Origin of the sequence: Ancylobacter defluvii (genome assembly GCF_018390605.1) — a bacterium.
GTDB classification, from domain to species: Bacteria; Pseudomonadota; Alphaproteobacteria; order Rhizobiales; family Xanthobacteraceae; genus Ancylobacter; species Ancylobacter defluvii.
Genome location: NZ_JAHBGD010000005.1, coordinates 223,331 through 332,738, shown reverse-complemented (window position 1 = coordinate 332,738; position 109,408 = coordinate 223,331). Strand labels below are relative to the sequence as shown.

Below are 109,408 nucleotides of genomic sequence, written 5' to 3'. Positions count from 1 at the left end.
CCACCGTCTCGGGCGCCATCATCGAGCTGGTCCGCAACACGCCGCAGTTGCTGCAGATCGTGTTCTGGTATGTCGGTGTGCTGCAATTGCTGCCACTGGCGCGGCAGAGCCTGCCCTTCGGCGATGTTGCCTTTCTCAACATACGCGGCCTGTTCCTGCCGGCGCCGGTCGGTGGCCCCTGGAGCAGCGCCCTCATCATCGCCTTCTTCGCCAGCCTCGCACTGGTGCCGCTCGCCCGCCGCTACCTCGCGCCCGAGTCGCGCCGGAGCGGCCTCTTCTGGCTGGCCCCGCCGCTGCTGCTCCTTGCCCTCGTCCTCAGCATCGATGGCTGGAGCCTGCCGGCGCTGAAGGGCTTCAACTTCGTCGGCGGCATGGTGCTGCCGCCGGAGCTGGTGGCGCTGTGGGCCGGCCTGTCGCTCTATACCGCCGCCTTCATCGCCGAGATCGTACGGGCGTCGGTGGAGACCATCGGCAAGGGCCAGGTCGAGGCGGCGCACAGCCTCGGGCTCAAGCCATGGCTGACCCTGCGCCTGGTGGTGCTGCCGCAGGCATTGCGGCTGATGATCCCGCAAATGACCAACCAGTATCTCAACCTGATCAAGAGCTCCTCGCTCGGCGCCGCCATCGCCTATCCGGAGATCGTGCAGATCTTCGCCGGCACGGTGCTGAACCAGTCCGGCCGCGCCATCGAAGTGATGGTGATCGTGATGGGCGTGTTCCTGATCATCAACCTCGCCGCCTCCGCCGCCCTTGCGCAGCTGAACGAGCGCGTCGCCCTGAAAGAGCGCTGAGCCATGACCGAGAAAATCGCCGGAGATGGCACCGCAATCATGGACGGCGCGCCCATCGTCGGGGCGGGCAGCGACACCGCGGCCAAGCCGGTGGCGAGAAGGCCCGCGACGGGCAAGGCGTTCGGGAGCGGCGCCACGACCACGGAGAGAATGCGCCGCTGGCTGCGCGCCAACCTGTTCAGTTCGCCGCTGATGGGCACGCTTACCGTGCTCACCCTGCTCTTGCTGGGGCTGGCCCTGCCGCCCATCTTTCGCTGGGCGTTTCTCGACGCCGTGTTCGAGGGGCCCAACCGAAGCGTCTGCGGCGCCGGCGCCTGCTGGGCCTTCATCGCCGACCGGCTGGAGCAGTTCGTCTATGGCCGCTACACGCCGGCCGAGCGCTGGCGGGTCGACCTGGCGCTGCTCATCCTCGCCGGCTTCGCGGCATTGGCGCTGTGGCCGCGCAATCCCCATCGCACCTTGTCGGTGATGCTGCTGGTCACACTGTGCCCGGCGGTTGCCGCCCTGCTGCTGGTCGGCGGCGTGCTCGGCCTGCCCTTCGTGCCGACCGACCAGTGGGGTGGGTTGTCGCTGAACATCATCCTCACCTTCGCCACCGTCGTGCTGGCGCTGCCGCTCGGCGTGGTGCTGGCCCTGGGGCGGCGCTCGCAGCTGCCGGTGATCCGCTGGAGCTGCACCGCCTTCATCGAGATGCTGCGCGGCGTGCCGCTGCTCACCGTGCTGTTTATGGCAATGGTGATGCTGCCCATGTTCCTGCCGGAAGGCGTCACCTTCGACCGGCTGGTACGGGCGATCATCGGCCTGTCGCTGTTCGTCGCCGCCTATTTCGCCGAGATCATCCGCGCCGGGCTGCAGGGCATACCCAAGGGACAGTACGAAGCCGCGGCGGCAATCGGGCTGGGCTTCTGGGGTGCGCACCGGCTGATCGTGCTGCCGCAGGCGTTCCGGCTGGTGGTGCCGGGCATCGTCAATACGGTGATCGACCTGTTCAAGGACACCACGCTGGTATCGATCATCGGCCTGTTCGATCTGCTCGGCGTCGTCGGCCAGTCGATCAAGGATCCGAACTGGCTTGGCCTTGGCCGCGAGGGCTACGTCTTCGCCGCGTTGATCTTCTTCGTCTGCTGCTATGCGATGTCGCTGCTCAGCCTCAGGATCGAGCGACGGATCCGTAGCGCCAGCCACTGAGCGCAACGCTTCGGCCTTCAGATGGCGCCCCGGGATGCGCACAATGCCCGCGCTCACATGGCGCACCTCCGGCATGTGGGCGGCCAGCGCGTGGGGGATGGATGACCGCGGCGACATCCCCTATCAATGGCGGCTACGACACCCTTCGCCTTGCCATCGAGAAGAGAAAGAAGCCGCTCCATGAAGTCTCGCGCCGCCGTCGCCTGGGAAGCCAAGAAGCCCCTGACCATCGAGACCATCGAGATCGGCGGACCGAAGCCCGGCGAGGTGCTGGTCGAAATCATGGCCACCGGCGTCTGCCACACCGACGCCTACACGCTCGACGGCCTTGATTCGGAGGGCAAGTTCCCGGCGATCCTCGGCCATGAGGGTGCGGGCATCGTGCGCGAGATCGGCGCCGGCGTCACCTCGCTGAAGGTTGGCGACCACGTCATCCCGCTCTACACGCCGGAATGCCGGCAGTGCAAAACCTGCCTGTCGCAGCGCTCCAACCTGTGCACCTCGATCCGCGCCACCCAGGGCCAGGGCCTGATGCCCGACCGCACATCACGCTTCTCCTGCGAGCGAGTGGGCGGCCAAGGCGGCGAGATCTTCCACTATATGGGCTGCTCGACCTTCTCGAACTTCACCGTGCTGCCGGAGATCGCGCTGGCGAAGGTGCGCGAGGACGCCCCCTTCGACAAGATCTGCTACATCGGCTGCGGCGTCACCACCGGCATCGGCGCGGTGGTCTACACCGGCAAGGTGTGGCCGGGCGCCAACGTCGTGGTGTTCGGCCTTGGCGGCATCGGGCTGAACGTGATCCAGGGTGCCCGCATGGTCGGCGCCGACAAGATCATCGGCGTCGACATCAATCCGGCCAAGGTCGAGATGGCCAGGAAGTTCGGCATGACCGACTTCATCAACCCGAAGGAGGTCGGCAACGACCATGTGGTCGCGGCGATCCAGAGCCTGACCGATGGCGGCGCCGACTTCACCTTCGACTGCACCGGCAACGTCAACGTCATGCGCCAGGCGCTGGAGGCCTGCCATCGCGGCTGGGGCACCTCGATCGTCATCGGCGTGGCGCCGGCGGGGGCGGAAATCTCCACCCGACCGTTCCAACTGGTCACCGGACGCAACTGGCGCGGCTCAGCCTTCGGCGGCGCGCGCGGGCGTACCGACGTGCCGAAGATCGTCGACTGGTACATGGAGGGCAAGATCAACATCGACGACCTGATCACCCACACCATGCCGCTCGACGAGATCAACACCGCCTTCGACCTGATGCACGAGGGCAAGTCGATCCGCTCGGTGGTGATCTATTGATGAGCACGGCGATGGAGACCGTCTCCAAGGCGAAGTCGCATGGCGGCGTGCAGGGTGTCTACCGGCACGCGTCGAAGGTCACCGGCACGCCGATGACCTTCGCCGTCTTCGTGCCGCCGCAGGCGTCGAGCGGCCCGGTGCCGGTGCTGTGGTATCTGTCCGGCCTCACCTGCACCCATGCGAATGTGATGGAAAAGGGCGAGTATCGCGCCGCCGCCGCCCGTCACGGCGTCATCATCGTGGCTCCCGATACCAGCCCGCGTGGCGAGGAGATGCCGGACGAGCCGGACAATTGGCAGTTCGGCTCCGGCGCCGGCTTCTATCTCGACGCGACGCGCGAGCCCTATGCCGCCAACTACCGGATGTATTCCTACATCGTCGACGAGCTGACGGCGCTGATCGCGGCGGAATTCCCCGCCGACATGAAGCGGCAGGGGATCTTCGGCCATTCCATGGGCGGTCACGGCGCGCTCACCATCGCGCTCAAGCATCCGGATCGTTTCGCGAGCTGCTCGGCCTTCGCGCCGATCGTGCAGTCGTCAACGGCAGACTGGTCGCGGCCGGCCCTCGAAAAATATCTCGGAGCGGACGAGATCGCCTGGCGTACCTATGACGCCGTGGCGCTGATCGAGGACGGCAAGCGTTTCCCCGAATTCCTGGTCGACCAAGGTGCCGCCGACCCGTTCCTGAAGACCGGCTTGCGCCCGGAACTGCTGGCCGATGCCTGCAAGGCCGCCGGCATTCCCCTCACGCTGAACCTGCGCGATGGCTACGACCACTCCTACTACTTCATCTCCACCTTCATGGCCGACCACATCGCCTGGCACGCCAAGCGCCTCGGCCTGTAGAAGCGGCTCAGTCTCTGGAAACAAAGGACGAGATCGCCGGCAGCGGTTCCCCGCCGCCGGCGATTATGACCCTCACGCATCCGGTGCGACGGTGTGGCCGGCGAGCAGTTCCAGCGCCTTGACCAGCGCCGAGTGATCGAGCGCCGCACCGCCCTGTGCCGCCACCGCGCTGAACAGCTGCTGCGCCACCGCCGTCGCCGGCAGCGCCATCTGCAGCTGACGCGCGCCGTTCAGCGCCAGGTTCAGGTCCTTCTGGTGCAGCTCGATGCGGAAGCCGGGCGCGAAGGTCCGCTTGACGATCCGCTCGCCATGCACTTCCAGGATGCGCGAATTGGCAAACCCGCCCATCAGTGCCTGGCGCACCTTGGCCGGGTCGGCGCCGGCCTTGGAGGCGAACAGCAGCGCTTCCGACACTGCGAGGATGTTCAAAGCCACGATGATCTGGTTGGCCACCTTGGTGGTCTGGCCGTCGCCATTGCCGCCGACCAGGGTGATGTTCTTGCCCATCTTCTCGAACAGCGGCTTCACCGTCTCGAAGGCCGCCTCCGGACCGCCGACCATGATGGTCAGCGACGCCGCCTTGGCGCCGACCTCGCCGCCCGACACCGGGGCGTCGAGATAGTCGCAGCCGAGTTCATTGATCTTCCTGGCGTATTCCTTGGTCTCCACCGGGGCGATCGACGACATGTCGACGACGATCTTGCCCGGGGTCAGCCCGGCGGCGATGCCGCCCTCGCCGAACAGCGCCGCGCCGACATGCGGGGTATCCGGCACCATGGTGATGATGATGTCGGTATTCTTCGCCACCTCGGTGGCGTTGGCGCAGGCGATGCCGCCCTTGCCGGTCAGTTCGGCCGGAACCGGCTTGATGTCGTAGAGATACAGCGTGTGGCCGGCGTCGATCAGGTGTCCGGCCATCGGGTGGCCCATGATCCCAAGACCGACAAATCCTACATTCGCCATCGTCAAATCCTCATGTCGTTCTGAAATAAGCGACGCTTACGCCTTGAACTTCTTTGCGATCGCCTCGGTGGAACGCGCGAGCAGGCCGGTGTCGATACCGACCGCCGTATAGACGCAGCCGGCCGCCATGTAGCGGCGCGCCAGTGTCTCGTCGCCGGTGAGGATGCCGGCCGGCTTGCCGGTGGCGACGATGCGGTGGATCGTCTTCTCGATCAGCTCGACGATGACCGGGTTGCCCTGATCGCCGAGATAGCCGAGATCGGCGGAGAGATCGCCCGGCCCGACGAACAGCCCGTCAATGCCCGGCACGGCGGCGATGGCCTCCAGATTGTCGAGCGCCTGCTGCGTCTCGATCTGCACCAGCAGGCACAGTTCCTCATGCGCACGGTGATGGTAGTTCTTCACCCGGCCGAAGCGCGTCGCCCGCGAGGCGCCGGCGAAGCCGCGCACCCCGTCCGGCGCGAAGCGGGTCGCCGCCACCACTGCCTGCGCCTGCTCCACCGTCTCGACCATCGGCACGAGGAAGCTCTGTGTGCCGATGTCGAGATAGCGTTTCATGACGATGGGATCGTTCACCGGAATGCGGACGATCGGATGGGTGGTGTCGCCAGCCATCGCCTGCAGCTGCGCCATGATGCCCGGCACGTCGTTGGGCGCGTGCTCGGCGTCGAGCAGCAGCCAGTCGAAGCCGGAGCCGGCCAGGATCTCGGTGGCGGTCGGGCTCGCCATCGAGTTCCAGAAACCGATCTGCTGCTGGCCGGCCATGATGGCGCGCTTGAAGGGATTGACGGGCAGGTCCACGGGAAGGTCCTTTCGGAAATACGTGCAATACGACGGATGGGGGCGAAGCGGGCGCTATTCGGCGAGTGCCTGCTTGCGGGTCTTCAGCACGGCGGGGGACAGCATGGCGAGCAGCATCACCGCGACCACGCCCAGCAGCACGGCGCTGATCGGCCGGGTGAGGAACACCGACGGGTCGCCGTCGGAGAGCTGCATGGCGCGGCGGAAATTCTCCTCCAGCTGCGGCCCCAGCACGAGGCCGAGCAGCAGCGGCGCCGGCTCGACGCCGACCTTGATGAAGAAGTAGCCGACCACCGCGCAGCCCAGCATCAGCCAGACATTGAAGGCGCTGTTGGAGATGCCGTAGGTGCCGATGCAGCAGAACAGCACGATGGCCGGGAACAGCAGCCGGTAGGGGATCTTCAGCATCGACACCCACAGCCCGACCAGCGGCAGGTTGATGATCAGCAGCATGAGGTTGCCGGTCCACATAGAGGCGATCACGCCCCAGACCAGTTCCGGCTGCTCGGTCATCACCTGCGGGCCGGGCTGGATGCCCTGCATCATCAACGCGCCGATCATCAGCGCCATCAAGGCATTGGCGGGAATGCCCAGCGTCAGCAGAGGGATGAAGCTGGTCTGCGCGCCTGCATTGTTGGCGGCCTCCGGGCCGGCGACGCCCTCGATGGCGCCCTTGCCGAAGCGCGAGGGGTCCTTGGCCAGCTTTTTCTCCAGCGCATAGGCGGTGAAGGGCGGCAGCGCCGCGCCGCCGCCCGGCAGCACACCGAGCGCAGAGCCGATGAAGGTGCCGCGCAGCATGGCGGGAAATGCCGCCTTTAGGTCGGCGCGCGAGGGAATGAGATCGCGCAGCTTCTGGCTCACCACCTGCCGGACTTCCGGCCGCTCCAGATTGGCGATGATCTCGGCAAGGCCGAACATCCCCATCGCCACCGGCACGAAGTCGAGCCCGTCCGCCAGCGCCGGAACGCCGAAGGTCATGCGGGCGATACCCGAGTTCACATCGATGCCGACGGTGCCGATGAGCAGGCCGAGGAACACCATGGCCAGCGACTTCGCCACCGAGCCATGCGCGAGGATCACCGCCGCGAACAGGCCGAGAACCAGCAGGCTGAAATATTCGACGGCGGTGAACTTCAGGGCGAGCGCCGCCAGCGGCAGGCTGAGCACCGCGATCACCACCGTCGCCACCGTGCCGGCGAAGAAGGAGGAAATGGCGGCGATGGCGAGCGCCGGGCCGGCGCGGCCCTGCTTGGCCATCTCATGGCCGTCGAGGCAGGTAACGACCGAAGATGTTTCGCCCGGCACGTTGACCAGGATCGCCGTGGTCGAGCCGCCATATTGCGCGCCATAGAAGATGCCCGCGAGCATGATCAGTGCCGAGGCCGGCTCCAGCCCGAAGGTGAAGGGCAGCAGCAGCGCCACGGTCGGGATCGGCCCGATCCCCGGCAGCACGCCGATGGCGGTGCCGATGACCACACCGATCAGGCAGTAGACAAGGTTGTTCAGTTGCAGGGCCGTGGACAGGCCGAGAAGGAGGTTGTCGAACAGTTCCATGGCGTGCCTGCGCTGCTCACCAGGGCCAGATCGCCACCGGCAAAGCGAGCGCCTTCACGAAGAGAAGGACCGCAGCGGCGGTGACGAACAGACCGAACAGGATGACTTCGAAGAAACGGCTCTCGCGGCTGGCAACCGCCGCGATGACGATGGCGGCAAAAGCGGCCGCCGCCAGGCCCGCGCTCTCGATCAGCAGCGCGAACACCCCGACCGAGGCACCGACACCGAGGATCGGCCGCAATTGCACCCGCTCGATGCCGGCATAGGAACGCACCAGGCCTCGCCCGGTGAAGAACAGGCCGAAGCCGAGCAGCGCCAGCGCGATGGCGCGCGGCATGTAGCCCGGCCCCATATCCGCCGCGGTGCCACCGGCAAGCCGCCAGGTGGCGGCGAAGGTGCCCGCCGCCACCGCGATGAGGAAGAGGCCGAACAAAAGGTCCGGCCAGTCGAACCGACGTCCGGTCACGCTGCGCATCCGAGATCAGTTGGTCTTGATGTCGGCGGCGCGCACGATGTCGCCCCAGTTCTTGATATTGGTGGTGAGCCAGGTCTTCACCGCCTCCGGCGTACCGGGACGCACCGAACCGCCCTGCTCGGCGACCTTCTCCTTGATCTCCGGCAGCGCCAGGATCTTGTTAAGCTCGGCATTGAGGCGCGCAACAACCTCCGGCGGGGTCTTGCCGGTGGCCAGCAGGCCCTGCCAGGTGCCGGCGTCGCTCAGCGGCAGCTTGGCTTCCTTGAAGGTCTGGACATCGGGAAGCGAGGCGAGCCGCTCGTCACCGGTTACCGCGATGCCGACCAGCTGCTTGTTGGTGACGAAGGGCAGCGTTGCGGTGGCGCCGTTGATGATGACGTTGCTCTCGTCGGACACCACGGCGCGCGAGGCGGCGGCGCCGCCCTTATAGGGCACGTTCTTCCACTCGATGCCGAGATGGCGGGCGAGCGCTACTGCGGTGATGTGGTTGAGCGCGCCGACGCCGGAATTGGCGACCGCCAGCTTGCCGGGATTGGCCTTGGCATAGGCGACGAGTTCGGGAATGGTCTTGGCCGGCACCGAGGGATTCACCGCCATCACATAGGGACCGAACATCACCATGCCGACCGGGGCGAGATCGTTCTCGACATTATAGGAGAGGTCGGGGAACAGGCTCGGCGCAACGGCGAGCGAACCGATATCCATCAGCAACAGCGTGTGGCCATCCGGCCGCGCCTTGGCGACGGCATCGGCGCCGATATTGCCGGCGGCGCCGGGCTTGTTCTCGACCACCACCGGCTGGCCGACGGCCTCGGAGAGCTTTGGCGCGATGAGGCGGGCAAGAATATCCGAGGTGCCACCGGGCGCGAAGGGCACCACGATGCGGACCGGACGGTCGAACGACTGGGCGGACGCCAGCGAAGGCGCGAGTGCAGTGAGAGCGAGAGCGGCGGCAGCCGCCTTGAAAAGACGAAGGCTCATTGGCGTTTCCTCCAAAAAGGGGCGAAGGGCGTCGTTGCGCCTCTTGGATCGTTGGGAGGCTAAGGTGAACCTCCATTCAGCAATCTAGGTTACGTTCGATGCCACAATGAATTGTTCTTGGCATCGATTGATGCCATTTTTGGATCGATGTTCGAGCTTAGCCATCTCCGCTGCTTTGTTGCCGTCGCCGAAGAACTCCATTTCGGCCGCGCAGCCGTGCGCCTCAATCTCACCCAGCCACCGCTCAGTCGGCAGATCCAGTTGCTCGAGCACGCGCTCGGCGTGCGCCTGCTCGAGCGCACCAGCCGCTCGGTGGCGCTGACACGGGCCGGCCACAACTTCCTGCCCGAGGCGCGCCGGCTGCTGCGCCTCGCCGAAGGCGCGGCATTGGCGGCGCGGCGCACCGCCAGCGGCGAGGCCGGCGCCCTCACCCTCGGCTTCACTGCCGCCTCGGGCTACGAATTCCTGCCGCGCCTCATCAAGGCGTTCCGCGCCGAGGCGCCGGATATCGACCTGGTGCTCAAGGAGATGGTCTCGACCGACCAGTTCGAGTCGCTTACCGCCGGACGGATCGACGTCGGGCTGGTGCGGCCCACCTTCAACCGGCGGGAGCTTCAATCGTTCTGCGTGGTGCGCGAGCCGCTGCTGCTCGCGGCGCCGGAGGATCACCCGCTTGCCACCGCGGCGGAGGTCAAGCTCGCGGACCTCGAAAGACAGGCGATGGTGACCTACTCGCCCTATGAGGCGCGCTATTTCTATGACCTCGTCGCGACGCTGTTCGCCTCGGCGGCGATCACGCCCCACTATGCCCAGCACATCAGCCAGGTGCATTCCATCCTCGGCCTGGTGAAGGCGGGCATCGGGCTCGCCCTGGTGCCGCGCGCCGCCCGCAACCTGCGCTTCGAGGGTGTGGTCCTGCGTCCGCTGGCGCTCCACGCTCCCGCCACCGTCGAACTGCACGCGGTCTGGCGGCCGACCAACGCCAATCCGGCCATCGCCACCCTGTGCCGGACGCTCGACCATCTCGCCGACGCGATCCCTCCCGCTTGAGGCAGCGATCGGGTGGCCCACCGGAATCCTCGCCGCTTCCAGATGCCGTCGGTGGCGCGTTCATGGTCTATCGAGGCAAACACGCTACCCGCGGTCCATTCCGCCCTGCCGCCGGAACGGCCGCCCTCCCATAGACGTTACGCTAGCAGTCAGGACAGGAGGTAACGATGGACGAACGCGAGGACCGCATCCGTGAGCGAGCGTACCGGCTTTGGGAAGCGGATGGCTGCCCCTTTGACCGGACCGAGCATTATTGGTTCGAGGCCGAGAAACTCATCGCCGCCGAGGATGCGGCGAATGCGGCCGCGGCCTCCCCTCGCCCCGAGGTGGATCCTAATGTCGCGATGGAAAGCCAGGAGCACGAGCCGGTCAGTGAGATCGGCACCATCCGCCGCGCCCTCGAAGTTCCTCCCAAGCGGCGAGGCAAGCGTTCGCCGGCAGCCGATCGCAAGGGCGCGATGAGCGGGCTCGACGGGGCGAGGCTGGAGGACTGAACCGCCGCCGAAGCCTAGTTGCGAGGTGCCGCGCGCCCAAGGGAAAGAGTTGGCTCTGCGCCATCCGCCGCCCTAGTTTATGCGGCTGATGGCGTGGATCGAGGCGTGTATCCGCCGGTGGCCATGCGTCCCAGGAAACGACGAGGAGGAACCGGCATGAATACCGCCAATCTGCAGATGGAAGGCACGCTGCTCGCCCTGGCCGCCTTGTGCGAAGTGCTCCAGCGCAAGGGGGTCTTGACCGGCGATGAGATTGTCCAGGCGCTCAGTTGCGCCGAAGCGGGCATCTCGTCACGCGCGCCGGGCATGAGCGAGGCCAACCGAGAGGCCATCCGCTTCCCGATACGCTTCCTGCGACGCTCGATGGAGCGCGACGGATCGGCGCTCGACTATGCCGCCATCGCCGCCGGCGTCGGGCGGACACGAGACGGCACTCGCTCCGGCCCGGCCGAATAATCCGAGATTCCGCGCCTTTCGGTCCTCATGGTCCGATCGGCGCCACCGGCCCGCCGTCTGGCGTGCCGGACGATGATCGATGCGGGATCGTGACCCGCACGCTCGTTGGTGGGATGACGGCGCCGTTCACTCGCCGCCATGAACCGCTCCGCCGCGGCGACATCAGTTGCTTGAGCTGAGCGCCTTCAACGCCTTCAACTCCTGCTTGGCCCTGGTCGCCCCGGCAGTGGCAAAGTCGCCATTCTTGAACTTGGCGTACTCATCTCCGGCCACAGGCTGCGCATGCTTGAACACGTACCACTCACCGCCGGGTTCCTTGCGCTGATACATGACCTGGTCGGGTCCCATACGATGCGAGAAGCAGGTCGAGTTCCGTCCCGACGGACCGTTGGCATGCCACAGTCCCTGGAAGCAGACCCAGCCGGTGGGCGACACCCACCATGTTCCCTGCACATAGGCCATGTTCTTGCCCGAACCAGACCACGCCACGAATTTCCTATCCGGCGAGAAATACGCGGCCCCGTCCGACCACATCCAGCTCTTGCCGGCATAGAGGCTGTTGATGCTGCTGGTCTTGGGAACGCCGGTCGGGTTTGGCTTTATGGCGGCCTGAGGGGCCGGCGCCTGGGCGTATGCCGCCGGAGCAAATATCGCCAGCGCGGCGACGACAGTGATGGCCGGGATGGATTTCATCATGATGAACCTCCTGATTGTTGGAAGGCGCCGGCCGCGGCTGCCGCCGCGGCGGTCTCAATTAACGGGCTGCTGCCGCGGCGATCTCAGTTCGAGGGCTGCCGCCGCGGCGGTTTCAGTTCACGAGGCCACGCTGCAACCGCCAGTCGGGCCGGCCATAGGGGGCGGGCCAGGCGAACGGATCGACCTCGTTGAAGTAGATGACGGCGACGAGCTTCGGGAACTTGTCGCCGATGATGCGCGTGTCGTGGCTCCACTTCTCGGTGAATGCCTGATCGCCGCTGAAGCCGAGTTCGGCCACCACTATGGGCTTGCCGTAGCCGGCAACGCGGTCATAGGCGGGCCGCAATGCCTCCTCGAAGCTGCGCGCGTGCCCGTAGCGATCCATGTCGTATTGCTGGAGATCGAGCACGGTGAGGCCGATCTCGTCGACATAGCCGTCTCCCGGATAATAGGCGGCGAGACCGTCCTCGCCGCGCGGTGACCACATGAACCGGGCGCGGGGAGCCTGTTTCCGGCATTCCGTGACGAAGTGGCGGTAGGCGGCGACATAACCCTGCGGCGACCAGCTCGACCACGGGAAGCGACCATTGTGCAGGTCCATCTCATGTGCCCAGCGTATGGTCACCGGGCTCTGGAGACTGTCGGATGCGGCGCAGATTGCACTGGCGGATCCATCATAGGCACCCGCCAAAATGCCGCTGAGCAGCTGGTCGGCCGGGGGGGTAGCTCCCGGCGACCAGGACCATGGCTCGACCGATATCAACAGGTCGCGGCCATGCCGGCGGGCGTAGCCGTCCGCTTTCGTCAGCGAATTCAGATCGGCATCGCGCCATGGAATGTAGATATGCTCGATGCGCACGCTGGTATCGCCGGCGAAGACGCCATCTGGATCGTAGATGCCATACTTCACCTGATCGGTTGGCGACGCGAATTGCAGCGTCGACTGCGTCACGCCTGGCATCACCAGGGCGGTGGTCAGCACCAGCGCCGCCCCCCCGCACAGTACGGCCAGGTACATTTCCTTGGACCATGTCCTCATCTTCCTGCCTCCTCCTGGTTCACTTCGACGAAGATCGGGCTTTGGTCCGTTCTTCGTCGTTCGACCGCGGCTGCATCGGCATCGACGCAAGTGACCGAATTCCCGTGTCGGCAAGGCAAACGCTGGCGACCAGCCCCACCTGCCGCATTTCGAAAGCCACAATTTTCATTTTGGCCTCCCTGATGCTCGCCCGTTCCTCTGCCGCTTGGGCGCGTCTTTCACTGTGGCCGCCGGCGTGGAAGGACCCGCATCTTTCTCGATCCAGGGTGGAATGAAGATGAGCCTGAAGGCGCCCCGGCCCATGCCGGCGCCTGCCGCGGAGAAGACGGTACGTGTGTAGGAAATCGGCATCGCGCCCCAGGCGAGGGCTCCGAGCCCTTCCGGCCCGCGCTGCACCGCTGCGGCAAGTGGCAAGGTCATCAGGCCGACAGCGAGCCCGGCATGGGCGGCACCGCGCAAGCCCGCGCGGCGGCGGATCGGATTTTCAATGCCATGACGGACGAGGATGACAACGATCAGGACCGCGTAGAGCAGTGCGTTGAAGATGGCGAAGATATAGAAGCCGCTCGCCGAGCCGGCATTGCCGAAGACGAGCGGCGCCGCTGCCGAGCCGGCGGAAATCACCGCATAGGGCGCGAGCACGCGCAGCGGCACCGGATCGACCCCGACCTTGCCCTTCGGCGTCACGCGGAAATCGACAAAAGAACCGGTTGCCCAGTCGCGCAGCGCGTAGAGCGTGCCGAGCAGCGACCACGGCCACTTCGCCAGCACGAACAGGATCTCCTCCCAGCTCAACAGCCGGGAATCCACCGGGCGCAGCCAGCCACTGGCGCGCCAGCGATAGATCATGAACAGCAGCACCACCGACATCGGCACGTAATGCACGGCGAAATCGAGATAGGTGACGTTGGCGAAATGCTCTCCGGTGGCCAGCGCCACCACCGGCATCAGGAACAGGAACGCCCAGATGCCGGAATAGAGCGGATACCAGAACTGGCAGAACAGGAACTGGAAGCGCAGGCGTGCCGGCAACATCGGCACCAGTTCGGGCGAATAGCGCAGGAGGATGGTGACGAGGCTGCGCGACCACTGGAATTCCTGCGTCGCGAGATCGGCAAAGGTGCGCGGCCCGTCGCCATGGGCGATCGCGTCGATGGCATGGACGCCGCGCCAGCCGCGCGCATTCATCATCAGGGTAGTCGAGTGATCCTCGGCGAGTTCCGGGCCGAGGCCGCCAATCTCCTTGAGCGCTTCGGTACGGACCGCATAGTGCGAACCGATGCACAGTGGTGCCCAGCCGCCGGTGTAGCCGGCTTGCAGCGGGCCGTGCATCGAGGCCTCGGCGTAGAGGCGCGCGCGCGCCGCCCAGCTCTGGCGGGCATTCCTGTTGCAGATGCTGGGTGCGGAGACGTAGCCGATGCGCTGATTGCCGAACGGCGCCAGCATACGCTCGAGATAGTGTGGGGTCGGCACATGATCGGCGTCCATCTGCACGACGAAGTCGTACAACTCGTAGCCGAAGTGATCGTAGAAATAGGCGAGATTGCCCTCCTTGCAGCGCACCCGACGCGGCCAGTCCTGCCTCTGATAGGCCGCGACGCCCTTGCGGGTGGACACCCGGACGCCATGCTCCGCGCACCAGGCCAGCGTCTCATCGGACGGGTCTTCGTCGGCAAGCCAGGTGTCGTGCGGATAAGGCTGGGCCAACATGGCTTCGAGGGTCTGCGCCACCACCTCGAAAGGTTCGGACGGTGCCTTGGTCACCACCATCGCCACCCTGGTGCCGGCGGGCAGCAGAGTGGTCCCCGCCGGCTTCCGGCTCCCGATGAAGACGCTGAAGAAGTAGATGGGCATCAGGGTGAGCCAGGCGAAAGGCAGGCTGGCGAAGACGAAGCGCCAGACACCATCGATATGCGCCGGATCGAACCACCAGAGCCAGAAGAACAGAAAGGCGCTCGTCCAGGCGGCGATCGCGAGCAGAAGTTCGACGCGTTGCCCGCGGGCGAGAAGCGGCATGAGCCCCGCGCAGGGACGGTTATAGATGCGCCGATCCATAAACTCGCCGGGGCGGTCGTCCGCTGCTGCGAAAAGCAGGCGTGGATCGCGTGTCATTGCGGCCTCCACGCGTGGGAACGGATCGCCGGTTTCGCCCGCGACATATGTTCGACATTTACGGGCAGGAAACCGCTGGCCGTCAGCACCTTGTTGAGGCTGCCGACCAGGCCGATACCACCGGCGACGCGCACCTCGGCTGCACTCATGCCATCACCTCCTGCACGGCGGGCATGCGGACCAGCTCGGCACGGAAATAGCTGATGGTGCGCGCCAGCCCCTCCTCCAGGCCGACATTCGGTATCCAGTCGAGCAGGCGCACCGCCTCGCCAATGTCGGGGCAGCGCCGGCGCGGATCGTGGACCGGCAACGGACGGTAGATGACCTGCGATTGCGAACCGGTCATGCGGCGCACGATGGCCGCGAAGTCGTTGATGGTGCGCTCGTCCGGATTGCCGATATTGACCGGCCCATCGACACCGTCGGGCGTCGCCATCAGGCGAATGAGCGCCTCCACCGTCTCGTCGACATAGCAGAAGGAGCGTGTTTGCGAGCCATCGCCATAGACCGTCATGTCCGTGCCGGACAGCGCCTGCACGATCAGATTGGAAGTGACACGCCCGTCGTCGATGCTCATGCGCGGACCATAGGTATTGAAAATGCGGGCGATCTTGATCCGCGTTCCCAGCACACGCTCATGGTCGAAGAAGAGGCTTTCCGCGCAGCGCTTGCCTTCGTCATAGCAGGCGCGCGGCCCGGTCGGGTCGACATGTCCCCGATAGGATTCAGGTTGTGGGCTGACCTCGGGATCGCCATAGACCTCGGATGTCGAGGCCTGGAGAATCTTGGCGTTCTGCTCCGTCGCCAGCTCAAGAAGGTTCAGCGCCCCGACTACACTGGTCATGGTGGTGTGGATCGGTTCGGCCGCATAGGCCGGCGGTGAGGCCGGGCAGGCAAGATTGTAGATTTCGTCGACGTCGATGGGGATGGAGATCGGCTCCACGACATCGTGCAGCAGGAGCGAAAATCGGGGTTTCCCGATCAGATGCTCGATGTTTTGCCGCCTGCCTGTCGAAAAGTTGTCGAGGCAAACAACATGGGCTCCCCGTTCGAGCAGCCGGTCGCACAGATGGGAGCCGACAAATCCCGCCCCGCCTGTCACCAGGACTCGAGGACTCCGTCGGGGAGCGGCAGCGTCACGGCTCATGTGGATATGCGTCATCGCTCTTTGCATGGATGCAGAACCTTCGATCTCGCATTGATGATGAATCGTCGATGGTGGGAGACGATGGTGGGAAATGTGGAGCGATATCAGCGGCTCGGCTGCATCAACGGGAGCCTCCCCGTCCATTCGGACCAGAGAATGCCCAGCTATGCCATTTGCCTGATAAGCCTGATAAAATTCGCGTCCTGTCTGGGACTGACGTTACGAGTGTTTGTTGAGTTCCCCTCAACACCTGCCCCAGGTGCAATCTGAGGCGGCAACCTTACGTCAAGCTTACAATCCGTTAAAAATTGATATGAAATTTGAATTTTTTTATCATGAAAATATCAACGAACTTTCTGGCAACATCCGATTACCCTAACGAGGGGCGATCGACACTCCGCTCGCGCCGGTGCCACCGATAGGCGGGCCGACACCAGAAATGTCGGTATCGACATGCTGCGACACGCCACCGGCTCCCGCCGCTCCCTTCCAGCTGATCACGAACACGTTGCCTCCGCCTTCACGAGGCACAACCGCTGCAACGGCACCATGAAGCGCCGCGATCTCCGCAACAATCGCGAGTCCCAGCCCGGCGCCGGAAGTCGTCGATGCTGAACCACGCTGGAACCGCTGGAAGATTCGGGCCCGGTCAGCCGGCGCGATATCCGCTCCGCGATCCATGACGCGGATCTCCGGTTCTTCCGTGACCTCGATAGCGATGGGCGAGCGATCGGGTGTGTGCATCAGGGCATTTTCAATCAGGTTGGCCACGGCAAGCCCAAGTACCTCCACATTGCCGCTCACTTCGACCGGCCGATTGGGGGCGCGCATTTCGATCAGCCGACCGTTCCGGATGGCAAGAGGCGCCAGCGCCGCCACCGTCTCCCTGACCGTGACAACGAGGTCCACCACCGCGTTCATGCACGGCGGGGCAGCGTCGAGCCGTGCAACCCGAAGCATCTGCGAAACAAGCCGGCCAAGACGCGCAGCGTCGCGACCGAGAGCATCGCGCCCGGCGCCCGAAGTCAGCGTATCGATACGCGCCGCCAGCACGGCGATAGAGGTCCGCAATTCGTGTGCGGCATCGGCGGTGAAACGCCGTTCTGCCTCATGCACCCGCTCGAACCGGGCGATCGCATCGTTCATAGCTTCCACCAGCGGCAGGATTTCGTCCGGGTGCCCCTGCGCCGATAGTCGCATCGCAGGGCAGCCCGGCACGATGGTCCGCGCCTCGACGGCGACGCGATCGAGGTTGTGGAAGCCGCGATTGAGCGTCCACATCGTCACCAGCAGCGTCAATGCAAGCACTGGCATCACGGCCAGCAAGCTGAATCCGATCAGGTCGAGGATGACGCCGTGCGCCGGTTCGCCAAGGCTGCCTTCCTCGACGGATGCCAGCACGGACAAGACGACGATGAGGATCGCGGCCGACGATCCGATAATGCCGAGGACGAGAACGACGGTCAGACGCAATGCGAGTTGCCGTTTCAGCGACCAGGGGTGCCGCATGCTCACGGCAGATCGTCCATCAGGTAGCCAATTCCACGCAGCGTATGGATCCGCGTGCTGGCGCCGGCGTCGGTCAGCTTGCGACGGAGCCGGTGCATCAGCACCTCTAACGCGTTGGAATCGATGTCGTCGTCGAAGCTGTAGACGGCATGTTCGATCACCTCCTTGCTGAGCACGCGCCCGGCCCGCCGCATGAACAGCTCGAGCAAGCCGAGTTCCCGCCGCGACAGCTGAAGCGGAGCTGTCGCCACCATGACCTTCAAATCCGCAGTGTTGAAATCGACGTTGCCGATCACGAGATGCACGCTGAGCGCCTGGTTCGGCCGACGCAGCAGCGCACGCAGCCGCGCCACCACCTCGTCGAAGTGAAACGGCTTCACGACATAATCGTCGCCGCCCTCCTCAAGCCCGCGCACCCGGTCGCAGGGATTGTCGCGCGCGGTAAGGATGAGGACCGGGATGGAAAGGCCATTCGCCCGGTGCCGTTTGAGCAGATCGAGACCGTCACCGTCCGGCAACCGCAGATCGAGCACTGCGATGTCGTAGCGGCCAGCGGCCAGGGCTGCCTCGGCGTCGGCGATGGTCGTCACATGATCGACCACAAAGCCGGCCGGTTTCAATGCGGCCACGAGCAGGTCAGCAAGTTCACGTTCGTCTTCCACGAGCAACAGGCGCATCGGTTTCGAGCCCAATAGCCGCGGACATCGCACACAACCTTACGTTCGAACGTCGGTGCGCGATATCCCGGAGAGTACGCAGCTGGGTCGGCACCTGTTGGGGGAGGCTCTGCCGGCCGCCGGCTAGGGCAACGGCCCGACGGCGATGCCGGCCAAGCTCAGCTCCATGCGTGCGTGCACCGCGCTCGGCGTCACCCGTGGCCCCTGCCCTATTTCCGTTATGGCGCACCGCGCAGGTACTGCCGCATGCGGTGTTCGAACCCCGCACCACAAGCAGGCCGGCCATGCGGCAACCGCATGCCCGCATAAGTTGACGCTGCGCGTTCAACGATATCACGAGCACCGTGGCAGGCGGGTGACAGTGAGGGAGGCTCCTCACGTCTTCGTCCTTAGAAGCAGGCGAAATTGAAAAGAAATTTTGCTAGCTATGTGAAAGAAAATCGCTCCCAAAGCGGGCACAAGACTCGCCAGAACATATACATGACCATCGGTAGCCTCATGCACGTGAATTCGCGCCTGCACTTCGCGCTGGATTTCGACGGAACCATCTGCCCCGTCGATACCACCGACTTCCTGCTGGAAAGTTTTGCCGAGCCGGAATGGCGGGCCATCGAGGACCGCTGGCAGGCGGGGGAGATTTCGTCGCGCGCCTGCCTGGCGGCGCAGGTCGCACTGATCCGCGCCAGCGAGGACGATGTCCGTCGCGCCCTCGCCGCCATCACGCTGGATCCCGACGTGACCCGCTTCGTTGCCGCCGCGCGCCAGCACGGGGCCGACGTCTCTGTCGTTTCCGACGGATTCGACGTCTCGATCCTTCCATTGCTGGCCGCCGCCGGCCTCGATCTGCCGGTTACCTGCAACCAGATGCTGCCGGTCGGCAAGGATCGCTGGGCGGCGCGCTTCAGCAATGGCGCCGAAGGCTGCGGCAGCGGCACCTGCAAATGCGCCGCCACCGACGCCAAGCAGCCTCTGGTGCTCATCGGCGACGGCCGGTCCGATTTTTGCCTTGCTCGACGCGCCGACTTCGTTTTCGCCAAGGGAAGTCTTGCCGCCTTCTGCGCAGAAGAATCTTTGCCGCATCTGGCGGTTTCCGGCTTCGCCGACGTTCTCGCCTTCCTGCCCGCACTCATCTCGGAGATGAGCCCCACCCTGCCGGTATCCACCGGAACTTCGTTCGAGGATCTCAATGCTTGACCGTAACCTGACCTCCCCCCCGACGTCGAGCGAGAGCGAACGCGAGCGCCTCTACGCGCTTGAAGCCGAATATTGCTCCTATGGAGACACGGTGCACTATACGGAAGTGCCGAAGATCTTCGAGCGATGCGAAGGCTCGTTCATTTACGACGATGAAGGCCAGCAATTTCTCGATCTTCAGATGTGGTATTCGGCCGTCAACTTCGGCTACGCCAATCCGCGTTTGAATGAAGCGCTGAAGCGGCAGATCGACCGGCTGCCGCAGGTCGCCAGCCAGTATCTCCACAAGGAGAAGATCGAGCTCGCCGCCGAGATCGGCATCGGCGCACAGCAGCGCTTCGGTCAGAAGGGCCGTGTGCATTTCAACGTCGGCGGCGCGCAGGCGGTCGAGGATTCGCTCAAGATCGTGCGCAACGCGTCGAACGGGAAGAGCCTGATGTTCGCCTTCGAGGGCGGCTATCACGGCCGCACCCTCGGCGCCTCGGCCATCACCTCGTCCTACCGCTACCGCCGCCGCTACGGCCATTTCGGCGAGCGCGCCCAGTTCATCGAGTTCCCCTATCACTTCCGCGGCCCGCGCGGCATGTCGAAGGAGGAGTATGGCGAGCTGTGCGTGAAGAAGTTCGAGCGCCTGTTCGAGAGCGAATATAATGGCGTGTGGGACCCCAAGGTCGGCCAGGCGGAATATGCCGCCTTCTATGTCGAGCCGATCCAGGGCACTGGCGGCTATGTCATCCCGCCGCCGAACTTCTTCCCCGAGCTGAAGCGCGTGCTGGACAAGCACGGCATCCTCTTGGTGGTGGACGAGATCCAGATGGGTTTCTACCGCACCGGCAAATTGTGGTCGATCGAGCATTTCGGCGTCACGCCCGACGTGCTGGTGTTCGGCAAGGCGCTGACCAACGGCCTCAACCCGCTCTCCGGCATCTGGGCGCGCGAGGAGCTGATCAACCCGACCGTGTTCCCGGCCGGCTCGACCCACTCCACCTTCAACGCCAATCCGCTGGGCACCGCGGTGGCGCTCGAAGCCATGCGGATGATGCGCGAGGACGATTACGAGACCACCGTCCCGGCCAAGGGCGCCTATTTCCTCGACGGCCTGAAGGCACTCAAGGAAAAGCACAAGATCGTCGGCGACGTCGACGGCCTCGGCCTGGCTTTGCGCATCGAGATCTGCGAGCCGCATGACAGCTACACGCCGTCGAAGAAGCTGGTCGACCTCATGGTCGACGAGGCGCTGAAGGGCGACCTTGTCCATGGCGGCGAGCGCTATGGGCTGGTGCTCGATATCGGCGGTTACCATAAGAACGTGATCACGGTGGCGCCGGCGCTCACGATTTCCTATGAGGAAATCGATCTCGGCCTCGCCCTGCTCGATCAGCTCTTCGAGCGGGTTACACCCCGGTGAACCCGATGCGCATACGCCTCCTCGATACGGACGGGTCGCTTGCGGCCCAGCCCGGCTTGGTTGCGGCATGCGCGCAATCGGGCGGCGATGTCATTGCCGCCCGCGACCTTGCCCCGCGTCTGCGGCTGCTCGCCTCGGAGGAAGCGCTCGCCGCCCTCGACGCGCGCCTCGGCTCGCCGGTGGACGGCGACATCCACTTCATCGGCTCGGGCGATTTCCACCATCTGTCGCTGCTGCTGGTGAAGCGGCTGAAACAGCCGGTGAGCATCATCCATTTCGACAATCACCCGGACTGGATCCGCTTCCCCTTGAATCTGAACTGCGGATCCTGGGTGGCGCGGGCACTGGAACGGCCCGAGGTGCTGCGAGTCGTCACGCTCGGTCCGGCCAGCGCCGACATCGAGGCGCCGCAGCTCCGGGGCGGGGCGGTCGGCGCACTGCGCTCCGGACGCCTCGAACTGCACCCGTGGTTCGACGGCGCCACCTTCTATGCCGGCCCGTCCTTTGAGAATGCCGGCGCGCGCGGCACCTGCGGCCTCGCCCGCGATGGCCTGCGCTGGCGGGGACTGGCGGAGGACGACTGGGGCGGTCGCGTCGCCGGCATTGCCGATCGGCTGCCCGAAGCGCCGGTCTGGGTCAGCCTCGACAAGGATGTGCTCACCTCCGCCGAGGCGGTGACCAATTGGGACCAGGGCCAGCTGCGGCTCGACGCGGTGCTGGAAGCGATCGACATCATCGCCGCCCGGCGCCCCGTCATCGGCATGGATGTGTGTGGCGACTACTCGCCCGAGGGCTCGCTTGGAACGGTCCGCTCGCTGCTCGCCCGCCTCGATCGCGACCAGCGGCCCGTACCGCCCGACGCAGGCACCGCTGTCAACGAGGCGACCAATCTGCGCATCCTCTCGGCTATGGAGGCGGTGCTGCAATGACCGTGGAGCTCGTCGCGCTGTTCGCGGCTTCCGTCGCCTGCGATGTCATCGGCCAGATCGCCTTCAAGCTAGGGGCGGACAAGATTCCCGCACCGGAGGGGGGCCGGTGGGGCGCCTTCCTTCGCTCGCTGGTGGCGACACCCTGGCTGCTGGCCGGAATCGGCATATATGTTGCTGAATTCGTTATCTGGATTCGTATCCTGGCACTGGTGCCGCTTTCGATAGCCTTTCCGCTCGCCAGCCTGAACATTCTCGGGGTCCTGGCTGCCAGCCACCTGTTTCTCGGCGAGAGACTGGGCCGGAACCACTGGGCGGGGGCGCTGCTCATCATGGCGGGTATCGTTCTCGTCGCCAGCGAGTTGTGAGGAAGGCACGTGGTGAAGGCCGTGGCCGATCATTCCATTCTTTACGAGCGCGGTCCGGTCGGCGTGCTGCTCATCCACGGGCTTGGCGGCACTCCGGTGGAAATGCGGGACATTGCACGCCGGCTCGCGGCAGCCGGCTACACCGTCATGTGTTGCCAGCTGGCCGGCCATTGCGGCACCGAGGACGACCTGACCGGCACCGGCTTCGAGGACTGGTACGACAGTGCCGTCGACGCCCTTCACGAGCTTGAGAAGCGATGCTCGACCATTCTCGTCGGCGGGCTCTCCATGGGCGCGGTGCTGGCGGCGCTGGTGGCGGCGCGCCAGCCGCAGCGCGTGCGCGGCCTCGTGATGCTGGCGCCGACGCTGACCTATGATGGCTGGTCGATCCCGAAATACAGCTTCCTGCTGCGGCTGTTCATCAACACGCCTTTCGGCCGGCGCTACCGCTTCGAGGAACGCGAGCCCTACGGACTGAAGGATGAGCGCACCCGGGCGATGGTCGCCTATTCGATGCGCCATGGCAGCAGCGCCGAAGCCGGCCTGCTCGCCACTCCGGCCATAGCGCTGCGCGAATTGTGGCGGCTCACGGCGAAGATCAAGCCGATGCTGCCGCTCATCCGCCAGCGCACGCTGGTCGTGCACGCCAGGCACGACGACATCGCCAGCCTCGACAATGCGATCACGCTGCAACGCCGCCTCGGCGGCGTCGTCGATACCATGGTGCTGGAGGACAGCTACCACCTCGTCACCGTGGATAGGCAGCGTCACCTCGTGGGCGAGAGGGTGGTGGAATTCGTCGGCCGCATCGCTCGCGACGTCGAGGCCGAGCGGACCGAGCCGACCGGCTGGGCGAGGCCGGCCACCGCCGCCAAGCTGGCAGCCGCCAGTGCGGTGGCGGAGGCGGGTGCGGTACCGGGCGCACTGGAGCCCGCCGATCTTGTTCCCGGCCTTGGATCGGCCGCGTTGGCCTCCGTCGGAGCGGGCCATGGCTCATGAGCCATTGTCGCTCGGCTTGCCGACCAGCGAGGGGCGTGCCTCCCGGCGAGCGACGGATCCCAACGATACCGGCATGACGGCGGCCTCGAAGGAGACAGGTGCGGGCGCCGGGCGGCGGGTCCACATCCATGCCGGTGTTTCCGCTCTTTCCCGACAGGACTGGATGTTGTGCCGCCCGGACGATGCCGAGGGTTGGGACTATCTCGTCGCCTGCGAAACCGGGACGCCCGCGACCTTCCGCCTGTCGGCGGCGAGCGCCGCCGATTCCCGCGGCTTTCTCGGCGGCTTGCCATTGTTCACCGTCGGCTATCCGCTCGACACGCCGTTCCAGGACGAGAGCGAGGCGCCGCCCGGCAATTCACTGTCCGGCCGCCTCGGCCGCCTGGCCCGCTCCGCCGCCCGCGCGCTGCTGCGCGGCCAGGAATGGCGGCTGCTGGCCATCGGCTCGCCTTTTGCCGAGAACTGCCCGATCGCACTGCTGCCTTCGCTCGGCAAGCAGGAGCGCGACGCCGTGCTGGCGGAATTGCTGCGTGGTGTCGAGGCCGAGGCCCGGCGACAGAAGGCCGGCCTGATCGCCGTCAAGGATATCGATCCGCAGGAAATGCAGCGGATCGGCCCCGCCCTCGCCGCGGCCGGCTATGTGCCGCTGGAAAGCCTGCCGCACGCGGTGCTGGACCTTGCCGGCACCTCCGGGGTCGACGGCTGGCTGGCGCGGCTTTCCCCGGCGACACGCAAGGACCTGCGGCGCAAGCTGAAGCGCGCCGACCGGGTGACGGTCGAATGGCGCAATTCCATCGCCGGGCTGGAGGACGAGGTTCGCGCCCTCTATGACGCGACCCGTGCGCAGAGCCATGTGCGCTACGGCGATTTCGAGGATCTCCCGGACGGTTATTTCGAGCGCATCGCCGCCGCCCAGCCGGAGCGCACGCTGTTCGCCTTCTATCGGATCGACGGCCGGCTGGCGGCCTTCAACCTGCTGCTGGTCGAACCGGACCGGGTGATCGACAAGTTCCTCGGCATGTCCTATCCGCTTGCCCGCGACCATGACCTCTATGCGGTGAGCTGGGCGGAAAACGTGAAGCTTTGCCAGCGCCTCGGCCGGCGCTTCCTGCAGACGGGACAGACCGCCTATGCCTCCAAGCTGCGCTATGGCAGCGGCCTGCGCCCCTCGACGATCATGGTGAAGCATCTGAATCCCGTCCTGAACATGCTGGTGCGCCTCGCCGTGCCGTGGCTTGGCTTTCCGCGCTGGGATCCGGATCTCGTCGCGCATCAGCGTCGCGGGCGCGTGTGATGATTGCCGCCTCGCTCCGTTTCCCCGTGCTGGTCGGGGTGTATCTGCTGGTCGATACCGGCACGCAGATCGCCTTCGAGGCGACGTCGCGCGCCATCGGCGACATGCCCATCAGCCCGGCCTTCCTGCAGGCGGTGGCGCAGTCGCCGGCAAGCTGGGTGGCGGCGCTGCTGTATTTCGCCACCTATGCCTCGTGGATCCTTATCCTGAAATACTGTTCGCTCGGCAGGGCCTTCCCGCTGACGACGCTGAGCTATGTTACCGTGCCGCTGGCGAGCTGGCTGATCTTTGACGAAGGGGTGGGGCTTGTGCCGGCGGCGGGAATCGCACTGATTCTCGCGGGGGTCTGGCTGATCGGGCCCCAGGCCGAACAACAGGCTGATCAAGTCGATCCAGCCGCGCCGGAAACAGCGGCGTCTTCCACGGGAGCGAAGTGATGCGCCGATCTCTGATCCTGCCCGCCCTGGCGGCCCTGTCGCTTGTCGCCGCCGTCGCCACCGCCAAGGCCGCACCGGAAGACATTAGCGGCGTGTGGCTGACCGATGACGGGCAAGGCGCGGTTGAGATTGCGCCGTGCGGCGGTGCGGTCTGCGGACGCATCGTGTGGCTGAAGACGCCGACGATGAACGGCCAGCCGCTGCGCGACGCGCGCAATCCCAACACCTCGGCGCGCAACCAGACGATCTGCGGCCTGCGCGTGCTCGGCGACCTGCAGCCCAAGGGCAACCGCTACGAGGGCGGATGGATCTACGATCCGGAGACCGGCAGCCGCTACCGTCTGTCAGCCGAGCCCAGGAAGAACGGGCGGCTGGCGATCATCGGCTTTGTCGGCCTCGAAGCCCTTGGCGAGACGATGGAATGGACACGCGCGCCGGCGAGTATCGGCCGCTGCAGCTGACGGCCGCCGCAGGGCGCAGTTCCCGCATCAGCAACGGTCGCCATGGCGGATCGGCGTGACCGCCGATGACTTCAGTGTTGCCACAGTCGCGCGCTACGATCGCAGAAAGTGATCGGCCATCAGCGCCGCCGTGACGCGGCCGGAAGGCGCCGCCATGCCCTGCACAGCCAATGCCGACCCACCTCCCCCGATGCGCGACCATCTGCCCGCGCAGGGCTGGGGCGTATTTCGCAGGGCTACCCGCGCCACCATGCCCAGGCCGCCGTGAGCACTCCGGCGTCGAAGGTGCGGAGTGCCGGGCTTCCCGCGCTTCCCAGCAGTTCAACGTTCAGGGAAGCTTCAAAAAGGGTAGAACGTCATGGAGCACCTTGTCCCACAATCCTCGCCCGATCCCTTCGCCTGGGCGCGGGCCGCACAGCTTGAGGCGATGGACGAGTTGCGCAGCGTCCAGGCGCGCGCGCTGGATCTGTTCGGCTTCGGATCCCACGAATGCCCCTATGAGGTGATCGCTACCGGGCCGCACTGGCGGCTCCGGCGCTATCACGGCAGCAGAGACGCCCCGCCGCTACTGTTCGTGCCGGCACCGATCAAGCGCCCCTATGTCTGGGACCTGACTCCGGATGTCAGCGTCGTGCGCTTTTGCCTCGACCACGCCTTCGCGGTGCATCTGCTCGAATGGCTCCCCCCGAAGGGCAACGACAGCCCCGCCGGCATTGCCGATTACGTGCAGGCATTGCTCTCCGCCTGCCGCACCATCGCTGCCGGGCGCTCCGGCGAAGCTCCCATCGTCATGGGGCATTCACTCGGCGGCACGCTCGCCGCCATCGGCTGCGCCCTTCAGCCAAGCGCCACACGCGGCTTGGTGCTGCTCGGCGCCCCGCTCAGCTTCGAGCCCGGCTCCAGCGCGTTTCGCGATGTCGTCGTCGAGCAGAAGATCGAGACGCCGGAGGACAGCACCATCCCCGGCTCGCAGCTGTCGCAGTGCTGCGCCCTGCTCGCGCCGGCGACCTTCGTCTGGTCGCGCTGGATGGATGCCGCGCTCAGCTTCGCCGATCCGGCGGCGCTGGACCTCCACATTCGTGTCGAGCGTTGGGCGCTGGACGAGGTGCCCCTCCCCGGCCGGCTGGTGCACGAAATCGTTCGATGGCTTTACCGGGAGGACCGCTTCCGCCGTGGCCGCATCGAGCTTGAAGGACGCCGGCTCGGCCCGCAGGATCTCCGCATGCCGGTGCTCGCCATGGTCAACCCGTCGGACGAGATCGGCCCCCGCGCCGCGATCGAACCGTTCCTCGCCGGCATGGCGACCAACGATACCCGCATCGTCGAGCATCCGCCGGAGGTCGGCGTCGGACTCCAGCACCTCGCCATCCTCGCCGGGCGACGGGCGCATGCGGAGACCTGGCCGGAGATCGCCGCCTGGATCGACGCCCGCGCCGGCAGTTTCAGGCCCGGACCGCCAGCCCGCCGGCGATGAGCTTCGCCCAGACATCCTCGGCGGTATCGGCGAACTGGAACAACCCGCACTCGCTTTCGTCGATCATGCCGTGGTCGACCAGCGCGCGGAAATTGATCACCGAGCGCCAATAGGCTTCATCGAACAGCACGATGCACACCGGCTGCGCCTTGTCGGTCGCCCGCAGGTTGAGGATTTCGAACAATTCGTCGAGCGTGCCGAAGCCGCCGGGGAACACCACCAGCGCGTTTGCCCGCATGGCAAGGTGCATCTTGCGCATCGCGAAATAATGGAACCGGAAGGTGAGCTGCGGCGTGGTGTAGAGGTTCGGGCCCTGCTCGTGCGGCAGGCTGATGTTGAAGCCGATGCTCGGCGCCGCGACCTCGAAGGCGCCGCGATTGGCGGCCTCCATCAGCCCCGGGCCACCGCCGGTGGCAATCACATTGTCCCGCACCCCGCCATCGCCGAGGCCGAGCGCCCCGCCGCGCTCGGAGGCGATCCGCCCGAAGCGGCGCGCCTGCTGGTAGAAGAAGGGCTGGCGCCCCGGCCCATCCTCGCGCACGCGCGCCGAGCCGAACACCACCACGGTGGAGCGTATGCGCCAGCGCCGCAGTTCCTCCTCAGCCTTGGCATATTCGAGCAGGAAACGTACGCCCCGCATCGAATCGCCGAGGAGGAAATCCTGATCAAGGGCCGGAAGCCGGTAGCTCGGCAGCGCCGTCCTGTCGTCACTCACGTCGTGTTCTCTCTCTTCGCGCCGGCCAAGCGGCGCCGGCAAGCCCGATCATCGTCCATCGGCTTGGTAGAGGGAAATGGCGGCGGATGCAGCCGTCAAATGCCGGCATGACGTCGGATTTGATCGGCTCGGCCCTCCCGGCCGCCCGGGGCGCATGAAGCGCGACGACACCCGCTCCGGCGCTGCAGAGTCGATCCTGCCGGCTTCGTGATCGGGATCGACGCGGCTCCGGCGTGAACCGCCCTTGCCCTCCGACCGCCCCCACCTACATCAGCGCGCGAGCCGCAAATGGCCACCAGAGGTTCCAGATATGCCGTCGCATTTTATCCGCTTCGATCCCGACACCATCCAGCTGCTCGACCGATGCATGACAAAGGCGCAGGAGATCGCCGCAACCTTGGAGACGGAATCCGATAGCCCGGATACCCGCACCCGCCTGGCCTCGGCTCTGATCGAGGCCGTCGGCCTCGGCGAAAAGGACGAGGAGCATCTGGTGGAATTCGCGCTGCGGGTGCTGCCGGCCTACCGCGAGCGGCAGCCTCGGCATTGAACGCGCTCCATCCGGCAGGGCGAGAAGAGGGCCGGGAAACGGAACGCGGCGTCCGGGAAGGGCGGAAACGCCGTCCGCAAGCGTAGCTCGCGGGCGGCAGCGGCCTCTCCGTGCAACGTGGCATCCCACGCCGGGCACGGAAGGGACGTTTCAGCCCCTTCCGCCCGCGGGATGGCTCAGTAGCTCCGCGCTATGGACGAGATGATGCCGCTTGCGATGCCGATCAACAGATACTCATTGTTCACCCGCACCCAGTTGTAGCCGCGCGGCGGCGGGGCGAGGCGATGACGTCCATAGTCCCGCACCACATCATGCCGGTAGCTCGGGGGAAGCCGCTTGCCCTTGGACCACTGCGAGTGGTGGGAAGCCGGCCGGGCCTGACTGTGCGGCTTGCCAGGCTGCGACCGGCTCTGCGGCGGCCTGCCCTGCTGGGAATTCGGCTTATGCTGGTGCGCCTGCTGCGCCTGCTGCGCCTGCTGCGCCTGCTGCGCCTGCGGGCGCGGCTGATACGGCGAGCCTTGAGCAAACGCCATGGATGTCCCCAGCATCGAGAGGATAGACGCAAGTATGACGAGACGCTTCATGATATTCACTCCGTTTTCATGCGATAAAATTCGCAATAATCGACACTGAAAATGACCTTCTGAATGTGAATGGAAACTGAATGACAATCTAAATTATTTGTAATGACTTACGTTGAGGAACATTCAATTCGCAGCAATGCCCATCGTCTCGAATCTTCGTCCGCCTTCCTGGGAGCGGCGCCTTGTTTGTCCGGGGCGATGGGCTGGAGTTACATCTCATTCAAGTTGCATCCGACCACCAGCACTCCGCCCCCGCCCCAGGCTTCCATGTCCGCACGGGAGAATGATGCAGCTTCGATCCGGAGTGGCGCCGGCATTTCCTGAAGATCATTGGATATTTGGGCGGACCGCTTCCCCAAACCTGTAGCAGCACCTGGGACACCTGCCCGGCGCACCGCCTGTTCACCACGACGAGCGACACACCGCTTCTCGATCGTGCGCGCTCACTGTTCTCAAACACTCCGCAGCGTCACATTGAGAACGCATTGAAGCGCTAGATGGTATATGTCGTAGTTGCGGCCACGCCCCGTTGAAAGACGCAGGGCTGCTTCACTCAAATCGACGCACCAGCGTCAGCCGCCGACCAAACGTCGGACCGGCACAAGGGACTTATGCATACTCAGAATTCTCGTCGACCCGCCCTTTCCTCCCAGTCCAACCCTGCGCCCACCGTCATCCGTTCCAGCCCCGACTGGAAACCCGAGCCGTGCGGCCTGACGCGCGAGCAAATCCGCGCCATCATCATCGAACAGATCGGCTGACGTCGCGCTCTCGTGCACGCAGGGCCGAGCGGATGGGCCCGCCGAGCCGCCGTTCAACCCATCAACGGCTTGAACCGGCGGCCAGCTGCCCCTTATAGCAATCCTCCAGCACCCCGCCCGGTGCGAGACAATGGAGGCCCGCTTGAACGGCGAAGAACTCAGAAAAATCCTGTGTCGTCTGGAAGCGGGGATGATCCTCAGCGTGCCGGATGCGTGGATCGAGCGCACCATTACCGGATCCCGCGTCACACGCGCCCGTCTGATCGATGACATCGCGCGCCAGTATCACTGCGTTTGCCATCAGGAACCCGGCGCCCAGAGATTTGAAAGGCTCGACTTTCCGGCAACGGGATGAACCGGCGGACGCGAGCACGTAAGGGCCACCAAGTGAAGCCCTGGCCTTGTCGCGGAGCGGCTCCTCATTGACCCGGGGAATGCCGCTCTCCTCCCGCAAGCGCCCGAAGGCTCCGGGAGAATCAGCGGGCGCCAACAATGCCTGCTCCACCGTCGGCTGTTGCGGACAGTGCCAAATGGCCGCTGCAGGTGAGGCTAGCCCCGAGCCCTGCAGGATGGGCATCGGGAGCGCGAGACGAAGCATCGATGGCGGCAAGGACAAGTGCGCCCTGAGCAGCCAAAGCAAGATTGCCGCATTTAAGCGCTCCGAGCGCCTTTGAAATAGCCTCGCAATTTGGCTATGAAGCTCTATATTTTGATTCGTGAACAAGACGAAGCTGATCAAGCTGAAGGTCGCCAGAGGTCGACCACTTGAACAAGTAGCGGCGCTTCCCTTTCGGGTCACACCGGAGGGGCGGCTCGAAGTAATGCTTGTAAGCTCCCGCGATACACATCGCGCGGTCATCCCGAAGGGCTGGCCGATGAAGAAGCACCGAGACTGGAAAGCCGCGGAAATTGAGGCCCGGCAAGAGGCCGGCCTGATCGGCGCCATCGGCCGCAAATCCATTGGTGACTACCGCTACTGGAAACGGCTTCAAGACCATTTTGCGCTGGTGAAAGTCGTGGTCTTTCCGCTCGCCGTCTCCCGGCAGCTCGACGAATGGCCCGAGCGCCACGAAAGGGAGCAGCGCTGGATGTCGCCTGCCAGCGCGGCGCTGCTGGTCGACGAAACTGATCTGGCCACGCTGATCACCGATTTCGCGATGTCCTCAACGTGGATCAAATCGGCTCACCGGTCGTCCTCCAAGACGCCCGGCCGGTCTCGGAAAGAGCCTTCGCTGTACCCATAGCCGGCGAAAAACACGCTGAAGCTCCATTGCTCGACGCTTTTCGGGCCGTCTCGGCAGCGTTCGGGCGTCGAACGAGCGGAGACGTTCGGAAGCCGCCTACTGAGCCTTCACCCACACCGGAACGATAGCCAGCAGCGGCGGCAGCACGAACGCCCACATACCCACGCCGATATAGAGCCCCGCCGCGGCGAGGCATCCAAACGCGAAGGCGCCGACCGAGGGAACCATCCGCCTTATCCGCGCTATGGCCTCCCGCCGAGCGTCGGCCGGCACATGTTGGATGAGGGAAGCCACGTCCAGCATGATCTGGGTCGTCGTCATGGTCATCACCGTGGTCGGCGGAGCGCTGGCGAGATAGAGGCGGTGGGTAGCATTCTGCATCGCCATCGCCCCCACCAGCACCATGCCCGTCATCACGGCTTGCCAGGCGTCGCCATCTGCGAAGGGACCGAAATGGATCGCGAGGGCCGCGGCAATGATCAACAGCGCGGCTTTCGAGCACAGCAATATGCGAAAAGCCGGTAGCGACCGTTTCTGAAGCAGGCCTCCCAGAAGCTGCGTCAGCACGACCACACCACAGAACACCGGCAATGCCAGCAATTTGGCCACCGCTCCCGACGTGCCGTGAGCGAGTGAGGCGCCGAAGGTGACGAAGTTGCCGGTCACATGCGTGGTGAACAGCCCATGCAGGGAAAGGAAGCCAACCGTATCGACGTAGCCGCCGTTCAGGCTCAACAGGAGAGGTGTCCGTCGCATATCCATGGCCCGAGCCTATCACGCGCCGCACAACGCGGAAGCCGTTCTGACGCAATGTACGAGCGATCCGTCGTCGGATCGCCCGACTTCGTGAACCGCTTCAGCGCGCGGCATGGCCCCGCCTCTGCCCGAGCCGGCGGCGCCTCCCGGACAGCGTTCGCCCCCCCTCTCCTGCTGGAAGTGTCCGCGCAACGATCCTTGATCGAACAGATATGGCGAGCCTGCAGTTTTATGGCTATTCATTTCCATAATTAGCCGCACGCTGCTGTCTCCCTTCCCTAGGATCGCTGAATGATCGACCCGTTCGCCTTAATCTCCGGCTTCGTCATCCTGTGTATTTCCGCCTTGATAGCCTACACAGTCAGGAGCCTTGTTCCTGCGGCCCTGCTCATCGGCGCCCTGGTGGTGCTCGCCTCTGCTGCTGCCGTGAAGTTCGGCATGTTCGATGATTTCGCGCCGCTGCTGGTCATTTACGTAAATGGCGGCCTCATGGGCGGCCTGGGCGGTTTCCTGTTTGCCAAAAAGGCCGCCGAGCGGCGCAACTGAAGCGCCCCTCCTCCGCATCGGCTCCGGTCTTTCTCAGGCCGCCGCTGCTGGTGATGGCCACAGCCGAAGCCGAAGCAGGCGGCTTCGCATGCGGCATGCTCACGCTTGCGGAAGATAGGCTTCGACGAGCTCCGTCCAGAAGGCGGCGCCGACCGGCAGCAGGTCGTCGTTGAAATTATAGCCGGGATGGTGGAGCGGGCGGTCCCTTTCGGAGGTGCGCCCGCCGAGGAAGAAATAGCTGCCCGGCCGCTCCTTCAGCATATAGGCGAAATCCTCGCTGCCCATGCTGGGGCGGGGCATCTCCGTCACCTGTTCGGCACCGGCGAAGCGAACCGCAAGGTCCCGCAGGAAATCGGTCTCCGCCGTGTGGTTGATGGTGGCGTCGTAGCTGCGCAGATAGTCCACGCTTGCGCTCATGCCGTAGCTCTCGGCCTGCCGCTCGGCGACCAGCCGGATGCGCCGCTCCAGCTCGTCGCGCACCGCCGGATCGAAGGAGCGGATGCCGACGACCAGTTCGGCGCGCTCGGGGATGACGTTGCTGGCCGATCCGGCATGAAAGGCGCCGACGGTGATGACCGTCGGGTCGAGCGGATGGATGTTGCGCGAGACGATGGTCTGCAGCGCCATGACGATGGAGGCGCCGGCGACGATGGGGTCCGCCGTCGACTGCGGCTCGGCGCCGTGGCCGCCAAGGCCCTGGACGGTGATGCGGCACTCGTCCACCGCCGCCATGATCGGCCCGTCCCGGAAGGCGAACCGGCCGAAGGGCAGGTCCGGGTCGTTGTGGAGCGCGAAGACGGCATCGCAGGGGAAACGGTCGAACAACCCCTCCTCCACCATGATGCGGGCGCCGCCGAAATTCTCCTCGGCCGGCTGGAAGATGAGGTGGACGGTGCCGTCGAAATTGCGCCGTTCGGCGATGGCGCGGGCGGCGCCAAGCAGCATGGTGGTGTGGCCGTCATGGCCGCAGGCATGCATCAGGCCCGGCGTCGTGCTGGCATAGGGAAGCCCGGTCTCCTCAAAGATCGGCAGCGCGTCGATATCGGCGCGGATGCCGACCGACCGGCGGCCGGTGCCGTTGGACAAGGTGGCGACCAGCCCGGTCTTGGCGAGGCCGCGCGCGACCGTGTAGCCGAGGGCGGACAGTTCGCGGGCGATGATGTCCGAGGTGCGCACCTCCTCCAGCCCGAGCTCGGGATGGGCATGCAGGTCCCGGCGCAGGGCGACCAATTCCGGGACGGCATTGGTGAGCAGGGCGCGGACGTTCATTTTGGGCATTCCTGCATCTCAGGCACTCCGGGTTGGAATCTTGTTCTCGAAATAGCGGAAGGCCAGCACCAGCAGCGCGGTGAGGCACAGATAGATCAGCGCCAGCAGCAGCAGCGGCTCATAGGTGAGATAGGTCACCTGGCGGATTTTCGAAACCACGGCATAGACGTCGATCACGGTGATGGTGGCGACGAGCGGCGTCGATTTCAGCTGCAGCACCGTCTCGCCATTGAGGGTGGGAAGCGCCCGGTGCACGGCGCGCGGCAGCCAGATGCGCCGGAACACCTTCCACCGGCTCATGCCATAGGCGCGGGCGGCCTCCAGCTCGCCCTTCGGCACGCCGGCGAAGGCGCCGCGCATCACCTCGCCCTCATAGGCGGCGAAGGACATCGTCAGCGCGGCGACGCCATAGGGCCACGCCTCGCGCAGCACCGGCCAGAGGAAGGACTGCCGGATGGCGGGAAATTGCGGGAACAGCGAGCCCAGCCCGTAATAGAGCAGCCAGAGCTGAAGCAGCAGCGGCGTGCCGCGGATGATGGTGCAGAAGCCCTTGGCGAGCAGCTTCAGCGGCCACGGGCCGGTGACCTGCACCAGCCCGATGGGCACCGCGAGCACGAAGCCGAGCAGGCAGGTGCCGAACAGCATCAGCAGCGTGACGCCGACGCCATGGGCGAGCCGGCCGGCATAATCCGGCAGCCAGTCCCACCGCAGGAACCAGACCGCGCAGAACACGATGGACGCGGCGATCGCCATCAGCACCACACGGTGCGGCTTGAGGAACCCCCGGCCGCTCGGCAGCCGGGTGAGTGCGGTGGCCTCGACCGTGCTCTCCTCGGGCGGCAGTTCGACCAGCGAATCCGGCTCAGCCGCCTTTTCCCCGGCGCTCATCGCGCGGCCCAGCCGCGCCGGGCGCGGGCCTCGATGAGGCGGATGACGAGGTTGGAGACCAGCGTCAGCGCGAGATAGAGCACCCCGGCGGCGCAGAAGAACAGCATATAGGCCTTGGTGCTGCCCGCCGCTTGCCGGGTGACCAGAGTCAGCTCGCTGAAGCCGACCACCGCCAGCAGCGCGGTGTCCTTGGTGGTGATCAGCCAGAGGTTGGATAGGCCCGGCAAGGCGTGCGGCAGCATGGCCGGCAACGTGACCCGCCGGAGCGCCAGCAGCGGCGACATGCCGAAGGCGCGGGCGGCCTCGATCTGCCCGGGCGGCACGGCGAGGATGGCGCCGCGCATCACCTCGGTGGCGTAGGCGCCCTGGACGACGCCGATGACGAAGATGCCCGCCGCCAGCCCGCTAATGTCGACCGTGCCATAGCCCAGGCTTGCGGCGAGGCGGTTCAGCAGGTCGGTGCCGGCGTAATAGAGCAGCAGGATGAGCACCAGCTCCGGCACGGCGCGCACCACGGTCGTGTAGATCTCCAGCAGGTCCTTCGTCACCGGCCCGCCATAGAGCTTGCCGAAGGCGCCGCCGGTACCGAGGACCAGCCCGAGCGAATAGCCGCCGATGGCGATCTTGATCGAGCTCATCAGGCCGGCCAGCAGTACCCCGCCCCAGCCTGGCGGGTCGAGCGCCAGCAAGCCCCAGTCGATCATGGATGCAGGATCGGCCGCCATGGCTCCGCCTCGCCCTCGAGGAAAGGAGGCCGGCGCGCGGCGCCGGCCCGGCTCGCGTGCGATCAGCCGCCGTAGATGTCGAAGTCGAAATACTTCTTCGAGAAGGTGTCGTAGGTGCCGTTGGCGCGGATCGCCTTGATAGCCGCGTTGACCTTGTCCTTCAGCTCGGTGTCGCCCTTGCGCAGGCCGACGCCGACGCCGGCGCCCAGCACCTCGGGATCGTCCTTGACGTTGCCCTTCAATTCGCAGCACTGCTTGCCCTGGTCGGACTTCAGGAAGGCGTCGAGCGCGATGGCATCGGCCTGCACGGCGTCGAGGCGGCCGGCGGCGAGGTCGTTATTGGCCTCGTCCTGGGTCTGGTACTCTTTCACCGTCGCCCCGGCACTGCCGAAATACTTGTTGGCATAGTCCTGGTGGATGGTGGCGACCTGCACGCCGATGGTCTTGCCCTTCAGCCCTGCCGGCGTCGCGTCGAATTTTTCGCTCTTCGGACCGATCACTCCGGTCGGGGTGTTGTAATACTTGTCGGAGAAGTCGATCGTCTTCAGGCGTTCCGGGGTGATCGACATCGAGCCGACGATCATGTCGATCTTCTTGCTGGTCAGCGCCGGGATGATGCCGTCCCAGGCGACCGGGGTGATAACGCAGTCGAGCTTGGCCTGCGCGCAGATCGCCTGCATGAACTCCACCTCCCAGCCTTCCCACTTTCCGGCGGCGTCGGGCGAGGCGAAGGGCGGGTAAGGCTCGGCGGCGAAGCCGACCTTGAGCGGCTCGGCCGCGGCGGAGGCGAGGCCGGCAAGGCCGATGGCGGCGGCAAGTGCGATGGCTTTCAGTGCATTCTTCATGAGTAGCCCCTCTGGATTTTCAGTTTTTTCAGTGGCTGGAATGGATGAACTTCTTCAGCCGCTCCGATTTCGGAGCGCCGAAGATCTGTTCCGGCGGCCCTTGTTCCTCGATCACGCCATGGGCGAGGAACACGATGTGGTTGGCGACGTTGCGGGCGAACTTCATCTCATGCGTGACGAGGAGCATGGTGCGCTTCTCCTTCGCGAGATCGCCGATCACTCCCAGCACTTCGCCGACGAGTTCCGGGTCCAGCGCCGAAGTGGGCTCGTCGAACAGCATGGCGTGCGGCTGGATGGCGAGCGCGCGGGCGATCGCCGCCCGCTGCTGCTGGCCGCCCGAGAGAAAGGCAGGGTAGGCGTCGCGCTTCTCGAACAGTCCGACGCGCCGCAGCAGCGCCTCCCCTCGCGCCACGGCCTCGGCTTTCGACACGCCGAGCACATGCACCGGCGCCTCGATGACGTTCTGGATGATCGTCATGTGCTGCCACAGGTTGAAACTCTGGAAGACCATGCCGAGCCGGGAGCGCAGGCGCTGCACCTGCCGGCGGTCCGAGGGGGCGAGGCCGCCAAGCCCGTCCTGCTTCATCGCGATCGGCTCGCCCCGGATCGCCACCGATCCCTCGCTCGGCACTTCCAGCATGTTGATGCAGCGCAGGAAGGTGGACTTGCCCGAGCCGGAGCCGCCGATGATGGCGATGACATCGCCCTCATAGGCCGTGAGTGAGATTCCCTTGAGGACTTCAAGCGCACCGAAGCGCTTGTGCAGGTTCGTGACGGCGATCGCCTCGGCCCGTTCCGTCATCGGAGCGGCGCCTTCGATGCCCGGCATACAGAAGTCCGGCCCATGCCACGCCTTCCCTGCTTGTCGGAACGTCGCATTCCGGCGGCGAGGCTCGCCCGTCGCCTTCTTCCCTCTCGCCCATGGTTGCACTTTATGCGACAGTTGCTCAAGCGTATAACAACGGCGTTCGCGACTTTTTTATGCAGCGTCAAAAAATCAGCATTCGCGCTGAGGGGGTAAGAATGTCGGCTTTCGGTTCCCAGGATATGTCGGCGCCGCTGCAGCGCGTCCTGATGCGCCGCCCCGGCCCGAGCCTCCTGGCGGCCGACCCGGACCAGTGGCACTACGGGCCCAGTTTCGACGGCCGCAAGGCGGCGCTCGAATATGCGGAATTCGCCCGCCTCGTGGAGCGTTCTGGCACCGAGATCATCTGGCTCGACGACGAGGGCGACGGGCTCGCCGACGCCATGTTCACCCATGATCCCTCGCTGGTCTGCGACCAGGGCGCGATCATTCTGCGCATGGGCAAGCCCTTGCGGGCGAACGAGCCGGAGCTGCACGAGAAGGCCTATGCCGAGCGGCAGATTCCGATCCTCGGCCGGATCGAGGCGCCGGGGACGGTCGAGGGCGGCGACTGCATCTGGCTCGATCCGGGTACGCTGATCGTCGGGCGCGGCGTGCGCACCAACCAGGGCGGCATCGACCAGCTGGGAGGCATCCTCGCGCCGCATGGCATCCGCGTGCTCGCCTTCGACCTGCCGCTGTGGCAGGGCGAGGCGGCGTGCCTGCACTTGATGAGCGTGATCAGCCCGCTGGCGGACGATCTGGCGCTGGTCTTCGCGCCGCTGCTGCCGGCAGCGTTCTATCAGCTGCTGAAGGCCCGCGGCATCCGGCTGATCGAGGCGCCGGCCGAGGAGTTCCACGCCAGCAACGGCCTGTCGCTGAACGTGCTGCCGACCCGGCCCGGGCAGGTGATCATGGTCGCGGGTTTCCCGGCGACGAAGGCGGCGATGGAAGCCGCCGGCTGCACCGTCGACACCTTCGCGGCGGAGGCGTTGTGCATCGCCTGCGAAGGTGGCCCGACCTGCCTCACGCGCCCCGTGCTGCGGCGCGCGACATGAGCCGGCGCCATTATCACCGGGGGACGGAGGCGGGACGCCGCCACGACCTGATCGAAGCGACGCTGGACAGCATCTCCGAGGCGGGCCTGCAGGGCGCGACGGTGCGGCAGATCGCCGTCAAGGCCGGGGTGACGCCCGGCCTGATCCGGCACTATTTCGCCTCCAAGGAGGTGATCCTCCAGGAGGCCTACAAGGTGGTGATCGCGCGGCTGACGGAGAAAGCGAAAGCGGTGACGGGCACCCCCGAGGAGCGCCTGCGCGCCTTCATCCTGATCAACCTGACCGAGCCGGTCGCCAACAGCCGCAGCCTGTCGCTCTGGGCCTCGTTCATCAGCCGGGTCGGGGTCGACCCGGCGCTGGCGGCTATCCATCGCGAGGGCTATCTCAGCTTCCGCCATACGCTCGAGGCGCTGCTGGCGGATTTCCTGGTGGCCAGGGGCGAGGCGGCCGACCCGGCGCGATGCCGGGCGCTCGCCATCGCGGTCAACGGCATTCTCGATGGCCTCTGGCTGGAGGGTTGCCTCGCCGGAGAGCTTTTCGAGGACAGCGAACTCGTCTCGATCGCCTTTTCATCGATCGGTGCACTGATCGGCCACCCGATCGGCCCGCCGGCCGCAACCGAGCAAGACCGGAAGGACCCCGATGCGCTATGCCTCCATCACCGATAGGCTCGCCAGCCTCGGCTCCGAGAAATGGGCGGTTCATGTCGAGGCGCGCCACCGCAGGGAGCGCGGCGAGCCGATCATCGAATTGACCATCGGCGAACCGGATCTGCCGCCCCATGAGACGCTGATCGCCGAGGCCGCGCGCGCCATGCTCGCCGGCCGCCACCGCTATTCCAATGGCCGCGGCGAGCAGGTGGTGCTGGACGCGCTGGTGCGCAAATATGCGCGGCGCCGGCCCGGCGTGACCCGCGACAACGTGCTGTGCTTCCCTGGCACGCAGACGGCTTTGTTCGCGGTGATGCTCGGCCTTGTGGAGGCGGGTGACGCGGTGCTGGTCGGCGACCCGCTCTACGCCACCTATGAGGGCGTCATCCGCGCCACCGGCGCCGACCAGATCGCCGTGCCGCTGCGCCCGGAACACGGCTTCCACATGCAGGCCGCTGACCTCGAGCGGGCGGTCACGCCGCAATGCCGGGTGCTGCTGCTCAACACCCCGCACAATCCGACCGGGGCGGTGCTGACGGCCGGCGAGATCGCCGCCATCGGCGAGGTCTGCCGCCGGCACGATTTGTGGATCGTCTGCGACGAGGTCTATGAGGACCTGGTGCTGACCGGCACCTTCGCCTCGCCCTTCGACGATCCCGCGCTCGCCGAGCGCACCATCGTGTGTTCGTCGATCTCGAAGTCGCACGCCGCCCCCGGCTTCCGCAGCGGCTGGGCCATCGGCCCGGCGGAGTTCACGCGCCGCCTGCTGTCGGTATCGGAGACGATGCTGTTCGGCCAGCAGCCCTTCATCGCCGACATGACCGCCTACGCGCTCGACAACCCGGTCGACACCGCCGCGCGGATGCGGCAGTCCTACCGGCGGCGCGTCGACCTCATCGTCGCGGCGCTGGCCGAGGCGCCGGGGCTGGTGCCGTTCCCGCCCGAGGCGGGCATGTTCATTCTCGTCGACGTGAGCGGGACCGGAATGAGCGGCGCGGCCTTCGCTCGGGCGCTGCTGGACGAGGAAGGGGTCGCGGTGATGCCGGGCGCGTCCTTCGGCGTCGGGGCGGGCGATTTCATCCGCATCAGCCTCACCGTCCCGGACGATGCCATCGACGAGGCGTGCCGGCGCATGGCGGCGCTGGCGTCGCGCTCGGGACTGAGAAAGGCGAAGCGGGCATGAGCGGGACGCGAACGGGCGGGGAAGCGCTGATCGACCTGCTCGAGGCCAATGGCGTGGAAGTCGTGTTCGGGATTCCCGGCGTCCATACCGTGGAGCTCTACCGGGGGCTGGCGGGCTCGACCATCCGCCACGTCACGCCGCGCCACTAGCAGGGCGCCGGTTTCATGGTCAATGGCAATGCCCGCGTCACCGGCAAGCCCGGCGTGGTGCTGGTGATCACCGGCCCGGGCCTCACCAACACCATCACGGCGATGGCGCAGGCGCGCCAGGATTCGGTGCCGATGCTGGTGATCTCCGGCGTCAACCGCCGCAACTCGCTGGGGCGCGGCCTGCTGCACGAACTGCCCGACCAGTCGGCGAGGATGAAGAGCTTCGCGCTGGCCTCGCACACGCTGGTCGACCCCGCCGAGCCGCCGGCGGCGATCGCGCAGGCCTTCGCTGTCACGGGATCGAGCCGGCCGGTCCGGTGCGCATCGACGAGGCGCTGCCGGAAGCGATCATCGTCGGCAATTCCACCCAGCCGGTCTATGCCGGCAACCTCTATTTCGACATCGGGCGCCCGCTATCCTGGTTCAACGCCGCCACCGGCTTCGGCGCGCTGGGATACGGCCCGCCGGCGGCGATCGGGGCGGCGCTCGGCGCGCCGCAGCGGCCGGTGGTGTGCCTGACCGGCGATGGCGGCCTGCAGTTCTCGCTGGCCGAGATCGGCTCGGCGGCGGATGCCGGCGCCCGGGTGATCTTCCTCGTGTGGAACAATGACGGCTACCAGGAGATCGAGACCTACATGCTCGAATGCGGCATCGAGCCCGAGGGGGTGAAGCCGTCGGCCCCCGATTTCGCGGCCATTGCCGAGGCCTATGGCGTGCCGGCCCAGCGGCTCGAGGACGTGGCGGAACTCGGCCCGGCGCTGGCCACCGCGGCGGAGCGCAACGGGCCGAGCCTGATCGAGATCCACCAGTCGCGGACCAGGGGCGCGGGCGCGCCCTAGCCTCGGGCGCCGCTCAGTTGCGGCGGGCGCGGATGTCGCGCATCACCTCGCGGGCGGCGTTGAAGCCGGGAATGCCGGAGACGCCGCCGCCGGGATGCATGGAGGAGCCGCAGATATACAGGCCCTTCACCGGGGTGCGGTAATCGGCATAGCCGGAGACCGGCCGCTGGAAGAACAATTGGTCGGTCGACAATTCGCCGTGGAAGATGTGGCCCTGCGGCAGGCTGACGATGTTCTCGATGTCGGGTGCCACCAGCAGCTGCGCCTCGATGACGTCGTCGCGGAAGCCGGGGGCGTAGTCCTCGATGGTGTCGAACACCGTCTTGCGGAAATTCTCCTTCTCGTCCGCCCAGTCGCCACCCTTCAGCGTGTAGGGCGCGTGGCCGCCGAACAGGTTGACGACATGCTTGCCGGCCGGGGCGAGGGTGGTGTCCACCATGGTCGGCACGACCGGGGTGATGAAGGGGCGCGACGAATACCAGCCATGCTTGGCGTCGTCATAGGCGCGCTCGAGATAGTCGATGTCCGGCGCGATATGCATGTAGGTTGGGTAGTCGAAATCGCCGAGCGTGCCCTCGCGGCGCAGGCGGTCCAGCATGCGGTATTGCGGCGGCCGCTCGCAGGCGATGTTCATCTTGAAGGCGGTGGAGAAGGTGCGGTAGCCGCGGATCTCGCGCAGCACTTCCTCCGGCAGATGCTGTTCGCCAACGAGGTCGAGATAGAGGATCTTGGCGCTGGCATTGGAGATGATGGTCTTGGCCGCATAGGTCTCGCCGGTGGTGGTGAGCACCGAGGTCGCACGGCCGCCCTGCACGCGCACTTCCTTGATCGGCGCGCCGGTGACGATGTCGACGCCCTTCTTGCGTGCCGAGGCGGCGAGCGCCTGGGTGATCGACCCCATGCCGCCCTTGATGAAGCCCCAGCCGCCGGCGCCCTCGTGCTCGCCCATGATGTGATGCATGATGACATAGGCCGAGCCCGGCGATTTCGGCCCCGCGAAAGTCCCGATGGAGGCGTAATAGGCCAGCACCGCCATGACGCGGTCGTCGTCGAACCATTCGCGCAGGAAGTCGTAGGCGCTCATCGTCAGCATGTCGACGATGCGGTACATCTTGCGGCCGATCTTGCGGTGCCGCCAAAGCAGCGACGCGCCGTCCTTGAACGTGCGCCAGTCGCGTCTGGTGGGGTCGACCGGCGTCTCCCAGAGCAGCTTGCGCACGATGTTCGCCGCCTCGTTGAGGTAGCGGTCGAATTCGGGATAGATCTCCGCGTCGTGCTTCGAGAACTTGGCGAAGCTCGCCTGCGACTTGGCGATGTTGTCGGAGAACAGGATGTAGTCGTCGCCGCCGAGCGGCGAGACCATGTCCGAACAGGGCAGCACCTCCAGCCCGTGCTTCTTCAGCTCCAGCTCGCGGATGATGCGCGGGTGCAGCAGGCTCATCAGATAGGAGAAGATCGAGGCGCGGAAGCCGGGCGCGATCTCCTCCGTCACCGCCGCGCCGCCGACCACGTCGCGCCGCTCCAGCACCAGCACCTTCTGTCCCGCCTTTGCGAGGTAGTTCGCGCAGACGAGGCCGTTATGTCCGGCGCCGATGATGATGGCGTCGTAGCTCTTGCCCACGGTGACGTCGGCCGTACTCATTGATTGTTCCTCGGAGTTTGACTCGTGATCGCTTGTGCCCGCTAACGGCCGTGCTTCCTCTCCCCATTGGGGAGAGGAAAAGACAGCTGGTCACTCGGGCTTCGACGGCCAGATTGCCGCGGATCCGCGCGGCCTATTCGGCCGCGACGCCGCGCAGGGGCTCCTTCGGCGCCAGTCCGCCCCGCACCATGTCCTGGAAGGATTTCACCGCATATTCGTATTTCGGCGACAGCGGACCGCGCGTGTAGATGCCGGCTTCGAGATTGCGCTGCACGCCGGTGATGATGTCGAGATCCTCGGTGACGATCTGCGCCGACCATTCGGCCGACTGGCGGTTTTCCTCCGCCTTCTCGGGCGAGACGTCGGTGAAGAAGTACCAGTTGATATGGCGGATTCGCCCCGGCCCCAGCGGCTCGATGGTGGCGATGGACGAGCCCCAGTCATAGAGGTTCAGCATCAGGAAGGGGAAGCGGTAGAAATACAGGCCGCGCGTCAGGCCGCCGTCGCGCTTGGGCGCGTGGAGGTGGAAGAATTTCTCGCGCGCATAGGTGTCGATCCGGTAGCTGTCGATGTCCATCGACTCGCACAGGCCGGGATGCATGGTCCGGCAGTGGTAGCATTCGAGATAGTTCTCGCCATAGGTCTTCCAGTCGACGGCGCAGTCGCGGTCCTTCGACATGAAGTAGTGCTGCTGGTCTAGTGGATAGTCGGCCGCCATGTCGTGGATCGGCCCCAGCCATTCGACCAGGCTCTCGCCGCCGCGCTCCAGCCGGAGGAAGACCAGGCTGCGCCATTCCTCGGCATCGATGGCATAAAGACCCCAGGCCTGCGGATCGAAGGTGATGCCCTCGCCGAAATCCACCGCCTTGTTGAGGCGGCCGGAGCGGGTGTAGCTCCAGCTGTGATAGGGGCAGACGACGAGCTTGCCGCAATGGCCCTGCCCCTCGCCGAGCAACTGGGCGCCGCGATGCCGGCAGACATTGTGGAAGGCGCGCACCACGCCGTCATCGTCGCGGATGACGAACACGGGATAGCCGGCCACGGTGCCGGAGACATAGTCGCCCGGCGCCTTCAGCCGCTCCGACCAGGTGAACAGCATCCAGTTGCGGGCGAAGATCTCCTTGCGCTCGCGCTCGTAAAGCGCGGGGTCGCAATAGTCGCGGGCAGGCAGCGTCCAGTCGAACTGGGTGGTGGCGGCGGTGGTGGCGTTCATGGCAGCGCTCCCGACGTTTCAGTGGCCCGGCCGGCGCAAGGTCCGGCGGGCATGGCTTCAGTTGCGGTAGGAGGGATCGATCCCGTCCAGCATGCGCAGATGGGCGGCCCATTCGAGAAGCAGGTCGCCGTCGTCGAAGTTCATCTGGTTGTATTGCGCGCCGACCTTCTCGCAGACGTCCTGCGGCGGCAGCACGATATCGCGGCCCATGGACAGGGTGGCGACCTGCACTTCGCAGGCGCGCTCCAGATAGAACATCAGGTTGAAGGCCTCGGCGACGGTGCGCCCGACGGTGAGCAGGCCGTGATTGCGCAGCAGCAGGCCGCATTTGTCGGTGCCGAGATCGGCGATGATGCGCTCGCGCTCGTCGAGGTCGAGGGCGATGCCCTCATAATCGTGGATGCCCAGCCGGCCATAGAATTGCAGCGCGATCTGGTTGAGCGGCAGCAGCCCTTCCTTCAGCGAGGCCACCGCCATGCCACCGCGTGTGTGGGTGTGGATGACGCAGGCGGCATCGTGGCGCGCCATGTGCACGGCGCTGTGGATGGTGAAGCCGGCCGGGTTCACCCGGTGCGGGCTGTCGTCGATCTTGTTGCCCTCGACATCGATCTTCACCAGCGAGGAGGCGGTGATCTCCTCCCAGCGATGGCCGTAGGGGTTGATGAGGAACCGCCCCGGCTCGCCCGGCACCCGCACGGTGCAATGGGTGTAGATGAGGTCGGTCATGCGGTAATGGGCGAGTAGGCGGTAGCAGGCGGCGAGCTCGACACGCTGCTGCCATTCGGCGGCGGTCATTTCCGGGCGCAGGCTGGTGACGGACATCTCAACTTCTCCCGTGTCTCTCAGACGGCTCGCGCCATGCCCGGCGTGAGGGTCTTCGCGGCAAGTGCCGCATCCCATTCCTCGCCGGCCCAGCGGCGCATCAGCAGCGCCTCCTCCCAGCGATCGGACAGTTCCTCGCCGTTCACGTCGGTGATGGCGTAGTCGCGCGGGCCAAGCTCGCACAGGAAGATGCAGTCGGCATCGCCGGGGTTTTGCGCCTGCCAGAGCGCGAAGCCGCGCCGCCACCAGTCGCGGAACACCTCGATCCACGGCCGGTGCTGCGGAAAATGCAGCGGCAGCTGCACCTGGCAGCGATTGCCGATGCGCCCCTGGAAGGAATCCGAGCGCTCCAGTAGCCGCGTGACATGGGCCTGATACGCGTCGCTGATCGGCAGCATCATCTCGCGATCGACGACATAATGCGAGAGGTCGGCGGCCAGCCGCATTCCGGGGATGGCGTCGAGCAGCAGCAGCGTCGCGAACATGTCGTTGGTGATGCAGTTGCGGTGGGTCTCGAACTGCAGCGGCACGCCTTCCTCGCGACCGATCCGCATCCACGCCTCGATCACCGGCACCATCTCGGCGACCGCGAGCGGCATCACCTGTCCGATGACGACGACGAAGGGCGAGCCGATGTCCTTGGCGAGGTGCAGCGCCGGGCGCAGTTCCTCGATCGAACGCGGGAAGGCGGTGAGCAGCCCGCCGAGCCCGGTACGGGCGAATTCCGGCACGGTGGTGCGTGCGGCCTCGATGTCCATGGCGCCGAGATCGATCGCCATGCCATCGAAGCCAGCCGCCTTCACCTTGTCGAAACGCTCCGACACCGGCCGCTCCGGTATGCCGGGACGGCGCTGCTCGGTGGCCCAGAGCGACTGGTAGACCTTGAGGGGCATGGCTCAGGCCTGCTTCGCGGTGCGCGGACGCGGCGCCACCGGTTCGAGGTCGGTGTCGTCCATGATCCAGATCTTGTCGTCCGGGTAATCCGCCTCGGTGCGCCCGTTCCAGAACGCCTTGATCACCGCGAGCTGAAAGCCGAGATAGGTCATGGAATGCGGCTTGCGGCCCTTCTCGACGAAGATGGTGCGGTGCAGGTCCGGCAGTCGGTGGAACGGCACGGCGGGGAAGGCGTGGTGCGCGGTGTGGAACTGCATGTTCCAGCACATCCAGCGCATGACCGCGTTGGTGCGGGTGGTGCGGGTGTTCTCGGTGATCTGGTCGACATGCGGCAGGCCGAGATGCTCGATGGTGTTCTGCAACTGGTGCACCGGCTTCATCACCAGCATCGGGAACAGCCAGAGCTTCACCGCGATCCAGCTGCCGGAGAGCAGCGAAAGCGCGGCGATGAGCACATATCCGGCAAGGTGCCAGCGCGCCTCGCGGATCACCTTCGGGTGCTGGTCCGCGGGGATGTAGTGCTCGGAGACGATGCCGAGCGAGAAGCGGATCACGCGGCGCACGCGCGTGTACCAGTAGGTCGGGCCGAGCACCCAGAGCAGATAGGAGAGCATCGAGTAGCGCTCGCGCCCCAGCTCGCCGTCGCCCTCCCAGTCCTGCGTATAGCGATGATGGGCGAAGTGCTGGATCTGGTCGAAATCACGCGGATAGATCAGCACGAAGCCGAACAGGCGGCCGAAGATCTCGTTGAGCCTCTTGGTCTTGAACACCGTCGAGTGGCTCATCTCGTGCTGGCCGGCATAGAGGAAGTTGATCAGCATGCCGTGGGCGATGAAAAACGGCACCGCCCACCACGTGCCCCAGAAATACCAGAGCGCCGCGCCGGTGACCGCCAACGCGCCGAAATGGCTACCGAGCTGCACGAAGCCCGACAGGTCGGATTTCACGCTGAGTTCCTTGAGCCGGCCCGGACTGATCATGTCCTTGCGGCCGAAAACCTCGTCCATCTCACTCCTCCTCGAATTCCGGGCGACGCTGGATGGCCATGCGGAGCAGCAGGACCAGCGTCGTGATGACGATGAGCACCACCGAGATGGCGGCGATCGCCGGGTCGACATTGTCGCGCAGCCCCATCCACATCAGGCGCGGCAGGGTGATCGCGTCGACACTGGTGATGAACAGCGTGACGCCGATCTCCTCCCAGGACAGGACGAAAACCAGCAGCGCAGCCGTCATCACGCCGAAGCTGATATTGGGCAGGATGATGTGGAAGACGCGCTGGGCGACGGTCGCACCAAGACCGCGCGCGGCGAGGTCGATGCGCCGATCCACCTGTGCCAGCGAGACCAGCACCATCACCACCGCGAAGGGCACGGTCATCACGACATGCGCCATTGTCACGCCGACGACGCTGTCGAAGCCGATGGTCTGCGAGAACCGCGACAGGCCGGTCAGCAGGAAATACAGCGTCATCGCCGAGACCACCGGCGGCACGATCATCGGCAGCAGCACGAAGCCGACCAGCACTTGCGAGAAGCGCGGCTGCAGCATCCAGATGCCGAGCGCGAAACTGGTCGCCAACGCCGTCGAGATCAGGCTGGTGAGGATGCCGATCTTGGTGCTCAGCACGATGGCGTTCAGCCAGTCGGGGTTGTCGATCAGCTGCCGGTAATGAATAAGCGACAGGCTGCCCTGCGGCAGCGAGAGCATCCGGCTGGGGGTGAAGGAGATCGGCACCACCGCCAGCAACGGCAGCAGCAGGAACGCCCCGACCAGCAAAGCGAGAGCGACGGCGAGCGGACCGGGGCGCTGGATCTTCATTTCCCGCCTCCCGTCAGCGCGAGCCCAGCGAAGCGCGACAGCAGGGCCATCAATCCCGCCACGATGAGGACGAGCGCAACGCTGATCGCCGCCCCCAGTCCCCAGTCCGGGCTCTGGAACATCCGGAGATAGACCAGCTCGGCCACCATGACCGAGCGCCCGCCGCCGAGTATGGCCGGGGTGACGAAGAAGCCGAGGCTGAACACGAAGACGATCAGCGTCGCCCCAATGACGCCGGGCAGCGTCAGCGGCAGGAACACCGACCAGAAGATGCGCAGGCGCGAGGCGCCCATGCCGCGGGCGGCGAGCAGCACGCGCTCGTCCACCGCGCGCATGGCGGAAGCGAGCGGCAGCACCGCGAAGGGGATGAGCACATGGACCATGCCGGCGATCACGCTCGGCTCGTTGCGCACCAGCATCAGCGGGCTGTCGATGAGGCCGAGCGCCTGCATCCAGCTGTTGAACAGGCCGCGATTGGACAGCAGCGCCAGCCAGCCAAAGGCGCGGGTCAGCAGCGAGATCCAGAACGGCACGAAGATGCAGATCTCGATGATGCGCCGCTGCAGGCGCGAGCCGCGCACCCAGACATAAGTGATGGCATAGGCCGCCGCGACCGCGATAGCCGTGACGATGAGGCAGATGCGGAAGGTGCGCAGGAAGACCGACAGTACCAGCGGGTCGCCGACCAGCCGCTGGTACTGGCCGGTGCCGATTTCCGGCAGCGTGACGCTCCACAGTGCGACGCCGAAGAACGGCAAGGCATAGGCGCACGCCAGGAACAGCATCAAAGGTGCCGTCAAGGCGAGCGCGGGCCAGATTGCCGAGTGGTGTCTCATCGTGTCCGGTTCGAGTTCTGATAGTTTACGCTCCCGATTGGGAGCAGCTTCCTGCCCTTCCCTCTCCCCGTTGGGAGAGGTGGCCCGCCAAGCGGGTCGGTGAGGGGCGACACCCTTGCGGAGCGTCGAAGCCCCCCCGCCCCAGCCCTCTCCCCATGGGGAGAGGGAGAAGACCACCCCCCGATGGGGAGAGGACAGTGCGGTGTAGCGTCAGGCCGAGATCACCTTGGTGAATTCGTCCAGCGCGGGGCCGTAATTGTCGGCGTACCACGGCATGTCGAGCGCGATCTGGCTCTTCATGTTGGCCGGGTCGACCGGGTTGTAGCGGCGCTGGTCGGCCGGGATGAGCGCATCGGTGGCCGGGTTGGCCGGCCCCTGCCCCAGCATGTCGAACATCACCAGCTGGCGTTCGGGCACGGAGGTCGAGGCGATGAACTTCATCGCGTTCTCCTTGCCGCCGGGATTGTTCTTGATCACCGCGAGGGCACCGGGCGACAGCAGGCCCTGGTTCCAGGTGAACTTCACCTGCCCACCCGAATCCTTCTCGATCAGCGAGGCGCGGGTCGACCAGATCAGCCCCATGGCGGCATCGCCGCCCAGCATGAGCTGCTGGCTTTCCGCACCGCCGCCCCAATAGGCGACGACATCGGGCTTCAGCGCCGCGATCTTGGCGTGCGCGCGCTTGAGGTCGAGCGGGTAGAGCTTGTCGGGTGCCACGCCGTCCGCCAGCAGCGCCGCCTCCCACATGCCGGCGCCCCATTTATACATGGTGCGCTTGCCGGGATATTTCTTCACGTCGAAGAAGTCGGCCATGCTGGTTGGCGGGTTGGCGCCGAATTTCTGCGCGTCATAGGCGATGACATAGGAGAAGAAATAGGTCGAGGCCGCGTATTCCCAGTCGAAGCCGGGCCGCATCTTGGACTTGTCGACGACCTTGTAGTCGATCGGCTCGATCATGCCCTGCTTGCCGAGCGAGATCGCCGAAAACGGATCGGCGTCGACGAGGTCCCAGGTCGGCTTGCCGCTCTTGAACTGCGCGGCGATGGCGCCTTCCGTCGGGCCGGTGCCGTCTTCCTTGACGACGATGCCGGTCTCCTTCTCGAAGGGCTGGCCATAGGCCTTGTCATAGGCTTTGAGCGCATCGCCGCCCCAGTTGACCAGGACGAGCTGCTTCACCTGTGCCAGCGCCTCGGGCGAGCGCATGAGCAGCGGCGCGCCGCCGAAGATCATGGCGGCGAGCTGGGTGAAGCGGCGGCGGCTGATTTCTCCCCGAGCCGCCTTGGCCGCGAGGATGTCGAGGCAGTCTTTCTGGAATGCGTCGTTCACGGCGTGCTCCTGCTGTTTTCAGCTTTGCTCTGGAAGAAGGAAGCCATTTTCGAAGGACCAGGTGACCCAGAAGTCCGGTCCATGATTGAGGACGCGGCCGGCGGCCTCGCTCGGCAAGGTCACGGTCAGTTGCGTGCCGCTGCGGGTGGCGAGCGCCAGGCGCATGGCGGCGCCGAGATAGGTGGTACTGGCCAGCCGGGCGGCGACGCCATTGCCGTCCGCCGGCGGCTCGGCGCTGACCGACATATGCTCGGGCCGCACTGCCAGCACGGCGCTGCCGCTGACCTGCTCATGCCGTGGCGCGCGCAACCGCGCGCCTTCGAACAGGCCGCTGGTGCCGAGCGAGCACTGGCCGACCTCATCGACCGGCAGCAGGTTGATCTCGCCGAGGAACTCCGCGACGAAGCGGCTCTGCGGCCGCTCGTAGATATCGCGTGGCGCCCCGACCTGCAGCAATCGCCCATGGTTGAAGATGGCAATGCGCGAGGACAGCGACAGCGCCTCGCTCTGGTCGTGGGTGACGAAGACGAAAGTGGTGCCGAACTCGCCGTGCAAGCGCGCCACTTCTTCCTGCATCCGCCCGCGCAAATGCTTGTCGAGCGCCGAGAACGGCTCGTCGAGCAGCAGTACCGGCGGTTCGAACACCAGGGCGCGGGCCAGCGCCACCCGCTGCTGCTGGCCGCCCGACAGCATGGCCGGACGCTTCTTCTCATGCCCGACAAGGCCGACACGGGCGATGATCGCGTCGACCCGCCGGGCGATTTCCTCGCGCCCCATGCCGCGCACCTGCAGCGGGAAAGCGATGTTCTGGGCGACGGTCTTATGGGGAAACAGCGCATAGCCCTGGAAGACCATGCCGTAAGAGCGATCCTCGGCGCGACTGTGGGTGATGTCCACCCCGTCGCTGAGCAGCCGCCCTGTGCTCGCAGCCTGGAAGCCGGCCAACACCATGAGGAAAGTGGTCTTTCCCGAGCCGGACGGGCCCAGCAGGGTCAGGAACTCGCCGGGCGCGACATCGAGCGTGATGTCCCTCAGCGCCGTGAAATGGCCGAAGGACTTCCCGATTCCGATCGCCTGTATCCCGACAGCCTTGGTGGTCACGTTCGATGTGCGCTCCCTCGGACTTCGGGGATGCTAAACGCGGGATTTGCTCACCTCAAATGAAGATTTTTTCTATTTCTAGTGAGGATAATTCACCCCATTGCCAGCCGAGTGAGCAGCGGCTCCAGCGCCTAAGGATGCAGCAGTACCGTCGTCTGCACGAGCCGCGCCTTCAGCCAATCCGCGAAGGCCTGGATCGCCGGATTACCGGCACGGGCGCGCTCGGTGACGAAGTAATAGGAGCGACTGGAGCGGATCGCGAGGTCGAAGGGGCGAACGAGGCGACCGGTGTCCAGCATGTGCCGGCAGACGAAATTGTCGCCGATCGCGATGCCCTGCCCGGCGATAGCCGCCGCCAGCACGAGGTTCATGTCGGAGAAGATCACACCGTGCTCGACGCTCGGCCCGACAATTCCGGCGGCCGCGAACCAGTTGAGCCAGTCGCCGAGGCCATCGAGATGCAGCAGCACTGTACGAAAGACGTCGACAGGCTCGCTGAGGCCGCCGATCTGGTTGAGCAGCGCCGGACTGCACACCGGCATGAAATCCACGGCGCTGAGCAATTGCACCGAATGGCGCGGCCAGTCGCCGTCGCCATAGGCGATGAAGGCATCGACACCCGGCGCATCGACATCTTCGAGCCGTTGCGGCGTCACCACCCGCAAGGTCACATCGGGATAGAGCTGCTTGAACTCGGCGACGTGGGTGCAGAGCCAGAAGGAGGCGAAGCCCGGCGTCGAACTCACGGTGATGGCGCCCTGCAACACGCCGCGATCGCCATATTGCACGGCGGCGTCGGTGAGCACGGTGAGCGCCTTGCGGACATCGGCAGCGTAGCGCTTGCCCTGCGGCGTCAGCGTCACCCCCTTGCCGGCGCGCTGCAGCAGCACGAAGCCGAGATCCTGCTCCAGGAAGCGCAGTTGATGGCTGACGGCGCTGCGGGTGATGTTCAGTTCCGCCGCCGCCTGCCAGACGGTGCCGTGCCGGGCAAAGGCCTCGAGCGCACGCAGGGCTTGGGTGGATGGCAACCGCATTGGATACTCGTCTCGATATGCGTCCCTGACGGCCGCATCGGAATCTGGAAAGGGCTTTCCTCATCGGAGCGATCAACCCTAGCTCCGTCAAGGAAAGGCATTACCAACGCCGGCAAGACGAATGCGCCGGCAAGACGAATGCGCCGCCGAGCCGCGGCGCGATCATCCGGCACCGAGTCGCGCGCTGAAACGGCTCGAAGCGCCCGTTGCAACGCCCTTCATTGGAACGGACGCCCTTCTCGCAAGCCGTTTCACCAATAAGGTCGGGCTGGCAGCCGAAGTGTAACGCACACGTTGCGAACGGGCGCCGCTCGCAGGCCGGCAAAGGCCGGCGGCTCGACGGACGAAATCGCCGTGATCATCGACCACACAACCCTAGCGGAGGTGGAGCGGCATACTCCCGGTAGCGGCTCGCCCGGCTGTGAAGCGGATGGTCGGCTGGAAGCAGAACGCCACCCAGTCAGCCCGCGGAAGTTGGGAAAATGCCCAGAAGCCGAAAGAGGCGGCAAACCCCGAAAAGCCGGGGCGGCGCGCCGCGGACCGTAAGCGGTCAGCAACACGAAGCGACCGAGCCTAATGAACTGGACGGCGGGATCGGCGGTGGAGACGAAGATCGCTTGCCTTCGCTTACCCGCCGCCTTGTCCTGCCACCCGTCACCGGCCTGTTGCCCGGCAACTAACCTTTGGCCACCTCCGGGCTTACTTCAGCCCGGCAAGCGAGCGTGCCTTGGCAACCGCCCGCATGCAGCCTGCCTCGTCACCGGCCGCTTGCAGGTTTTGCGCTTCATTCAAGGCCCCTTCCGGCCCCGAGACAGGCGCTTCGAGGCCTGCTGCCGCGAGCGAGCCCGGCGTCGGGTCATGGGAGTCCTGTGCCGCGATAGACTGTTGCTGCGTCTGTGGCTGAGCGGGTTTCGGCAATACCTGCTTCAGCTCGCTCTGCGTTTTCGCGATGGCCTCGACGCACTTCTCCCAATTCTGGGCAGCCGCCGGCCCTGTAGCGGCGATGCCCACAGACATGACCAATCCACAGAATATGGACAACCTCGAAAAGGAGCCGGTGAATGTGTGTGCGGCCGTCATGGCGTCATTATCCCTGGTCTGCGTCAGATGGTGCAAGGCACGATGCTCGAAGCCGGATCGCCGTTCCAAACCGCGCCGTCATCGAGCCGGCGAGAAGACCGGTGCCGGTCCCAATTACCTATTTACCTCGGCTGATCTCCGGCAAATCGAAGCTCCGCCAATCCGGCACTTCCGACACGTCGGGGAATTCCACCCCGAACGGCCGAGTGGCGTCAATGCCCACGGAAGATGAATAGCCGCCGTCGGTATAGGGATCGAGCGGCGCCGTCGCGGTGCGATCGACGACGAACACATCCTCGCGCGGCTTCACCCGGAACGACATTGCCCATTCCACTTCCGATGATTTGCGGATGTCGATGTCCGGATCGACGACCACCACCCATTTCGGGTGAAGGTTCGAAGCCATGGCCGCCAGGATCGCGTGCCGCGCCTCGCCCTCGTAGCGGGGCGCCATCGCGATCACGACATAGGTCTGCACGCCACCCGAACTGGTGATCGAGAGGTCGGAGATCGTCGGGAACTGGGCCCGGAGCTGACGCAGGATCGACACCTCGAACGGGATCTGCTTGAGAACATGGTTCTCGGTGATCGGCTTGCCGGTGAGCAGCCCCTGAAAGATCGCATCCCGGCGATGGGTGATCGCGGTCACCTTGGCGGTCGGCTTGAGCGAGGCGGGCGTGTAGTAGCCGGTATATTCGCCGAGAGGCCCTTCCACGCGCTGATCGTCCGAATCCACCACGAACTCGATGATGAACTCCGCATGGGCGGGCACCTTCAGGGTACTGGTCACGGCTTTCACAAGCTCGACGGGTTCGCCGCGCAGTCCACCCGCGACGAACCAGTCGTTGGTGGCATCACCGGACTGAACCTGGCAGGAATATGCGATGATGGGATCGACGCCGATGACGATCGCACCATGCAACGGGACCTTCCGCGCCACGGCCTTGGCAATGTTCTTTCCGAAGCGGTGGTTGGGGGCGGAGAACACCCCCAGCGTGTGCGCATCGTGCAGCTGGAAGCGATAATTGCCGATATCCGGCACGTCGGTGTCGGGGTCTTCCGAGACCACGATGCCGGCGGTGATATAGGGGCCGCCATCCTTCGGGCTGTAAGTCGGCACAGGAAGTTTGGTGAGATCGATATCATCGCCGGTCAGGACGATCTCCTGGCACGGCGCCGGTCCGTCGAAATCGACAGGAGCGATCGGCGTGTCGATGCCCTTGGCCACGCGATCGTGAATGGTATCCTCGGTCGATTCGAAGGCGATCAGCGCGAGGCGGCGGTTGCCATACAGGCCGGCGACCAGCGGAAACTCGGTGCCGTTGTCCTTGAACATGAGCGCCGGGCCCTCGACCGAGCTGTTCTTGGCAAGGGCCTTCGCAACGTCATACTGCAAGGCAATGGGCCGCGTAATATCGACGAGTTCGCCGGACTGCCTTAAGGTCGAGAGGAAAGCTCGCAGGTCTTTATAGGGCATGATCCACCGTTCTCACCTGTCGCTGGTGCGTGATTAATGCGCAGCTTTCCTTTCAAGGTAAAGACAGAGGATATCCGCGCCGCACTGCGCGTCGGCGTGTCGGTGGGCGTGCCTCTTCTGGCGCTGTACGCGCTCGGGCAGATTCATTTTGCCGTCTATGCGGCTTTCGGCGCGCTGGCCTCCCTCTATGGCCACAGCGAGACCATTCAGCGCCGCGTCGAGACCCAGCTCGTAGCGGGCGCCGCGCTTGTCGCCACTCTCGCCGCGGCGGCGGTCTATTCCGCTACGCAGGGGCCCGAATGGCTTTTGTCCCTCATGCTGCCGATCGTGGTGGTGGGGACGGGAACGCTCGGCACGGTGATGGGATGGGTGCCGCGCGGCGAGATCTTCTTCATCCTGGTGCTGCTGGTGATCGCCGGTATTCCGTTGACGCCAAACGAGTTGCTGCCGGCCATCGCCGTGGGCACGGGCGGGGCGGGATTCTCGGTCCTGCTGACACTGCTGGAGCCGAGCAGCACGGTGGACACCCGCACCCTCCTGTATGGCGTGCGCCGGCGCACGCAGATCGGCTCGGCGGCACTCGACCGAACCCGTCACGCGATCGTGATCACCCTCGCGGCGCTGGCCGCGACGGCCGCCTGGCTGCTCGCTCTGGCTCTCGACATCGGCCATCCTTTCTGGGCGCCCATTGCGGTAGCAGCGTTGATGCCGGCTCTCACGCCAGCAGATGCCATGCGCCGGACGATCCACCTGATGATGGGCACGCTCGGCGGCGTCGGCATCGCCGCGGTGCTGTTCATGCAGGAGCCCGGCCCCCTCGCCCTCATCCTCATCATCGCGCTGTGTCAGGCGGTCGCGGAGCTATTCTTGGCCCGGAATTATGGAGTGGCCCTTCTGTTCATCACGCCGCTGGCGATCGGCATGAGCAATCTTGGCCGCAATCTCCCCTGGTCTCCGTTGTTGATGGAGCGACTGGTTGAGGCAGGGCTCGGAGCGGCCATCGCCCTGGTGGCGATCATCATCGGCAGCATGGTCCTCACCAACATTACCGCGCCGCGTATCAACAGCGAGACCTGAGCGTGTCTCCCCCGAGCGGAAATCGCCAACGCAGTTCAACACATTTGCGCGCGGCAGGGTCGCTTGCCTTGCGCGCGCCATTCGGATCAGTATCTCGCCACGCCAAGGGAGGGCCAAATGGCCGGTGCACATTCGCTGAAGCATGAGATCTACATTTCCACCGACGCAGAAAAAGTAAGAAAAGCGCTAAGCACCGCCGAAGGCTTGCGCGGATGGAATACTCCGGGCGTCGAGGGAAGCGGCGAACTCGGAACGCTTTGGAATTTGAAATATTCTGGCCGACCTGAATTTTCCTGGCGCATAGATCGGGACGACCCGGAAGAAATTCTCTGGACCTGCACCAAGGGCCCCGGCGACGCCGTCGGCACCACGGCGACTTTCTCCTTTGGTTCGACTGAGGATGGACGGACCCGCGTTCGCGTCACCCATGGCGGCTGGCCCCATGACGAGGCCAATTTCATCAAGTGCAACACCATCTGGGGTGTGCTGATGGATCACCTGCGCGAATACGCCGAATCCGGCGTGTCGGACCCGGCCTTTTCCTGAATCCGACCTGGAGATTCCCTCACATGGCGTCCCAGCAGTCGCTTCCTGATTTCGTACGGGACATGGAAGCTGCGGGCTTTCTCGTCCGTATCACCGACGAGATCCGCGTCGACCAGATTCCCACGACTCTCGAGGCCAACCCGACCAAGGCCGTCCTGATCGAAAAGATCAAGGACTGCGAGTTCTCGGTCCTCGCCAACGCCTATTCCAACCAGGACATGTATGCCTGGGCCATGGAGTGCGACAGGACGCAGACCGGCCGCAAGATGGTCGAGAAGGCGAAGTCGCGCGCCAAATGGGAAGTGGTCGATACCGCGCCGTGCAAGGAAGTCATCCTGAAGGGCGACGAGGTCGACCTGACCCGGCTTCCGCTGTTCCTGCACCATGATCGCGACGGCCATGCCTATACAAACGACAACCTGTTCATCTCGAAGCACCCGGACACCGGCGTCTATGACTGGGGCATCTACCGCTCCATGTTCCGCTCGAAGAACGAGAAGTCGGTCGACATGACCTGCACCTCGCACCGCCAGCGCATCCACGCGATGGCGGCGGCGGCGAAGGGGCAGAATCTCGAGGTCGCCATGGTCATTGGCGGCCCGATCCTCGACAAGATCTCGGCGCTGGTGGGTGTGCCCGGCGACACCGACGATTTCGAGGTACTCGGCGGCTTCTACGGCGCGCCGGCCAAGATGGTGAAGTGCGAGACCATCGACGTGATGGTGCCGGCCAATGCCGAACTCGTCCTCGAATGCGAGTTGATGGCTACCGAGGGGCTGAACTTCGACGAAGGCCCCTACGGCGAGTTCACCGGCATGTATGGCGGCGGGATGAAGCACAATTATCGCCTCAAGGTGAAGGCGATGACGTTCCGCAAGAACCCGATCTACCAGCATTGCACCATTGGCGGCATGCACCCCTGGTACACCGACAACATGTTGCAGCTTCCCGCCATCGAGGCTGACCTCTATGGCGCGCTGCGCCTTGCCGGCATCGATGTGGTCGAAGTGCGCAGCCCGGCCGGCGGCCTGTCGAACATCGCCTATGCCAAGATCCGGCCGCTCGGCGCCGGCGACGCCAAGCAGGCGCTGGGACTGATGCTCACCTGTTCCAAGCAGGGGCTGCCCAAGGTGGCGATGGTGTTCAACGACGACGTCGACATCTGGGACGATCAGGCCGTGCTCGCCGCCATGGCATTCCGCTACATGCCGGATCGTGACACCGTCATGATCAAGGACTGCAACACCATGACGGTCGATCCGAAATGCGCGGATCCCGGCGTCGCCTCGAAGATCGGCATGGACTGCACCAAGCCGATGGGCGCCGGCTGGAACCCGGACGAGTTCATCAAGAGCGCGGTGACCGATCTCGGCGAGCCGCCGGCCGATCTCACGCCGATGACCGAGGATGAGATCACCCGCGAGATGGAAGCCTTCATTGGTGCGGAACCCCGCGCATGGCTCGATATCCTCAAGCATTTCCACGGCCAGCCCTACAAGCTGATCTACGGGGCGTTCGGCGGCCTGCGCCACAAGCTCGGCCGCATGAACGACGCGCCGTGGTACCGCTACACCCTCTCCGACCGCCCCTTTGCCTTCGAGGCGAAGCCGGCAGCCCTGTCGAACTTCGACCCCCGGCATGTCGGCTCGACCCTCGCATGACGGCGCAAGGAATCTGACCATGGGGAAAGCACCCCGACGCATGGTGGTGGGAATCACCGGCGCCACCGGCATCGTCTATGGCGTGCGGCTGCTGAAGGCGCTTCGGGAGTTGCAGATCGAGAGCCATCTCATCGTCTCAAAGGCGGGGGAGATGACGCGCGCCTATGAGACGGACATGTCTTCGGAGGAGTTGCGCAGCCTCGCGGATGTCGTTTATTCGCCGAACGACATCGCGGCGCCGATTTCCAGCGGTTCCTTCCGGACGATGGGAATGATCGTGGCACCGTGCTCGGTGCGCAGCATGAGCGACATCGCCCATGGGGTGACGTCCGGCCTCATCAGCCGGGCGGCGGACGTCTGCCTGAAGGAGCGCCGCCGGCTCGTGCTGATGCTGCGGGAGACCCCCCTTCACGCCGGCCACCTGAAGAGCATGCTGGCGGTCACCGAAATGGGCGGCATCATCGCGCCGCCGGTCCCGGCTTTCTATTCGCGTCCTCAGTCCCTGGACGACATGGTCACTCACACGATCGGCCGGGTCCTCGATCTGTTCGATCTGGACCTGAAAGCCTTCCCCCGCTGGGGGGAGGAGGACGACGGCTCAACAGATGGATCGACTTCGCTGACAGCCGAGCTGACGACAGGCCAATAAGCCACCGTGGCAATCCCGAGGGCGGATCGGCAATCGGAGACAAACAAGCTGACTGTCTCCATGCGCGGATCGGTTCCACCTGCACACGCAACGCGCAGCGTCTCGCTCGACGATGCCGGCACTCCGCTGCGGGGATCGTCTTCAGTCCATGCTTTTCACCAATCACTGGAGCCCTTGCATGCACTTCGCCCTGACCGCCTATGACCGCCCCGGCGCCCTGCCTCTGCGCCTCGAGGTCCGCCCTGAGCACCTCGATTATCTCCGCGCGATAGCCGGCAGCATCGTCTTTGCCGGCCCGATGCTTGACGCGGAAGGCAAGCCCTGCGGCTCGATTATCGTCTACGACGCGGAGGACAAGGCGGCGGCGGAGAAGCTTGTGAACGACGACCCGTACAGCAAGGCCGGGCTGTTCGAACGAGTAGAACTGAAGGGCTTCCGGGTTGTCGTGAAAGACGGAGTGGTGAACGCGTGAGGGGCAACGCGCCCCTCACGAAGCACCCTTGCCGGAACTGGATCTGCCGCGAGTGAAAGCCTCTCGCCAGTTGCCGGCGGTGATGTGTCAGTTGTCTTACAGGGACATCGGCCAGATCGGCGCAATCGAAGCGGCCTGACGTCAAACGACAATGCCTCTGAGGAGCCTCTCTCCTGCCCCTCAGGGTGCAGCGCCTCCAAATACCGGCAGTTCAAACCGCCGATGAACGCGAACTCCGCAACGTTCCGGCTGGAGACAGAAACAGCGCTATCTCGGCGCGGACGATCGGCGTGGAGGTCAGGACACCGGCATAGGTATCGGCATTCTGAAGGTTTTGGGGCCCGCATGCCGATGGACCGGCGGGGCTGCGGATGCCGCGCGATTTACGCGGCCACCGAACCGCCGATTTCGCGCGCCCTCACCTTGATCCGCTCCCGGATGCTGGCCGGCAGTTGCCGCGCCGACTTCACGCGGGGCAGATCCATCTCGGCAATGGTCTGCTTCGGCTCGCCATAGAGCGCCTCGAACTCGGCATAGTTGTCGAACCGGCGCCGGGTCACATTGTCCACGAAGGTCTCCGCGGGAACACCCTCGGCGAGCACCAGCGCATGGTCCTCCAGCTCGATATGATAATAGGTGAACCGGACCTCTGCCGGCCTATGGCGCATCACTGACGTGCCATTGACGAGCGCTCCGGCCTGGACAAGCATTCCATCGATCAACAACGCATGGTCCGGCGATACGAACAGATCGTATCGAGGCAGGTTGTCATCGAGAGCGCCTGCGGCGATCTGGATCGGCCACACGCGATCCGGCTCCCCGAAATGGCGATGCATGGTTTGGCGACCGATCCAGCGCACGGGCCGCGCCGCGCCGGAGACGGTGAGTACCAGATCCCCGATGACGAGATCTTCCACCAGGCGCTCGCCCTCGGGTGACGCGATGCGGGTGCCGGCGAGAAAACACATCGGGGCAACAAAAGCGCCGGTCGATGCATCGACATAGGCGTCTGGATCTTCCGCGATCAGCTCCGCGAGGCTCTGGTCCATATTCTCAAGGTTGAACGTGACGCTGCCTGCGGCGTCATCGCCATAGATGAGGACGGCATTACCCGTGTCGGCATCATAGACGAAGCTGGCATAGGTCAATCCAGCAACGTTCAGCGAGTCCCCATAGCTAAAACCATTCACCGTAAAGCTGGGCTTCCCGGAGCCGGAGGACGTAAATTCATAGGTGAAGCTTCCCGCCTCTTCGCCGATGAAATCCACGGAATGGCTGCTCAATATTTCATAATTGAAGCTGCCGGGATGAACGGTGATGCTGGATGCATCACCGACCTCGTAGCGCAGGCTGCTGCCTACCGACAGGCTCAAGCCGTTCTGCCAGATATAGAGATTGGCACCATTGATCGCTTCGAATGTCGTATGCGCCAGCACATCGACGCCCAAGCGAGTGAATACGACAGACGCATCGATGCCATCGACGATCAGCGTATAGCTTTCGCCGATATTCACGATGTCGATAGTGGTGGCGGAATTGGGATCATACCCGACCGACCCCGAGCCTACGGTCTTGTCGGAGTCGCTGAGGTCAATATTGATCGTTGCCATAGTTTCCTCCCATGCGTCGTAGCGGGAGGTCACACCTCACCCCACCCGATTTGGCGTGCGGCACATGATCCATTTGGGTGATGCTGAGGCAACTAATTATCGAGAAATGATCCATATTTGTTTCGAATATGTGATCTTTTTGACACCATCATAGTCTTCCTCCCCGGCACGCCGCCTTCCCTCTCTCCTCGCCCTTCAGGAAGGACGGCCCCTCTCGAAGTCCAAGCCCCCCTCCTGACGGGTCCGGCCTTCAGGGAACGGCCGGCCTCGATCAGGAGAGAAGTCACCCTCAGAGGGATCTCAGGGGATGGTTGGCGATCGCCTGCGCGATGGCGGCTTCTTCGCTCCCATGATCGAGACATGAGAACAAAAATCGAACGACTATATCCCGATGCGGAATGAAAAAGACCGTGCAAGGTTGGAGGGCGCGTCCGGCCGCCGCGCTTTAATGAACCCCACCTGCCGTGACTAACGAAGTGAGGTTCAAGAAATGTCGTCCCCGTTCACCCGCCTCGATGCCGACACCGCAGAAATGCTCGACCGTTGCATGACCAAAATGCAGAAGGTTGCAGCCACATTGGAGAGCAAGGGTGACGGCCCGGACATCTGCGCGCGCCTCGCCTTGGCTCTGATCGAAGCCACGGGGCATGGCGAGCGGGACGAGGAGCACCTGATGGATTTCGCCTTGAGAGCGCTGCCGGCTTATCGCGAGCGGCATGTAGCCCGCTGAGCCTGCCCTCTCAGTCTTATCGATGGAATGATCTGGCCACCGACATCATCGAGCAGATGCCCTGCTTGGCGAGGCGAATGCCGCGAACCTGCCCTGCCTCCGCAAATGGAGAATCTGGGCCGTCAAACCCACAATGAGAATGACGAGAAGACTGGCTTGGGAGCCGAGGAGAAGCGGCGAGTTCAGATCGGTGACCAAGGGGTGTCCGTCCGGAACACGGCGCAGGATTTCGGTAACGGTCGGCAACATCAGCAGAAACGCCGTCAGGCTGAGCAAGATCGTTTCGAGGTACTTGCCCGCACGCCCGAAACTCGAAATGCGGCCAACGCCATATCCGGCGAACAGCAGCAGGATCGTCACCGCGCCAATGCCGTAGCTGACCGGCTCATGCGCGACGAGAAACACTGTTGTCGCGCCGATCAGCATCGAGACGAAATAAACGACGCCGGGCACTGAGCGCGGCACAATCCGTCCGTGGCGGGCGAACATATAGATCGCCAGTGGAATAGCGGGCAAGCTGCCGAGCGTATGCACCCAGCCGAGGGGTGAAACTCCAAACATATCGGTCTCCTTTTAGGTTCGGTCAAATTCTTCCAACTAGTAGGTAGCCAAAGAGAGCAAGCTTGGCGGACGGCTTCAAAGGTCAAACCCGGCCGCGATGGCCGAGCACTTCATGCCAATCATGAACGCATCATGCCCGGACCACTCGACGAGGGGCGGCCACCGCCGACCTTCGATTCCTGAGGCTATGAAAGGTTCAACTCGTTCAGTCCCGTACGCAGTAATGCTCGATGGATGTCGGATCCATCTATTGGCAAAAGGTCCGTTTCTCAGCCATCCAGCGCTGATAGCGCCGTTCGAGTTGCCAGCACCTCACCATGGCGCCGTGTTCCCAGTATCCCGTCCATACGCTGCGCTCTCGCAAGACGCGCGGCAGGTTAGTAGCGGCACTTGGCAGATGGAGATGTGACTAGTTCATGGACACTAGCTTATTTCAAGTTCCACCTGTCTTGAAATCCAAACCTATTGAGCTACGGGCGCTCACCTTGCTCCCTTCAGCTTGATCACGAACGCGATCATTGCGCCTCGTGGCTTTCATCACAGGGAATTCGCAAAGCGAGCCGCACCAGGAGCTGACCTGTAACGACAGCGAATATCTTCGGATCACCATAGGCCCGCGCCGAAAGCATCGCGCCGTGAACCGTCGCCATGAAGGCTTCGGCCTCGGCACGAGGGCTACTCGTCAGTCGAAGCTGGCCCTGCTGCATGCCGCGCTCCAGCACAGATGTCAGCCACTCCGACAGGAAACGGAAATGCGCGCGGACCTCAAGGCCAACCGCCTCGGGCAGGACGGGGAGCTGGCTCGCCAACAGCGCGCAAACACAAAATGGAGCGCTGGCGTCGGCGATGCAGGCTTCCCAATACCCGACATAGAATCGAAGCTGATCAAGCGGGTCGGACACCTGAAGTTCAAGCTTCGCCACCCCCGCTTTAGCTTCTTCCCGATACCGCGCCACCAGCGTTCGAACCAGATCGAGCTTGCTGGGAAAATGGTGATGGATGCTCGCCTTACGAATGCCGACCACATCCGCGATGTCGGCGTAACTGAAGCCGTTGTAGCCGCCAGCGACGATCAGAGAGCGCGCGCAAGCAAGGATGTCGTCGGAGGTGGAAGTCAGATTGCCCATGCCCATACCTACCTTCTAGTAGGCAGTCTGTCAAATCCCTTGAGGAGAGCAGCGCACCAGGCAAGCAACCCTTCCTGCCGAGGCATTCAGGCAAGCTCGCCAAGATGCCGGCGCACCCATTTGGCTTCCTCCGATGCCGTACGTCGGAAATGTCGCTTGAAGTCACGGCTGAACTGGGCGGGGCTGGCGTAGCCGACCGATGCCGCGACCTCCGCGATCGTCCTGTCCTGGCGCGCGATCATCAGGCGTGCCTCGTGGAGCCGCATCGCCTTCACATATTGCATCGGGCTGCTACCCGTCAGAGCCTTGAAATGGACGTGGTAGGAGGGAACGCTCATGCCTGCTTCACTCGCCAGCGCGGCGACCGCGATCTGCGAGGCGTAGGTTTCTCGCAACCGGGCGAGGCTCTGCACGATCCTCCCGGACCGGCCCCGCTGCTGCAGGGCCGAGATCATCGCCCCACCCTGCGGGCCGACGAGCACCCGGTAATGCAATTCGCGCAGGATGCTGCCTCCCAGAACCGCGAGTTCGACAGGATCGCGCAACGCCCGCAGGAGGCGCAGCACGACATCCTCGATACTCGGCTCCATTCGGCTCGATACCAGCCCCCTCACCCGGCCGGCCGTCGGCTCGGAACGTCCCGCGCTCACTTCCGAGGCGATTTCGGCCGCCAGACGCATGTCGAACTCGACATAGACCGCCAGCAAAGGCCGTGCTGCGCTGGCCACGGATTCCATTCGGAATGGAACGGGAACCGACACGGCGAGATAGTGCTCCTCGTCGTAGAGATAGACCTCTCCCTCGAGCAGGCCCTGCTTGCGACCTTGCAGAACGAACACCGCGCCCGGCTTGTAGAGCACGGGGATGTCGTGAAGGAGCGCCTCGGTCCTGAGAATCCGGACTCCCTGTAGCGCTGTCGGATTGTAGCCATGGCAAGGGGCAAGGAGCCCCGCCAGTTCCACCAGCTCGCGACGCTCCGGCCTCTCGCTGTCCGCCTTCATAGGATTTGGCAAGGTATTCATAGTTTTTACAATCGATGACCGCCCCTCCGAAAATTATCTGTCATGGGCACGGCCCCATCAAGGAGAGAGCCCCAATCATGGCACCGAAGATTTTCTTCATCACCGGCGCGAACTCCGGCTTCGGCTTCGCAATCGCGGCAGCCGCGATCCGCCAGGGCCATAAGGTCATCGGCACCGTCCGCTCCGAACAGGCACGGGCGGCTTTTGCGGAACGCCTGCCGGCAGCGCGATCCGTTCTGTGCGACGTGACGGAGTTCGACCGGATGGCCGACGTCGTCGCTCAGGCCGAAGAGGATCATGGACCGATCAACGTACTGATCAACAATGCCGGCTACGGTCACGAGGGGACACTGGAGGAGTCGCCTCTTGAGGAGATGCGGCGTCAGTTCGACGTCAATGTCTTCGGCGCCGTCGCGGTCGCCAAGGCCTTGCTGCCACGGTTCCGCGAAAGGCGCAGCGGGTTCATCGTCAACGTAACCTCGATGGGCGGTATGATCACCATGCCCGGCATCGCCTATTACTGTGGAAGCAAATTCGCGCTTCAGGGCATTTCGGAGGTCATGCGCGCGGAGATGGCACCGTTCGGCGTCCACGTAACGGCCTTGTGCCCCGGCTCCTTCCGGACGGACTGGGCCGGACGCTCGATGATCAGGACCGAGCGGTCAATCGCCGACTACGACGCGCAGTTCGATCCGATCCGTCAGGCACGGCAGGCCAGGAGCGGCCAGCAGCCTGGCGATCCCGACAAGCTTGCGGCAGCCGTTCTGCGTCTGGTCGAGTCCGACAACCCGCCGCCCCAGCTCCTGCTTGGCAGCGACGCCCTCGGATTGGTGTCGGATAGGATCGAGCGCCTCAAGCAGGAGATCGAAGCCTGGAAATCCGTGACCGCGTCAACCGATGCCTGAAAGTGCGGCTCAATACGGATCAGGCCGTCGCCACGCGCGGAGATACGGCCGTCAACCGGCAGCAGGGGCCATTCGCGAACCTGGCGGCCGCGGATCAGATCTGTCGCACGGCATCGCCTGCATGGGTTAATATGTCCTCTTCACGGAGCTCGCCACAGATGCCGGCCAGTGAGGTCCAACCAGTCGCGCTATCAGGCGAACGCCTGCAGGTGACGGCGCTGTTCTACGACATCGTCGGATCGGTGGAGTTGATCACCCGCCTGGATCCGGAAATGGTCGCGACGATACAACGGGCGCTGCACAACGAGGCGATAGCGGCGATTCATAAGTTTGGCGGCACCGTCCAACAATTGCAGGGCGATGGGGGGTGCGCCTATTTCGGCATTCCAACCGCTCAGGAAGATGCGGCCGAATGTGCCGTCAATGCCGCCCTGGACCTCATTGCCCGCTGCAAACTACTGCAACATGAGCAAGGCGAGCGTCTGAAGGTCCGGGTTGGCATTGCCACCAGCATGGTGGTCGTGGCCGCAACCCGAGGCACCAGCCTGCCCGGCCAGATCGAGGTGATCGGGATCGCGCCTGCCCTTGCCGCCCGCATCCAGACAGATGCCGCTCCGAACAGCGTCGTCGTTGCCGATTCAACCTATCGCCTGACGCACGGCGCATTTGAATTCGAGCCCCTCGGAGAACATCTCCCGAAGGGCTTCTCCGAGCCGGTCAGTCTTTGGAGAGTCGCGGCGCGCCGACCGACAGCCGACCGCTTCTCGGCAAGCCGCCGCGTCGGCGCCCCGCTCATCGGCAGGGAGAGAGAGCTCGCATTCTGTCGCCAACACTGGGCATCGGCGCGCGAGGGTAAGGGACGGCTCGTCGCGATTCACGGAGAAGCCGGCATCGGCAAGTCGCGGTTGGTCGCCGAACTTCGAAACGACATGTCGGCATCCGTCCCCGTCATCGTACTCCAATGCAAGCCACGCGGGGATATCCGTCCTCTTCACCCATTTCTGGACCATCTGGAACACGAACTCGGAGCCGCGGCCGGCGGCGCCGAACTGAACGCACATGTCCACGCCTATCTTCGCAGCCAACAACTCGACCTATCGGAACAAGACGCAGAGACCATCGCGTTTCTCTACCGACAACATATCGGCTTGCAGGCACCGGCATCGGTCGACCTCGGCCTTGCGGCGGAGGAAAGCCGCGTCCGGTGCCAGAACGCGATGCTGCGCCTTCTGTGTGGACGAACCTATCCGTGCTTGATCGTCATTGAGGATTTCCATTGGGCCGACAGCCTTACCGCGACGGTCGTGCAACGGCTTCCGGCAGCCATCGGTGCTCTGCCCATACTGGCAGTGGTCACCGCTCGCGATGAAACGGGGCTCGATGGCATCGAAGGCGCCAACCTCTTCTCGCTGCCGCTGTCCCACCTCGACGCCAACGCGACGTCGCAGCTTTGCCAGTCGATCTGGGGAGCCGACACCCCCAACGATCTTGCCGCCTTTGTTCATCAGCGGAGCGACGGCGTCCCGCTATTCGCCGAGCAGCTGACCTGCCTGCTCATGGAAACATCGGACAAGCATCCGGCCACCTCCCCCTCATCTTCGATCGATTGGAACCAGGCCCTCCCCTCCGGTGCCATTTTGTCGTTGCAGGATCTCGTCGCGGCCCGTCTATCGACCCTTGGCCCGTTGCGCAGGCTCACCCAGGTCGCCGGGGCCATCGGGCGCGAATTCGATCTCGACCTCCTTGGCCGCCTCGTGGATTCCGAAGCCTTGGCGCTTCCGCTCCAACAAGCTGTGCGACAACTGGTGCAGGCCGGTATCTTCTCTGCCGGGGCCGCCGAGGCAGAGGGAACCTACCGCTTCCGACATGTGCTGATCCAGGAGGCCGCCTATGAGAGCTTGCTGAAGGTCGAACGACGTCAGTTGCAGGCGCATATCATCCAGCTCGTCACCTCTGGAGAGGTCCCGCCTCTCGCGGACGACATGCTCGCCTGGCATTACGAGCAGGCCGAGCGACCGTTCGATGCGGCGCGATGCGCGATAAGCGCTGCGGCAGGGTGCATTGCCCGTTCGGCAATGATCGAAGCGGACCGGCTATTGAATTTCGCCCAACGGCAGCTGGAGCAGATGGCTCCGGATATCGCCCATGCATTGCAGTTGGACCTGCTGTCGGCTCGCGGCCCGGTGGCGGCGGCTCTATTCGGCAGAGGCTCGCCACAGGCCAGTGCGGTGTACGATCAGGGTGTCGCGCTTTGCGGCACGTCGGCGGCGCAGGATCGGGCGAGATGGTTCCCGCTTTACTGGGGCTGGTGGTTCACCGCACCGAGCTACGAAGCTCAGAAGACCCGCTCGGATATCATCGTCCGCGACCTTGAGAAGACCGCCGATCCGGAGGTGCGCCTGCAATCGCTCCACTGCGCGTGGGCGACCAATTTCGACGCCGGCCGGCATGCCTACTGCCTCGATTGCATCAAGGCCGGACTGGCGCTCTACGACGAGCATCGCGCCCGCCTGGGCAGCTTCCGCTATGGCGGCCACGACGCCAGGGTGTGCGGCCTCGGCGAGCGCGCCCTTGCACTGTGGTTCACCGGAGACGAGGCGGGTTCGGCCCGCTCCATGAAGGAGGCGCTCGACTGGGCCGAGCGGCTCGCTCATCCCGACAGCGTGTTCCACGCACTCGACTATGCCGTCGGGTTGTCGCGCTACCGGCATGACCTGCACGGCGCGCTCTCGGTGGCCGGACGCATGCGCGCCATCGCCGAGGAGCGGTCGCTGCCGGGCGGACGGGCCAAAGCAAAGCTCTTCGGGGGCTGGGCCCGCGCCCTGCTCGGCGACGAGAAGCAGGGCCTCGCCGAGTTCAACGAAGGCTTCGCCCTGCAACGGGAAATCGGCACGGAGGAGAACCTGCCGATCTATCACGACATGGAGGCCGAACTGCTGGCGCAGGCCGGCCTATTCGATGAGGCGCTGGCCATCATGGACCGGGCGATCGCCGGCAGCAGCCAGAGCGGGCAAGTCTTCTGGCTACCGGAACTCTATCGACGCCGGAGCCGCCTGCGCCACGCGCTGGGGGCGAGCGCCGAAGAGGCTGCCGCCGATCTCCATCGCGCCATCGAACTGGCGGAGAGCCACGCCGCCGCGGCGCTCGTCTCGCGAGCCCGGGCGGATCTCGGGCAGCTCGGCCTTCCTGATGTTCCACCACCATGATTGCCGGCGATCCGCTCTCGCCCGCCAGCCTGATCGTCTCGCTGGCGCATGAGCGCGCGCGGCCGGCCTTGTCGCCAGCCGAGATCAATGCACGCACCGCAGCCCTGGTGCGCGGCGTCCTGGACCGGCGGCACCGCTTCGGCATCACCCGCCTTGGCTCGATAACGCGGCTCGATCGCACCGGCATCGTGGTGACGCAAGTGGTACGCCCGCTTGCCCTGTCCAATGTCGTCTCCCAAGGCAAGGGTCTCGATCCCTGGCGTGCGGCCGCCTCGGGATTGATGGAGGCGCTGGAGAGCTGGGCCGGCGAGCAGATCGAGCCGGCGCGGCTCACGACGCGGGCCGCCATCGACATGAAGGGCGACCTGCGCCGACTCTATGCCGGCAGCCTCGTCCATCGCGGCGATCCGGGATGGGACCGGATCGCCCTGCGGTGGATCGACGGCTGGGACCTGTTCACCGATCGGTGCCTGCCGGTGCCGGCGGCGCTGGTGGACACCGTCTATACCTACCCTTCGCCGCACCCGGTGGCGTTTCCGCGCACGACGACCGGGCTGGCGGCGGCCGGAACGCTGCATGGCGCCATCATCCATGCCGGTCTCGAGGTTCTGGAGCGGGCCGGCGTCGCGGCTGCCGCACGCGAGCCGCACTTCTTCGACCGCTCGCAACTTGCTTCCTCAGCCATCGACTGGCCGCTGTCGGCGCACGTGCTCGCCCGCCTCGACGAGGCCGGGCTCGTCGCCGGCATCTGGCGCGTGGAGGCGGAGCACGGCCTTCCCATCTATTGGTGCCATGTCGTCGAGAAGGAGGGGACCGAGGAAGTCGCTCCACTGCCCGGCGAGGGGTTCGGCTGCGATTTCACCCATGATGCCGCCCTGGCAAAAGCGCTGATGGAGGCCTGCCAGGCGCGGGCGACGGCAATAGCCGGCGCGCGGGAGGATATCACCCGCAGCTTCTACCCCGAGCGGCACGATCGCCGCCGCCTTGATGGATGGCGCCGCCAAATTCTCGCGCGCACCTGCCCTTCCTCGCCGCCACGGGAGGTGATGGCACCGGGAGGCGCGCCCGAGGCGCTCGACCGCCTGCTGCGGGCACTCGAGCGGGCCGGCGCCCATGCGGCGCTCGCCGTGCCGCTGTTCCACCTCCCCGACCCGGAAATCTACGTCATCCGCCTGGTCGTGCCGCCGCTGCGCCATGTCCCAGTTGGGGTGGCCTGATGACATCGCGGGAGGACATCGTCGTGTTCCTCGGTCCCACGCTGCCGCGGGAGCGGGCGATGGAGTGCCTGGAGGCGACCTATCTGCCGCCCGCCGAACAGGGCTCGCTGGTCCGGACCGTGCGGGCGCTGAAGCCAAGGCTGGTGGTGCTGATCGACGGCAGCTTCTCCCGCGTGCCCGCCGTCCGGCACAAGGAAATCCTCTGGACCCTGGCGCAGAATATCCCGGTGATTGGCGCGGCGAGCATCGGCGCAGTACGCGCGGCGGAACTGGGGCCTGTCGGCATGCAGGGCCATGGCCTGATCTATCGCTGGTACCGCCGCACGCCCTTCGCCGACGATGACGAGGTGGCGGTGGCGATGATGCCTGCCGAACTCGGCGCCGCGCCGCTCAGCGACGCCCTCATCAACATCCGCCTGACATTGGGTGCCGCCCGCCGCGCCGGCATCCTCTCCGAGGCGCTGCGGCGTGCCATCGAGACCGTCGCCCGCCGCACCTACTTCATCGATCGGCTCTATGCGCCCATCATCGCCTCGGCACGGAGCGTGCTGCCGGCGGAGACCCATGCCGAGCTCGGCCGCTTCGAACGCTGGTGGCCCGACAACGCCATCGACCAGAAACGGGCCGACGCCATCGGCCTGCTACGGCGGCTGGCGGCAACGCCGGGCTTGCCAGGCCCGCCGGCCGTGCGGCCGGCCTTCCGCCTGACCGAAGCCTGGGCTCACGACCTCGACGCCGCCGGCCTTCTCACATCGGACATCGCGGACGTCCCGTAAGTACAATCGCGATCATGACAGCGACGGTACAGCATGACAGGCTGTGCAACGCTGGGTGGAGAGCGACCATGCATGGCGGGAGCGCAGTGCGCGCGACGACACACGCTGACATCGCTCGGCTCGGCACCCGTTTCCTCGTTTTCCCCCAGCCATCCTTCATTCCCGGCTATGAGCGACCCGAAACCGTCTGGATATCCACGCCGCTCGGCGGCGTGACCGCCGGCCCGGCGGATGATCGCATGTATGTCGTCGATCCCGTCGGCATGAAGCCGCCTTACCAGTCCCCCTATCTCCCGCCTTACACGGGGCGCGCCTACCCGGCCGTCATGCCCGGACCGGACGGGCATTTCGACCGGCTGCCGATCGGCACGCGGGAATTTCAGGCCGCGCACGTCTTCGCCTGCGTGCGGCGGGTGCTCGACATCTGCGAAAGTTATTGGGGCGAGGAAATCCCGTGGTTCTTCCAGCCGACCTATGAGCGGCTGGAGATCGTGCCGCAGCTCGACTGGGACAACGCCCAATCCGGCTTCGGCTTTCTCGAACTCGGCGAGGAGCGTGTCCGCAGCGATCCGCGGCCTTTCGCCCTCAATTTCGATGCCGTGGCCCACGAAGTCGGGCATCTCGTGCTGTTCGGCGCCATGGGCGTGCCGCGACGCGAGCCACCGCGGGACTATTTCGCCTATCACGAGGCGGTCTCGGACGTCATCGCGCTGCTTGGCTTGTTGCATTTCGATACCGCGCTCGACCTCATCCTCCGGCGTACCCGCGGCAATCTGCTGCTCACCAACGAGTTCGATCGCTTCGCCGAGCTGAGTGACGAGAAAGAGGTCCGTCGCTTCAATCATTCCCTGAAGATGACGGATGTCGGCCGCGAAGTGCACGATCTATCCAAGCCCTTCGCCGGTGCGCTGTTCGATACGCTGATCGAGATCTACCAGCTGCTGCTCTTCGAGCGCGGCCTTTCCGATCTCGACCCCCGCACCTTCTGGAACCTGCGCAGCGAGTTGCCGGAGGAGCGGCTCGAACAGGAGCTTTCCGCATCGCTGATCGACTATGAGCGCCGCCATTTCGCGGCGAAGGCCGTGCTTGAGGAGGCGCGGGATGTTCTCGGCAGCACATTGCTGGGTTCCTGGCGGCTGCTGGATCCCGCGCAGCTGACCTATGCGGATGCCGCCGAGGCCCTGATCCGCACCGCCGACAACGGCAGTGCCCGCCGCTTTGCCGACCGCTTTGAAGCTTGTCTCGCCTGGCGTGGTGTTCTGCTGGCGCCAGGACAGATGCAGTGGCTCTCACGGCCTTGAGAGCAAGGGACCGCATGGCGGTTCGGGAACAGCGAAGGAGTGACCACCATGCTGTCAGACAATACGCCGGCGCCCGCGGAACCACCCGTCTACCGGCCCAATGAGATCCTGCTCTATGGCGTGAAGCTCAATGCCGGCTGCACCTTCGCCGACATACCGTTCGACCCGGGCGTCGCATCGGATCGACCCGGCATCGTCCTGCGCCTCCAGGCCCACAAGGCGGAAGATCCACCGGCTGCGCGGCCTCTCGGCGACGAGCAGGTGTCATTCATCGTCGCCTATGGCTATGGCTTCGAGGGCAGCTGCTACCGCTTCGACCGGCCGCGCCTGCTGTTTCTGGCACCGGCGGTCGCCAGCCGCAAAGCCGAGGGCTGCGGCTTCGACGAGTCGTATGAGATGTGGCGCATCACCTCGAAGACCATGCTGCTCGACGTCTCCATCGCCACCGGACTGGCGGAAGAGCTGATCCTCGCCGCGAACCTGCCGGGCAATCGCCTGCCGAACACCTATGGAAATCACATGGAACTCGCCCATCGCGGGGGGCGGCTCAACCGAGGCGGCGGATCGTAGCCGAACGTGAGACAGGCTGGCCGCGATTGGGCCTGCCGAAATGGCGATCAGCCGCCTTCCCGCTCCCGCTCGCGGATGGCGGCGAGATTGTCCTGGAGGCGTCTCGCCATAAGCCGCATCACCGACAGCGCCATTGGCGGGAACTCGGCCAACAGCGCCAGGAACACCTCCTTGCGCAGCTGTAGCGCCTCGACGGACGTGGTCGCGACGACGGTGGCCGAGCGGGGATCGCCGGTAACGAGCCCCATCTCGCCGACGATCGCGTGATGGGCGACGGCCGAGGCGCGCACCGGCGGCCCGCCGTCGGCCTCGATCAGGATGTCGACCGCCCCCGAAACCAGCACATAGGCGACGTCGGATTCGTCGCCCTGGCGGAAGAGGACGTCGCCGGCCGCGAAGACGACGCGTTCACTGGTGAAGGCGAGCAGCTTCAGCTGCGCCGTGTCGAGATCGGCAAAGATCGAGACGGAGCGCAGGGCGCGGATTTCCTCCTCGCGCTCGGGTGAGACGCCGGTACCCGCGGGCGTCGTCTCGGGAGGAGCCGGAACATCGGGGGGCGCCACCGTGCCCGCCGCGTCCTGCACGGCGGCCAGCCGCGCGCCCTCGAACGCGACATGCAGGTCGTAGCTGGAATCGCCGCCCAGATCGCTGCCCGCCACGACCAGCGTACGGCCGGCCATGGCGGCGCGGATGCGGCCGAGGATCTGCTGCCCCTCGGTTCGGCTGAAGGCCCCGAAGGCATGGTTGAGGATGAGCAGCTCGGGCTGCTTGATAAGGCCCCGCGCCAGACCGAGCTGTGCCTTCATTGCCGGAAACAGCAGCCGGCCGGCATAGCCCGCCGGTTGTTCGAGGCCCCATTGATAGACATCGGCATCGAGGCCGAGTTCCTCCAATGTTTCGCGGATCACGGCATCGGCGGCATCCTGCGCGCCCGATCCGAACAGCAGATTGTCGCGCAACGGCGCGGTGGCGCAGTACTCTCGGGGGTCATAGAAGGCGATCGACGTGTCCGACGCTGAATCGGCCCATTCGTGGAAAGCCACCCGCGCCGCCAGCAAGCGCTTCTCCATGTCGCCATCCAGCAGACCGAGGCGATGGCGCGGTTCGACATAGAGGAAGGCAAGGCCGAGAAGCCGGGTGGCATCCCCCTCGAGAGCGTTGTCGGCCTCGAAACGGCCGAGCAATTCGCGATACCCGGGAAAGTCCTCGCTCTCGATGAAGGAAAAGCGTTCGAACAGCACGTGGCCGGGCGGAAGGTCGCGAAAGATCTCGACCATCGTGGCCGCCATCCGGTGCCCGATCTCGATCAGCGGCGCCATCAGGCCCAGCTCGGCGAGCAGACGGCGGATCGGCTCATGGCCGGCGAGGTCGGCTCCGACGAAGGCGGGATCGTTCGGCACGCCGAACAGGATGTTCTCGCCGATGGTCGCGTTGCGGATGTAGCGCTCCGGCGCATAGGGCTCGATCGCCGCGCCGGCGCCGCGCGCGGCAAGCGCGTCGCGGATGCGGGTACGCAGCTCGAAAATGCGCCTGATGATCTCGCCCGGAGCCTCGACATCCAGCTTGCGGGCGAGGCCGAGACGAAACACCGGCTCGGCCAGCCCGACGATCCGCAGCACCGCCAGCAATTTGCCCGACAGCTCGGCATCGTCGACGGCCGCGGCGCGGGACGGGTCGATGGCCCAGCCGGGCCCGCCGCCCTCCCCGGCCGCCACGCGCCGCAAACTATAGAGGATGTTGTCGCGCAGGCTGCCGTCGAGGATCACCGGCTCGGGGCCGACATAGGTGATGAGGCGCCCGCGCGCCGCGCGAGACAGCGAGGCCAGCGGGACCCCGGCCAGCGTCAGCGTGCCGTCGCGGGCGGTGAGCCCGCCGCCCAGCAGCTGGGCGAGGATGCCGGCTCCTTCGCCCGCTTCTCCGGAAAGGGCGATGTGCCGTTGCATCGGCAAGGTGAGCGTCAGGCGATCCAGCACGCAGTCACCGGTTGGGGTCACCACGGTGAGGCCGCGCGCCACGATGGCACCCTGGACGGGAAGAGCCGCGACCTCGCCGTGATCTGCAGCCGGCGGGCGCATGAAATCGTCCCGCTTCAGGCCGAAATGCTCGACCACCTGCTGGAACTTCGCCTCGACGTCGAGCCGCTGCTGGTCCCAGTCGATGAGGTCCTTCACCGGCGGCGGCAGATCGCGATAGGCGGCGATGACGGCGATGAGCTGGCCGAGATCGAGGCGCCCGGTGAGGGCGAAGAAGCCTCCCACCGCGTAGAACAGGAAGGGCGTGATCTGCGCCAGCAGGTTGTTGAGCATCTTGACCGCGAATTTGCGCTCATACAGCCGGTAGCGAATGCCGAAGAGATGCTCCAGCCGCTGCGATACTTGGCTTTTCTCGACGGCGGAAGTCCCGTGATTGGCGATCTCGCCGATGCTCTCCACCACCTCGCCGATCTTGCCGGCAAAGGCGCGCGACACGACCTGGCGCTGGCGTCCAAGGCGGATTTGTTCGCGTCTTAGGCGCGGAATGATGGTGCCCTGAACGAGGATCATGCCCAGCGCGATCAGGCCGAGCCAGAGATTCTGCACCAGGATGAACAGCAGAGCGGTCAGCGCCTGCCCGCCGAGAAACACCGGCTGGACGAACGCATCGCCGACGAAGCCGCCGATCGGCTCGACCTCGTCCTTGATGACGGTCGCGGCCTCGGAGGGCTTGATGCGCTGGAACGCCTCGGGCTTGAAGCTCAGCAGCGCCGAGAACAGGTCGAACCGCAGGCGCTGGAGCAGCCGCTCGCCCAAAGCGCCCTTGCGCATGTTGACGACATATTTGAACGCGCCGTTGATCAGCACCAGCAGCAGGAAGATCCCGGACAGAACGAAGAGATAGGAGATCCGATCAAGCCACACGCCCTCGAAAAGCGTGCGAGTGCCGCCGAGCGCCGCCGGCAGGTGCAGCGTGACGTGGAACAGACGGGCGGTTTGCTGTCCCGCGGGGAAGGCCCTTCCCTGCAAGGCATCGGAGATGATGTATTTCGGCAGGTCGAGGGAGAGATAATAGAAGGGAAGCGACAGGCAGACGATGATCAGGATTTTCACCTGCTCGCGCCGGCTATTTCTCCAGATATAATCGAAGATACCGATCATATCTTCAAGATGTATGCAAAGAGGAACCGGCCGGCGCGTGCCCACGCCCCGTGGCGCGAACAGGCGGACATCCGATCCGCGAGGACCGCTCTTGCCGGCCGTCCGGCGGGAGACTCTGCGAACGCGATACGGGACATGGTCTGCCCAGCGCAGCTTTTCCGGAACCATCATAGCAGATCGAGGGGACCGGTGGCAGCGTAAGGGTCGACGCCGCCCCGTTCGCCTGGCGGCGTGACGCTGCGTCTTGCGAGCCGGAGGCAACACCTTCCGCCGCCGCGCCGGTGCGACTATGATGATCGATGCCCGAATGAAGCTAGGTTCCGCTGAGCGCGGTGGCAGCCATGCCGGTCGCAGGCCGAAACGAACCCCTGTCGCAACCGCTCGCCATCCGCCGGGCAGCAACCGATTTGCGCCGGCGCGACCTCCTCGCCTCGATGGTCGCCATGTGCGCCATGCCCATGGGTTTGAGGTCGGCGCGCGCCCAACCCTCTGCCTTGCCGGTGATCGGCTATCTCGGCTCCGAGAGCCCGGAACGCTATGCCAGCCGCCTCGGCGCCTTCGCCGAGGGCTTGGCCGAGACCGGCTATGTCGAAGGCCGCGACCTCTCGATGCTGTTCCGCTGGGCAGACGGGCACTATCGCCAATTGCCGGCGCTGGCGAAGGAACTCGCGGCCGCCGGCGTGACGGTGTTGGTCGCACCCGGCGGCGCAGAGGTGGCGCTGGCGGCGAAAGCGGCCACCAGCACCATCCCGATCGTGTTCGAACTCGGCGGCGACCCGGTGGCGCTCGGCCTCGTGAACAGCCTCGCCCGGCCGGGCGGCAACATGACCGGGGTGACGAGCCTCAGCGTCGAGGTCTCGCGCAAGCGGCTGGAATTCATGCGCGAGCTGTTCCCGCAGGCGAAACTCTTCGCGGTCGCGGCCAATCCGACGAGCCCGACGGTGAAATCCCAGCTGACCAACCTCGACGCCGCAGCCGCTACGCTCGGCGTCGAGCTGCGGGTGCTGAACGCCAATCATTCGGATGCGTTCGAGGAGCTGTTCACCGCGACCCGCGACATGGGTGCCGGCGGTCTGGTCTTCACGTCCGATCCCTATTTCGCCTATCGCAGCCGGCGGCTTGCCGAACTCGCCGCGCAACATGGCGTCGCGACCATCACCCAGTCGCGCGACTTCCCGTTGGCCGGCGGGCTGATGAGCTATGGCGGCGACTTCCTGCAATCGCACCGCCATACCGGGATCTATGCCGGCCGCATCCTCAAGGGCGAGAAGCCGGCCGATCTGCCGGTGCAGCGTGTCACCAAGGTCGAGCTGTTCATCAATCTCAAGGCCGCGCAGGCGCTGGGGCTCTCCGTTCCGCCGGCGCTGCTGAGCAGCGCCGACATGGTGATCGAATAGTTCGAACAACCCGTCGAGCCCGCCCGCCAGTGAGGCGGCGGACCAGCCGGGAGGGCGACCAAGGAACCTGATGGTGACCAGAGGACCGACCGCTCCACGCGCCTCGCTGTTCACGAAATACTTCCTCGCCTTGTTCGCGGCGGCGGTGGGGCCGCTTCTGGTCGCCGGCGGCAGCGAGGCCTGGTTCGGCTATCGCGACCAGCGCGACCGGCTGAGCGACCTGCTCGATTCCGAGGCGCGGCTGGCCGCCTTCAAGATCCAGTATTTCCTGCAAGGGATCAGCGACCAACTGGAGTGGATGGTACAATTGCCCTGGTCGGCCGGCGCCGACGAGCGGCGACGGCTCGACGGGCTGCGGCTGTTGCGCCAGGTGCAGCCCGTCATGAGCCTGCGCCTCGTCGATGGCGCCGGTCGCGAGCGGCTCTCCGTCTCGCGCATCGGCCTGAACCGCGTCGAGAGCGGCGACGACTATTCCGACGATCCCGCGGTGATCGGCGCGACCGCTCATGGAGCCTGGTTCGGGCCGGTGATTTTTCAGGGCGGCTCGGAACCTTTCATGACCGTCGCGGTGGCGGGAAATCGCTCGGCCACGGGCGTGGCGATCGCCGAGGTGAACCTCAAATTCATCTGGGAGATCATCTCCGCCATTCATGTCGGCCGGACCGGGGAAGCCTTCGTGCTCGACGCACCGGGACGGTTGGTGGCTCACCCCGACATCAGCCTGGTGCTGCGCGCCGACGACGCCTCCGCCCGGCCGCTTCAGCTTCTGCGTTCCGCGATTGTGGCGCGGCCCGGCCAGGCCGCCGCCGGCCGCGACACCGGGGGAACCGCGGTGATGGCGGCGATGGCACCGATCCCCATGGTGGAGTGGAGCGTCATCGTGAAGCAGCCGGTGGCGGAAGCGTTCGGGCCGATCCATGCGGCGCTGTGGCGAACCGGCATCCTGCTCGTCGCCGGCACCTTCTTCGCCGCGCTGCTCGCCTATTGGCTGTCGCAGCGCATGATCGGGCCGATCCACCAGCTGGAGGACGGCGTCGCCCGCATCGGCGCCGGCCAGTTCGACCATCGCATCCGGCTCGCCACCGGCGACGAGCTCGAACGCCTCGCGGGGCGGTTCAACCGGATGGCCGGCGAACTCGCCGTCTCGCAGGAGCGTTCGGAGCGGATCGGCCGGCTCAGGCGCTTCCTTGCGCCTCAGGTCGCCGAACTGATCGAGCGCAGCGGCGACGAGCGGGTTCTCGACGGTCGCCGGGTCGAGGTGGTGGCGGTGTTTTGCGACCTGCGGGGGTTCACCGCCTTTTCCGCGCAGGCGCAACCGGAAACCATCATCAGCGTGCTCGGCGCCTATTACGACGCGGTCGAACGGGTGATCGCGATGTATGAGGCGACGCTCACCAGTTTCTCGGGCGACGGCATCATGGCGCTGGTGAACGCGCCGGTCGCCTGCCCGGACCCGGCCCAACGCGCGGTCTCCATGGCGCGTGCCATGCAGGGCTGCGTTCAAGGCCTTCTCGTCGACTGGCGCGCCGCCGGGCACGAACTCGGCTTCGGCGTCGGCTTGGCGATGGGGCCGGCGACGGTGGGGCGGATCGGCTCCGAGGGCCGCCTCGACTATACGGCGGTCGGCCATGTGGTGAACCTCGCCTCCCGGCTATGCGCGAGTGCGAAAGATCGGGAAATCCTGCTCGATCGCACGGTCGCTCGCGCGGTCGGCGGCACCGTCGACCTCATCGAATTGGAGGCGCGGCCGTTGAAGGGATTTACGCGTCACGTTCCCGTCTTCGCCATCGACACTCAGCGACATGAGGTTCTCGGGGACAGAGCATCCGCCGTGATCGGAGACAGAGAACTCCAGGCCGGAGCGGCAGCCGACAGCGGCGGCGGCACCATTCGATAAATCCGCGCGGGAGCGTGCGACGCCAGGAACAGCAGCTGAAGCGCGCGCCGGCGTGGGCGCGCCGATGAGCGCCGCAGGGCGAGATCGACGGCCGGCATCTGTTGCGGCGACAGGCCAACGACCAAGACGAGAACGATGTCTACGCGGCAGCACGGTGATGCATTCTCACCTGGAGGTAGGTGGATGGCGTCCGGCGGATTATTCCTCGGCAGCGGCGGTGCGGATCAGCGAACCGAGCATGCCCTTGCGCTTCGCCTCATAGTAGTAGCCGCTGGCATAGAGCATCACCGCCCGCCGCTCGTCGCGGCCTGCGACCCGGTATGCGTTGGCGAGATAGGCGACCGCGTAGGCCATGTTGATGTCGGCGTCGAGAAGATCCCTCGGCGCACCACGGAAGCCGAGCGCACGCGCGGTGTCGACGCGGATCTGCATCAATCCCCAGTAAGGCCCATGGCGCTTGCTTGGGTCGAAATTGCTCTCCCGCCAGGCCACGCGGCGCACGAGCCGCGCCGGCACGTCGAAGCGCTGGGCGTAGCGCTCGATCAGCGCCTCGATGCGCGGCGGCGCGCGGTCAGACGTGGCCCGGCTGGCGACAGGCTCGGGAGCATCGTCGATGGCCCGCGCGGCATCCTCCGTGGGAGCGTTCAGGTTCTCGTTGGCGGCGGCGTCACGCAGCGCCGTCGCCCCATCCGGCGCGGCCTCCTCGGGCGCGGCCGTCGCCTGCGGCGCGTACGACATCGGCGCGCTGAGGCGCCTGGGTGGCAGCGGCACCAGCGATGCCATGACGATCCCACGCTTCTCGGCGAGGCGTCTCGGCGGCAAGGGAACGGATGAGGTGATCGCGGCGGAAGGGAGGGCAGCGGAAGCGGCCGGCGCGCCGGACGGGGACCCCAGCGGCGGAACCGCGGCCTCCCGATGGAAGACCTCGACCTCGGCGATTGCCACTTCCCAGGCAACGAACCTCCCGCCGAGCGGTGCCCCGTGCGGCGGGTCGGTCAGCCATACTGAGTAGGAAGGCGCGACAAGACCTGCGGAACTGCGAGCGACAGGCGTCAGAAGCATGACCGGCATGGCCCCGTCGGTAGACGGCCAGACGAGCTGAGACGGCGATGCGGACGGCTCCGCCAAAGCAGCTTCAGTTGGCGACACCGGCGTGGACTCATCCGCAGCCCATGCCTGCGATGCGCCGGAAAATGGGCCGCAGACAGCCTGCCCTGCCAGCGCGAGCACCGCGACCGCCAGAGGCCCTCCGCCCATCCATCGCTGTGTTGCTCGCCATTCCACGCCGCTGCCTAGCACAATTCGATAAAGGTTGAAACGCTGCGCGCCCGCTTCCGGCCATCATGGCAGCGCGGGGGAACAGGTCGTTCCAACATTCGCGACATGAAAACCGGCACACGGCGCAGCTCAGTCGCGAACTCGCAGCCATCCGGGTGCCTTTGAGGCCGCCCCCGCCGAGCCCTGAAGACCGGCGCTAAACATCACCGCGCCGGCTGCATCTGCCGCGCGCGCGCAACGCGCCGCATCATCACTCGCGGCGGGCTGATCTGGCAGGATACCGCCGAGTTACTCTGGGAACAGCATGGGTTCCGCCGGGCTCGGATCGATGCGCCAGAACCATTGTGAGCGTTTAGGTGTATCGGCAGAGCTTAATATGTTGCCTTGGTCGCGGGCAAATCCGACGAAGCCCCCGTGGCGACGGCTTCCTCCGGGATGACGGCTTCCTCCGGCACGACGTGCAGCGCTTGCGGCGCCACGACGGCAAACGGCGCCTCCACGACCGGCGCCGATGCACGACCTAGCGCACGGAGCATGGCCACCACTCCAAGCAGAACGGCCGCCGCTGCCATGAAGTAGAGCACGCCGTTCAGATCGAGATAGCCCATGATCCAGGCACCCGTCAGCGGCCCGATGGTGGAGCCTATGCCGCTCATGAGAATGAGCCGGCCGCTGATCGATACGGCCCCTTCTTGCGCCATGTTGTCCATCGCGTGCGAAACACACACCGGATAGAGCGTGGACATGAAGCCGCCGAGAAGCGCCGCAACCGGCAGGACGAGGCTCAACTGACGCGGCAGGAAGACGAGAACCACGGCAGCCAAGGCAAAGCCGAAGGCCAGCGCGGCGAGGAGCATCCGCCGATCCATACGGTCGGACAACAATCCGACAGGAACCTGAAAAACGAGCCCGCCGAGCACCGCGCTCAGCATGACCAGCCCTATCGTCTCCTGAGGCACGTTGTTTGCCAGCATCCAGCTCGGCACGACCGCGTAGAATGTGGCGCTGATCATGCCGGCGATGGCCGCCCCAAGAATGGCAACCGGAGCCGCGCGCAGGAGCTCGCCGTAAGGCAGCGTAACCGCTTTCGTGACAATGGGCTGCTCGGCCCGCGTCATGCTGACGATGACGAGCGCGGCGGCGAACAGAACGACGATGATGTCGAAAGCCGCGCCACCTTCAAGCGGCAGCCGACCGACAAGCAACTGGCCCAGAGCGAGGGCGAGGAAGGTTCCTACCATGTAGGTGGAGAAGACCTTGCCGCGCAAAGCGGGGGTGGCCTTCGAGTTCAACCAGCTCTCCGTCGCCACGAACAGCCCGACACAGCCGAAACCGATGGCAGCACGCAACAGCGCCCAGGCAAGCGCGTCCACCATGAGGCTCATGCCCACCGTGGCGCTGATCACGATGCCGCCGAAGGCCGCATAACCGCGTATATGCCCAATCCGCTGGATGATCCCGCCGCAGGTGATGGAGCCGATTGTGAACCCCACGAAGAAGGCGCTCATGACAACGCCTTCGAGTGCCGGATTGAAATCCTCAACGCCCAAGCGAAGCGATACGAGGGTCGTAAAGAAGCCGTTCGCCAACTGAACAAGGCTTGTCGCGAAGATGAGCGCTCCGACCTGTGCGTACAATGATCACTCCTTGAGCTTCCCTGAGGTATATGGCTCCAACTTCCGCCCCGCAGCGGGACCCTAACACCCCCAGCCGAATTGTTCATCTTGCGGTGTAGAGGCACATGGCAGGGACACCCGAGGCAGAACCTGAGCACCACCTCGGGGTCATGTTCATCCTGCCGCCCACTGTCGGCAGCCTTAGGCATGAACTCCCGATGCCCCTGTCATACTTGTGTCAGGGGATGATCGTCTTCAAGAATTGATTCATCGGCTGGGACGGCTTGGGACATGCTGACCTCCCATGAGGCCGGCGCGATTTCATGAGAACGAAATGGGAACAAGCCTTACGGGAATGTGGGTATTTTTCCCACAATGGCTCCCATTTTTCTTCCCGTAATTTCACTCACCATCCAAGTTAGTGACTGATTTTAAAAGGAAAAATATTGGCGGAGACGGAGGGATTCGAACCCTCGAGACCCTTTTAGGGGTCTGCTCATTTAGCAAACGAGTGCCTTCAGCCTCTCGGCCACGTCTCCGGTCGGCCGGGCCTGCCCGCTTCAACAACGAAGCACACCCCGCGACGGCGCTCTGTCTAGGTTTCGCAGCGGGTCTGGTCAAGGCCCAACAGCATTTTCGCCAGACCCCTCCCGCGCCGTGCGGGCAAAAAGCCTAAACCGCCATGCCGGCCTCTCAACAGGCGGAACACCTTGCCTCCGGGGCGGTGCCTGGCCGGGAGGCGCGCCCGGCGCCTCGCAGGGACGAGGGGACAACCGGCGAGTGCGGGCGGGCGGTCCCACCGCGCCACCTCGCCGCGCCACCTCGCCCTAACGCAGCCCGACCAGCCGCTTCATCCTCAGCGCCATGCAGATCACCAGCGCGCAGCCGATCGGGAACACGAACTCGTTCACCGCCGTGCCGATCAACCGGGCCGGGGCCACTGCCGTGCCGAGTTGCGCCGCCCGCCACAGGCTCAGCCCGGTCATTGCCCCTGCGGCAAGCACGCCCACCGCGACGCCGAGCAGGAAATAGCTGCGGATGCGGGTCACCTCATGCTGCGACAGATAGCCCAGCACGGCGCCGAGAGCGGCGTATTCCACTCCCTTGATGGCGCAGACGAGATAGAAGAACAGGTCGATCCCCGCCGGGGTAAGGTCCATCGCCGATTGCACGGTGCGCTGCGCGCCCTTGGCGAGGCCCCAGGCCACCGGGCCGGAGACCAGTCCCAGCAGCCCCATCACCAGGGCGCGGTCGCGCCCGGCCACCGTGCCCACCGCGAGGCCGATGCACACCAGCACCGCCCAGCTCACGCCCTGCGCCACATCGCCGAGCACCGCCACGCCGGGCCAGCCGGTACCGAGGCCGAGATTGAGCGCGATCATCAATAGCTGCACGAGGATGCCGAGCAGCACCGCCATCCAGGCGACCATCACCGCGCGCCGCACCGCCTCGGCGGCGATGGAGCCGACGATGCCCTCGGTATAGTCGTCGGAGATCGCGGCATGTCCGCCGCCGACCGGGTCCATGTCCGTCATCGCCCGCCCCTCGGGTGACGCCACGTCAAACTGAAAGGTTAGAGCATCCGGCGCGGAAACGGAACGGATCTCGTGCGGACCGCGCGGCGACCGGCCGAATCCGCCGGGTGCCGGCGCGTCAGCGGGCGCGCTGGCCGAACAGCACCTTCTGCGCGTCCCTGTCGGTGGCGAGGTCGGTCTTGTTGCGGTCCTCGGCATTCACCGAGAGGCCACGCTTCACCGCCGGGCGCGCCAGCATGCGGGCCAGCCACGCCTTGAGGTTGGGGAACTCCTCGATGTTCTGTCCCTGCCGCTCCCACAGCTTCGCCCAGCCGAGGCAGGCGATGTCGGCGATGGAATAGTCGCCGGCGAGATAGTCGCGGTCGGCGAGGCGCTTGTTCATCACCCCGTACAGCCGATGCGTCTCGTTGGTGTAGCGGTCGATGGCGTAGGGCAGCTTCTCCGGCGCATAGATGCGGAAATGGTGCGTCTGCCCGGCCATCGGCCCCAGCCCGGCCATCTGCCAGAACAGCCATTGGTCGACCTCGACCCGTCCGCGCTCGGTAGACGGATAGAACAACCCGGTCTTGCGGCCGAGATACTGCAGGATGGCCCCCGATTCGAACACCGAGATCGGCGCCTCGTCCGGGCCCTGCGGGTCGATGATGGCGGGTATCTTGTTGTTGGGCGAGATCGCCAGGAATTCGGGCTTGAACTGGTCGCCCTTGGCGATGTTCACCGGGATGACCTCATAGGGCAACCCGCACTCTTCCAGCATGATGCTGATCTTCCAGCCGTTCGGCGTCGGCCAGTAATAGAGCTTGATCGGGTTCGTCTGAAGTTCGGCCATGGGCGCAAGGCCCTCCACAGTCCCGCCCCCTTTTGGGCGTCTCGCCAACAGAACTAGGGCCGTGCGAGGCGGCTTGCAAGCGGGGTCGCATTGGGCGCCCCGCAGCGTCGAAGAAGCCGGCAGGGCGGGCGTTTGATCAGGCAACCCTTCGCCACCGGCGGCCATCGCTGCCGCAACGTCGCGAATTGGGATGCCTTCGCGTAAGTATCCGTCGATTACATTCATGTAATGACACGAATTCTGCTTCGGCGGGCCCAATTTGCAACATCGGGCCGGATCTATGCTTTCGGCCGTCCGCCGCTGATGACGGACGCCATGGAGGAACAGGACATGAACCGCAACCTCTTCACCGGTCGTCGCCTCTTCACCGGAATCGCCACCGCCGCCTTCGTCGTCACCTCCGCCGCAGCCTTCGCCGCCAGCCCCGCCCCCGCCGGCACGGCACCGGCACCCGCCGCGAGCAGCTATGCCCCGGCGCAGGCCGCCTCCACACCCGCCGCCAAGCCCACCAGGGTCGCGGAGACCTCCAGGCTCAAAGCCTGCGAGAAGCAATGGAACACCGGCGAAAAGGGCGGCAAACTCAACGACATGACGCGCAAGGCGTTCCTGTCGAGCTGCGTCAAGGGCGCCTGACGCATCCCGGTCCGGGACCCGCGACGGGAACGACGCCCCTCCCCCGCGCGCCGTTCCCCTCGCCGCCGGCGGCGCAGCCGTCACAGCTTCAGCTTGAAACCGTCGAGCCGCTTTTCGAAACCGGCGCGCGCGTAAAAGCGGTGGGCTTGCGTCCGCTGCTTGTGGGAGACCAGCTGCAGCGAGACCGCGCCGCCGCGCCTCGTCCTTGGCGAAAGCCATCATCGCCGAGGCGATGCCGAGCCCGCGCGCCTCGGGATGCACCTGCACCGCCTCGGCGGTGGCCAGCAGCGTGCCGTGGCGTGTCAGCGCCGCACGAGAATCAGCCGAAGGCGTCGGGCACCGGCCCCTGCACCCGCGCCACATAGGGCGTGGTGCACGGGTCAGCGACGATCGCCTCGAAGCCCCGCTCATAGTCGGAAAATGCGCCGGGTCGGCGCTGTCGCGGACGCCGAACATGGTCTCCAGCGCCAGTATGGCGACGATGGCCGGCAGGTCGTCCCGCCGGGCCACCTCGATGGCGATCGCGCCGGCAATGGCCGGTGCCGGTCGCGGCCGTGCCCGCCGGCCCCTCAGATGCCGAGCTTGCCCTTGAGCAGGTCGTTCACCGCCTGCGGGTTGGCCTTGCCGCCGGTCTGCTTCATCACCTGCCCGACGAACCAGCCGAGCATGGTCGGCTTGGCGATCACCTGCGCCACCTTGTCGGGGTTCGCCGCGATGATCGCGTCCACCGCCGCCTCGATGGCGCCGGTATCCGTCACCTGCTTCATGCCGCGGGCCTCGACGAGGGCGCGCGGGTCGGCGTGCTTTTCCTCGCCGATGATGAGAAGGAGAACGTCCTTGGCGATCTTGCCGGAAATGGTCTGGTCGGCGATGAGGTCGACGAGGCCGGCAATCTGCGCCGGCGTGATATGCGTCTCGGCGACCGGGAGGCCGGCCGTATTGGCATAGGCCGAGACGTCGCCCATGATCCAGTTGGCCACCGCCTTGGCGTCGCGCTTGGCTCCGCCATGGGCAACCGCTGCCTCGTAATAATCGGCCGTGGCCTTCTCGGCCACCAGCACGTCGGCGTCATAGGCGGAGAGCCCGTATTCGGCGATGAAGCGCGCCTTCTTCTCGTCCGGCAGTTCCGGCAGATGCGCCTTCAGCTCGGCGACGAAGGCGTCGTCGAACTCCAGCGGCAGCAGGTCCGGGTCGGGGAAATAGCGGTAGTCATGCGCCTCTTCCTTGGAGCGCATGGAGCGGGTCTCGCCACGACCGGGATCGAACAGCCGCGTCTCCTGGTCGATGCTGCCGCCATCCTCCAGGATGCCGATCTGCCGGCGCGCCTCGACCTCGACCGCCTGGCCGATGAAGCGGATGGAGTTGACGTTCTTGATCTCGCAGCGCGTGCCGAAATCCTCGCCCGGCTTGCGCACGGAGACATTGACGTCGGCGCGCAGCGAGCCCTTCTCCATGTCGCCGTCGCAGGTGCCGAGATAGCGCAATATGGTGCGCAGCTTGGTCACATAGGCCTTGGCTTCCTCGGAGGAGCGCAGGTCCGGCTTGGAGACGATCTCCATCAGCGCCACGCCGGAGCGGTTGAGATCGACCAGCGACTGGGTGGGCGACAGGTCGTGGATCGACTTGCCGGCATCCTGCTCCAGATGCAGCCGCTCGATGCCGACCTCGATCGGGCCTTCCGGCATGTCGACCCGCACCACGCCCTCGCCGACGATCGGGTCCTTGTACTGGCTGATCTGGTAGCCCTGCGGCAGGTCAGGGTAGAAATAATTCTTGCGGTCGAACACCGAGCGGTTGTGGATCTCCGCCTTCAGCCCGAGCCCGGTGCGCACCGCCTGCTTCACGCATTCGGCGTTGATCACCGGCAGCATGCCCGGCATGGCGGCATCGACCAGCGAGACATGCGAGTTGGGCTCGCCGCCGAATTCGGTGGAGGCGCCGGAGAACAGCTTGGAATTGGAGGTCACCTGCGCATGGATTTCCATGCCGATGACGATTTCCCAATCGCCGGTCGCGCCCTTGATCAGCTTCTTCGGGTCGGCGGGGCGGGAATGCATGTTCATAAGGGGGCCTCGTCGCAACGGCAGTCTTTGGCAGTCTGACTACTCCCATGAGAGTGTTCCTGGCAACCGGAACGGCGCGCCCGAAGGCGCGGCGCGCGGGTGGATATGAACATCCATACCGATCCACCGATGACGAAGGAGGCGTCCCCGCGCGGGGCGAACGGCAGGAAGAGCCCCTCATCCGGCAAGGCGAGCACCGCGAGCCTCGAAGACGGCTCGCCTCCCGCATCCCCATACCGGCCTCCAGCCCATTCTTCCCTCTTCACGTCGAGGGGAGGTAGCCCGCAAGCTCTTTCCCTCTCCCAATTGGGGAGAGGTGGCCCGCGTAGCGGGTCGGCGAGGGGGCCTTTGCGATTGCGGAGCCAGGGAGCCCCTCCCCCCTCACTCATCGGAGAGACGCGAAAGCCCCCGCCTCGCGCAGATCCACGGGTAAGGCAGCTTTCGCGGCACGGGTGCCAGAAAGCCTCGGCTTCCCTTGCCCTTGCCCTGCCCCCCCTTGCGCGCCTTCCCGCCCCCGCTATCATGCGAACCGGCTGGTGCGGCCGGCCGCTCGCGCCCCTTGCGGGGCATGGTGAACGCACCGATTGCGACCTGTCGACATCCTCCGTCACCCGGCGGTGCCGTCAGCAAGGCGAGCCCTGACACCACGCATCGCCGCAGACGCAGGATCGACCATGTCCGCCCCTTCCGTACTCCATACCCGCCTGGAATCCCGCCAGGACGCCAAGTTCATGGCGAAGGCGCTGCGCGCCGCCCTCGCCGGCCACGGCATCGACCTCCCGCACGGCCACGCCCTCGATCTCGTCGCCGCCCAGTTCGGCGCCAAGGACTGGAACGTGCTCGCCGCGCAGGTGCCGGAGGAGCGCGCGGCCGGCCCTGTCTCCTTCCGCACCACGGCGCCGATCCTGCGCATCTTCGACGAGGCGAAGGCGCTGGATTTCTATGTCGGCTTCCTCGGCTTCACGCTGGACTGGGAACACCGCTTCGCGCCCGGCCTGCCGCTCTATGCGCAGGTCTCGCGCGCCGGGCTGGTGCTGCACCTGTCCGGCCATCACGGCGATGCCACCCCCGGCTCCACCGTGTTCGTGGCGATGGAGGGCGTGCGGGCCTACAATGCCGAGCTGCTGGCGAAGCAGAATCCCAATATGCGGCCGGGCGTCGAGGCGCTGCCATGGGGGCAGCAGATGGAAGTCACCGATCCGTTCGGCAACCGCATCCGCTTCTGCGAGCAGCGCCACGGCGGCGGATGACCGGCGCAGCAGACCGCCGTGGCCGGACGCCGCCGGCGTTCGCGCCCGCCGCCGGGCCTCGCTGCCGCCTCACTGCACCGAGATCAGCGCGTAGGGGCATTGCAGCGTCGGCGACTCCGGTCCGTCGCGGTAGCAGATGATGCTGCGGCTGAGGTCGATGATCAGCTCGGTCGAGTCTTCCTCGCCGTTCGGGCCGGGCCGGCGCATGAACAGCATGCGGTCCGGCTCGATGGTCTTGACGAGGTGATAGTACTCGGCATTGCCGTCCGGCCGCTCCTGGAACTCGCGCCAGACCTTGTCGCCTATGTTGATGACGCTGGCGTCGAGCAGCCGCATCGTCTTGGTCTGCTCGTTGTAATAGGGCGTCTTGAAGCTGATGAGGCGGGCATCGGCCAGCGCCAGCGGTCGCTTGGCGCCGGTATAGAGCGCCACCACCGCCAGGCTCAGCGAGCCGAGCAGGAACAGCGCGAAGGTGAAAAACCCGATCCACGGATGGGTGCTGTGGGTGCGGGCGAGATAGACCACGCCGACGCAACCGATGATGAGGCAGACCAACGCAACGATGCCGAGCCCCGTCTCGCTCGCGGCCCGGATGATCGCCGGGCCGTTCTGAAACAGCGCATTCAACCACTCCATGCCACGCCTCCCCCGTTGGCGACGGCACAGCGCGCCCCCCGCGCGCCCTGGGTTTCCAGGGCGAGAGTGCGCCGGAACGCGCGGTAGCGCAACGGTTTCAGCGCCTTGCGCCAGATCAAGGCCGGATGCCTCCCGTTCCGGCAGGCTCACGGCAAACCCGAGGAGGCGAAACATGCGCATCGACACCATCGACGAGAGGCTCGCCCTGTTCCGGCACATGGCCGGCCATATGGGCCTGCACGCGCTCGACCCGTCGGCGATCCCGCCCGGCGAACTGCGCGCCGGCGCCGAGCGCTGCCTCGGCTGCCGCGCCGGCGCGGCCTGCCGCGACTGGCTCACCCGCGAGGCCGAGAACGCCCCGCCGCCGGAGTTCTGCCGCAACGCCGAAAGCTTCCGCCGATGGGTGGAGGCGGAGATCGACGCTGCCGCCCCGCGCTGAGCCGCCGCCCGGCCGATACTGATCAACCGATACTGATCAACCGATACTGATCAACCCTGTGCCGAGGATCGCCACCACCGCGCCGATCCAGGCGGCGGGCGACGGCGCCACGCCCGAGCGCAGCCACACCATCGGCAGGATCGCCACCGGCGCCATCGAGGACAGCGTCGAGACCACGCCGACATTGCCGCCCGCCAGCGCCGCCATCAGCAGCGCCATGCCCAGCACGGTGCCGAACAAGGCCGAGCAGACCGCCGTCGCCACATTGCGCGGCGTCGCCGGCGCGGTGTCGCGCCGGGCGAAGGGAAACACCGCCAGCGCCACGAAGAACGCCGCGGCGAGGCCGGAGCGCACCGCCATCGCCGCGAAGGGCTCGACGCCGGCCGCCATGGCCGGGCGGGCGAACAGGTTGCCGAGCGCCTGCCCGAGCGCCGTCACCACGCCGAGCCCGATGCCGGTCCAGGCCGGCCCGACCCGCGGCCCCTTCGGTCGCGGCACGCCTTCCGGTGCCGGCATCACAGGCCTGTCGGCCTTTCCTCGCCGCGCCCGCGGCACCCCGACCGCCAGCGCCACGCCCGCCAGCACCAGCGCCACGCCCAGCCCCTGCCGCGCGCTGATGGTCTCGCCCAGCGCGACATAGCCGAAGGCCAGCGCGAAGGGCGAGGTGAGCGCGAACAGCAGCGCGGTGATGCGCGGCCCGGCGGAATAGATCGCGGCGAAATAGGTGGTGCTGGCGATGACGATGCCGAACAGGCCGGAGGCCGCCAGCAGCCCCAGCTGCGTCGCGCCGATGCTGCTCCAGCCGCCGAGCGCGGTGGCGACGGCGGCATTCATCGCGAAGGCGGCGCTCATCTGCCAGCGGGTCAGGCGGAACAGCCCGACGCGCCCGTTCAGCTCGCTGACGAACATGGCGCTCAGCGCAATGCAGCTGGCGGCGCCGACAGCCATGATTTCGGAGAGAAACACGGGATCACGTCCTCGGCGGCCGGGCGCCGCCGTTCAGGCTCCGGCCGTGCGGCCGGGCGCCCCGCTCAAAGCACGGCCACGCCGCGCGCGCCATTCGACCTTCGCGGCAATCTTCGCGCGGCGCTTGTACCGCAGGAGCAACCAAGCTCCCTCTCTCCGACGGGGAGAGGGGTGGGGTGAGGGGTCTTCGACGCGTCCCAATGTCGTACCCCCTCACCGAACCGCTTCGCGGGCCACCTCTCCCCATCGGGGAGAGGCAAGTAAAAAGAAGACGCCGGGATAACCGCGCCGGGCGTCAGCCGAGCCGCTCGTTCTCGTAGTCGACCACCCATTGGATCAGCACCCGCCACAGCCGCTCGGCGAGTTCGGGGGGCACGCCCTTGGTCTCGGCGGTGGCGGTCACCTTCTCCACCACGTCCTCGACCCGCTCGGGCAGCAGCGCCGCCAGCCCCTCGGCCTTCTTCACCGCGATGACGTGCTTCACCACTTCGAAGCGCCGGGCGAGCAGTTCCACCATCTGCGCGTCGAGAGCGTCTATCTCCGCCCGGAAGGGCGCCAGCGCGCGCTCGTTCTCGGGCAGCAGGCGCGCCATCACAGCCACCACTTCTCGGGGCATTCGAAGCGGCCGGCGGCTTCCTCGATCACCTGCGCGAGCGAGAACAGCGCCCCCTCGCCGAACGGCCGGCCGATCAGCTGCAGCCCGAGCGGCAGCCCGTCGCCGGAGAGCCCGGCCGGCACCGCGATGCCCGGCAGCCCCGCCATGTTCAGCGTCACCGTGAACACGTCCTGCAGATACATCTCCACCGGGTCGGCGCCGGATACCTCGCCGATGCCGAAGGCCGGCGACGGCGTCGCCGGCGCCAGCACCGCGTCGATGCCGGCATGGAAGGCGTTCTCGAAATCGCGCTTGATCAGCGTGCGCACCTTCTGCGCCCGCACGTAATAGGCGTCGTAATAGCCGGCGGAGAGCACATAGGTGCCGATCATGATGCGCCGGCGCACCTCGGCGCCGAAGCCGGCGGCGCGGGTCTTCTCGTACATCTCGACGATATCGCGGCCGGGCACCCGCTCGCCATAGCGCACGCCGTCATAGCGGGCGAGGTTGGAGGAAGCCTCGGCCAGCGCCACGATGTAATAGGCCGGCAGCGCGTATTTGCTGTGCGGCAGGCTGATCTCCACCACCTCGGCGCCGGCGTCGCGCAGCCATTGCGCGCCCTCGTCCCACAGGCTGGCGATCTCGCCGGACATGCCGTCGACGCGGTATTCGCGGGGGATGCCGATGCGCATGCCCTTCACCGAGCCGCCCACCGCCTGCTGATAGTCCGGCACCGGCCGGTCGACGCTGGTGGAATCCTTCGGGTCGTGCCCGGCCATGGAGCGCAGCAGCAATGCCGCGTCGTTCACCGAGCGGGCGATCGGCCCGGCCTGGTCGAGCGAGGAGGCATAGGCGATGATGCCCCAGCGCGAGCAGCGGCCATAGGTCGGCTTGATGCCGACGGTGCCGGTGAACGCCGCCGGCTGGCGGATCGAGCCGCCGGTATCGGTGCCGGCCGCGCCAGCGCAGATATGCGCCGCCACCGCCGCCGCCACGCCGCCGGAGGAGCCGCCGGGCACGAGGGGCTGATCGGAGCCGTCGCGCCGCCACGGGTTCACCGTCGGACCGAAGGCGCTGGTCTCGGTGGACGAGCCCATGGCGAACTCGTCCTGGTTCAGCTTGCCGAGCAGCACCGCGCCGTCGCGCCAGAGATTGGCGGTGACGGTCGATTCGTATTGCGGCACGAAGTTCTTCAGCATGTTGGAGCCGGCGGTGGTGCGCACGCCGTCGACCGCATAATTGTCCTTCACGCCGAGCGGGATGCCTTCCAGCATCCCCGCCTCGCCCTTGGCGATGCGCTCGTCGCTGGCCTTGGCCATCTCCAGCGCCTTTTCCGGCGTCGACAGCACATAGGCGTTGAGGTCGCCGGCCGGCTCGATGGCGTCGAGATAGGCCTGGGTGAGCTCGGTGGCGGTGAAATGGCCCTGCGCCAGCCCCTCGCGGGCGGCAGTGATGGTGAGGCGGGTAAGTTCGGTCATCTCGCTCACTCCACCACCTTGGGCACGGCAAAGAAGCCGTCCTCGGCCACCGGAGCGTTGGCGAGCACCCGTTCGGGATAGAAGCCGTCGGTCACCGTGTCCTGGCGCAGCGGCAGCGTCATCGGGATGACGCTGGTCATCGGCTCGACGCCGGTGACGTCGACCTCGGCCAGTTCGTCCACAAAGGCCAGGATGGCGTTCAGCTCGCCCTGGAGATGGACCACTTCTTCCTCGGTGACGGCGATGCGCGCGAGATGCGCGACTCGCCGGACCGTCGCCTGATCGACCGACATCCGAATTCCCGACACGACGTGACAATGCTGCCGCGCCGTATAGCAGGCCGGCGGCGCGTCCCGCAACGCAGCTTGGCGCCGCCGCCACGTCAGGGCGGGGAATTCATCGCGGCCGGTCGCCCGCGCCGCGGGGGTTCAGCTGCCGGCGAGAGCCAGGCACTTGCCGGCGGCTTCGGCATTGGTGCGGGCCGCGCCGCGATCGATCTTGCCGCCCATCGCCAGCGAGCGGGTCTTGTCGGTCACGACGCCGCGCACGTCGCCGCCGGAGCTGATCGACGCGAACGAGGCGGCATAGATCGTCTTGCCGTCGGCATTGAGCCCGGCGGCGCAGGCATCGGCGGCCGCCTTGTCGGCAAGTGCCGGCACCGCGGCGAGGACGAGGGCGCCAAGGCACAGCGAGGCGGCCGCGCTCCGGCGGAGCGTGGTGAAGGGGATCGACATGGAACTCTCCTGTTGTGGATGGATTCAGCGCAGGCCGGGACGATTGACCGGCCCGCCCATATTGACGCCCGGCCCCGGCCGGGCGACGGCGCGCGCCGCCGGGCTGCCGACACACCCCACCGGATAGCCCGGACGGGTGCAATAGATGGCGGCGCGAGCGGCAGGCGCGGGGGCGGTGCGCACCACGCAACCGCGCGGATAGCCCGGGCCGGTGCAATACACCACCGCCGCCGAGACCGGGGCCGCGCTGGCGATCAGCGCGCCGGCGGCCACCATGGCGCCGGCCACGAACGCTCCAGCCGTAGACGGCGAAAAGATAAACCGAATGCCTGTGTAGCGCATGACACGTCCTCGTTTCGGGAGGATTCTCCGCCCACGACGCAATGAACGCCCGACAGTTCCGTTGCGCAACGCCGATTTTTGACCGCGTCTCCCGCGCGCCCACCACATGACGGCAACGCCTCGGCGTTTCCCGGTCATCCCGGCCGGCTGGCCGGTTGAAGCGATGGCGGGGGCAATGTCATAAGGCGACGGAAAATCGGGATACGTCTCCATGCTCGATCCGACCTCATGGCGCGCCCCGGCGGCGGAACGCCGGCCAGAGCTCGAAGCCTTGCGCGCACACCCGCTGTTCGCGCCGGCGGCGCGTCAGGCGGCCGCCGGCATCGTCGCCACCTATCGCGGCAATGCGGTGATGAATCGGCTGCTGAATGATCGCGGGCGCTTCATCCTCTCCATGCTGGTACTCGCCCTGCATTACGAGCCGCCCGGCGCCGGAGGCGGCGGGCTGAGCGCCGGCCGGCTGAAAGCCGAGGCCGCCGGCCTTCAGGTCTGCAGCCCCGGCCGCGCCGTCGCCATGCTGGGCGCCTTCCGGCTGCTCGGCCTCGTCGAATCCATGCCCGATCCCGGCGGCGATCGCCGGCTGAAGCGGCTGGCGCCGAGCGCCCGCCTGCTCGATCTGCACCGCGCGCGCTGGCGCCATCTGCTGGCAGCCATGACGGACCTGGTGCCGGAGGGGGCCGCCGGCCTCGCGCATATCGACGAGCCGGATTTCCTGGCGATCTATATCGATGCGCTGATCCAGCCCTTCCGCGAGGGCTGGCGGCTGCTCGACGACGTGCCGGAGTTGGCGCCCTTCGCCGACCGCGACGCCGGCATCGTCATCGCCCTGTCGCTGATGGAGGCCGGCCACGACCAGCCGCCGCTGCCGATCACCCATCTCGCCCGCCGGTTCGGCGTCTCCCGCTCGCATGTCCTCGGCCTGCTGCGCGCCGGCGAGGAGGCGGGGCTGCTGCGCCGGCCCGATCCGCGCGGCGGCGCGCTCGCCGAGCCGGCGCTCGCGGAGGCGCTGAACGATTTCGTCGCCGTCGCCTTCCTGATGCAGGCCCAGGCGGTGCGCCGCGCCTGCGCCACCCTCGGCCAAGCGATCCCTTCCTCCTGAATGAAGACACTTAGTTCTGCAGAGACGGGATTAGGTGGGATTAGCCGGGAACAGGCGGGACAAAGCCTTATCCGGCGGGCGGTTGCGGCTTCTGCCGGGCGGCGCGGGCGGCGGTGGCCGTTTCTGCAGAAGGTGGAAAAAATCGGCGGTCGGGACAGATGATCTTGCAGAAAGGCGGCGCAGGAGGCTCCGCCTTTCAAGAGCATGGCAAGCGGCTCTTAACATCATATCAGCGACCTCTCAAAGCGGCTCGGCGGTGGTGTCGAGACCGATGTCGCCTCGGCCGACTTCGGTGATTGATGACACGCCGGGGATCAGCAGCACCGAAACATCTAGGCCGTCGAGGGTCACCTTTGGCGTGCGGCTGTTCGCGATCTGCTGCACTAGTTGCCCGAGGACAACGCGGCGTTCATCGTCGGACGAACGGCCTGCGTACATCTTCATGAGAACGTCGATCGTGCGGAAATATACCGGCACATCACGAGGAGTGCCGTTCATATGGATGGTTATGGCGCCAAGAGTTTTCTTGTCATCCATTGACACCGCGTCGAGACGAATATTGTCGGTCACCACAAATGTGCAGCTTGCCCGAACAGCGGCGCTGCAGTTAGCCTTGGCAACACGGGTGGGGTTTTTCAACGCCTTCGCTGATTTGTTGAAATCAGTGGCGAAGTCAGCAAGTTTTCCGCCGAGAGGGTCGGCAGTCGCGGCGCCGCAGAGAGTGATGAGCACGGCAGTTAACACAAAAACGCGGCGCACGGTGTTCTCCCTAGACCTCGTGTTCAACCCAGCGGACGCGGCCGACTATAGCGAAAGGCTCGGCTTGTGGCACATCCCGTTCGGGATAGACCGGGTTGTCCGAGGCCATGATTAGCTTTCCCGGTGCGCGATGTAGACGCTTCACGAAACTCTCGTCGCCGACGGTAAAGACGTAAATCTTCCCGTCGATAAATCGGGAAGCTGCATCGGGCGATACGTCGATCAATAGTTTATCGCCATCCATGATCGTCGGCGACATGCTATCGCCGGCAGAATCGAGCACTCGCGCCCACTGAGGCCGTAAACCGAGACTTGCGAGAAGGTCGCGACGAACCGGCGCGGTGCCTTCAGCTTCTTTCACGATCATGGCGCCCAACCCAGCGGACGCACGGAAAGTCAGCCGCTGGACATCGACGAAGCGATCGTCCTGAAACGATTGAGCTTGCGCCAGCCCCTCCGTCACAACGGGCGCCTCGGCCAATGACAGAAGCCAATCCACCGAGCTGCCCGTTGCTGATGCGATGCGAGCGAGCGCCGACGCCTTGGGCTCGTGAACGCCCCGGTAATAGTTGTAGAGCGACCCCCTCGGCACGCCGCTCTTAGCCGCAACGGCATCAACACCGCCGGCGCCATCGATCGCCTGGACAAGTCGCCCCTGGAATTCCGACTTCGGTTCCGAAACTCGGATCTCGGAACCTGACTGCGGTTCATCGCTTCCGAGATCGATTTTCCTATTCGACGGCAGCAACTTAGCCCCCATGGCACGCATTTTTTCCGTTTCCTGAACTCGGAAGCGAAAAGAAGCTGGACATATGTTCCGGAATCGCTAATTCTGATGTCCGAAACCTGACACTTCTGCACCGAAAGCCGGATGCCGAGGTGTCGTGAACGTCTCGGAATCGGAACCCAACAGTGCGGAAAGTCAGCGCTGACTTATCACAAGACTGGCACGCCGAGCAGGTCAAGGCGGCCGTCCGCATGCGCGGGGCCAAGCTTTCGCAGCTCGGCATCGCCCACGGCTACGAGGCGTCGACGATCTACAAGGTCTGGACCCGCCCGTGGCCCGAGCTTGAACGCATCATTGCGACGTTCCTCGAACTGAAGCCCCAAGACATCTGGCCCTCCCGCTACGACCGCGCCGGCCGCCCCAAGCGCCAGCGATCCAACGGTAAGCGGATGGTTAATGACCGTCTCCGTCAAAAATCGAAGGCCGCCTAGACATGCCTGTCTCGCAGACCATCAAGCTCGCCGACATCATCGTTGCCGATCGCCTGCGCGCGGTCGACGAGGACCGCGCCCTCTTCCTCGCCGCCAACATGAAGGCGGAAGGGCTCAATGTCCCGCTTGAGGTGCGTCCGCACCCGAAAAAGGCGGGCAAGTACCTCCTCGTCTCCGGCGGCCATCGGCATCGCGGCGCCGTCATCCTCGAATGGGAGGATATCGAGGCCGTTGTTCTCAGCCTGTCGCCCGATCAGGCGCGGCTGCGCGAGATCGACGAGAACCTTTATCGCACCGAGCTGACCGAACTCGACCGGGCGGTATTCCTCGCCGAGAAGAAGCGGCTTTACGAGAAGCTGAACCCGTCGACGAAGCACGGCGGCGACCGTCGCTCCGACCAAGCCGCCATTTTTGGCGACATGGTCCCGCGCTTCTCCCAGGAGGCTTGCGAGAAGCTCGACCTTTCGGAACGCTCGCTGCAGCGCCTGCTCAAACGCGCCACCCTGCCGGCCGACGTCCGCGCCCGGCTGGCCGGTACGCCCATGGCGAACAAGGGGGCCGATCTCGACGCGCTGGTAAAGCTGCCGCCGGAGCAACGCATGCCGGTGCTCGACCTGATGTTCGGCAAGGCCGATGACGCTCCGCGCTCCGTTGGCGAGGCTTCGCAGCGGCTGGCCGGCGCCCGGCCGGCGGTCGTGTCGAAGGAAGACGCCCAGTACGACGCGCTGCTGAAGGTCTGGAAAGCCGCCGGCACCGCCGCCCGCAACCGCTTCGCCGACTTCATAGCCGAGCACGGCGGCAATGAAGCGGAGGCTGCGTGATGTCGGACATCACCGTGAGGGTCGGCGGGCAAAAGTATCTGGTTAGCGGCGAGGGCCGAGGCGCGACCGTTCGCGTCATCATTCCCCGGTCAGTGGTGAACGTGGACGGGTTCCGCACGCTCAAGCACGGCTCGGTGCTGTGGAAGGCGGCGGTGAAGCAGGCGGCGTATGAACGCGCCCGGCCGGAGGCCAAGTGATGCCGCCCCGCCTGCCGCACATCCCCACCGGCCCGCGCCGGGACGACGCCGACCGGGCGCCCGTCCTTCTCGCTGTCGCCGTGCTGCTCCTCTCCCTGACCATTGGCTTCTGGCTCGGCGTGATCTTCCACGCGGCCATCCTCTGAGGCTCCCATGTCGCGCCGTCGTCACCCTGATCAACTGGACCTGCTGGGCTGGGAGCCAAGCGAGCCGGTGCGTGCCTTTGAGGCACACACGGTTCGCGCGGCCAGCCTTGCCGCCTCCATTTCAAAGGCGGTGTCGCAGAGCCTGAAGCAGTGCGCGCTCTCTCGCGAGAAGGTCGCCGCGCGCATGAGCGAGTATCTCGACGAAGCCGTCAGCAAGCCGATGCTGGACGCCTACGCCTCCGAGGCACGCGGCGAGCACATCATCAACGTCGTGCGGTTTATCGCGCTGATCGAGGCGACCGGGGACCGCCGGCTCCTCGAATTCATCGCCAGCCAATTCGACTGGGCGGTGATCGAGCGCCGCTACCTGCCGGCGATCGAACTCGCCGAGCGGCTGGAAAAGCGCGCCGAGATGGACCGCGAGATTGAAGCGAACCGCCGCCAGCTCAAGCGCGGGGGCGTTCTGTGAAAGAGTTCTTCTCCCCCGCCGACCTCGTCGCCCTGAAGCTTCCTGACCTTCCTGACACAGAACGCGGCATCCGGCTCATGGCCGACCGTGAAGGCTGGCGCGCGCCGGCTCGCGAGTATCCGGCCGCACCGGACGGCGTGTGGCGGCGGCGCGAAGGGCGCGGCGGCGGCTACGAGTACCGCTATGACGTGCTGCCCACCAATGCCAAGCGCAAGCTGATGCTGGCGCAGCGGCGCGATCTGGCGAAGGACGTGCGGGCCGAAGCGAAGGCCGGCCTTGCCCGCGACGCCCGATGGGACTGGTTCGAGGCGCTGCCGGAAGTTCGCCGGGAGAAGGCGCGCGAGCGACTGGCGGTGCTGAACGCGGTGCATGACCTGGTCATGGCCGGCCGGGCGCGCGACGTCGCGATGATGCATGCCGCCGCCGAGGCGAAGGTGTCGCTGCGCACCCTATATAGCTGGGCCGAGATGGTGGCCGGCGTCGCCAAGGCCGACTGGCTTCCGTACCTGATGCCACGCCATGCCGGGCGGCAGGCCGAGGCGGATTGCTCACCGGAAGCGTGGGAGTGGTTCAAGGCCAACTATCTGCGGCAGGCAGAGCCATCGGTGGCGCATTGCTATCGCCAATTGCAGGCGGTGGCGCGGGCACAGGGCTGGACGATCCCCTCGCAGAAGACGCTGGCTCGGCGCATCGCCGCCCTCGACGAGACAACGCGGGTGTTCCTGCGCAAGGGGCCGGAGGCGCTCAAGCGCATGTATCCGGCGCAGGAGCGCGACCGCTCGGCGCTGCACGCCCTGGAAGCCGTGAACGCGGACGGCCACAAGTGGGACGTCTTCGTGAAGTTCCCCGATGGCGAGGTCACCCGGCCGTGCCTCGTTGGCTTTCAGGACATCTATAGCGGCCTGATTCTGTCGTGGCGGGTCGACAAGACCGAGAACAAGGCGGCGGTACGGCTGGCCTTCGGCGACCTCGTCGAGACCTACGGCATTCCCGACCACGTCATTTTCGACAACGGCCGCAACTTCGCGTCGAAGTGGATCACCGGCGGCGCGCCGACCCGCTTCCGCTTCAAGGTGAAGGATGACGAACCGGCCGGTGTGGTGATCGACCTCGGGTGCCAGTTGCACTGGGCGACGCCGTACCACGGTCAGGCCAAGCCGATCGAACGCGCATGGCGCGACTTCGCCGGCAACATTGCCCGAGACGTCCGGTTCGAAGGCGCCTGGACCGGCAACAGCATCGCCAACAAGCCCGAGAATTACGGCAATCGAGCCGTGCCGCTCGACCTGTTCCTGCAAGTCGTCTCCGAAGGTGTCGTTGAGCACAACACCCGGCTCGGCCGTCAGTCCAAGACGTGCAATGGCGACAGCTTCACCAATGTCTTCGCCACCTCTTACCAATCGTCGCCGATCCGGCAGGCGAGCCCGATGCAGCGGCTGAAATGGCTACTTCCGGCCGAGGCGATCACCGCCCGCAAGCCGGATGGCGCGCTGATCCTCGCCGGCAATCGATACTGGGCCGAATTCCTGCTGAACCATATCGGCCGGAAACTGGTGCTGCGCGTCGACCCGCAGGCGCTGCAGCAGGACGCCCACGTCTACGAGCTGAACGGCTCCTACCTCGGCAAGGCGCCCTGCATTGAGGCCGCCGGCTTCTTCGACACCGACGCCGCCCGCGCCCATGCCCGCGCCCGCACCGAGTTTCTGCGCGCCGCCAAGGCGATGGCAACGGCCGAGCGGAAGATGACGCTGGATCAGGTTGCCGAGCTGATGCCGAGGATTGAGACGCCCGAGCTGCCGGAAACCCGGATCGTCCGGCCGTATTTCGGCAATGCCGCCGTCGCGCTGCAGCCCGCCAACGAATTCGAGGCGGAGGCCAGCGAAGACAGCTTCTTCCACCAGTTCAACCAAAAGGCCGCCCGGTTCCGGGTGGTCCGAAACGAAGACGGCGCCGGCGATTGAGCCCGCCGACGCCGCCATTAGTCCAAAGCAAGAGGTCAATACCATGCTCGACAAGACCAAGGAAGACGCCGCCATCGACGAGGCCGCCATCCGTGAGGAAGTGCGCGCCATCAAGGATCGCGAGGGCCTGAGCTGGCAGCACATCGCCGACGAGAGCGGCGTGAAGCACGGCACCCTGACGCCGTTCATGGGCAACACGTACCGGGGCGATACCGGCCGCGTCGCCGCCGACCTCCAGCGCTGGCTGGAGACGCGCCGCGAGCGCGAGCACACCGCCGCCGTGTTGCCGGACGTGCCCAGCTTCATCATGACGCCGACCGCCCAGGACGTGCTGTCCACCCTGTCTTTCGCGCAATCGGCGCCGGACTTCGGCGTGATCGTCGGCGGCGCCGGCATCGGCAAGACCACGGCGATCGAGCACTACGCCCGGCGGAACTCCAATGTGTGGTTCCTCACCGCCGACCCGTCGATGGAGAAGGCGGCGAACGTGCTGTCCATCCTCGCCGAGGAGCTAGGTGTATCCGAACGGCGCAACGCCTTCATCTCCCGCGCCATCTCGGCCCGTGTGCGCGGCGCCAACGGCCTCGTCATCGTCGACGAGGCGCAGCACCTTGAGGCCAAGGCTTTCGACCAGCTGCGCACCACGGTGCTCGACCTTGGCAAATGCGGCATCGCCGTCGCCGGTAATGAGAGCATGCTGGCCCGCCTGCAGGGCTCGGCCGACAAGCGCACGCAAGCCTTCGCCCAGCTGCACTCGCGCGTCGGTATCCGCAAGATGCAGCACGCCTCCAAGGCGGCGGACATCTGCCTCCTGCTCGACGCATGGGGTATCAGCGACGACGACGTCAAGACGCTGCTGAAGTCGATCGCCCGCAAGCCGGGCGCGCTGCGGATCATGAACAAGGTGATCCGGCTCGCCACCATGGTGAGCGCCGCCGGCTCGCCCTCCAGCATCAGCCGGAAGGACGTGAACACCGCGTGGTCGCAGCTTTCCTCGGTCGAGATCTGAGGGGGCAACGATGATCAAACGACCCGCTCAAGAGCTGATCAACGACGTCGATGCCCTTGCCCAGTTCTTCGCGAGGCACCTCTATTCGCCCGTCGAGCTGAGCGCCGATGCCAGCCTCACCTGCTATTCGCTGCTCATTGTCGTCGTCGATCGCCTGAAAGAGGCGGCGCAGATCGAGATCGATCTCGCCTGCCTTGAGGCGGTCGCCCGCGACCTCGACGTGATCGACCGGCCGGCGACCCGCCCGCCGGTCGGTGCCGGCGGCTGGCTTCCGCGCCTCGATCCCCGCCCCCGCAGTGGGCATGGAAGCCCGCCCAATCAGGGCACCGGCGGGCAGCGGCACGCGAATGTCGTGCCGTTCCGCCGCCTGCCGCCGCGCCCGCTTTACGTGCCCGCCGGGCCGGGAGGTGCGGCATGACGGAAATCTCTGTCCGCGAGATCATCAGCGTCGTCGCCGATCATTTCGGGGTCGCGGCTGCCGAGATTGTCTCGCAGAGGATGCACCGCCAAGTTCTCTGGCCTCGCGTTGCCGTGGTCGGTCTCGCCGCCCGGCTGACGCCCTATACCCTTACCCATATCGGCCGAGCGCTGGGTAATCGCGATCCTTCGACCATCTGCAGCTCGCGGCAGAAGTTCGTGGCGCGTTTGTCGTCGGACCCAGCTGCTGCGCGCGAGATCGAGGCGATCGAGACCGCACTCCTACAGCGCAGCACCGGCAGGAACGGCGAGCACCAGGCCGTGACGGAGCTGGCGGCGCTGGAACGCGAGATCGCCAGCCGTGCCACGGAAGCGCGCCGAGCCCAGGCACTGGCCGAGGCTGGCGAGCGCCGGCTCGCCACCGTTCGAAACGCCCACGCCATCGTGGCTACAGCGCGCCGGCTCGCCAGCGTCGAGCGAGCGGCGCGAGACGGCATGCCGGCGGCGATGCGTAAACGCGACGCTGCCATGGCCGAACTGCTCAGGCTCGCGGGTGACGCCCATGTCTGAAACCGTCGCCACCATCACGCTCGATCAGGTGCTCGATACCGCCCGCGCCGTGGTGAACCACAAGTCGACGCGGCCGGCCATCGGCGTCCCGGTCACGCACACCGTCGCCATGGCGCACACCGTGTGCGGGCTCGACGACATCGCCAAGCTGGCGGCCGATCTTCTTGCCGCCAGCGCCAAGCATGCCGCCGCCGGCGCCGCCGGCGACATCGACGCGGAAGTAGCCGCGCTCGAACAGCTCTCCGACATCGAAGCCGAGCTCACCGGGAGCCTGCAGGCGCTCGGCTACCTCACTCTCACGACCAAACAGGAGGCCGACCATGGCCGATGACGTGACCGCCGCCGCCGCAGCCATCGCCGTGCCTCCGGGCTTGATCGAGGTGAACGGCAAGTTCTACCTGGAAGACCACAAGGGCGTGCTCGTCCCGGTCGAGAACGTGAAGGCCGAAGACCGCCTCGAAGACGAGATCGTCCGCAAGATCTTCTCCTATGCCGAGCCGCTCTCCGACGAGATCGCCCGTTTCAAGGCGCACACCTTCGACGACGTGCGCTCGCTGCAGAGTTTGCTGGCGCAGGAATATGGCGCGTCGCCGGGTGGCGAGAAGGGCAACGTCACCCTCACGTCCTTCGACGGGCTGTTGAAGGTGCAGGTTGCCATCGCCGAGCTGATCGAGTTCGGCGCCCAGCTGCAGACCGCGAAGGTGCTGGTGGACGATTGCCTGCGCGAGTGGTCGGCAGACAGCCGCGCCGAGATCCGCGCCATCATCACCCGCGCCTTCTCGGTCGATCAGGCCGGCAAGGTGAAGCGTGCGGACCTGCTCTCGCTGCAGCGCCTCGACATCGACGATCCGCGCTGGAAGGAGGCCATGCGCGCGGTGAAGGACAGCATGAAGCCTGTCGGCACCAAGGAATATGTCCGCTTCTACCGCCGCGCCACGCGCGAGGGCCGGTGGGAAGCGGTCACCATCGATCTGGCAGCGGCGTGAGGGGGCGACGATGAACTCACCCGCAACCGCATTGCCGTGGGCGCAGTCCGACAGCCGGCCCGATCTGCTGTTTCACGACAGCGTCGGCATGATCGACGTCAAGCAACCGATCGGCCGGTTCAAAAACCCGCAGGACGCCGAATTCGTCATCGGCGCGCTCGACTGCCTCACCGAGCTTTCCGAGCAGATCACCGCCCTTCGCTCGGCCTTCGGGGCGCCGGGCGACTGGGGTTACGACAGTCCGCAGGGACAGGCGCTTTTCGCCATCTACAAGTCGGGCGCCGTGCTCACTCACGTCATGGCCCCGCCCAAGCCGGCCAAGAGCGAGGTGACGCCATGAAGGGCGCGGCACGTCATTCTAAGCTCTATGTCGTGACTTCTGAGGGCATCCGCTTTGGCGAGGTTCTGCACCACCCCAAGAAAGGTGCCGATTTTTACCGCATTCGCGTCCGCATCCATGGTGTGTGGAGCGTGCTCACCGCGGTCAACCCGAGGCTCGTTTATCGGAGTTTGAAAGCTGCCGCCCGCGCTCGCAGCGAGGTGACGTCATGACCAAGCTCATTGACCGCCAGCGGGCCGCCAAACTCACCAACGCCATGGTCAACGCGCTTGACCTGCTCGCCACGCGCGGCAGTGCCATGCGCTACCGGGTAGGCTGGGGCTTCGGCTCCATGGCTGGCCCGATCATTCCGCCCATCACCATGGACGCGCTCGCCGCCCGTGGCCTCGTCCGCACCCGTCACAGCGGCGCCGACCTCACCAAGGAAGGCCGCAGAACCCACGCCGAACTGAGGGCCGCAGCATGAGCGAGCGCGATGACGAAACGAAAGTCGATCCCGCCCCGAGCGACGTCGAGATAGAGCTGGCGGAATACTGGGAGCACCTCTGCGCGTCCGGCCGCGCGACCGGCGTGCCGGCCAATGTGTTCCGCCGGCTGTTGGACCGCATGCGAGCCGATGCCGCCCTCAGGGCGAGATCGGAAGGGCTGCTGACCGCCTTGACGTGGATAGCTCACACGGGACGGGAAGATAGCCACGGCGGGTTCAAATTGCTGACTGCGAGTGAGTACGTGACCCACGCGCAGGAGGCCATCGCCGCCTACCGGCAGGGGGGCGAGTGTCTTGGTCCCGAGACGAAGGGGTTGTCATGACGCCCGTTCTCTCGCGCGGCGTGGCCGCCCGTCTCGATCCCTTCATGCCGTTCGCGGACGGGATCTGCTTTGACGACTGCTTTGCCCTGGCGGCCGGCACCGTCGCGATGCTGCGTGGTCGCGGTCTCGTCTGGCTTACCCGGCTGTGCATCGACAACCCCGGCGAGGAATACCGTTACCCCGCCGGCTACGTCATCGCCGCCGATCGGCGAGACGCCGAGCTGATCGCCGATGCCCGCGGGCTCGGCGAGACCGTGCTCGGATGCTGGGAGGCATCGTGATGGTCGCCTACAGCTTCAAGAGCGCCTTCGTCGACGACATAGCCGCACTGCGGAAGCGGCAGACCATTCGCCTGCCGCGCCCGCGCCATGCCCGCCCCGGCGAGGATATCCAGATCTTCGCGGGCATGCGGACGAAGCATTGCCGGAAGATCATCCCGGATCCGCGCTGCGTCGCCGTTGACAACCTCGTGCTCGATCTGCGCCCCGGCCATCTGGCGCACCTTGAGATCAACGGCGTCGTGCTCGACCTCGACGGGCCCGAGGCCGACGCCTTCGCGATCGCGGACGGCTTCAGCCGCCCACTCGGTGTCCGGCCAATCGAGTTCTTCGGCACATGGTGGGCTCGCACGCACCGGCCGGCGCTGTTCGAAGACCTCGTGATCATTCGCTGGGAGTCGCAGCCATGAAGACGTTCCAAGCTTGGGAACTAATCACGCCTGAGAAGGCCGACGTCATCAGGGCCATCATCGGTCTGGCCGTAGCGGAGGGCTGGACGCTCGCCGAGTTCCTCGACCGGGTGAAGCCGCTCTTCGAACCGCCGGCCGAGGATGCCGCCACTCTCGGAGGCGGATCCTTGGAGCCCGGCGACTGATGCCCCGCGCCGGCACCCCGTCGACGCTGCCGCTGCTCGCTTGGCCCGAGCTGCAGCGCATCGCGGAGATGGAGTGCCGGCGCGCCGCCCTTCACCGCCGCCTTCTCCACATGGCCCCTCGTAGCCGGCACCGGCTGCGTACCGAATCCGAAATCGCCGCCCTGACCCGCGAAATCCTCGCGCTCGACATCACCCTGCGGAGGGAGCCGAAATGCTAGCCGTGCCTCTCGCGACCAACCAGCAGAAGGCCGCCATCCACGCGCTGAAGACGCGCGCCGGCCTCGACGACGATCATTACCGCGACATGCTGCGCCAGCAGGTGAGCGCCACCAGCTCGAAGAACCTCACCCGCGATCAGGCCGGCCGCGTCATCGAGCATCTGAAGCTGATCGCCGGCCAGAGCAACGCCCCGGCGAAGAAGAAGCCGCTGGCCGAGGGCGCGCTGGCGCTGGACGGCCCCTATGCCGGCGTCTGCCGCGCGCTGTGGCTGGCGGGTTGGAACCTCGGCGTGTTCGAGGATCGCCGCGACACCGCCCTTGTCGCCTTCGTCGAGCGCCAGACCGGCCTGAAGGCGATGAACTGGCTGCGCGACGAGAAGGACGGCCGCGCCGTCGTCGAGGCGCTGAAGGCGTGGATCGGCCGCACCACCGACGTGGCGTGGGACGCCGACGCCAAGATGCTGCGGCTGCGCGGCATCAGCATCGCGCGCTGGCGCAAGCTCGCCGTGGTGCGGGCCCAGTGCCGCAAGCTCGCCGAGCCGGCGCCGGCCGACCTCGACGCCAAGAGCAACGACGAGCTGAACCGCTTGCAGGCCGAGCTGGGCCGGCGCGTGCGCCGCCTGGGCGAGCGGAGGAAGCGGGCATGAAGTTCCTCCGCAATCATCCGCGCCGCCGTAGCGTCTCCATCACCGACGTGAACTGGAAGTCGGCCGACCTCGCAATCATGGACTTCGACCTCACCATGCAGGGTTATGAGCTGGCCGGCGTCCGACTCCATCTCTGCCGCGACGGCACGTACACGGCCCGCGTAGTTTGGCGCCGGCGCGACACCGGCATCTCCGTGGTCTACTCGGAGCAAGGGCTGGCGCTGCAATGACCCTGCCTCGCCCGGTCGGCGCCATCGCGCGCTTCGCCCAGATCCTCGGCCCCGAGGCCGCCATGCTGCTCGCCGAGACGAAAGGCGGCACGCGCGTTTATGTGCCGAAGAGCCCGGCTGGTTCGGAGCTGGCGGCGCTGATCGGCGACGAGGCGGCGGCGAAGCTGTCGCAGCGCTGGCCGGGCGAGCAGATCAAAATCCCGGTTGCACGGGACTGGCGGGCGGCGGCATATAGGCTCGCTGGTTGGACCTATGACGAGATCGCGGTTCGCCTTGGTATTGACAGGGCGACGGTTCACCGCATCCTTCAGGCCCAGGAACTGGTCATCCGCCAGCTTGATCTATTCAGGAAGGACTAGGCCGCAGATGCGGCCATGAACGCCAACGTTCCCGTCGTTCACTTTCAGGGCTCCCCAAATCCGGGCGGAGCCCTTTTTCATGACCGTCACCGAAATTCAGAAGCTCCTCGCGGCGCATGGGTGGCTGTCGGGGCCTGTCGATGGTGTGTTCGGCCCCAAGACCAAGGCCGACGTCATAGCCTTCCAGAAGGCGAACAGGCTGGTGGCCGATGGCATCGTCGGCCCGAAAACCGAGGCGGCGCTGAAGGCCGCGCCGAACCCCGCGCCAGCGGCGGCTCCGAGCCGGCTTCGCACGGCCGCCGGCGTGCTCACCGCCGTGGGCGTGCTGGCGGTCGGCCTGGTCGGCGGCTGGGAGGGGCTGAAGCTCGCCAGCTACCGCGACATCGTCGGCGTGTGGACGGTCTGCTACGGCGAAACCCGCGGCGTCACCTCCGGCATGCGTTTCACGAAAGAACAGTGCGACGCCAAGCTCGTTGACGGGCTCGAAGAGTTCGAGACCGGCATGCGCGCGTGCCTCAACAACCCCGACGCCATCCCGGCCAAGCCTTACGTGGCCTTCCTTTCGCTGGCCTACAACGTCGGCGTCGGCACCTTCTGCAAATCCTCGATCGCGACCAAGGCCAACCGCGGCGACCTGCTCGGCGCCTGCAAAGCCATCCCGCTCTACAACAAGGCCGGCGGCAAGATCGTCCAGGGCCTCGTGAACCGACGCGCCGACGAGCAGGCGCTTTGCCTCTCCGGCATCAACTAGTTCTCTGGAGTCCCTTATGCGCCTTCCCCGCATCGCCTTTGCCGTTCTCTGCCTCGCCATCGTCGCCGCTGTGCCGGCGCGCGCGGCTGACGCCGTGCTTTCCGCCGGCGTCGTATTCGATGCCGTCCAGCCCTATCTGCAAGCGACCGTATCGGCCGCCGTCATCGCCATCCTGACGTGGGGCGCCGCCGCCTTCCAGCGTTGGACCGGCATTCAGGTCGAGGCCAAGCACCGCGAGGCATTGCACTCGGCGGCCATGACCGGCGTGTCCTGGGCGCTCGACAAGGTCGGCGCCCGGCTTGACACGCTGACGGTGGATACCCGCTTGCGAGTGCTCGCGCAGGCGGCGCAGTGGGTGGAAACCTCGGTGCCCGATGCCGTGCGCTCGCTCGGCGTCACGCCCGACAAGATCGAGACGCTCGTCGCCGCCAAACTTGGCGCCTTGATCGCCGGCGCGAAGTGAGGCCGGCGACGCATGGAAGAGTTGCGTGGGTGGATCGCGCCGATCGTGTCTTTGGCGATGCTGGCGACCACATGGTTCCTGGCGTCACGTAGCGCGCGGCGTTCGGAAATCACCGAGCTGGAATTGGCGAACGTCAAGCTGCGCGAGCAGCTTGCCGACGTCGATCGGCGGCTCGGCGCAGCGGAAATGACCATCAGGCACCTGCCCGACAAGGACATGAGCCATCGCCTTGAGATGGCGATCGCCCGGCTGGAAGGCCGGATGGAGACCATGGACGAGCGATTGAAGCCGGTCGCGGTCATGGCGGCCCGCGTGCAGGAACGGATGTTCGAGGAGACGAGATGAACGACGCGGGCAACCGGCAGGCCAAGCGCGAAGCATTCCTAATGGAGGAGGCTCGGCTGATCATCCTGAAAGAACTCGCTCAGGACGTTAGCGGCAGCGCCACCTCGTCGTGGCTGGAGGCCGTAATCCGCGACGAATTCATGATCCCGCGCGATCGCGCCTGGGTGCATCGCCAGCTCGATTATCTCGCGGAGATGGGCGCGGTGGCGGTGAAGGATGCCGGCACGGTGAAGGTCGCGACCCTGCTGCACGCGGGCCGGCGTCATGTGAACCGCGAGATCGCCATTGAGGGCGTGAAGCGCCCGTCCGATCCGGTGGCCTGATCATGGCCGGCCGAGGGCGCCTCAACAGTCTCGATCTCCTTCCGCCTGAGGCGGAAGACGATGTCGTCTGGGCCTGCCAGCAACTGGCGGCGCGCACCCGCACGATCTCGGATATCCATTTCGAGTTCAACGATCGGCTCGAAGCCAAGGGTATCGAGACTGTTTCGCGCTCGGCGTTCTATCGCGCGGCGGCGGACAGGGCGGCGGCCCAGACCCGCATGCAGCGTGCAAGGGAGATGTTTAAGGGCATCGCCAGTGAGTTCACCGCCGAGGACGTCGATGAGAACACCATTATCCTCGGCGAGTTTATCAAGACGCTCATCATTGAACTGACGCACGACGCCGCCGGCGTAAAGACGCCGAAGGCCGCTATGGAGCTGGCACGGGCGTTCCAGGCCACCGTCGCCGCCCAGAAGATTTCCACCGATCGGCGCCAGAAGATTGAGGCAGCGGCAAAGGCGAAACTGGAGAAGGTTGCCGTGGCCGCCGTCGCGGGCGCTGTCGGCGCCGGCGCGACCGTCGATCCGGTTGAACTGCTCAACCAAATTCGTCAGGGCATCTACGGGATGTTCGACGAATGAGCCACCCTTTCGGCAGCGGGCCCGCCGTCCCGCTCTACCGCTACCAGCGTCGCTGGCTACGCGATCAGGCCCGCTTCAAAGCCGCCATGTTTTCTCGGCAGAGCGGCAAGACGTTCACCACCACGCTAGAGGTTGCCGACAATTGCTACGAGGCGGTCGCTCGTGGTCGCCGCGAGCGCTGGGTGATCCTATCGCGTGGCGAGCGTCAGGCGCGCGAGGCCATGGAGGAAGGGATCAAGCGGCACTGCGCCGCCTATAAGCTCGGGTTCGAGGCCGCAGAGTATGACTGGAAGGGCGACGCCGGCAGCTACAAGGCGCTGGAAGTCACCCTGCCGCACGGCTCGCGCATCACCGCTCTGCCGGCAAATCCCGACACCGCCCGTGGCTTCTCGGCCAACGTCTTCCTCGACGAGTTCGCGATCCACAAGGATTCGAAAGAAATCTGGGGCGCCTTGTTCCCTGTCGTCTCGAAGCGCGGCCTCAAGCTGAGGGTAACATCGACCCCGAAGGGGAAGGGCAACAAGTTCTACGAGATCATGACCTCCGACGATCCGGTGTGGTCGCGCCATGTCGTCGACATCTATCAGGCCGTCGCGGATGGGCTGGACCGCGACATCGAGGAGCTGCGTCGCGGCCTCGCCGACGAGGATCTCTGGGCGCAGGAATACGAGCTGAAATGGCTGGACGAGGCGAGCGCCTGGCTGTCCTACGACCTCATCAATTCCTGCGAGGATGAGTTGGCCGGCGACCGCGACCTGTACGAGGACGGCGTGTGTTTCGTCGGCGTGGACATAGGCCGGCGCAACGACCTCTTCGTCATTCAGGTGTTGGAGCAGGTCGGCGACGTGCTGTGGGATCGTGAGCGCATCGAGCTGAAGCGCGCCACCTTCGCCAACCAGGACGAAGCGCTGGACGAGGTGATGCGGCATTACCGCGTCGGGCGCGTGTGCATGGATCAGACCGGCATGGGCGAGAAGCCAGTCGAAGACGCGCAGCACCGGTACGGTTCCTCCCGTGTCGAGGGCGTCCTCTTCACCGGCCCGAACAAGCTGGTGATGGCGACCGCCGGCAAGGAGCGGTTCGAGGATCGTACGCTGCGCATCCGCGAGGGCGATCAACCGCTACGCTCCGATCTGCACAAGCTCCGCAAGGTAGCCTCCCCCACAGGCGCTCCGCGCTTCGTCGCCGAGCGTGACGATGACCACGCCGACCGTACCTGGGCGATGTTTCTTGCCATCAACGCGGCAGGAACCCCGGCGTCCTACGGCTACCGACCTGCCCGCATAAAACGGGCCGGCCCGTTCGACTCGCCCGGCGGCGGGTGGAACCGGCCGAACTATGATGGTGATCACGGCCGGCGCGGTGGATGGTGATGGCACGCTTCAGTCCGATCCTCGACATAGATGGCAAGCCGATCGACAAGGCCGCGCTGCTGGACGAGCGCAAGGCGGTGCCGACCCTGACCGGCGTCCGCTCGCCCATCTCCGGTCACCCGGCCGATGGCCTTCGTCCCGATCGGCTGGCGGCGATCCATCGCGCGGCGGCGAGCGGCGATCCGCTGCGCTACTTCGAGCTGGCCGAGGACATTGAGGAGCGCGATCCGCACTACCTCGCTGTGCTCTCCACCCGGAAGCGGCAGGTCTCGCAGATCCCGGTGACCGTCGTTGCGGCCGGCGAGGATTCGCAGTTGGAGGAACACGCGGACTTCGTCCGCCAGTGGCTGGCGACCAATGTGCTGGCGGAATCGCAGTTCGACATGCTCGACGCGATCGGCAAAGGCCTGTCCATCCTTGAAATAGAATGGGAGGCGCGGCCGGGCTGGGTGACGCCACGATGCCTGCATTGGTGCGACCCGCGCTGGTTCGCCCTCGACGATGTGTCGCTCGACGAGCCGCTGCTGTACGACGCCAACGGCACCAAGGAACCGCTCGATCCGAACCGGTACGTTGTGCACCGGCATAAGGCGAAAAGCGGACTGAGCATCCGTGGCGGCCTTGCGCGCATCGCGTCCTGGTCGTGGATGTACAAGGCATTCACGCTGCGCGACTGGAACATCTTCGTC

121 protein-coding genes, 1 tRNA gene and 1 pseudogene (2 of these 123 cut by a window edge) are annotated in these 109,408 nt (G+C 65.9%); 71 read left to right on the top strand and 52 right to left on the bottom strand.

Going from position 1 to position 109,408, the window contains the following annotated elements; genetic code table 11:
• The 4 genes from KHC24_RS04200 to fghA all read left to right on the top strand — a co-directional run.
• Positions 1–791, top strand: partial view of an amino acid ABC transporter permease gene (locus KHC24_RS04200; RefSeq protein ID WP_213359607.1) — the 3' portion only. The gene continues 316 nt to the left of window position 1, outside the view; 791 of the gene's 1,107 nt are visible here — the last part of the coding sequence; its start codon lies off the left edge, out of view; its stop codon occupies positions 789–791.
• Positions 792–794: 3 nt separating this feature from the next.
• A complete protein-coding gene (locus KHC24_RS04195; RefSeq protein ID WP_213359605.1) occupies positions 795–1,979 on the top strand; it encodes an amino acid ABC transporter permease in 1,185 nt (394 codons plus the stop codon).
• 180 nt (positions 1,980–2,159) lie between these two features.
• On the top strand, positions 2,160–3,287 hold the full coding sequence (locus KHC24_RS04190; RefSeq protein WP_213359603.1) for an S-(hydroxymethyl)glutathione dehydrogenase/class III alcohol dehydrogenase: 1,128 nt from the start codon (positions 2,160–2,162) through the stop codon (positions 3,285–3,287).
• A gap of 11 nt (positions 3,288–3,298) precedes the next feature.
• Positions 3,299–4,135, top strand: a complete 837-nt coding sequence (fghA, locus tag KHC24_RS04185; RefSeq protein WP_213361107.1) for an S-formylglutathione hydrolase — start codon at positions 3,299–3,301, stop codon at positions 4,133–4,135.
• Positions 4,136–4,207: 72 nt separating this feature from the next.
• Here fghA and KHC24_RS04180 read toward each other — a convergent pair whose 3' ends face one another.
• Genes KHC24_RS04180 through KHC24_RS04160 form a run of 5 tightly spaced genes read right to left on the bottom strand, consistent with a single transcriptional unit; the run spans position 4,208 to position 8,909 of the window.
• Entirely contained in the window at positions 4,208–5,098 is an 891-nt protein-coding gene (locus KHC24_RS04180; RefSeq protein WP_213359601.1) for a 2-hydroxy-3-oxopropionate reductase, read from the bottom strand.
• A 36-nt stretch (positions 5,099–5,134) separates the two neighbouring features.
• Positions 5,135–5,899: an HpcH/HpaI aldolase family protein gene (locus tag KHC24_RS04175; RefSeq protein ID WP_213359599.1), complete on the bottom strand. Its 765-nt coding sequence runs from the start codon at positions 5,897–5,899 to the stop codon at positions 5,135–5,137.
• 54 nt (positions 5,900–5,953) lie between these two features.
• Positions 5,954–7,453, bottom strand: a complete 1,500-nt coding sequence (locus KHC24_RS04170; RefSeq protein WP_213359598.1) for a tripartite tricarboxylate transporter permease — start codon at positions 7,451–7,453, stop codon at positions 5,954–5,956.
• Positions 7,454–7,469: 16 nt separating this feature from the next.
• The gene (locus tag KHC24_RS04165; RefSeq protein ID WP_213359597.1) at positions 7,470–7,928 is read right to left on the bottom strand and encodes a tripartite tricarboxylate transporter TctB family protein; all 459 of its coding nucleotides are present in this window, start codon (positions 7,926–7,928) and stop codon (positions 7,470–7,472) included.
• Positions 7,929–7,934: 6 nt separating this feature from the next.
• Positions 7,935–8,909 carry a Bug family tripartite tricarboxylate transporter substrate binding protein gene (locus KHC24_RS04160; protein WP_213359596.1) on the bottom strand — a complete coding sequence of 325 codons (975 nt, stop codon included), beginning with the start codon at positions 8,907–8,909 and terminating at the stop codon, positions 7,935–7,937.
• A gap of 147 nt (positions 8,910–9,056) precedes the next feature.
• On the opposite strand from KHC24_RS04160, the gene KHC24_RS04155 reads away from it, so the two are divergent.
• The 3 genes from KHC24_RS04155 to KHC24_RS04145 all read left to right on the top strand — a co-directional run bounded on the left by KHC24_RS04155 (position 9,057) and on the right by KHC24_RS04145 (position 10,909).
• Positions 9,057–9,959: a LysR family transcriptional regulator gene (locus tag KHC24_RS04155; protein ID WP_213359594.1), complete on the top strand. Its 903-nt coding sequence runs from the start codon at positions 9,057–9,059 to the stop codon at positions 9,957–9,959.
• 167 nt (positions 9,960–10,126) lie between these two features.
• On the top strand, positions 10,127–10,453 hold the full coding sequence (locus KHC24_RS04150; protein WP_213359592.1) for a DUF2934 domain-containing protein: 327 nt from the start codon (positions 10,127–10,129) through the stop codon (positions 10,451–10,453).
• Between the two features lie 156 nt (positions 10,454–10,609).
• The gene (locus KHC24_RS04145; protein ID WP_213359590.1) at positions 10,610–10,909 is read left to right on the top strand and encodes a hypothetical protein; all 300 of its coding nucleotides are present in this window, start codon (positions 10,610–10,612) and stop codon (positions 10,907–10,909) included.
• A gap of 162 nt (positions 10,910–11,071) precedes the next feature.
• Here KHC24_RS04145 and KHC24_RS04140 read toward each other — a convergent pair whose 3' ends face one another.
• The 7 genes from KHC24_RS04140 to KHC24_RS04110 form a co-directional block, all read right to left on the bottom strand.
• Positions 11,072–11,605, bottom strand: a complete 534-nt coding sequence (locus KHC24_RS04140; RefSeq protein WP_213359587.1) for a DUF995 domain-containing protein — start codon at positions 11,603–11,605, stop codon at positions 11,072–11,074.
• A 112-nt stretch (positions 11,606–11,717) separates the two neighbouring features.
• Entirely contained in the window at positions 11,718–12,644 is a 927-nt protein-coding gene (locus tag KHC24_RS04135; protein WP_213359585.1) for a glycoside hydrolase family 26 protein, read from the bottom strand.
• Between the two features lie 165 nt (positions 12,645–12,809).
• Entirely contained in the window at positions 12,810–14,699 is a 1,890-nt protein-coding gene (locus KHC24_RS04130) for a glycosyltransferase (RefSeq protein WP_246546221.1), read from the bottom strand.
• 53 nt (positions 14,700–14,752) lie between these two features.
• A complete protein-coding gene (locus tag KHC24_RS04125) occupies positions 14,753–14,905 on the bottom strand; it encodes a hypothetical protein (protein ID WP_213359583.1) in 153 nt (50 codons plus the stop codon).
• Positions 14,902–15,918, bottom strand: coding sequence for a UDP-glucuronic acid decarboxylase family protein (locus tag KHC24_RS04120; RefSeq protein WP_246546220.1), 1,017 nt, complete (start codon positions 15,916–15,918; stop codon positions 14,902–14,904). Before KHC24_RS04120 ends, KHC24_RS04125 begins: the two co-directional genes overlap by 4 nt.
• Positions 15,919–16,278: 360 nt before the next feature.
• On the bottom strand, positions 16,279–17,412 hold the full coding sequence (locus KHC24_RS04115; protein ID WP_246546219.1) for a sensor histidine kinase: 1,134 nt from the start codon (positions 17,410–17,412) through the stop codon (positions 16,279–16,281).
• Positions 17,413–17,414: 2 nt separating this feature from the next.
• On the bottom strand, positions 17,415–18,089 hold the full coding sequence (locus tag KHC24_RS04110) for a response regulator (protein ID WP_213359580.1): 675 nt from the start codon (positions 18,087–18,089) through the stop codon (positions 17,415–17,417).
• Positions 18,090–18,569: 480 nt separating this feature from the next.
• Between KHC24_RS04110 and KHC24_RS04105 the strand changes: the two genes are divergently transcribed.
• From KHC24_RS04105 to KHC24_RS04065, 9 genes are all read left to right on the top strand, one after another.
• Entirely contained in the window at positions 18,570–19,283 is a 714-nt protein-coding gene (locus KHC24_RS04105; protein WP_213359578.1) for an MtnX-like HAD-IB family phosphatase, read from the top strand.
• A complete protein-coding gene (locus KHC24_RS04100; protein ID WP_213359576.1) occupies positions 19,276–20,691 on the top strand; it encodes an aspartate aminotransferase family protein in 1,416 nt (471 codons plus the stop codon). The genes KHC24_RS04105 and KHC24_RS04100 overlap by 8 nt, the downstream gene beginning before the upstream one ends.
• Before the next feature lie 5 nt (positions 20,692–20,696).
• On the top strand, positions 20,697–21,620 hold the full coding sequence (locus tag KHC24_RS04095; RefSeq protein WP_213359575.1) for an arginase family protein: 924 nt from the start codon (positions 20,697–20,699) through the stop codon (positions 21,618–21,620).
• Positions 21,617–21,985: an EamA family transporter gene (locus tag KHC24_RS04090; RefSeq protein WP_213359574.1), complete on the top strand. Its 369-nt coding sequence runs from the start codon at positions 21,617–21,619 to the stop codon at positions 21,983–21,985. Before KHC24_RS04095 ends, KHC24_RS04090 begins: the two co-directional genes overlap by 4 nt.
• Before the next feature lie 9 nt (positions 21,986–21,994).
• Entirely contained in the window at positions 21,995–22,984 is a 990-nt protein-coding gene (locus tag KHC24_RS04085) for an alpha/beta hydrolase (protein WP_271180649.1), read from the top strand.
• A complete protein-coding gene (locus KHC24_RS04080) occupies positions 22,974–24,278 on the top strand; it encodes a GNAT family N-acetyltransferase (RefSeq protein ID WP_213359573.1) in 1,305 nt (434 codons plus the stop codon). Before KHC24_RS04085 ends, KHC24_RS04080 begins: the two co-directional genes overlap by 11 nt.
• On the top strand, positions 24,278–24,715 hold the full coding sequence (locus KHC24_RS04075; protein WP_213359571.1) for an EamA family transporter: 438 nt from the start codon (positions 24,278–24,280) through the stop codon (positions 24,713–24,715). The genes KHC24_RS04080 and KHC24_RS04075 overlap by 1 nt, the downstream gene beginning before the upstream one ends.
• Positions 24,715–25,176: a DUF2147 domain-containing protein gene (locus KHC24_RS04070; RefSeq protein WP_213359567.1), complete on the top strand. Its 462-nt coding sequence runs from the start codon at positions 24,715–24,717 to the stop codon at positions 25,174–25,176. Before KHC24_RS04075 ends, KHC24_RS04070 begins: the two co-directional genes overlap by 1 nt.
• A 358-nt stretch (positions 25,177–25,534) precedes the next feature.
• A complete protein-coding gene (locus KHC24_RS04065) occupies positions 25,535–26,650 on the top strand; it encodes an alpha/beta hydrolase (RefSeq protein ID WP_213359564.1) in 1,116 nt (371 codons plus the stop codon).
• On the opposite strand, the gene KHC24_RS04060 is transcribed toward KHC24_RS04065, so the two are convergent.
• Positions 26,619–27,365: an LOG family protein gene (locus KHC24_RS04060; protein ID WP_373878599.1), complete on the bottom strand. Its 747-nt coding sequence runs from the start codon at positions 27,363–27,365 to the stop codon at positions 26,619–26,621. The two genes, KHC24_RS04065 and KHC24_RS04060, sit on opposite strands and share 32 nt — an antisense overlap.
• 310 nt (positions 27,366–27,675) lie before the next feature.
• Here KHC24_RS04060 and KHC24_RS04055 point away from each other — a divergent pair, with 310 nt between their 5' ends.
• The gene (locus KHC24_RS04055; protein WP_213359562.1) at positions 27,676–27,915 is read left to right on the top strand and encodes a hypothetical protein; all 240 of its coding nucleotides are present in this window, start codon (positions 27,676–27,678) and stop codon (positions 27,913–27,915) included.
• A gap of 176 nt (positions 27,916–28,091) precedes the next feature.
• On the opposite strand, the gene KHC24_RS04050 is transcribed toward KHC24_RS04055, so the two are convergent.
• Positions 28,092–28,499: an RcnB family protein gene (locus KHC24_RS04050; protein WP_246546113.1), complete on the bottom strand. Its 408-nt coding sequence runs from the start codon at positions 28,497–28,499 to the stop codon at positions 28,092–28,094.
• A gap of 903 nt (positions 28,500–29,402) precedes the next feature.
• Here KHC24_RS04050 and KHC24_RS04045 point away from each other — a divergent pair.
• Together KHC24_RS04045 and KHC24_RS04040 are read left to right on the top strand one after the other, a co-directional pair.
• On the top strand, positions 29,403–29,615 hold the full coding sequence (locus KHC24_RS04045) for a hypothetical protein (RefSeq protein ID WP_213359561.1): 213 nt from the start codon (positions 29,403–29,405) through the stop codon (positions 29,613–29,615).
• A gap of 361 nt (positions 29,616–29,976) precedes the next feature.
• Positions 29,977–30,504, top strand: a complete 528-nt coding sequence (locus tag KHC24_RS04040; RefSeq protein WP_213359560.1) for an NUDIX hydrolase — start codon at positions 29,977–29,979, stop codon at positions 30,502–30,504.
• 96 nt (positions 30,505–30,600) lie between these two features.
• On the opposite strand, the gene KHC24_RS04035 is transcribed toward KHC24_RS04040, so the two are convergent.
• Positions 30,601–31,266, bottom strand: a complete 666-nt coding sequence (locus KHC24_RS04035; RefSeq protein ID WP_373878598.1) for a YoaK family protein — start codon at positions 31,264–31,266, stop codon at positions 30,601–30,603.
• Positions 31,267–31,551: 285 nt separating this feature from the next.
• Here KHC24_RS04035 and KHC24_RS04030 point away from each other — a divergent pair, with 285 nt between their 5' ends.
• Positions 31,552–31,806 (top strand): hypothetical protein, encoded by a 255-nt coding sequence (locus KHC24_RS04030; protein WP_213359559.1) that lies wholly within the window; start codon positions 31,552–31,554, stop codon positions 31,804–31,806.
• A 99-nt stretch (positions 31,807–31,905) separates the two neighbouring features.
• Here KHC24_RS04030 and KHC24_RS04025 read toward each other — a convergent pair whose 3' ends face one another.
• From KHC24_RS04025 to KHC24_RS04005, 5 genes are all read right to left on the bottom strand, one after another.
• Complete coding sequence (locus KHC24_RS04025; protein WP_213359558.1) at positions 31,906–33,075, bottom strand: M20 aminoacylase family protein; 1,170 nt, start codon at positions 33,073–33,075, stop codon at positions 31,906–31,908.
• Positions 33,076–33,093: 18 nt separating this feature from the next.
• A complete protein-coding gene (locus KHC24_RS04020) occupies positions 33,094–33,828 on the bottom strand; it encodes an ABC transporter permease (RefSeq protein ID WP_246546216.1) in 735 nt (244 codons plus the stop codon).
• A gap of 131 nt (positions 33,829–33,959) precedes the next feature.
• Positions 33,960–34,688, bottom strand: a complete 729-nt coding sequence (locus tag KHC24_RS04015; RefSeq protein WP_213359554.1) for an ABC transporter permease — start codon at positions 34,686–34,688, stop codon at positions 33,960–33,962.
• 62 nt (positions 34,689–34,750) lie between these two features.
• Complete coding sequence (locus tag KHC24_RS04010; RefSeq protein WP_213359552.1) at positions 34,751–35,533, bottom strand: transporter substrate-binding domain-containing protein; 783 nt, start codon at positions 35,531–35,533, stop codon at positions 34,751–34,753.
• A 28-nt stretch (positions 35,534–35,561) separates the two neighbouring features.
• Positions 35,562–36,335, bottom strand: coding sequence for an ABC transporter ATP-binding protein (locus tag KHC24_RS04005; protein ID WP_213361090.1), 774 nt, complete (start codon positions 36,333–36,335; stop codon positions 35,562–35,564).
• Between the two features lie 221 nt (positions 36,336–36,556).
• Here KHC24_RS04005 and KHC24_RS04000 point away from each other — a divergent pair, with 221 nt between their 5' ends.
• The 4 genes and pseudogenes from KHC24_RS04000 to KHC24_RS03985 all read left to right on the top strand — a co-directional run bounded on the left by KHC24_RS04000 (position 36,557) and on the right by KHC24_RS03985 (position 40,256).
• On the top strand, positions 36,557–37,435 hold the full coding sequence (locus KHC24_RS04000) for a dimethylarginine dimethylaminohydrolase family protein (protein WP_213359550.1): 879 nt from the start codon (positions 36,557–36,559) through the stop codon (positions 37,433–37,435).
• Entirely contained in the window at positions 37,432–38,103 is a 672-nt protein-coding gene (locus KHC24_RS03995; protein ID WP_213359549.1) for a TetR family transcriptional regulator C-terminal domain-containing protein, read from the top strand. Before KHC24_RS04000 ends, KHC24_RS03995 begins: the two co-directional genes overlap by 4 nt.
• On the top strand, positions 38,078–39,268 hold the full coding sequence (locus KHC24_RS03990) for a pyridoxal phosphate-dependent aminotransferase (protein ID WP_213359547.1): 1,191 nt from the start codon (positions 38,078–38,080) through the stop codon (positions 39,266–39,268). The genes KHC24_RS03995 and KHC24_RS03990 overlap by 26 nt, the downstream gene beginning before the upstream one ends.
• Positions 39,265–40,256, top strand: a pseudogene (locus tag KHC24_RS03985) (thiamine pyrophosphate-binding protein). The gene KHC24_RS03990 and the pseudogene KHC24_RS03985 overlap by 4 nt, the downstream one beginning before the upstream one ends.
• Before the next feature lie 13 nt (positions 40,257–40,269).
• On the opposite strand, the gene KHC24_RS03980 reads toward KHC24_RS03985, so the two are convergent.
• The 12 genes from KHC24_RS03980 to KHC24_RS03925 form a co-directional block, all read right to left on the bottom strand.
• On the bottom strand, positions 40,270–41,898 hold the full coding sequence (locus KHC24_RS03980; RefSeq protein ID WP_213359545.1) for a phytoene desaturase family protein: 1,629 nt from the start codon (positions 41,896–41,898) through the stop codon (positions 40,270–40,272).
• A gap of 133 nt (positions 41,899–42,031) precedes the next feature.
• On the bottom strand, positions 42,032–43,111 hold the full coding sequence (locus tag KHC24_RS03975) for an aromatic ring-hydroxylating oxygenase subunit alpha (protein WP_213359543.1): 1,080 nt from the start codon (positions 43,109–43,111) through the stop codon (positions 42,032–42,034).
• Positions 43,112–43,168: 57 nt separating this feature from the next.
• On the bottom strand, positions 43,169–43,933 hold the full coding sequence (locus tag KHC24_RS03970) for a class II aldolase/adducin family protein (RefSeq protein ID WP_213359540.1): 765 nt from the start codon (positions 43,931–43,933) through the stop codon (positions 43,169–43,171).
• A 20-nt stretch (positions 43,934–43,953) separates the two neighbouring features.
• Positions 43,954–44,826: a sugar phosphate isomerase/epimerase family protein gene (locus KHC24_RS03965; protein ID WP_213359538.1), complete on the bottom strand. Its 873-nt coding sequence runs from the start codon at positions 44,824–44,826 to the stop codon at positions 43,954–43,956.
• Positions 44,827–44,829: 3 nt separating this feature from the next.
• On the bottom strand, positions 44,830–45,834 hold the full coding sequence (locus KHC24_RS03960; RefSeq protein ID WP_213359536.1) for a fatty acid desaturase: 1,005 nt from the start codon (positions 45,832–45,834) through the stop codon (positions 44,830–44,832).
• A gap of 1 nt (position 45,835) precedes the next feature.
• Entirely contained in the window at positions 45,836–46,648 is an 813-nt protein-coding gene (locus tag KHC24_RS03955; RefSeq protein WP_213359534.1) for an ABC transporter permease, read from the bottom strand.
• Entirely contained in the window at positions 46,645–47,484 is an 840-nt protein-coding gene (locus KHC24_RS03950; protein WP_213359532.1) for an ABC transporter permease, read from the bottom strand. Before KHC24_RS03950 ends, KHC24_RS03955 begins: the two co-directional genes overlap by 4 nt.
• A 210-nt stretch (positions 47,485–47,694) precedes the next feature.
• On the bottom strand, positions 47,695–48,810 hold the full coding sequence (locus KHC24_RS03945) for an ABC transporter substrate-binding protein (RefSeq protein ID WP_213359529.1): 1,116 nt from the start codon (positions 48,808–48,810) through the stop codon (positions 47,695–47,697).
• An 18-nt stretch (positions 48,811–48,828) separates the two neighbouring features.
• The gene (locus tag KHC24_RS03940) at positions 48,829–49,911 is read right to left on the bottom strand and encodes an ABC transporter ATP-binding protein (RefSeq protein ID WP_213359526.1); all 1,083 of its coding nucleotides are present in this window, start codon (positions 49,909–49,911) and stop codon (positions 48,829–48,831) included.
• 131 nt (positions 49,912–50,042) lie between these two features.
• A complete protein-coding gene (locus tag KHC24_RS03935) occupies positions 50,043–50,945 on the bottom strand; it encodes a LysR substrate-binding domain-containing protein (protein WP_213359525.1) in 903 nt (300 codons plus the stop codon).
• A gap of 699 nt (positions 50,946–51,644) precedes the next feature.
• On the bottom strand, positions 51,645–52,025 hold the full coding sequence (locus KHC24_RS03930) for a hypothetical protein (RefSeq protein ID WP_213359524.1): 381 nt from the start codon (positions 52,023–52,025) through the stop codon (positions 51,645–51,647).
• Between the two features lie 118 nt (positions 52,026–52,143).
• Positions 52,144–53,502, bottom strand: coding sequence for a UbiD family decarboxylase (locus tag KHC24_RS03925; protein WP_213359523.1), 1,359 nt, complete (start codon positions 53,500–53,502; stop codon positions 52,144–52,146).
• Positions 53,503–53,538: 36 nt separating this feature from the next.
• Here KHC24_RS03925 and KHC24_RS03920 point away from each other — a divergent pair, with 36 nt between their 5' ends.
• The 5 genes from KHC24_RS03920 (at position 53,539) to KHC24_RS03900 (ending at position 57,907) form a co-directional block, all read left to right on the top strand.
• The gene (locus KHC24_RS03920; protein WP_213359522.1) at positions 53,539–54,579 is read left to right on the top strand and encodes an FUSC family protein; all 1,041 of its coding nucleotides are present in this window, start codon (positions 53,539–53,541) and stop codon (positions 54,577–54,579) included.
• 117 nt (positions 54,580–54,696) lie between these two features.
• On the top strand, positions 54,697–55,125 hold the full coding sequence (locus KHC24_RS03915; protein WP_213359521.1) for an SRPBCC family protein: 429 nt from the start codon (positions 54,697–54,699) through the stop codon (positions 55,123–55,125).
• 23 nt (positions 55,126–55,148) lie between these two features.
• Positions 55,149–56,786 (top strand): UbiD family decarboxylase, encoded by a 1,638-nt coding sequence (locus tag KHC24_RS03910; protein ID WP_213359520.1) that lies wholly within the window; start codon positions 55,149–55,151, stop codon positions 56,784–56,786.
• Between the two features lie 19 nt (positions 56,787–56,805).
• Positions 56,806–57,435 (top strand): UbiX family flavin prenyltransferase, encoded by a 630-nt coding sequence (locus KHC24_RS03905; RefSeq protein WP_213359517.1) that lies wholly within the window; start codon positions 56,806–56,808, stop codon positions 57,433–57,435.
• A gap of 178 nt (positions 57,436–57,613) precedes the next feature.
• Complete coding sequence (locus KHC24_RS03900; RefSeq protein WP_213359515.1) at positions 57,614–57,907, top strand: YciI family protein; 294 nt, start codon at positions 57,614–57,616, stop codon at positions 57,905–57,907.
• Positions 57,908–58,290: 383 nt separating this feature from the next.
• On the opposite strand, the gene KHC24_RS03895 is transcribed toward KHC24_RS03900, so the two are convergent.
• Entirely contained in the window at positions 58,291–59,517 is a 1,227-nt protein-coding gene (locus KHC24_RS03895) for a Hint domain-containing protein (RefSeq protein ID WP_213359513.1), read from the bottom strand.
• Between the two features lie 490 nt (positions 59,518–60,007).
• Between KHC24_RS03895 and KHC24_RS03890 the strand changes: the two genes are divergently transcribed.
• Complete coding sequence (locus KHC24_RS03890; RefSeq protein ID WP_213359511.1) at positions 60,008–60,247, top strand: hypothetical protein; 240 nt, start codon at positions 60,008–60,010, stop codon at positions 60,245–60,247.
• 45 nt (positions 60,248–60,292) lie between these two features.
• On the opposite strand, the gene KHC24_RS03885 is transcribed toward KHC24_RS03890, so the two are convergent.
• From KHC24_RS03885 to KHC24_RS03875, 3 genes are all read right to left on the bottom strand, one after another.
• Positions 60,293–60,808, bottom strand: coding sequence for a hypothetical protein (locus tag KHC24_RS03885; RefSeq protein ID WP_213359508.1), 516 nt, complete (start codon positions 60,806–60,808; stop codon positions 60,293–60,295).
• 515 nt (positions 60,809–61,323) lie between these two features.
• Positions 61,324–61,935, bottom strand: coding sequence for a TetR/AcrR family transcriptional regulator (locus tag KHC24_RS03880; RefSeq protein WP_213359506.1), 612 nt, complete (start codon positions 61,933–61,935; stop codon positions 61,324–61,326).
• An 86-nt stretch (positions 61,936–62,021) separates the two neighbouring features.
• The gene (locus KHC24_RS03875) at positions 62,022–62,957 is read right to left on the bottom strand and encodes an AraC family transcriptional regulator (protein WP_213359504.1); all 936 of its coding nucleotides are present in this window, start codon (positions 62,955–62,957) and stop codon (positions 62,022–62,024) included.
• 77 nt (positions 62,958–63,034) lie between these two features.
• Between KHC24_RS03875 and KHC24_RS03870 the strand changes: the two genes are divergently transcribed.
• From KHC24_RS03870 to KHC24_RS03845, 6 genes are all read left to right on the top strand, one after another.
• Positions 63,035–63,862: an oxidoreductase gene (locus tag KHC24_RS03870; protein WP_213359502.1), complete on the top strand. Its 828-nt coding sequence runs from the start codon at positions 63,035–63,037 to the stop codon at positions 63,860–63,862.
• Positions 63,863–64,020: 158 nt separating this feature from the next.
• Positions 64,021–67,068, top strand: a complete 3,048-nt coding sequence (locus KHC24_RS03865; protein WP_213359500.1) for an ATP-binding protein — start codon at positions 64,021–64,023, stop codon at positions 67,066–67,068.
• Complete coding sequence (locus tag KHC24_RS03860; RefSeq protein ID WP_213359497.1) at positions 67,065–68,285, top strand: YcaO-like family protein; 1,221 nt, start codon at positions 67,065–67,067, stop codon at positions 68,283–68,285. Before KHC24_RS03865 ends, KHC24_RS03860 begins: the two co-directional genes overlap by 4 nt.
• Positions 68,285–69,061, top strand: a complete 777-nt coding sequence (locus KHC24_RS03855; protein ID WP_213359494.1) for a TfuA-like protein — start codon at positions 68,285–68,287, stop codon at positions 69,059–69,061. The genes KHC24_RS03860 and KHC24_RS03855 overlap by 1 nt, the downstream gene beginning before the upstream one ends.
• Positions 69,062–69,129: 68 nt before the next feature.
• The gene (locus tag KHC24_RS03850) at positions 69,130–70,362 is read left to right on the top strand and encodes a gluzincin family metallopeptidase (RefSeq protein WP_213359492.1); all 1,233 of its coding nucleotides are present in this window, start codon (positions 69,130–69,132) and stop codon (positions 70,360–70,362) included.
• Positions 70,363–70,410: 48 nt separating this feature from the next.
• Entirely contained in the window at positions 70,411–70,932 is a 522-nt protein-coding gene (locus KHC24_RS03845; protein ID WP_213359490.1) for a hypothetical protein, read from the top strand.
• A gap of 47 nt (positions 70,933–70,979) precedes the next feature.
• On the opposite strand, the gene KHC24_RS03840 is transcribed toward KHC24_RS03845, so the two are convergent.
• Entirely contained in the window at positions 70,980–74,066 is a 3,087-nt protein-coding gene (locus KHC24_RS03840) for a cyclic nucleotide-binding domain-containing protein (RefSeq protein WP_213359488.1), read from the bottom strand.
• A gap of 407 nt (positions 74,067–74,473) precedes the next feature.
• On the opposite strand from KHC24_RS03840, the gene KHC24_RS03835 reads away from it, so the two are divergent.
• Positions 74,474–75,463: an ABC transporter substrate-binding protein gene (locus KHC24_RS03835; protein WP_373878608.1), complete on the top strand. Its 990-nt coding sequence runs from the start codon at positions 74,474–74,476 to the stop codon at positions 75,461–75,463.
• Between the two features lie 70 nt (positions 75,464–75,533).
• A complete protein-coding gene (locus tag KHC24_RS03830) occupies positions 75,534–77,360 on the top strand; it encodes an adenylate/guanylate cyclase domain-containing protein (protein ID WP_213359485.1) in 1,827 nt (608 codons plus the stop codon).
• 198 nt (positions 77,361–77,558) lie between these two features.
• Here the strand turns inward: KHC24_RS03830 and KHC24_RS24955 are convergent, their stop codons facing one another.
• The 5 genes from KHC24_RS24955 to KHC24_RS03805 all read right to left on the bottom strand — a co-directional run bounded on the left by KHC24_RS24955 (position 77,559) and on the right by KHC24_RS03805 (position 82,618).
• Positions 77,559–78,431: a transglycosylase SLT domain-containing protein gene (locus tag KHC24_RS24955; protein WP_246546110.1), complete on the bottom strand. Its 873-nt coding sequence runs from the start codon at positions 78,429–78,431 to the stop codon at positions 77,559–77,561.
• A gap of 578 nt (positions 78,432–79,009) precedes the next feature.
• A complete protein-coding gene (locus KHC24_RS03820; protein WP_213359483.1) occupies positions 79,010–80,275 on the bottom strand; it encodes an MFS transporter in 1,266 nt (421 codons plus the stop codon).
• 426 nt (positions 80,276–80,701) lie between these two features.
• Positions 80,702–80,793 (bottom strand) — tRNA-Ser (locus KHC24_RS03815).
• Between the two features lie 288 nt (positions 80,794–81,081).
• Positions 81,082–81,789 (bottom strand): hypothetical protein, encoded by a 708-nt coding sequence (locus tag KHC24_RS03810; RefSeq protein ID WP_213359482.1) that lies wholly within the window; start codon positions 81,787–81,789, stop codon positions 81,082–81,084.
• A gap of 118 nt (positions 81,790–81,907) precedes the next feature.
• The gene (locus KHC24_RS03805; RefSeq protein ID WP_213359481.1) at positions 81,908–82,618 is read right to left on the bottom strand and encodes a glutathione S-transferase family protein; all 711 of its coding nucleotides are present in this window, start codon (positions 82,616–82,618) and stop codon (positions 81,908–81,910) included.
• Positions 82,619–82,948: 330 nt separating this feature from the next.
• On the opposite strand from KHC24_RS03805, the gene KHC24_RS03800 reads away from it, so the two are divergent.
• Complete coding sequence (locus tag KHC24_RS03800) at positions 82,949–83,251, top strand: hypothetical protein (protein WP_213359480.1); 303 nt, start codon at positions 82,949–82,951, stop codon at positions 83,249–83,251.
• A 569-nt stretch (positions 83,252–83,820) separates the two neighbouring features.
• On the opposite strand, the gene gatB is transcribed toward KHC24_RS03800, so the two are convergent.
• Complete coding sequence (gatB, locus tag KHC24_RS03795; RefSeq protein ID WP_213359479.1) at positions 83,821–85,314, bottom strand: Asp-tRNA(Asn)/Glu-tRNA(Gln) amidotransferase subunit GatB; 1,494 nt, start codon at positions 85,312–85,314, stop codon at positions 83,821–83,823.
• 704 nt (positions 85,315–86,018) lie between these two features.
• Here gatB and KHC24_RS03790 point away from each other — a divergent pair.
• Positions 86,019–86,564 (top strand): glyoxalase superfamily protein, encoded by a 546-nt coding sequence (locus tag KHC24_RS03790; RefSeq protein WP_213361072.1) that lies wholly within the window; start codon positions 86,019–86,021, stop codon positions 86,562–86,564.
• 69 nt (positions 86,565–86,633) lie between these two features.
• Here the strand turns inward: KHC24_RS03790 and KHC24_RS03785 are convergent, their stop codons facing one another.
• A complete protein-coding gene (locus KHC24_RS03785; RefSeq protein WP_213359478.1) occupies positions 86,634–87,200 on the bottom strand; it encodes a cytochrome b family protein in 567 nt (188 codons plus the stop codon).
• A 172-nt stretch (positions 87,201–87,372) separates the two neighbouring features.
• Between KHC24_RS03785 and KHC24_RS03780 the strand changes: the two genes are divergently transcribed.
• Entirely contained in the window at positions 87,373–87,639 is a 267-nt protein-coding gene (locus KHC24_RS03780; protein ID WP_213359476.1) for a DUF6455 family protein, read from the top strand.
• A gap of 36 nt (positions 87,640–87,675) precedes the next feature.
• On the opposite strand, the gene KHC24_RS03775 is transcribed toward KHC24_RS03780, so the two are convergent.
• The 6 genes from KHC24_RS03775 to KHC24_RS03750 form a co-directional block, all read right to left on the bottom strand.
• Positions 87,676–88,605: a DMT family transporter gene (locus tag KHC24_RS03775; RefSeq protein ID WP_213359474.1), complete on the bottom strand. Its 930-nt coding sequence runs from the start codon at positions 88,603–88,605 to the stop codon at positions 87,676–87,678.
• 295 nt (positions 88,606–88,900) lie between these two features.
• Positions 88,901–89,197: a chorismate mutase gene (locus tag KHC24_RS03770; protein WP_213359472.1), complete on the bottom strand. Its 297-nt coding sequence runs from the start codon at positions 89,195–89,197 to the stop codon at positions 88,901–88,903.
• Positions 89,197–90,678, bottom strand: coding sequence for an Asp-tRNA(Asn)/Glu-tRNA(Gln) amidotransferase subunit GatA (gene gatA / locus KHC24_RS03765; RefSeq protein ID WP_213359470.1), 1,482 nt, complete (start codon positions 90,676–90,678; stop codon positions 89,197–89,199). Before gatA ends, KHC24_RS03770 begins: the two co-directional genes overlap by 1 nt.
• A gap of 5 nt (positions 90,679–90,683) precedes the next feature.
• Entirely contained in the window at positions 90,684–90,971 is a 288-nt protein-coding gene (gene gatC, locus KHC24_RS03760; protein WP_213359469.1) for an Asp-tRNA(Asn)/Glu-tRNA(Gln) amidotransferase subunit GatC, read from the bottom strand.
• A gap of 135 nt (positions 90,972–91,106) precedes the next feature.
• Complete coding sequence (locus KHC24_RS03755) at positions 91,107–91,412, bottom strand: hypothetical protein (RefSeq protein WP_213359468.1); 306 nt, start codon at positions 91,410–91,412, stop codon at positions 91,107–91,109.
• Positions 91,413–91,436: 24 nt separating this feature from the next.
• Complete coding sequence (locus KHC24_RS03750; protein WP_271180645.1) at positions 91,437–91,700, bottom strand: hypothetical protein; 264 nt, start codon at positions 91,698–91,700, stop codon at positions 91,437–91,439.
• Between the two features lie 265 nt (positions 91,701–91,965).
• On the opposite strand from KHC24_RS03750, the gene KHC24_RS03745 reads away from it, so the two are divergent.
• Complete coding sequence (locus KHC24_RS03745; protein ID WP_213359465.1) at positions 91,966–92,853, top strand: helix-turn-helix domain-containing protein; 888 nt, start codon at positions 91,966–91,968, stop codon at positions 92,851–92,853.
• Between the two features lie 240 nt (positions 92,854–93,093).
• Here the strand turns inward: KHC24_RS03745 and KHC24_RS03740 are convergent, their stop codons facing one another.
• Both KHC24_RS03740 and KHC24_RS03735 read right to left on the bottom strand, forming a co-directional pair.
• On the bottom strand, positions 93,094–93,612 hold the full coding sequence (locus KHC24_RS03740; protein WP_213359464.1) for a hypothetical protein: 519 nt from the start codon (positions 93,610–93,612) through the stop codon (positions 93,094–93,096).
• A gap of 10 nt (positions 93,613–93,622) precedes the next feature.
• Positions 93,623–94,381: an XRE family transcriptional regulator gene (locus KHC24_RS03735; protein ID WP_213359461.1), complete on the bottom strand. Its 759-nt coding sequence runs from the start codon at positions 94,379–94,381 to the stop codon at positions 93,623–93,625.
• A 143-nt stretch (positions 94,382–94,524) separates the two neighbouring features.
• Here KHC24_RS03735 and KHC24_RS03730 point away from each other — a divergent pair, with 143 nt between their 5' ends.
• The 29 genes from KHC24_RS03730 to KHC24_RS03590 form a co-directional block, all read left to right on the top strand.
• The gene (locus KHC24_RS03730) at positions 94,525–94,830 is read left to right on the top strand and encodes a helix-turn-helix domain-containing protein (protein WP_213359458.1); all 306 of its coding nucleotides are present in this window, start codon (positions 94,525–94,527) and stop codon (positions 94,828–94,830) included.
• A 2-nt stretch (positions 94,831–94,832) separates the two neighbouring features.
• The gene (locus KHC24_RS03725) at positions 94,833–95,651 is read left to right on the top strand and encodes a ParB N-terminal domain-containing protein (RefSeq protein WP_213359456.1); all 819 of its coding nucleotides are present in this window, start codon (positions 94,833–94,835) and stop codon (positions 95,649–95,651) included.
• On the top strand, positions 95,651–95,848 hold the full coding sequence (locus KHC24_RS03720) for a hypothetical protein (protein WP_213359454.1): 198 nt from the start codon (positions 95,651–95,653) through the stop codon (positions 95,846–95,848). The genes KHC24_RS03725 and KHC24_RS03720 overlap by 1 nt, the downstream gene beginning before the upstream one ends.
• A complete protein-coding gene (locus KHC24_RS03715; RefSeq protein ID WP_213359451.1) occupies positions 95,848–95,994 on the top strand; it encodes a hypothetical protein in 147 nt (48 codons plus the stop codon). The genes KHC24_RS03720 and KHC24_RS03715 overlap by 1 nt, the downstream gene beginning before the upstream one ends.
• Before the next feature lie 7 nt (positions 95,995–96,001).
• A complete protein-coding gene (locus KHC24_RS03710; RefSeq protein ID WP_213359448.1) occupies positions 96,002–96,463 on the top strand; it encodes a DNA transposition protein in 462 nt (153 codons plus the stop codon).
• Positions 96,460–98,424 (top strand): transposase domain-containing protein, encoded by a 1,965-nt coding sequence (locus KHC24_RS03705; protein WP_213359446.1) that lies wholly within the window; start codon positions 96,460–96,462, stop codon positions 98,422–98,424. Before KHC24_RS03710 ends, KHC24_RS03705 begins: the two co-directional genes overlap by 4 nt.
• A gap of 43 nt (positions 98,425–98,467) precedes the next feature.
• The gene (locus tag KHC24_RS03700) at positions 98,468–99,433 is read left to right on the top strand and encodes an AAA family ATPase (RefSeq protein WP_213359444.1); all 966 of its coding nucleotides are present in this window, start codon (positions 98,468–98,470) and stop codon (positions 99,431–99,433) included.
• 10 nt (positions 99,434–99,443) lie between these two features.
• On the top strand, positions 99,444–99,851 hold the full coding sequence (locus tag KHC24_RS03695) for a hypothetical protein (protein WP_213359442.1): 408 nt from the start codon (positions 99,444–99,446) through the stop codon (positions 99,849–99,851).
• The gene (locus tag KHC24_RS03690) at positions 99,848–100,420 is read left to right on the top strand and encodes a helix-turn-helix domain-containing protein (RefSeq protein ID WP_213359441.1); all 573 of its coding nucleotides are present in this window, start codon (positions 99,848–99,850) and stop codon (positions 100,418–100,420) included. The genes KHC24_RS03695 and KHC24_RS03690 overlap by 4 nt, the downstream gene beginning before the upstream one ends.
• Complete coding sequence (locus KHC24_RS03685; RefSeq protein ID WP_213359439.1) at positions 100,413–100,751, top strand: hypothetical protein; 339 nt, start codon at positions 100,413–100,415, stop codon at positions 100,749–100,751. The genes KHC24_RS03690 and KHC24_RS03685 overlap by 8 nt, the downstream gene beginning before the upstream one ends.
• Positions 100,741–101,406 carry a DUF3164 family protein gene (locus KHC24_RS03680; protein ID WP_213359436.1) on the top strand — a complete coding sequence of 222 codons (666 nt, stop codon included), beginning with the start codon at positions 100,741–100,743 and terminating at the stop codon, positions 101,404–101,406. Before KHC24_RS03685 ends, KHC24_RS03680 begins: the two co-directional genes overlap by 11 nt.
• A 10-nt stretch (positions 101,407–101,416) precedes the next feature.
• A complete protein-coding gene (locus KHC24_RS03675; protein WP_213359433.1) occupies positions 101,417–101,746 on the top strand; it encodes a hypothetical protein in 330 nt (109 codons plus the stop codon).
• Positions 101,743–101,958, top strand: coding sequence for a hypothetical protein (locus tag KHC24_RS03670; protein WP_213359430.1), 216 nt, complete (start codon positions 101,743–101,745; stop codon positions 101,956–101,958). Before KHC24_RS03675 ends, KHC24_RS03670 begins: the two co-directional genes overlap by 4 nt.
• Positions 101,955–102,212, top strand: a complete 258-nt coding sequence (locus KHC24_RS03665; protein ID WP_213359429.1) for a hypothetical protein — start codon at positions 101,955–101,957, stop codon at positions 102,210–102,212. The genes KHC24_RS03670 and KHC24_RS03665 overlap by 4 nt, the downstream gene beginning before the upstream one ends.
• On the top strand, positions 102,209–102,556 hold the full coding sequence (locus tag KHC24_RS03660) for a hypothetical protein (RefSeq protein ID WP_213359428.1): 348 nt from the start codon (positions 102,209–102,211) through the stop codon (positions 102,554–102,556). Before KHC24_RS03665 ends, KHC24_RS03660 begins: the two co-directional genes overlap by 4 nt.
• Entirely contained in the window at positions 102,553–102,837 is a 285-nt protein-coding gene (locus KHC24_RS03655) for a hypothetical protein (protein WP_213359427.1), read from the top strand. The genes KHC24_RS03660 and KHC24_RS03655 overlap by 4 nt, the downstream gene beginning before the upstream one ends.
• Entirely contained in the window at positions 102,837–103,244 is a 408-nt protein-coding gene (locus KHC24_RS03650) for an ASCH domain-containing protein (RefSeq protein WP_213359426.1), read from the top strand. Before KHC24_RS03655 ends, KHC24_RS03650 begins: the two co-directional genes overlap by 1 nt.
• Positions 103,241–103,429 carry a hypothetical protein gene (locus KHC24_RS03645; protein ID WP_213359425.1) on the top strand — a complete coding sequence of 63 codons (189 nt, stop codon included), beginning with the start codon at positions 103,241–103,243 and terminating at the stop codon, positions 103,427–103,429. The genes KHC24_RS03650 and KHC24_RS03645 overlap by 4 nt, the downstream gene beginning before the upstream one ends.
• Positions 103,429–103,647, top strand: coding sequence for a hypothetical protein (locus tag KHC24_RS03640; protein ID WP_213359424.1), 219 nt, complete (start codon positions 103,429–103,431; stop codon positions 103,645–103,647). The genes KHC24_RS03645 and KHC24_RS03640 overlap by 1 nt, the downstream gene beginning before the upstream one ends.
• Complete coding sequence (locus KHC24_RS03635; protein WP_213359422.1) at positions 103,641–104,294, top strand: regulatory protein GemA; 654 nt, start codon at positions 103,641–103,643, stop codon at positions 104,292–104,294. Before KHC24_RS03640 ends, KHC24_RS03635 begins: the two co-directional genes overlap by 7 nt.
• The gene (locus KHC24_RS03630; protein ID WP_213359420.1) at positions 104,291–104,524 is read left to right on the top strand and encodes a hypothetical protein; all 234 of its coding nucleotides are present in this window, start codon (positions 104,291–104,293) and stop codon (positions 104,522–104,524) included. The genes KHC24_RS03635 and KHC24_RS03630 overlap by 4 nt, the downstream gene beginning before the upstream one ends.
• A gap of 62 nt (positions 104,525–104,586) precedes the next feature.
• Positions 104,587–104,883, top strand: a complete 297-nt coding sequence (locus tag KHC24_RS03625; protein WP_213359419.1) for a helix-turn-helix domain-containing protein — start codon at positions 104,587–104,589, stop codon at positions 104,881–104,883.
• A gap of 79 nt (positions 104,884–104,962) precedes the next feature.
• Positions 104,963–105,634: a glycoside hydrolase family protein gene (locus KHC24_RS25385; RefSeq protein WP_213359418.1), complete on the top strand. Its 672-nt coding sequence runs from the start codon at positions 104,963–104,965 to the stop codon at positions 105,632–105,634.
• 16 nt (positions 105,635–105,650) lie between these two features.
• A complete protein-coding gene (locus KHC24_RS03615) occupies positions 105,651–106,097 on the top strand; it encodes a hypothetical protein (protein ID WP_213359417.1) in 447 nt (148 codons plus the stop codon).
• A 12-nt stretch (positions 106,098–106,109) separates the two neighbouring features.
• Entirely contained in the window at positions 106,110–106,442 is a 333-nt protein-coding gene (locus KHC24_RS03610) for a DUF2730 family protein (protein ID WP_271180644.1), read from the top strand.
• Positions 106,439–106,765, top strand: coding sequence for a VpaChn25_0724 family phage protein (locus KHC24_RS03605; protein ID WP_213359415.1), 327 nt, complete (start codon positions 106,439–106,441; stop codon positions 106,763–106,765). The genes KHC24_RS03610 and KHC24_RS03605 overlap by 4 nt, the downstream gene beginning before the upstream one ends.
• Before the next feature lie 2 nt (positions 106,766–106,767).
• Positions 106,768–107,346 carry a phage protein Gp27 family protein gene (locus KHC24_RS03600; RefSeq protein ID WP_213359412.1) on the top strand — a complete coding sequence of 193 codons (579 nt, stop codon included), beginning with the start codon at positions 106,768–106,770 and terminating at the stop codon, positions 107,344–107,346.
• Positions 107,343–108,719, top strand: coding sequence for a terminase large subunit domain-containing protein (locus KHC24_RS03595; RefSeq protein WP_213359409.1), 1,377 nt, complete (start codon positions 107,343–107,345; stop codon positions 108,717–108,719). Before KHC24_RS03600 ends, KHC24_RS03595 begins: the two co-directional genes overlap by 4 nt.
• Positions 108,719–109,408, top strand: the start of a protein-coding gene (locus KHC24_RS03590; RefSeq protein ID WP_213359407.1) for a DUF935 domain-containing protein. The gene runs 951 nt beyond the window's last position; the window shows 690 of its 1,641 coding nt (coding positions 1–690); the start codon lies at positions 108,719–108,721; its stop codon lies off the right edge, out of view. The genes KHC24_RS03595 and KHC24_RS03590 overlap by 1 nt, the downstream gene beginning before the upstream one ends.

What these genes read in the sequence shown, in the direction of transcription:
- KHC24_RS03965 (WP_213359538.1), bottom strand. Translation starts at nt 44,826, where the DNA reads ATGCCCCTCAAGGTCTACCAGTCGCTCTGGGCCACCGAGCAGCGCCGT.
- KHC24_RS03910 (WP_213359520.1), top strand. Translation starts at nt 55,149, where the DNA reads ATGGCGTCCCAGCAGTCGCTTCCTGATTTCGTACGGGACATGGAAGCT.
- gatA (WP_213359470.1), bottom strand. Translation starts at nt 90,678, where the DNA reads ATGACCGAACTTACCCGCCTCACCATCACTGCCGCCCGCGAGGGGCTG.
- KHC24_RS04080 (WP_213359573.1), top strand. Translation starts at nt 22,974, where the DNA reads ATGGCTCATGAGCCATTGTCGCTCGGCTTGCCGACCAGCGAGGGGCGT.
- KHC24_RS04010 (WP_213359552.1), bottom strand. Translation starts at nt 35,533, where the DNA reads ATGAAGAATGCACTGAAAGCCATCGCACTTGCCGCCGCCATCGGCCTT.
- KHC24_RS04140 (WP_213359587.1), bottom strand. Translation starts at nt 11,605, where the DNA reads ATGATGAAATCCATCCCGGCCATCACTGTCGTCGCCGCGCTGGCGATA.
- KHC24_RS03980 (WP_213359545.1), bottom strand. Translation starts at nt 41,898, where the DNA reads ATGAGTACGGCCGACGTCACCGTGGGCAAGAGCTACGACGCCATCATC.
- KHC24_RS03930 (WP_213359524.1), bottom strand. Translation starts at nt 52,025, where the DNA reads ATGACGGCCGCACACACATTCACCGGCTCCTTTTCGAGGTTGTCCATA.
- KHC24_RS04035 (WP_373878598.1), bottom strand. Translation starts at nt 31,266, where the DNA reads ATGGATATGCGACGGACACCTCTCCTGTTGAGCCTGAACGGCGGCTAC.
- KHC24_RS03655 (WP_213359427.1), top strand. Translation starts at nt 102,553, where the DNA reads ATGACGCCCGTTCTCTCGCGCGGCGTGGCCGCCCGTCTCGATCCCTTC.
- KHC24_RS25385 (WP_213359418.1), top strand. Translation starts at nt 104,963, where the DNA reads ATGACCGTCACCGAAATTCAGAAGCTCCTCGCGGCGCATGGGTGGCTG.
- KHC24_RS03640 (WP_213359424.1), top strand. Translation starts at nt 103,429, where the DNA reads ATGCCCCGCGCCGGCACCCCGTCGACGCTGCCGCTGCTCGCTTGGCCC.
- KHC24_RS03675 (WP_213359433.1), top strand. Translation starts at nt 101,417, where the DNA reads ATGAACTCACCCGCAACCGCATTGCCGTGGGCGCAGTCCGACAGCCGG.
- KHC24_RS03905 (WP_213359517.1), top strand. Translation starts at nt 56,806, where the DNA reads ATGGGGAAAGCACCCCGACGCATGGTGGTGGGAATCACCGGCGCCACC.
- KHC24_RS03935 (WP_213359525.1), bottom strand. Translation starts at nt 50,945, where the DNA reads ATGCGGTTGCCATCCACCCAAGCCCTGCGTGCGCTCGAGGCCTTTGCC.
- KHC24_RS04090 (WP_213359574.1), top strand. Translation starts at nt 21,617, where the DNA reads ATGACCGTGGAGCTCGTCGCGCTGTTCGCGGCTTCCGTCGCCTGCGAT.
- KHC24_RS03690 (WP_213359441.1), top strand. Translation starts at nt 99,848, where the DNA reads ATGACGGAAATCTCTGTCCGCGAGATCATCAGCGTCGTCGCCGATCAT.
- KHC24_RS04135 (WP_213359585.1), bottom strand. Translation starts at nt 12,644, where the DNA reads ATGAGGACATGGTCCAAGGAAATGTACCTGGCCGTACTGTGCGGGGGG.
- KHC24_RS03605 (WP_213359415.1), top strand. Translation starts at nt 106,439, where the DNA reads ATGAACGACGCGGGCAACCGGCAGGCCAAGCGCGAAGCATTCCTAATG.
- KHC24_RS04020 (WP_246546216.1), bottom strand. Translation starts at nt 33,828, where the DNA reads ATGGCGATCGCCGCGTCCATCGTGTTCTGCGCGGTCTGGTTCCTGCGG.
- gatB (WP_213359479.1), bottom strand. Translation starts at nt 85,314, where the DNA reads ATGAACATGCATTCCCGCCCCGCCGACCCGAAGAAGCTGATCAAGGGC.
- KHC24_RS03710 (WP_213359448.1), top strand. Translation starts at nt 96,002, where the DNA reads ATGTCGCGCCGTCGTCACCCTGATCAACTGGACCTGCTGGGCTGGGAG.
- KHC24_RS03960 (WP_213359536.1), bottom strand. Translation starts at nt 45,834, where the DNA reads ATGGACGAGGTTTTCGGCCGCAAGGACATGATCAGTCCGGGCCGGCTC.
- KHC24_RS03975 (WP_213359543.1), bottom strand. Translation starts at nt 43,111, where the DNA reads ATGAACGCCACCACCGCCGCCACCACCCAGTTCGACTGGACGCTGCCT.
- KHC24_RS04125 (WP_213359583.1), bottom strand. Translation starts at nt 14,905, where the DNA reads ATGAGTGCAGCCGAGGTGCGCGTCGCCGGTGGTATCGGCCTGGTCGGC.
- KHC24_RS03865 (WP_213359500.1), top strand. Translation starts at nt 64,021, where the DNA reads ATGCCGGCCAGTGAGGTCCAACCAGTCGCGCTATCAGGCGAACGCCTG.
- KHC24_RS03990 (WP_213359547.1), top strand. Translation starts at nt 38,078, where the DNA reads ATGCGCTATGCCTCCATCACCGATAGGCTCGCCAGCCTCGGCTCCGAG.
- KHC24_RS04190 (WP_213359603.1), top strand. Translation starts at nt 2,160, where the DNA reads ATGAAGTCTCGCGCCGCCGTCGCCTGGGAAGCCAAGAAGCCCCTGACC.
- KHC24_RS03685 (WP_213359439.1), top strand. Translation starts at nt 100,413, where the DNA reads ATGTCTGAAACCGTCGCCACCATCACGCTCGATCAGGTGCTCGATACC.
- KHC24_RS04180 (WP_213359601.1), bottom strand. Translation starts at nt 5,098, where the DNA reads ATGGCGAATGTAGGATTTGTCGGTCTTGGGATCATGGGCCACCCGATG.
- KHC24_RS04160 (WP_213359596.1), bottom strand. Translation starts at nt 8,909, where the DNA reads ATGAGCCTTCGTCTTTTCAAGGCGGCTGCCGCCGCTCTCGCTCTCACT.
- KHC24_RS04070 (WP_213359567.1), top strand. Translation starts at nt 24,715, where the DNA reads ATGCGCCGATCTCTGATCCTGCCCGCCCTGGCGGCCCTGTCGCTTGTC.
- KHC24_RS03890 (WP_213359511.1), top strand. Translation starts at nt 60,008, where the DNA reads ATGTCGTCCCCGTTCACCCGCCTCGATGCCGACACCGCAGAAATGCTC.
- KHC24_RS03805 (WP_213359481.1), bottom strand. Translation starts at nt 82,618, where the DNA reads ATGGCCGAACTTCAGACGAACCCGATCAAGCTCTATTACTGGCCGACG.
- KHC24_RS03840 (WP_213359488.1), bottom strand. Translation starts at nt 74,066, where the DNA reads ATGATCGGTATCTTCGATTATATCTGGAGAAATAGCCGGCGCGAGCAG.
- KHC24_RS03920 (WP_213359522.1), top strand. Translation starts at nt 53,539, where the DNA reads ATGCGCAGCTTTCCTTTCAAGGTAAAGACAGAGGATATCCGCGCCGCA.
- KHC24_RS04025 (WP_213359558.1), bottom strand. Translation starts at nt 33,075, where the DNA reads ATGAACGTCCGCGCCCTGCTCACCAATGCCGTCCCGGAATTGGTCGCC.
- KHC24_RS24955 (WP_246546110.1), bottom strand. Translation starts at nt 78,431, where the DNA reads ATGCCGGTCATGCTTCTGACGCCTGTCGCTCGCAGTTCCGCAGGTCTT.
- KHC24_RS03665 (WP_213359429.1), top strand. Translation starts at nt 101,955, where the DNA reads ATGACCAAGCTCATTGACCGCCAGCGGGCCGCCAAACTCACCAACGCC.
- KHC24_RS03895 (WP_213359513.1), bottom strand. Translation starts at nt 59,517, where the DNA reads ATGGCAACGATCAATATTGACCTCAGCGACTCCGACAAGACCGTAGGC.
- KHC24_RS03635 (WP_213359422.1), top strand. Translation starts at nt 103,641, where the DNA reads ATGCTAGCCGTGCCTCTCGCGACCAACCAGCAGAAGGCCGCCATCCAC.
- KHC24_RS04030 (WP_213359559.1), top strand. Translation starts at nt 31,552, where the DNA reads ATGATCGACCCGTTCGCCTTAATCTCCGGCTTCGTCATCCTGTGTATT.
- KHC24_RS03885 (WP_213359508.1), bottom strand. Translation starts at nt 60,808, where the DNA reads ATGTTTGGAGTTTCACCCCTCGGCTGGGTGCATACGCTCGGCAGCTTG.
- KHC24_RS03875 (WP_213359504.1), bottom strand. Translation starts at nt 62,957, where the DNA reads ATGAATACCTTGCCAAATCCTATGAAGGCGGACAGCGAGAGGCCGGAG.
- KHC24_RS03880 (WP_213359506.1), bottom strand. Translation starts at nt 61,935, where the DNA reads ATGGGCAATCTGACTTCCACCTCCGACGACATCCTTGCTTGCGCGCGC.
- KHC24_RS03950 (WP_213359532.1), bottom strand. Translation starts at nt 47,484, where the DNA reads ATGAGACACCACTCGGCAATCTGGCCCGCGCTCGCCTTGACGGCACCT.
- KHC24_RS04110 (WP_213359580.1), bottom strand. Translation starts at nt 18,089, where the DNA reads ATGCGCCTGTTGCTCGTGGAAGACGAACGTGAACTTGCTGACCTGCTC.
- KHC24_RS04165 (WP_213359597.1), bottom strand. Translation starts at nt 7,928, where the DNA reads ATGCGCAGCGTGACCGGACGTCGGTTCGACTGGCCGGACCTTTTGTTC.
- KHC24_RS03785 (WP_213359478.1), bottom strand. Translation starts at nt 87,200, where the DNA reads ATGGAGTGGTTGAATGCGCTGTTTCAGAACGGCCCGGCGATCATCCGG.
- KHC24_RS03800 (WP_213359480.1), top strand. Translation starts at nt 82,949, where the DNA reads ATGAACCGCAACCTCTTCACCGGTCGTCGCCTCTTCACCGGAATCGCC.
- KHC24_RS04065 (WP_213359564.1), top strand. Translation starts at nt 25,535, where the DNA reads ATGGAGCACCTTGTCCCACAATCCTCGCCCGATCCCTTCGCCTGGGCG.
- KHC24_RS04115 (WP_246546219.1), bottom strand. Translation starts at nt 17,412, where the DNA reads ATGCGGCACCCCTGGTCGCTGAAACGGCAACTCGCATTGCGTCTGACC.
- KHC24_RS04145 (WP_213359590.1), top strand. Translation starts at nt 10,610, where the DNA reads ATGAATACCGCCAATCTGCAGATGGAAGGCACGCTGCTCGCCCTGGCC.
- KHC24_RS03845 (WP_213359490.1), top strand. Translation starts at nt 70,411, where the DNA reads ATGCTGTCAGACAATACGCCGGCGCCCGCGGAACCACCCGTCTACCGG.
- KHC24_RS03955 (WP_213359534.1), bottom strand. Translation starts at nt 46,648, where the DNA reads ATGAAGATCCAGCGCCCCGGTCCGCTCGCCGTCGCTCTCGCTTTGCTG.
- fghA (WP_213361107.1), top strand. Translation starts at nt 3,299, where the DNA reads ATGGAGACCGTCTCCAAGGCGAAGTCGCATGGCGGCGTGCAGGGTGTC.
- KHC24_RS03660 (WP_213359428.1), top strand. Translation starts at nt 102,209, where the DNA reads ATGAGCGAGCGCGATGACGAAACGAAAGTCGATCCCGCCCCGAGCGAC.
- KHC24_RS04105 (WP_213359578.1), top strand. Translation starts at nt 18,570, where the DNA reads ATGACCATCGGTAGCCTCATGCACGTGAATTCGCGCCTGCACTTCGCG.
- KHC24_RS03610 (WP_271180644.1), top strand. Translation starts at nt 106,110, where the DNA reads ATGGAAGAGTTGCGTGGGTGGATCGCGCCGATCGTGTCTTTGGCGATG.
- KHC24_RS03615 (WP_213359417.1), top strand. Translation starts at nt 105,651, where the DNA reads ATGCGCCTTCCCCGCATCGCCTTTGCCGTTCTCTGCCTCGCCATCGTC.
- KHC24_RS03850 (WP_213359492.1), top strand. Translation starts at nt 69,130, where the DNA reads ATGCATGGCGGGAGCGCAGTGCGCGCGACGACACACGCTGACATCGCT.
- KHC24_RS03925 (WP_213359523.1), bottom strand. Translation starts at nt 53,502, where the DNA reads ATGCCCTATAAAGACCTGCGAGCTTTCCTCTCGACCTTAAGGCAGTCC.
- KHC24_RS03810 (WP_213359482.1), bottom strand. Translation starts at nt 81,789, where the DNA reads ATGACGGACATGGACCCGGTCGGCGGCGGACATGCCGCGATCTCCGAC.
- KHC24_RS03720 (WP_213359454.1), top strand. Translation starts at nt 95,651, where the DNA reads ATGTCGGACATCACCGTGAGGGTCGGCGGGCAAAAGTATCTGGTTAGC.
- KHC24_RS04170 (WP_213359598.1), bottom strand. Translation starts at nt 7,453, where the DNA reads ATGGAACTGTTCGACAACCTCCTTCTCGGCCTGTCCACGGCCCTGCAA.
- KHC24_RS03855 (WP_213359494.1), top strand. Translation starts at nt 68,285, where the DNA reads ATGACATCGCGGGAGGACATCGTCGTGTTCCTCGGTCCCACGCTGCCG.
- KHC24_RS03755 (WP_213359468.1), bottom strand. Translation starts at nt 91,412, where the DNA reads ATGTCGATCCCCTTCACCACGCTCCGCCGGAGCGCGGCCGCCTCGCTG.
- KHC24_RS04005 (WP_213361090.1), bottom strand. Translation starts at nt 36,335, where the DNA reads ATGACGGAACGGGCCGAGGCGATCGCCGTCACGAACCTGCACAAGCGC.
- KHC24_RS03680 (WP_213359436.1), top strand. Translation starts at nt 100,741, where the DNA reads ATGGCCGATGACGTGACCGCCGCCGCCGCAGCCATCGCCGTGCCTCCG.
- KHC24_RS04055 (WP_213359562.1), top strand. Translation starts at nt 27,676, where the DNA reads ATGCCGTCGCATTTTATCCGCTTCGATCCCGACACCATCCAGCTGCTC.
- KHC24_RS03900 (WP_213359515.1), top strand. Translation starts at nt 57,614, where the DNA reads ATGCACTTCGCCCTGACCGCCTATGACCGCCCCGGCGCCCTGCCTCTG.
- KHC24_RS03745 (WP_213359465.1), top strand. Translation starts at nt 91,966, where the DNA reads ATGCTCGATCCGACCTCATGGCGCGCCCCGGCGGCGGAACGCCGGCCA.
- KHC24_RS04075 (WP_213359571.1), top strand. Translation starts at nt 24,278, where the DNA reads ATGATTGCCGCCTCGCTCCGTTTCCCCGTGCTGGTCGGGGTGTATCTG.
- KHC24_RS03695 (WP_213359442.1), top strand. Translation starts at nt 99,444, where the DNA reads ATGATCAAACGACCCGCTCAAGAGCTGATCAACGACGTCGATGCCCTT.
- KHC24_RS04155 (WP_213359594.1), top strand. Translation starts at nt 9,057, where the DNA reads ATGTTCGAGCTTAGCCATCTCCGCTGCTTTGTTGCCGTCGCCGAAGAA.
- KHC24_RS03645 (WP_213359425.1), top strand. Translation starts at nt 103,241, where the DNA reads ATGAAGACGTTCCAAGCTTGGGAACTAATCACGCCTGAGAAGGCCGAC.
- KHC24_RS04195 (WP_213359605.1), top strand. Translation starts at nt 795, where the DNA reads ATGACCGAGAAAATCGCCGGAGATGGCACCGCAATCATGGACGGCGCG.
- KHC24_RS04095 (WP_213359575.1), top strand. Translation starts at nt 20,697, where the DNA reads ATGCGCATACGCCTCCTCGATACGGACGGGTCGCTTGCGGCCCAGCCC.
- KHC24_RS03770 (WP_213359472.1), bottom strand. Translation starts at nt 89,197, where the DNA reads ATGGCGCGCCTGCTGCCCGAGAACGAGCGCGCGCTGGCGCCCTTCCGG.
- KHC24_RS03595 (WP_213359409.1), top strand. Translation starts at nt 107,343, where the DNA reads ATGAGCCACCCTTTCGGCAGCGGGCCCGCCGTCCCGCTCTACCGCTAC.
- KHC24_RS03700 (WP_213359444.1), top strand. Translation starts at nt 98,468, where the DNA reads ATGCTCGACAAGACCAAGGAAGACGCCGCCATCGACGAGGCCGCCATC.
- KHC24_RS03870 (WP_213359502.1), top strand. Translation starts at nt 63,035, where the DNA reads ATGGCACCGAAGATTTTCTTCATCACCGGCGCGAACTCCGGCTTCGGC.
- KHC24_RS03725 (WP_213359456.1), top strand. Translation starts at nt 94,833, where the DNA reads ATGCCTGTCTCGCAGACCATCAAGCTCGCCGACATCATCGTTGCCGAT.
- KHC24_RS03735 (WP_213359461.1), bottom strand. Translation starts at nt 94,381, where the DNA reads ATGCGTGCCATGGGGGCTAAGTTGCTGCCGTCGAATAGGAAAATCGAT.
- KHC24_RS03995 (WP_213359549.1), top strand. Translation starts at nt 37,432, where the DNA reads ATGAGCCGGCGCCATTATCACCGGGGGACGGAGGCGGGACGCCGCCAC.
- gatC (WP_213359469.1), bottom strand. Translation starts at nt 90,971, where the DNA reads ATGTCGGTCGATCAGGCGACGGTCCGGCGAGTCGCGCATCTCGCGCGC.
- KHC24_RS03780 (WP_213359476.1), top strand. Translation starts at nt 87,373, where the DNA reads ATGCGCATCGACACCATCGACGAGAGGCTCGCCCTGTTCCGGCACATG.
- KHC24_RS03650 (WP_213359426.1), top strand. Translation starts at nt 102,837, where the DNA reads ATGGTCGCCTACAGCTTCAAGAGCGCCTTCGTCGACGACATAGCCGCA.
- KHC24_RS03830 (WP_213359485.1), top strand. Translation starts at nt 75,534, where the DNA reads ATGGTGACCAGAGGACCGACCGCTCCACGCGCCTCGCTGTTCACGAAA.
- KHC24_RS04130 (WP_246546221.1), bottom strand. Translation starts at nt 14,699, where the DNA reads ATGGATCGGCGCATCTATAACCGTCCCTGCGCGGGGCTCATGCCGCTT.
- KHC24_RS03715 (WP_213359451.1), top strand. Translation starts at nt 95,848, where the DNA reads ATGCCGCCCCGCCTGCCGCACATCCCCACCGGCCCGCGCCGGGACGAC.
- KHC24_RS03915 (WP_213359521.1), top strand. Translation starts at nt 54,697, where the DNA reads ATGGCCGGTGCACATTCGCTGAAGCATGAGATCTACATTTCCACCGAC.
- KHC24_RS04150 (WP_213359592.1), top strand. Translation starts at nt 10,127, where the DNA reads ATGGACGAACGCGAGGACCGCATCCGTGAGCGAGCGTACCGGCTTTGG.
- KHC24_RS04050 (WP_246546113.1), bottom strand. Translation starts at nt 28,499, where the DNA reads ATGAAGCGTCTCGTCATACTTGCGTCTATCCTCTCGATGCTGGGGACA.
- KHC24_RS03860 (WP_213359497.1), top strand. Translation starts at nt 67,065, where the DNA reads ATGATTGCCGGCGATCCGCTCTCGCCCGCCAGCCTGATCGTCTCGCTG.
- KHC24_RS03670 (WP_213359430.1), top strand. Translation starts at nt 101,743, where the DNA reads ATGAAGGGCGCGGCACGTCATTCTAAGCTCTATGTCGTGACTTCTGAG.
- KHC24_RS04000 (WP_213359550.1), top strand. Translation starts at nt 36,557, where the DNA reads ATGTCGGCTTTCGGTTCCCAGGATATGTCGGCGCCGCTGCAGCGCGTC.
- KHC24_RS03970 (WP_213359540.1), bottom strand. Translation starts at nt 43,933, where the DNA reads ATGTCCGTCACCAGCCTGCGCCCGGAAATGACCGCCGCCGAATGGCAG.
- KHC24_RS04015 (WP_213359554.1), bottom strand. Translation starts at nt 34,688, where the DNA reads ATGGCGGCCGATCCTGCATCCATGATCGACTGGGGCTTGCTGGCGCTC.
- KHC24_RS03600 (WP_213359412.1), top strand. Translation starts at nt 106,768, where the DNA reads ATGGCCGGCCGAGGGCGCCTCAACAGTCTCGATCTCCTTCCGCCTGAG.
- KHC24_RS04100 (WP_213359576.1), top strand. Translation starts at nt 19,276, where the DNA reads ATGCTTGACCGTAACCTGACCTCCCCCCCGACGTCGAGCGAGAGCGAA.
- KHC24_RS04120 (WP_246546220.1), bottom strand. Translation starts at nt 15,918, where the DNA reads ATGACGCATATCCACATGAGCCGTGACGCTGCCGCTCCCCGACGGAGT.
- KHC24_RS03630 (WP_213359420.1), top strand. Translation starts at nt 104,291, where the DNA reads ATGAAGTTCCTCCGCAATCATCCGCGCCGCCGTAGCGTCTCCATCACC.
- KHC24_RS03625 (WP_213359419.1), top strand. Translation starts at nt 104,587, where the DNA reads ATGCTGCTCGCCGAGACGAAAGGCGGCACGCGCGTTTATGTGCCGAAG.